This window comes from Enterobacter sp. UCD-UG_FMILLET (assembly GCF_000762975.1).
In the GTDB taxonomy this organism is placed as follows: Bacteria; Pseudomonadota; Gammaproteobacteria; order Enterobacterales; family Enterobacteriaceae; genus Enterobacter; species Enterobacter dykesii.
In genome coordinates this window covers 1-84,768 of sequence record NZ_JRJC01000035.1, presented here as the reverse complement: position 1 = coordinate 84,768, position 84,768 = coordinate 1, and the positions used below count along the sequence as shown (strand labels likewise).

Here is an 84,768-nt window from a genome sequence, read left to right as displayed (position 1 = left end):
GCGACGTTATGCGGTATTAGCTACCGTTTCCAGTAGTTATCCCCCTCCATCAGGCAGTTTCCCAGACATTACTCACCCGTCCGCCGCTCGTCACCCGGAGAGCAAGCTCTCCTGTGCTACCGCTCGACTTGCATGTGTTAGGCCTGCCGCCAGCGTTCAATCTGAGCCATGATCAAACTCTTCAATTTAAGTTTGATGCTCGTGAATTAAACTTCGTAATGAATTACGTATGTTCACTCAGAGACTTGAGTATTCATTTATTGTCCGAAGACATTAAGAATCCATGTCACTTTGAGTGCCCACACAGATTGTCTGATAAATTGTTAAAGAGCAGTGCCGCTTCGCTTTTCGCTGCGGCGCGGGGTGTGCATATTACGCTTTCCCGCTTCAGAGTCAAGTAATTAATTTCGCTTTTCTCTCCTGACCCGGCGGCGTGTGTGCCGTTGTTCCGTGTCAGTGGAGGCGCATTATAGGGAGTTATTCCGACGTGACAAGCATAAAATACAAAAAACTTTTCGTTCGCTCACTTTTCAAACTTAACGCTTATTTATGTCGCGAATCGCCCGTTAAATGTGCGATTTCCCGCGCAAAACTGGCCACCTGCGACCAGTCGGTATAAACCACTTCTTTACGCGTATCGGTTTCACCCCCGGTCATCTTCATAATCAGGCGGATCATAAAGCGGTCATACCAGCGGTAGCGAGGATAGCGCAGCGCGCCGGCAAAGACGGCGCACAGGTCTGGCTGCCACGGCGAGCCGAGTAAAAACTTGCGCGTGTAGCTGTTCGTTTGTGGCGTACGCTTCTCGGCTTTACGTGCGACCAGGTTGACCGAGTAAAACGCACCGGGCAATTTGTTGAGTACCGCCGTGTGCTTTTTCACAAAGCGATCCAGCGCCGGATGGAAATGCCCGTAACGAATTGACGCGCCAATTACCACGCGATCGTACTCCTGCCAGGCTATCTGCTCCGCACGGTTCAGGTTCACCACATCAGAGTAAATACCCAGCTCTTTTAATTCCGACGCCAGATAAGCGGCAATCTCACGCGTTTGCCCGTCTCGCGTAGAGAAAAGAATCAATGTTTTCATCAACGGCTCCTTACTCGCGCCAGAATGTAGGGGTGAACAGCACCAGCAGCGTAAAGACCTCAAGACGACCAAACAGCATATTGGCGATGAGGATCCATTTCGCGACCGGGTTCATGCTGGCAAAGTTATCCGCCACAACGCCCAGGCCGGGCCCGAGGTTATTCAATGTTGCTACGACGGACGCAAAGGCGGAGAAATCATCCACCCCCGTCGCGATAATCGCCAGCATACTGACGATAAAGACCAGCGCATACGCCGAGAAGAATCCCCACACCGCTTCGAGGATACGTTCCGGCAGCGCGCGGTTCCCCAGCTTAATGCTGTAAACCGCGTTAGGGTGGACCAGGCGCTTCAGCTCACGGTTCCCCTGCTTAAACAGCAGCAGAATACGAATCACCTTCAGACCGCCGCCCGTAGACCCCGCACAGCCCCCGATAAATGCAGAGCATAACAGCAGCACCGGCAGGAACAGCGGCCAGCGCGCGATGCTGTCCGTGGTAAACCCGGCGGTAGTCGCCATCGATACCACCTGGAAGAACGCCTGATTTAACGTAGTCAGCGCGGAGTTGTAAACATTATGGAACCACAGCACCAGGGTACAGATGATCACCAGCGTAAGCTGGACGCCAATGAACATGCGGAACTCAGGGTCACGCCAGTACACCTTCAGGCTGCGCCCGCTCAGTAAAGAGAAGTGCAGACCGTAGTTACAGCCCGAAATCAGCAGGAAAATGGCAATGATGGTGTTAATCGTTGGGCTGTCGAAGTATCCGACGCTGGCATCGTGGGTGGAAAACCCGCCGATAGCAATCGTCGCAAAGCTGTGTCCGATGGCGTCGAAAGCCGGCATCCCGGCAAACCATAGCGCCAGCGCACAGGCCACCGTCAGTAATACATAGATAAGCCAGAGGGTTTTCGCCGTCTCGGCAATACGCGGACGCATCTTGTTATCTTTCAGCGGCCCGGGCATTTCGGCGCGATAAAGCTGCATGCCGCCAACGCCCAGAATAGGAAGAATAGCCACTGCTAGGACGATGATCCCCATCCCCCCGAACCACTGCAGCATCTGGCGATAAAAGAGAATGGCGTGCGGGAGTGAATCCAGCCCCACCAGCGTCGTCGCCCCGGTGGTTGTTAAACCGGAGAACGATTCAAAAAAGGCATCCGTGATGCTCAGGTTAGGCTGTTCAGAGAAGATGAAGGGCAGCGAACCGACGCTCCCCAGCACCGTCCAGAACAGGACCACAATCAGAAATCCTTCGCGAGATTTCAGCTCACCTTTCTGACGACGGTTTGGCCACCACAGCAGCGAGCCGATCGCCAGCGCGACAAAAAAGGTCTGGGTAAAAGCCCGCCCCGCGCCGTCCCGATAGATAAGCGCCACCAGTCCTGGGAGAATCATCGTCCCGGAAAAGAGTATGACCAGCAGTCCAACGATTCGGGTTATGGCACGAAAATGCATCTCTGCCGCTTCCTTTGGTATTCATAAAAGTGAGGTGGGGATTATTCTTCAATCGGCAGCAATTGCAACGAACCACGACTAAAATCAGCCAGTTTTGCTGAAAAAGCAGCCAGCTCCGCCTGCGGAAGCGCCACGCGTAATTGCACCATTGCCTGGTAATCACTGTGCGCGATGACGCCGTTAAACTGTTTGAGCAGCGTTTCAATGCCCGATAGCTGAGCGTAATCGCACAACAAAGTATATTCGGTGAGCGGCGTTTTGCGGATAGTTGTGAGCATATTCAGTGCCTGCTGAACTCCGCCGCCATAGGCTTTTACCAGCCCACCCGTGCCCAACAGGATGCCGCCGTAGTAGCGCACCACCACGGCGGTAATTTCACCCACGCCGCTGCCCATCAGCTGCGAAAGCATGGGTTTACCGGCCGTGCCCGCCGGTTCACCGTCGTCGGAAAACCCCAGCTGTTGTGAATCGTCCGGCGGCCCTGCCACCCACGCCACGCAGTGGTGACGCGCGTCAGGATGCTCAACCCGAACGGATTCGACAAACGCCTTTGCCGCCTCTACGCCGTCGGTATGCGTCAGCAGCGTAATAAAGCGGCTTTTCTTGATTTCCTCAACAAAGGTGACCGGTTCAGCCGGTATCAGCCAGCTTTCCATCAGGCCAGCTTCAGGTCTCGCGTCATGTTCTCGATACCGTTTTCGTGAACCACCACGTTATCTTCGATGCGAATACCGCCAAACGGCTTCAGCGCGTCAATTTTTTCCCAGTTGAAGTGCTTGCTGAACTGGCCTTCACGCCACGGCGCCAGCAGAGATTCGATAAAGTAGATCCCCGGTTCAATCGTCAGCACCATACGCGGCTCCAGAATACGGGTGCAGCGCAGGTAAGGATATTTAGACGGTGCCGCCAGGTGCGTGCCGGTATCATCCTGCATGAAGCCCGCAACGTCGTGAACCTGCAGGCCCAGCGGGTGACCGATACCATGCGGCATAAATGGCCCGGTCAGATCGTTTTCGACCATCGCCTCTTCGCTCATGTCTTTCACAATCTGATGTTTACGCAGCAGTTTTGCGATGCGCTGATGGAACTGGATGTGGTAATCCACATAGCTGGTTCCCGCCTTCATGGTGGCAATCAGCGCCAGCTGTTCATCGTTCACGTCTTTAATCAGCTGCGCGAAATCGGTATCCGCATTCGCCGCCCAGGTACGGGTCAGGTCGGCCGCGTAACCGTTGTACTCGGCGCCTGCGTCAAGCAGGAAGCTGCGCATCTCCGACGGAACATGGTGATCCAGTTTGGTGTAATGAAGCACGGACGCGTGCTCGTTCAGCGCGACGATATTGCTGTACGGCACGTCGGTATCACGGTGGCCCGTCGCGGTCAGATAGGCCTGATTGATGTCGAACTCGCTCATCCCCGACTGGAACGCTTCATGCGCGGCACGGTGACCGTTCACCGCCGTTTTTTGCGCTTCACGCATGCAGTAAAGTTCGTAGTCGGTTTTATACGCGCGGTAATAGTGCAGGTAATCCAGCACGCCTTTCGGATTGAGTTTGTCTGCCGGAATATCCAGACCCAGCGCGCGCTCCGGAACAGGGCCAATATAGGCGATGTTGCCCCGCGCGGCAGGCAGCTGGCTGCCAATGCCGTCCGCTTTCGGCAGTGCAATCACATCAATCTCTTCCGTCCAGAAAGAGGTCGGCAGCGGCTCTACGTTGTGCCAGTAATCGACCGGCAGGTAGAACCACAGCTTCGGCTTGTTCACGCCATCCACCAGCAGCCAACAATTTGGAACCTGAGTCACCGGCACCCAGGCTTTAAACTGCGGGTTCACCTTAAACGGATAAGCGTGGTCATCCAGAAAGGTATTCATCAGCTCGCCGGAGTGGATCAGCAGCGCATCCAGCTTAAAGCGGGCCAGTACATCGCGGGTACGTTCCTGTAGGGTAACGATATGATTTTTATAAAGCGAAGCCAGTGAGTCCATCATTCTTCCTTTCGTTTTTTTGACCTCAAGTCATCGCATCTTAGCACACCTCACTCCGGCTGCGTGATTTCCACCGACCGTGATCAATGCAGCAATTTCTTAATGAGTAATTTGCATTTTATTAACATAAATCCCACACTCCGATTCATCTGGTATGACCAGATCCAATTGCTGGATTCAGGAGACTGACATGCTCTACAAAGGCGACACCCTGTACCTCAACTGGCTGGAAGACGGCATTGCCGAACTGGTGTTCGATGCCCCCGGCTCAGTGAACAAGCTTGATACCGCGACGGTGGCCAGTCTTGGCCAGGCGCTAGATGTTCTTGAAAAACAACCTGAATTAAAAGGGCTGTTGCTGCGTTCGAACAAAGCGGCCTTTATCGTCGGTGCCGATATCACCGAGTTTCTTTCGCTGTTCCTGGTCCCGGAAGAACAGCTGAGCCAGTGGCTGCACTTTGCCAACAGCGTCTTTAATCGTCTGGAAGATCTGCCTGTCCCGACCATTTCCGCCGTTAACGGCTACGCGCTGGGCGGCGGCTGCGAATGCGTACTCGCGACCGACTACCGTCTGGCGACACCGGACCTGCGCATCGGCCTGCCTGAAACCAAGCTGGGCATCATGCCGGGCTTTGGCGGCTCCGTCCGTATGCCGCGCATGCTCGGTGCCGACAGCGCGCTGGAAATCATTGCGGCAGGTAAAGATGTTGGTGCAGAACAGGCTCAGAAAATCGGCCTGGTCGACGGCGTCGTGAAGCCTGAGAAACTGGTTGAAGGCGCACTCGCCATTCTGCGTCAGGCCATTAACGGCGATCTCGACTGGAAAGCCAAACGCCAGCCGAAGCTGGAGCCGTTAAAACTCAGCAAGATTGAAGCCACCATGAGCTTCACCATCGCCAAAGGCATGGTGATGCAGACGGCGGGTAAACACTACCCGGCGCCGATCACGGCGGTGAAAACCATTGAAGCGGCTGCTCGTCTCGGACGCGATGAAGCGCTGAAGCTCGAAAATCAAAGCTTTGTCCCGCTGGCGCACACCAATGAAGCTCGCGCGCTGGTCGGTATCTTCCTCAACGATCAGTTTGTGAAGGGTAAAGCCAGGCAGCTGACCAAAAACGTTGAGACGCCAAAACATGCGGCGGTACTCGGCGCGGGCATTATGGGTGGCGGCATCGCTTACCAGTCGGCCTGGAAAGGCGTGCCGGTAGTGATGAAAGACATCAGCGAGAAATCCCTGACGCTGGGCATGACCGAAGCGGCCAAGCTGCTGAATAAACAGCTGGAGCGCGGAAAAATTGACGGGCTGAAGCTTGCAGGTGTGATCTCCACCATTCAGCCCGTGCTGGAATACAGCGGTTTCGACCGTGTGGACGTAGTAGTCGAAGCCGTCGTCGAGAACCCGAAAGTCAAAAAAGCGGTGCTGGCAGAAACGGAAGATAAAGTTCGTCCTGAGACCGTGCTGGCCTCTAACACCTCCACCATTCCAATCAGCGAACTGGCGAGCGTGCTGAAGCGTCCGGAAAACTTCTGCGGGATGCACTTCTTCAACCCGGTACACCGTATGCCGCTGGTCGAAGTGATCCGCGGGGAAAAAACCTCTGACGAAACCATCGCTAAAGTGGTGGCATGGGCCAGCAAGATGGGCAAAACGCCGATCGTTGTTAACGACTGCCCGGGCTTCTTCGTCAACCGCGTGCTGTTCCCTTACTTCGCAGGCTTCAGCCAGCTGCTGCGCGACGGTGCGGACTTCCGCAAAATCGACAAAGTGATGGAAAAACAGTTCGGCTGGCCGATGGGCCCGGCGTATCTGCTGGACGTGGTCGGCATTGATACCGCCCACCACGCTCAGGCGGTAATGGCGGCAGGCTTCCCGCAGCGTATGCAGAAAGATTATCGCGACGCCATTGATGCTCTGTTCGACGCTAACCGCTTCGGCCAGAAAAACGGCCTGGGCTTCTGGCGCTATAAAGAAGACAGCAAAGGCAAACCGAAGAAAGAAGAAGATGCCGTGGTGGACGGCCTGCTGGCCGACGTCAGTCAGCCAAAACGTGACTTCACCGACGATGAAATCATCGCCCGCATGATGATCCCGATGATCAACGAAGTGGTGCGTTGCCTCGAAGAAGGCATCATCGCCAGCCCGGCAGAAGCCGACATGGCGCTGGTGTACGGCCTGGGCTTCCCTCCGTTCCACGGCGGCGCGTTCCGCTGGCTGGACACGCTCGGCAGCGCCCGCTATCTCGATATGGCTCAGCAGTATCAGCACCTCGGCCCGCTTTATGAGGTGCCGGAAGGGCTGCGTAACAAAGCGCGCCATAACGAACCCTACTATCCAGCAGTTGAGCCAGCCCGTCCAGTTGGCGAGCTGAAAACGGCTTAAGGAGTCACAATGGAAAAGGTTGTCATTGTTGATGCGATTCGCACCCCGATGGGCCGTTCAAAAGGCGGTGCATTCCGTAACGTGCGTGCGGAAGACCTCTCCGCGCATTTGATGCGTAGCCTGCTGGCGCGTAACCCGGCGCTGGATCCTGCTGCGCTGGACGATATCTACTGGGGCTGCGTGCAGCAGACCCTGGAGCAAGGTTTCAACATCGCCCGTAACGCGTCGCTGCTGGCGGAGATCCCGCATTCGGTTCCGGCCGTCACCGTCAACCGCCTGTGCGGTTCGTCAATGCAGGCGCTGCACGACGCGGCGCGCATGATCATGACCGGTGATGCGCAGGCCTGCCTGGTGGGTGGCGTTGAGCACATGGGTCACGTGCCGATGAGCCACGGGGTCGATTTTCATCCTGGCATGAGCCGTAACGTGGCGAAAGCCGCTGGGATGATGGGCCTGACCGCCGAGATGCTCTCTCGTCTGCACGGCATCAGCCGTGAAATGCAGGATGCCTTTGCCGCACGCTCTCACGCTCGCGCATGGGCGGCGACGCAGTCCGGTGCCTTTAAGAATGAGATCATCCCGACCGGCGGCCACGACGCTGACGGCGTACTGAAGCAGTTCAGCTACGACGAAGTCATCCGCCCGGAAACCACCGTAGAAGCACTTTCTACCCTGCGCCCTGCGTTTGATCCGGTCACCGGTACGGTAACGGCAGGTACTTCGTCGGCGCTGTCCGACGGTGCCGCCGCGATGCTGGTGATGAGCGAAAGTCGTGCCCGCGATCTGGGCTTAACTCCTCGCGCTCGGGTACGTTCGATGGCGGTCGTGGGCTGCGATCCTTCAATCATGGGTTACGGCCCGGTTCCGGCCTCGAAGCTGGCGCTGAAAAAAGCGGGATTAACCGCCAGCGACATCGACCTGTTTGAAATGAACGAAGCGTTCGCCGCGCAGATCCTGCCGTGCATTAAAGATCTGGGGCTGATGGAGCAGATCGACGAGAAGATTAACCTCAACGGCGGCGCGATCGCCCTCGGTCACCCGCTGGGCTGCTCCGGAGCGCGTATCAGCACGACGCTTATCAACCTGATGGAACGCAAAGATGCCCAGTTTGGCCTGGCAACGATGTGTATCGGGCTGGGTCAGGGTATCGCGACGGTGTTTGAGAGAGTGTAAATCAGGAAAAGTATCTCAAAGCCAATGGCGTCAGAACGAACGCAGCCAACGCAGTTATGGCGTCATTGGCGAAGAGAAAGAGTTTAGTTGCCGTTCTTCCCGCCTGTCAGGGGCGGGTTTTTTATTTAAATGAAGGCAAACGCATCGCCAAACAGGCGGTCTTCACGCGCGTCACGTTCGTTGCAGAACAGGTCGCGGGCAATTTTCGCCATCTCAAAACGGCCAGCGATATAGATATCGTGCCCTGCCAGCGTGCCATGATCCTGCAGCACCGCCGTCAGCACCGTACCGCTACGACCACGCCAGCCCTCTTCCGGCTGCTCAACCACCGGCTCAATGCGCAGGTTAGGATGGGTTACGCTCAGCGCTTCCAGCTCAGACAGGTCGTACAGATGTTTCTCTTCGCGGCCACCCCAGTAAATGGTGATGTCGCGGTCAGGGTTACGCGCCAGGGCGGTCAGCAGAATGGAGCGCACGTAAGAGAAGCCCGTACCGCCAGCGATCAGGATCAGCGGACGGTCTTCGTCATCGCGCAGCCACGCATCGCCGTGCGGAATATCCACTACGATCTCGCGCTCTTTCAGAATGCGGTCCATGACCGCCATCGCATACAGGTTAAGCTCTGACGCACCAATATGAAGCTCAATAAATTCCTGCTCCGCTGGCGTGGAGGCCATGGAGAAAGGACGCTTATCACGCTCATCCATCACGACCATCAGGTACTGACCCGCGCGGAAAGAGAATGGCGCTTCTGGCACTAAACGGACGCGATATACGGTGTCGGTGATGGCATCTACCGAGGTCACTTTACAGCTTAAGGTTGTCATTCGCTCTCTCTGTCGGGAAGTCTATAGGGCTTAACGGTCAGCTCAGGGTTTACCGTTATTCATTATGGCCAGCTCGTCCCAGATCGCGTCAATGCGCGCGGTCACAGCAGGATCTTTTTTGATCGGGCGACCCCATTCACGGTCGGTTTCGCCAGGCCATTTATTTGTGGCATCCAGTCCCATCTTTGAGCCAAGACCGGAAACCGGCGAGGCAAAATCCAGGTAATCTATCGGCGTGTTTTCGACTAACACCGTATCGCGCGCCGGATCCATTCGCGTGGTGATGGCCCAGATTACGTCATTCCAGTCGCGGGCGTTAACGTCATCATCGCAGACAATAACAAATTTGGTATACATAAACTGGCGCAGGAAAGACCATACGCCCATCATCACGCGTTTAGCATGACCAGGATACTGCTTCTTCATCGTGACCACCGCCATGCGATACGAGCATCCTTCAGGCGGCAGATAAAAATCAACAATTTCCGGGAACTGCTTTTGCAGGATCGGCACAAACACTTCATTCAGCGCCACGCCCAGCACCGCCGGTTCATCCGGTGGACGTCCGGTATACGTGGAGTGATAAATCGCATCTTCACGCTGCGTAATATGCGTCACGGTAAACACCGGGAAGTTATCCACTTCGTTGTAATAGCCGGTGTGGTCGCCGTAGGGGCCTTCTGGCGCCATTTCACCCTGCTCGAGGTAACCTTCCAGCACAATTTCCGCACTGGCCGGCACTTCGAGATCGTTAGAGATACACTTCACGACTTCGGTTTTCGTTCCGCGCAGCAGGCCTGCAAATGCATATTCAGAGAGTGTATCCGGCACGGGTGTGACGGCTCCCAGAATGGTGGCCGGATCGGCGCCTAAGGCGACAGACACCGGGAAACGCTCCCCCGGATGCGCAGCGCACCACTCCTGGAAATCCAGCGCGCCGCCGCGATGCGACAGCCAGCGCATAATAAGTTTATTCTTGCCAATCAACTGCTGACGGTAAATACCGAGGTTTTGCCGCTCTTTGTGCGGGCCGCGCGTAACGGTCAGCCCCCAGGTAATCAGCGGCGCGGCATCTTCAGGCCAGCACTGCATAATAGGGATTTTAGTCAGATCTACCGCATCGCCTTCCAGCACTTTCTGCTGACACGCCGCGCCGCGCAGGCGTTTGGTGGGCATATTCAGCACCTGCTTAAACTGCGGCAGTTTGTCGAACAGATCGCGAAAGCCCTTCGGTGGCTCCGGCTCTTTCAGAAACGCCAGCAGTTTACCGACTTCACGCAGCGCAGAGACGTCTTCCTGCCCCATTCCCAGTGCAACACGACGCGGGGTGCCAAACAGGTTGCACAGCACCGGCATGGAGTAACCTTTCGGATTTTCAAACAGTAATGCGGGGCCACCGGCACGCAGGGTGCGGTCAGCAATTTCTGTCATTTCCAGATAAGGATCGACAGGAAATGTAATACGTTTGAGTTCACCCTGCTTTTCCAGCAGCGTCAGGAAGTCGCGGAGATCGTGGTATTTCATGCAGTTAATCATGGCCTCTCTGTAAGCGCTTCATTATACGGCGTAAGCCTGCTTGATGCTGTAATTTTGTTAAATAAGCGTGAACTTATGCGTTCTGTTCCATTTTCCCCCATTATAATCAACTTAGCGATCCCGCCAGGGTTTTGATATGCTTGCGCCCCGAACTAAGGGAAAGAGTGATTATGCAGGCCTGGTATTTACTGTATTGCAAACGCGGGCAACTTCAGCGCGCGCAGGAACATCTTGAACGTCAGTCTGTAAATTGCCTGACACCCGTGATCACGCTTGAAAAAATGCAGCGCGGGAAGCGCACAACCGTCAGTGAGCCGTTGTTCCCGAACTACCTCTTCGTGGAGTTCGACCCGGAAGTCATCCACACCACCACCATCAGCGCAACGCGCGGCGTCAGCCACTTCGTTCGTTTTGGTGCCCACCCGGCAACGGTTCCCTCGACGGTCATTCATCAGCTGTCGATTTATCAACAGCCTGAAGGGATCACCGACCCCGAAACTCCTTACTCGGGCGATAGCGTCGTGATTACCGAAGGCGCTTTCGAAGGCCTGCAGGCGATTTTTGCCGAGCCGGACGGGGAAGCCCGCTCTATGCTGTTGCTCAATCTGCTGAACAAGCAGGTGCTGCAGAGCGTTAAAAACACCGACTTCCGCAAGCTTTAAACGTTTATCCCGAACAGATTACGCACGTTGTCATCCGTCTGCGCCGAAAGCCAGTGCGGATCCTCTCCGCGCCACTTCGCAACGCTCTCCACAATATGCCCCAGATATGCGGGCTCATTGCGCCGCGATGCCGGTTTGGGTTTCATATCGCGCGGTAGCAGATAAGGCGCATCGGTTTCAAGAAGCAACCGGTCAGCCGGGATTACCGGCAACAGCTCACGAAGTTCAAGCCCGCGGCGCTCATCGCACACCCAGCCGGTAATACCCAGATAAAGCCCTCGCGCCAGGCAATCCAGCGCTTCCTGCCGTGAACCGGTGAAGCAGTGCAGTACCGCGCCGGGCAGTTTCTCCAGCCACGGATCCAGAAGCGCCAGGAAACGCTCATGCGCGTCGCGGCAGTGCATAAACACGGGCATTCCAAGCTCTGCCGCCAGCGCAAGCTGGGCAGTAAACGCCTTTTCCTGCTCTTCAGGCGTGGAAAAGTTACGGTTGAAATCGAGACCGCATTCGCCGATCGCTACAACGTCTGGCGTCTTCGCCAGCCTGTACAGGGTGTCGCCACTTTCCGCGGTCCACTGGCTGCTGTCGTGAGGATGCACGCCAGCGGTAGACCAACAGCGATCGTAACGTTGCGCCAGCTGCTGCGCCTGCTCGCTCTCATGCAGGTTGGTGCCCGTCAGCAGCAGTCCTTTCACCCCGGCGGCAAACGCACGCGCAACCACCTCATCACGATCTTTCGCAAACTGCGAGCTGGTCAGGTTGAGTCCGATATCAAACATGCAAATCCCCATATAACAACCGCCCTGACGGGCGGCTGGTTTTACTCTTCAGTGGTCTTGTCGGACGTATCGTCTTCGTCATCCGCTCGACGTCCTTTACCCACGTAGAAACGCGAGAAGAAAACGCCGACCTCAAACAGACAGTACATCGGTATGGCCAGCAGCGTCTGCGAGAACACATCCGGCGGTGTCAGCAGCATGCCGACAACAAATGCGCCCACAAGGATATACGGACGCTTCTTACGCAGGTCATCCGGGGTCGTTACTCCTACCCAGCAGAGCAGCACAATGGCCACCGGCACTTCGAATGCCACGCCAAACGCCATAAACAGCGCCATCACAAAGCTGAGGTAGCTGGCGATATCCGTCGACACCTGCACCCCTTCCGGCGCGGTATGCGTCAGGAAGCCGAAGGCCAGCGGGAAGACAACGAAATAGGCAAACGCCATGCCGATATAGAACAGCAGCGAGCTGGACACCAGCAGCGGGATCACCAGCTTGCGTTCATGCTTATACAGCGCTGGCGCCACAAACGCCCACACCTGGTAAAGAATGACCGGTGCAGAGGCAATCAACGACACCCAGAAGGTCAGCTTGATGGGGGTAAAGAACGGCGAAGCAACGTCTGTTGCAATCATCGTTGCGCCCAGCGGCATCTGCTTGATCAGCGGCGCAGAGACCACCTGATAAATATCGTTGGCAAAATAGACCAGGCACAGGAATATGAGTAAAACCGCAATAATGCAGTTTAACAGGCGCTTACGCAGCTCAATGAGGTGCGTAATCAGCGGTTGAGTATCATCTACTGCCATGTTTACGCTTTATCACTCGACGAGGGGGATGATTCGGAAACGGGCGCAACGGGCTTCACTTCCGCCGTTTTTGCTACCGGCTCTTCCGGCTGCGCCTGTTTTTTCACTTCGGTTTCCTGAGGCGTCTGTTCCGGCGCGGCAGCCTGATGTTCAGCGCTGGCAGGCGTAACGCCCTCGCGCTGCTCCTCGCTGCCCTTCACCACCGGGTTATGAATGGTGTTCGCTTCATCGCTCGCTTTTTCAGGATCGTTGACGCTGTAAGAGCGCTTCATGGATTCCGCCGCTTCGCGCAGCTCATCCATTGACGCTTTCAGTTCCGGCGTCAGGTTATCCATGCTCGCCTTCTCGACCTTTTTCAGGCTTTCCTGAAATTCCTGCAGCTTAAGCTCCTGCGCCAGCTCATTCTGAACGGTCGATGCCAGCGATCTCAGCGCACGAACCCAGCCCGCAACGGTTTTCACTGCCACCGGCAGACGCTGCGGCCCCAGCACAATCAGGCCAATCACAAAGACCAGCAGGAGCTCACTAAAACCAATGTCGAACACGACTTACACCTGCTCTTTATCGTGGCGTTTAGCGTCTTCCTTTTTGGCTTCTTCTTGCTTGTCGGCGATGGATTTAGCAGTAAAGTCAGCGTCCTGGCTGGTTTTATCCTGCTTGCTCTCATCATCGCTCATCGCTTTCTTGAAGCCTTTGATAGACGCGCCCAGATCGGAACCAATAGAACCGAGCTTTTTGGTGCCAAACAGCAGCACGACGATGACGGCAATAATGACTAATTGCCAGATACTGATACCACCCATACATGTTCCTCAGGGATAGATGATTAATGAGTCAGGTCGCATTATACGTGTGCGACCCGTCGATAGCGACGCACGCTCAGCGCGTTTTTCGCCAGCCGGCTAGCCAGACTACCACCCCGCCAGCCATCAGCCAGGCGGGCATCATCTGCCAGTCCGGACGGTTGATCAGCAGCAGCGTACCGCTCAGCAGCAGCGTTGCGCCAATCCCAAAGAGATAGCGTGACTGCCCCTGGCGAACACGGCTGGACTGAAGTTCGCGGGCGATTTTATCCATGCTGTGCTGAAGGTTCTTGCTCTGACGCAAACTGTCATAAACCAGTTCAGGAATTTCAGGCATTTTTTCTATCCAGAACGGGCCTTTCTCTTTCAGCGAGCGCACCAGCGCCGGAATGCCAACCTGATCCTTAATCCAGGATTCAAGGAAAGGTTTCGCGGTCTTCCACAAGTCTAACTGAGGATAGAGCTGTCGGCCTACACCCTCAACGTAAAGTAATGTTTTCTGAAGTAAAACTAGCTGTGGCTGAACTTCCATATTAAAACGGCGAGCCGTGTTGAACAGGTTTAACAGCACGTGCCCAAAGGAAATTTCCGCCAGCGGTTTTTCAAAAATAGGCTCACAAACGGTCCGGATCGCGAACTCGAACTCTTCGACGTTGGTATCCGGCGGCACCCAGCCGGAATCGACGTGCAGCTCGGCCACCTTACGGTAGTCGCGGTTGAAGAACGCGATGAAGTTCTCAGCCAGATACCGTTTATCTTCCTTGTTCAGTGAACCCACAATTCCGCAGTCGATACCGATATACTTCGGATCCTCAGGATGCTCGTAGCTTACGAAGATATTGCCCGGATGCATGTCCGCATGGAAAAAGCTGTCGCGGAACACCTGGGTAAAGAAGACCTGAACGCCACGCTCGGCCAGGAGCTTCATGTTCGTTCCCTGTTTCTCCAGAGCGACCACATCCGAAACCGGAATACCGTAGATACGCTCCATCACCATCATGTTCTGGCTGCAGTAGTCAGAATAGACTTCAGGTACATAGAGCATCGGGCTGTTTTCAAAGTTGCGACGCAGTTGGATGGCGTTTGCCGATTCGCGCAGCAGGTTAAGCTCATCAATCAGCGTTTTTTCATATTCCCGCACCACTTCCAGTGGACGAAGGCGACGCCCGTCCGGCAGCAGGCGTGGCACCCAGCGCGCCAGACGATAAATCAGCTTCATGTCCGCTTTGATGACTGGCAGGATGTCCGGACGAATGACCTTAATAACGACTTCTTTGCCGTTTTCTTTCAAACGCGCGGTGTGCACCTGCGCAATAGAGGCCGACGCCAGTGGCTTAATGTCGAAATCGTCAAACCAGGTCTCGACGGGTACATTTCCCATCGCCTCTTCAATTTGCTTTTTCGCGCGCGCGCCGTCAAACGGTGCGACGCGATCCTGCAGCATCGCGAGCTCATCGGCAATGAGAGGCGGGAAGAGATCGCGGCGGGTAGACAGCATCTGCCCGAATTTAATCCATACCGGGCCGAGTTCCTGCAGCGCGAGGCGCAGACGCTCACCCAGCGGTTGACCTTTATGGCGATTGGGCATCCAGAAGAGCATCCGCCGCCAGATACGAAGCGGCAGCGTGATACGCATTTTGGGGATAAGCTCGTCGAGCCCGTAGCTCAAAAAGGTGCGAATAATAAAATAGAGGCGCCGAATTTCACCAGGCGTCATTTGCCCTCCAGTTTTTCCAGCCGTTTGGTTAACGCATCCACCGCACGTTCAACAGCAGCGGTCTCTTCCGCAAACCATGCAACTTCCAGTGGCCCGGGCGCCATTCGCCACTCCTCAGTCAGCACTTCCGTCGCATAGCGTTGCTGGCGCTGGAGGCTTTTACGCGCAAAGGAGGCGCCACCATGAAGGACTTTCCCGATGCCTTCGGCGGCAATGTCGCCGATAAAAGGCGCGAGCAGCTCTGCCGGATCGAATTCTGCCAAATCGGTGAGCGCAACGAAGTTCTGCACGACCTGAATGTCGCCCTCCACTTCCAGCTCACCGCTGCGGATAAGCGCCGTTAATTGCTGGCGATCGCGCAGTTTTGGCAGCACGCTCATGTGCGTGATGACCGAGCAGTCTGCTTCACCTTCCCACGCCCCCAGAACGTCAAGCTGGCGTTCGCTGAATACCAGCACAAGCGGCGTCGAGAACTCTTTTAAAACAATGCGTAATACCTTTCCGTTAAGCCGCTGACGTGCAGCTTTCAGCGCAGGGGCGCGATACAGAAAAGCGTTCAGTACATTCTCGATGCCTGCGGAGACTAAGGGTTTAAAGGGCACGGGACACCTCCACTCAGAATTTGTAACCGCGATGCAGCGCGACGACACCGGCCGTCAGGTTGAAATATTCAACGTTCTCAAATTCCGCGTCCTGCATCATGGCTTTTAATGTGTCCTGATCCGGGTGCATACGGATAGATTCCGCCAGATAGCGGTAGCTTTCAGCGTCGTTAGCCACCAGCTCACCAATACGCGGCAGCACGTGGAAGGAATAGGCGTCGTAGGCTTTGCTTAGCGGCTCAATGATCGGTTTAGAGAACTCGAGCACCAGCAGACGTCCACCCGGCTTCAGCACGCGGTACATGGAGCGCAGCGCTTTTTCTTTATCGGTCACGTTACGCAGACCGAAAGAGATCGTGATGCAGTCAAAGGTATTGTCCGGGAATGGCAGCGCTTCGGCGTTTGCCTGCACATATTCCACATTCCCCACCACGCCGATGTTACGCAGCTTTTCGCGTCCCATTTTCAGCATGGAATCATTAATATCGGCGAGAACAACGCGACCGGTTTCGCCCACCAGACGGGAGAATTTCGCGGTTAAATCGCCCGTGCCGCCGGCTAAATCCAGCACCGTTTGTCCACGACGTACGCCGCTGCAGTCAATGGTGAAGCGCTTCCACAAGCGATGAATGCCGAACGACATCAGGTCATTCATCACATCGTACTTCGCCGCCACGGAATGAAATACGTGGGCCACCATGTCAGCTTTCTGCGCTTTGGCGACAGTCTGAAAGCCAAAGTGCGTTGTGTCTTGTGAATCGTCAGCCATCTCAGAGCCTGCTTATCAGTAAAATGTTCGTGAAGTGTAACAGATTGGGCGCGTTTGCCCTACGTTTCAACCACCGCGAAAGAAACGCGCTGGAGTCTCGTCTGATGATAAATCCGCCGCTAACGTGTTGTCTTCACTGTTTGTCTTTTGTTCGCCCGCACCTTCTCGCAGGCGAAACTCATCGTCCTGTGCGGTGGCCTGTTCGACCAATTCCGGATTAATCTCGCGTTTAACCTCAACCCCCAGGCTGCGGAATGATTCGGCCTGTGCCAGCAGATTGCCACGTCCGGAGGCGAGTTTTTTCATCGCCTGGCGGTAGTTATCCTGCGCACGATCCAGGCTCTGCCCGACTGAAGACATGTCGTCCACGAAGAGGCGCATTTTGTCGTACAGCTTGCTGGCACGATCGGCAATCTGCTGCGCGTTGCGGCTCTGGTGCTCGTAGCGCCACAGGTTCGCAATGGTGCGTAACGCCACCAGCAGCGTGGTGGGGCTGACCAGCATAATGTTATTTTTGAGCGCTTCGGTGATAAGTTCAGGCTGTCTGTCGAGAGCCAGCAGGAACGCAGGTTCTACCGGGATGAACATCAGGACATAGTCCAGCGAGCGCAGACCCGGCAGCTGCTGGTAGTCTTTTCTGCCAAGCAGGCGAATATGATTACGCACGGAGGCAATGTGCTCCTGCAGCGCAGACTCGCGGGTGTAGTCATCGTCCGCATTAAAGTAGCGTTCATACGCCACCAGCGTCATTTTGGCGTCAATCACCACATCTTTGCCCTGCGGCAGCCGCACGATCACATCCGGCTGCATGCGTGAGCGGGCGTCGTTTTCGATACTCACCTGCGTTTCGTATTCGTACCCTTCCCGCAGGCCAGAAGCTTCCAGGACGCGGGTCAGCACCACTTCGCCCCAGTTGCCCTGGGTTTTGTTATCCCCTTTGAGCGCGCGGGTCAGGTTAACCGCTTCCTGCGCCATCTGGGCATTGAGCTGCTGGAGATTGCGAATCTCATGCGCCAGGGTGTGACGCTCGCGGGCTTCCTGACCAAAGCTGTCCTGCACCTGACGGCGAAAACCGTCAAGCTGTTCGCGCAGGGGCGTCAGCAGACTGTTCAGGCTCTGGCGGTTCTGTTCGTCAACGCGGCGGTTGCTGTGCTCAAAAATTCGGTTAGCGAGGTTCTCAAACTGTTCGCTAAGGCGCTGCTCGCTGTTGATCATCTGGCGGATTTTGTCTTCCGCATGCAGCTGGGTGGATTCAAGGCGGGTGGTCACTTCGCGGAGATCGGCTTCCAGTGACGTGTTGATATCGCGCAGGTTGCGCAGCTCGTTATTGAGCAATTCACACTCGTCGCGCCAGTGTTCGCTCAGCGCAAGCTGCTGTTTTGTCGCGCTTAAATCGGCGACCATCTCTTCTCGCTCGGCCAGCTGGTCGGCCTTCTGCTGCGCATGCTGGTAGCTGGAAATCAGCCAGCCAATCCCTAAGCCCACCAGCGCAATCACCGCGTAAATCAGGATTGAGATATCCACAATGCCCCCTGCATCAACGTATTACCCGCACAAAATAGAATTGTGCTGTATAAACGTCCAGTTTGAAAGGGTTTTCCTGCGAGGCGCTACGCAAAAAATAAAAGGCCGAACGCGTCGGCCTTTGATTTCGGAAGTGAGGATTAGATCAGGCGACGCGCTGCTTCCACCACGATTTTCACTGCATGACTTTCGGTCTGCTTCATGGTTTCGGCGTTCGGGATCTCCTGCTGGGTGCGGTTAACGATCACGCCCGCCACCATACCGGCACGCAGACCCTGGCTTGCACACATGGTCAGCAGCGTTGCGGATTCCATTTCGTAGTTCATCACGCCCATGGACTGCCACTCTTCCATTGAGCCTTTGAAACGGCTTACCACGCGGCCTGAGAAGGTGTCGTAACGCTCCTGGCCCGGGTAGAAGGTGTCGGAAGAGGCGGTGACGCCCACGTGGGTAGTTGCGCCTACGGATTTCGCGGCTTCAACCAGCGCGGTGGTGCATTCGAAATCAGCCACTGCCGGGAATTCCATCGGTGCAAAGTGCAGGCTTGCGCCGTCCAGACGAACGGACGCGGTCGTGACCAGCACGTCACCGACGTTGATGTGCGGCTGGATAGCGCCGGTGGTGCCGATACGCAGGAAAGTACGGATGCCCAGCTGCGCCAGCTCTTCCACAGCAATAGACGTAGACGGACCACCGATACCGGTAGAGCACACGATCACCGCTTTGCCATCCAGCTCTGCGCGCCAGGTGGTGAACTCACGATGGGCAGCCAGCTTGACCGGCTTATCCATCAGCGCGGCGATCTTTTCCACACGCTCAGGATCGCCAGGGACGATAGCGAGCGTAGCCCCTTGTAAATCGTTTTTGGTGAGGCCGAGATGAAAAACATCAGACTTAGACATAGGTGACTCCTCTGTGGGTCGGTTAGTCAGAAGAAGTAAAACGGTACTTTACAGAAGCAGTAAGCATATTTTCGTGACACACCTCACCATGAATGAAAATGATTACATTGAATTTCCATAAAAAAGTGATTCACATCACATTAACAAGTTATATCGCCAGGTGCTGCACAAAAGATAGACCGTTTAAGGCACTGTGAGTTGTTAACCTGGTGTCTATATTTACCTTTGCGCTAACTCATTGGTACGGAGAATGCCATGACTGAAAAAACCGGTTTTGCACCTGCTGCGGCCCCCCATGCTTCAACCATCGTGTCGACGCCAGAAGCGGCAATTACCGCGGGCGAGACCTCCATTCCCTCGCAGGGGGAGAATATGCCTGCATATCACGCACGGCCAAAATCGGCAGACGGTCCGCTGCCCATCGTGATTGTGATTCAGGAGATATTTGGTGTTCACGAACACATTCGCGACCTCTGCCGTCGGCTGGCGCTGGAAGGGTATCTGGCCGTTGCGCCAGAGCTCTACTTCCGTCAGGGCGATCCGAACGACTACAGCGATATTCCAACACTGCTCAGCAACCTGGTCAGCAAAGTCCCGGACGCGCAGGTGCTGGCCGATCTCGATCACGTCGCCAGCTGGGCGGCGCGCAACGGCGGCGATCCGCATCGTCTTCTGGTCACCGGTTTCTGCTGGGGCGGACGCATTAGCTGGCTGTATGCCGCGCATAACCCGCAGCTCAAAGCCGCTGTCGCCTGGTACGGCAAGCTGGTGGGTGAAAAAACGCTGAATTCACCGAAACATCCGGTCGATATCGCCACGGAGTTGAACGCCCCCGTGTTAGGGCTTTACGGCGGCCAGGACACCGGTATTTCGCTGGATTCGGTAGAGACCATGCGCCATGCGCTCCGCGCGGCAAATGCGAAGGCGGAGATTGTGGTATACCCGGATGCCGGGCACGCGTTTAACGCCGATTATCGTCCGAGCTATCACGCAGAATCAGCCAAAGATGGCTGGCAGAGGATGCTGGCGTGGTTTAGCCAGTACGGCGGTAAGAAAGCGTAATAAAAAAAGCCCGGTGGCGGCTATGCCTTACCGGGCCTACAATTCATCACGCCTGGCGCAAGTTCTGCGCCGCCTTCACCATGTTGGCCAGCGCCGCGCGGGTTTCCGGCCAGCCGCGGGTTTTCAGTCCGCAGTCCGGGTTCACCCACAGGCGCTCCGCCGGTATGCGCTGGGCCGCTTTTTTCAGCAGAGCTTCAATCCACTCCACGCTCGGCACGTTCGGGGAGTGAATGTCGTACACGCCCGGCCCGATTTCATTCGGGTAGTCGAACTCTTCAAACGACTCCAGCAGCTCCATGTCTGAACGCGAGGTCTCGATGGTGATCACGTCGGCGTCCAGCGCGGCAATCGAATCCATGATGTCGTTAAATTCGCAGTAGCACATGTGGGTGTGGATCTGGGTGTCGTCCTTCGCCACCGCGGCGTTGATGCGGAACGCCTCCACGCCCCACTGCAGGTAGGCATCCCAGTCGCTGCGGCGCAGCGGCAACCCTTCGCGCAGGGCCGGTTCGTCAATCTGGATAATGCCAATGCCTGCCGCTTCCAGATCCGCCACCTCATCACGCAGCGCCAGGGCGATCTGTTTGGCGATGGTTTCACGGGTCACGTCTTCACGCGGGAACGACCAGCAGAGAATGGTCACCGGACCGGTGAGCATCCCTTTTACCGGCTTGTCGGTAAGGGACTGGGCATACTTCGCCCACTCCACGGTGATCGCTTCCGGGCGGCTGACGTCACCGATAACCACCGGCGGCTTCACGCAGCGGGAGCCGTAGCTCTGCACCCAGCCGTTCTGGGTAAAGACGAAGCCGTCCAGGTGCTCACCGAAGTATTCCACCATGTCGTTACGCTCGGCTTCACCGTGCACCAGCACGTCCAGCCCCAGGCGTTCCTGCTCGATAATCGCCTGCTTGATGTGTTCCGCGATGCCGGTGCGGTAGTGATTCGCATCCAGATTGCCCTTTTTAAAGTCCAGGCGCAGGCCGCGGATTTCCGTAGTCTGCGGGAAAGAACCAATTGTGGTGGTCGGCCACGCAGGCAGATTAAAGCGGGCGCGCTGTGCTTCGGCGCGCACCTCGTACGGACTCTGGCGCTGGCTGTCCTGGGCGGTGATGGCCGCCAGGCGTTTCTCCACCGCCGGGTTGTGCACGCGCGCCGAGTGACGACGCGCCTGGATCGGGGCGCTCCATTCGGTAATCGCCGCCGTGTCGCCGCTGTTCAGCGCGTCGCGCAACAGCGTCAGCTCTTCACATTTTTGCAGGGCGAAGGCAAACCAGCTTTTCACCTCAGCATCCAGACGGGTCTCTACGCTCAGATCGATCGGGCTGTGCAGCAGCGAACAGGACGAGGCCACCCACAGCTCGCGTTTGCCGACGATGTCTTTGATTTGCGCGTATTTCTCGGTGAGATCGGCGCGCCAGACGTTACGGCCGTTGATCAGCCCGGCGGAGAGCAGCCAGTCCGCTGGCAAACGCTTATGCAGTTCCGCGACATCGTCTTTACCGTGTACGAGGTCAACGTGCAGGCCCTGCACCGGCAGCGCGGTAATGGTCTTCAGGTTCGGCGTCACGCCTTCAAAATAGGTCGTCAGCAGGAGTTTTACCTGACCGGTGAGCGCGTCATACGCCGGTTTGAAGGCATCGAGCCAATCCTGCGGCAGCTCAAGCACCAGCGCCGGTTCGTCGATTTGCACCCACTGAATGCCGCGTTTGCCCAGCTCACTCAGCACCTGTTTGTAGACCGGCAGAATATCCTTCAGCAGGCTGAGTCGGTCAAACGGCTCGCCCTTTACTTTGCCCAGCCACAGGTACGTTACCGGCCCGAGCAGCACCGGCTTCACCTGGTGGCCCAGCGCCAGCGCTTCATCCACTTCGTCCAGAAGCTGCGTCCAGGTCAGCCTGAACTGCTGGCCTTTGACGAACTCCGGCACCATATAGTGATAGTTGGTGTTAAACCACTTGGTCATTTCCGCCGCTGCCGCTGGCTCCCCCGTTGGCGCGCGGCCACGGCCGATGCGGAACAGAGTATCGATATCTACCGATCCATCTTTGTTCTGATGACGAGCCGGCACGTTGCCAAGCAGCAGGCTGGTCGTCAGAACATGGTCGTACCAGGCGAAATCGCCCACCGGCAGCAGGTCAATGCCCGCCTGTTTTTGCTGATCCCAGTGGCGGGCGCGCAGCTCGCGCCCCACCGCCAGCAGTTCTTCGCGGGTGGCATTACCCGCCCAGTAGCTTTCTTGCGCTTTTTTCAGCTCGCGACGCAGGCCGACGCGAGGGAAACCGAGAGTGTGATTGCGGATTGTCATGGTGTGCCCCTTGTGAAATTCGTTATTTAGACGTCCAGATGTTTACACATCTATAATTGGCAGGTACTGTATATTCCTCAAGCGCAATATGTTCATGGCGAAGTGAAGGACTTTCATGATCGAGATTAAACACCTGAAAACGCTACAAGCGTTGCGGAACTGCGGTTCGCTCGCGGCGGCTGCGGCCACGCTGCACCAGACCCAGTCTGCCCTTTCTCACCAGTTCAGCGATCTGGAACAACGCCTCGGCTTCCGTCTTTTTGTGCGTAAGAGCCAGCCGCTACGCTTTACGCCGCAGGGTGAAATTCTTCTTCAGCTGGCGAATCAGGTACTGCCGCAAATCGCCAGCGCGCTGCAGGCGTGTAACGAACCGCAGCAGACCAAACTGCGCATCGCCATTGAGTGCCACAGCTGTATTCAGTGGCTGACCCCCGCGCTTGAGAACTTCCGCCAGAAGTGGCCGCAGGTGGAGATGGACTTCAAATCCGGCGTGACCTTTGACCCGCAGCCGTCGCTGCAGCAGGGCGAGCTGGATCTGGTCATGACCTCTGACATCCTGTCGCGCAGCGGCCTGCACTATTCGCCGATGTTTGATTATGAAGTGCGCCTGGTGCTGGCGCCGGACCATCCGCTGGCGGCCAAAACGCGCATCACGCCGGAAGACCTGGCGACAGAGACGCTGCTGATTTATCCGGTGCAGCGCAGCCGCCTGGATATCTGGCGCCACTTCCTGCAGCCAGCAGGCATTAGCCCGCAGCTGAAAAGCGTGGATAACACCCTGCTGCTGATTCAGATGGTGGCGGCCAGAATGGGTATCGCGGCGCTGCCACACTGGGTGGTGGAGAGTTTTGAACGCCAGGGTCTGGTGCAGACCAAAACCCTGGGTGAAGGACTGTGGAGCCGACTGTACGCCGCCGTGCGCGATGGCGAGCAGCGTCAGCCGATTACGGAGGCGTTTATTCGCTCAGCGCGGAACCACGCGTGCGACCATCTTCCGTTTGTGCGGAGCGCGGAGCGACCCATCGGCGATGGACCCACAGCGAAGCCAGGATCACCGCTCCCCCAATAATAAAGCTCGGCCAGTGCGGCTGTTGCTGCCAGATGGCGAGGTTGACCAGCAGCCCTGCCGGGACATGCACGTTGTTCATGATCCCCAGCGTACCGGCGTCTACCTGCGTAGCGCCGTAGTTCCACATGAAGTACCCCAGCCCTGACGCCACCACGCCCAGCCAGACCAGAACACCCCACTGCACGGTGGTGGTCGGCAGTTTTTGCGGGTTACCGAGCATAAACCACGCCGCCACCGCGACAATCGCGGCGCCCATATAGAACCAGGCGAACGCGTTATGCTGCGGCATCGGACGGGTTTCCATCAGGCGTTTGTAGCCCACCATGCCGATGGCAAAACTGATGTTGGCGAGCTGGACGAACATCAGCCCGGTCCAGAAGTGATCGCTGACTTTGTCATAGCGAATAATCGCCGCGCCGATCACCGCCAGCGCGGCGCTCAGCAGGTATCCCCAGCGCAGGCGGCGCCTGCTGAGCAGGTCGTAAATCAGCGTGATATAGAGCGGCGTCAGCACGGTAAAGAGCAGGAATTCGGAGACGGACAGGTAGACGTAAGCCCGGAAGCTGAACAGATACATGATGCCGAGCTGCATCGCCCCCACCAGCATGTACAGCACAATCGTTTTCAGCGATTGCCCGCGCGTGCGCAGAAACGGCAGGAACACCAGCGCCGCCAGCCCCACGCGCATCAGCACCGAGAAGTAGCTGTCGACCGAACCGGCAAGGTATTCGCCAATCAGGCTAAAGGAGAAGGCCCACAGGATAGTGGTGATAATGAGTAGCGCCACAATGCTTGTCTCTCAGAAAGAAGGAGAGGCATTGTAGCGAACTCTTTAGTTGACAACTGAGCAATAAATAATCGAATGAAGATTATTCAAGGAACAGTTTGCGCAGATACTTCGGTACCGCGTTGTCAGCGTTAGAGCCAATCACTTCCAGCTCAGGGTGCAGATCCTTCAGACGCTGGTGCGCGTTCTGCATGATGCAGCCCTTGCCCGCCATCGAAAGCATCTCGGCGTCGTTCATGCCGTCACCGAAGGCGATACAGTCTTTCAGCCCGAAGCCCAGACGTTTCGCAACCGCTTCCAGCGCGTGACCTTTGGAGACGCCACCCGCCATTACTTCCAGACAGGTCAGGGTTGAGAAGCTCACGTTAACGCGATCGCCCCAGCGGGCGTTGATCGCCTGTTCCAGCGGGAGCAGCTCTTCGTGACTGTCGCAGGTGAAGAACACCTTGCTGATCCCTTCCGGCTCCAGCAGGCCAGGTTCGTAAAGGGAGTAGTTGAATACCGCTTCCTTGAAGAAACGCATTTCATCCGGGCGGTGGCGGTTCATAAACCAGTCGTCGTCGCGGTAAACGTTAGTGACGATAGCCGGGTTGCTATGCACCACGCCGAACAGATCGGCGGCAATATCGCGATCCAGGTTATGGGTAAAGATCAGGTTGCCGTCGGTATCATGCACGCGCGCACCGTTGGAGGTGATCATGTACGATTTGATCTCAAGATTATCGCGGATCTGCCCCACGTCCACGTGGTGGCGGCCGGTGGCGAACACAAAGTTCACGCCACGGGCAGTCAGGAGTTTTAAGGTCTCTTTCGCGTAAGGCGACAGGGTGTGGTCGGGGGAAAGCAGCGTGCCATCTAAATCAGATGCAACAACCTGGTACATAGGGATTTCAACCTCTGGTGGAAAACAAGAATCAATTATGCCTGTTGAAAAATTCAACAATGGCGTTAAGCGCGACTGAGCGCATAGCGTCCTTTTCAAAAAGGATCTCATGGAACGCGCCGTTAATGACCAGCGGTTTACCCCCTTCACAAGGGTGACCGGCTGCAGCGCGCAGTTCACAATAGCGGTCATGCATGCGGTTATCCACCACACGCTCTTCTTCCGCCTGGATCAGAAGCGTCGGCGTGTCATCATCGCCTACGCCCGCCAGCACCTGCTCACCGGCCAGAATACCCTCACGCACCCAGTGCCAGGTCGGGCCGCCGACGCGCAAGCGCGGTTCATCGGCATAAAAGCGCAGGTTACGGCGATAACGCTGCCGGCTGTGGGTTAAGACGTTGATGGCGAACGGCAGCGCGCGCCAGCGTCCTGTGCCAATGGCGTAACCTTCACGAATGCGCTGATGGCCCTCAGCCCAGTCAAGAAGATGGCGCACCATCCAGTCAGGAAAACGGATGACGATACCGTACATCGGCGCGGTGAGCGCAATGGCGTCGCACTGGTGCGCATAACGCTGCAAAAACAGCGTCGAAATGGCGCCGCCCATGGAGTGCGCAAGAATATACCGCTTGCGCCAGGGGCCGGGCTGCACGTCCTGCTGCCAGAACGCGGCAAAATCGTCGACGTAATCGCTGAAGCGATCGACGTGCCCGCGGTGCGTGTCCGGCAGCATACGTCCGGACAGCCCCTGTCCACGATGGTCGATGATCAGGACATCGAACCCCATATGGACCAGGTCATAGGCCAGCTCGGCGTATTTAACGTAGCTTTCAATACGCCCGGGGCAGACCACAATCACCCGGTCATTTTTTTCATTTCGGAAACGAACGAAACGCACCGGGACGCCCCCGACGCCCGTAAACTCATCTTCCTCACGCTGCCGCCAGAAATCGGTCAGCGGCCCCATAGAGAAAGCAGCAAAGGCGTTTTCTCGTGTTTCCCAGTCCTTTTTCTGCTGAAACATTGGGTTTCCACTCACGTAATCCAGGGAATATCGTTTTTTTCGTCACCGGTCACAAAATGACTCAATAATAGCGTATTGTGGCATAAAAATAGACGGTTCGGGAGTTTCAAATGACCTTCGAATGGTGGTTCGCCTACCTGCTGACATCCATTATCCTCAGCCTTTCTCCGGGTTCGGGTGCTATTAACACCATGACCACCTCCATCAATCACGGCAACCGCGGCGCGGCGGCGTCGATTGCCGGTTTGCAGACCGGGCTGGGCATTCATATTGTGCTGGTCGGGATCGGTCTGGGGACCCTGTTCTCCCGCTCCGTGCTGGCCTTTGAGGTGCTGAAATGGGCCGGGGCAGCGTATCTGATTTGGCTCGGCATCCAGCAGTGGCGCGCGGCAGGCTCCATTAACCTGAATACGCTGGCTCAGACGCAAAACCGCGGCCATCTGTTTAAGCGCGCGGTGTTCGTCAACCTGACCAACCCGAAGAGCATCGTTTTCCTCGCCGCGCTGTTCCCGCAGTTTATCGTTCCGCATCAGCCCCAGGTGATGCAGTACGTGGTGCTGGGCGCGACCACCATTATCGTCGATATCATCGTGATGATTGGTTATGCGACGCTGGCGCAGCGAATTGCGGCGTGGATTAAAGGGCCTAAGCAGATGAAGGCCCTGAATAAAGTCTTTGGCTCGCTGTTTATGCTGGTTGGCGCGCTGCTTGCGTCAGCGCGTCACGCTTAGCGAGAAATGATGAGATGAATGCCGAAGCCGGCGAACAGCGCGCCGGCGAAGCCGTCAATCCACTTCGCGATACGCTGGTAGCCGCGGCGCATCGCCGGTAAGGCGAACAGGCTGGCCACGATAGTAAACCAGGCAAAGGTTTCAACGACGATCAGCAGGAAGATGCCCCAGCGCGCGCCAGCGCCGACGCTATCGCCGACAAACAGCGAGAACACCGAGCCGAAATAGATAATGGCTTTCGGGTTCGCCAGATTGGTCAGCAGCCCTTTTACAAAGCTGCGGCCGCCCGTTGCCAGCTCCACCTTTGGCTCTTCCGGCTTTTTCTCTTCTTTCTTCAGCGCCCCGCGCAGCATCTGGTAGCCCATCCAACACAGGTACAGACCGCCGCCGACCATAATGATGTTATGCAGCCAGGCCATCTTCGCCAGGATAAGGTTCAGACCGAGCAGCGCGACCGCCGCCCAGACCATAACGCCCATGGTGATACCGAGCACGCCCATCATCGCCTCTTTGCGGGAGCGGCTGACGGCCGTTTGTGATACGAAGAAAAAGTCCGGGCCGGGGCTCATCAGCGCAACGATGTGCACTAACGCCACGGTGAGAAATAGCATTAACATAATTAGCTCGCGAGGAAATAATTCAGTGAGTCATCATCCTGGCACTTTTTCGCCCGGCTGACTACTCCTCATCATCACCATCGGCGTGAGAGCGGATGAGCGCCATAAACTCTTTACCGAAGCGCTCCAGCTTGCGCGTCCCCACGCCGTTGACGCTGAGCATTTCGCTGGCGCTGAGCGGCATCTGCTCGGCCATCTCGATCAGCGTCGCGTCGTTGAACACCACGTAAGGAGGGATGTTTTCTTCGTCGGCGATGGCTTTACGCAGCTTGCGCAGTTTGGCGAACAGCTTGCGGTCGTAGTTGCCGCCGTAGGATTTCTGCATCACGCGTGGCTTCAGGGCGATGACGCGCGGCACGGCGAGCTTAAGCTCAACGTCACCGCGCAGGACCGGACGCGCCGCCTCGTTCAGCTGCAGGGCGGAGTGCTGAGCAATGTTCTGCGTGGCGAAGCCGAGGTGGATCAGCTGGCGAATGATGCTCACCCAGTGCTCGTGGCTCTGCTCCTTGCCAATACCGTAGACCGGCAGCTTGTCGTGACCCATATCGCGAATACGCTGGTTGTTGGCACCGCGCAGCACCTCCACCACGTAGCCCATCCCGAAGCGTTGATTCACACGGTAAATGGTCGAGAGCGCCTTACGCGCGTCCATCAGGCCATCGTACTGCTTTGGCGGATCGAGGCAGATATCGCAGTTGCCGCACGGCTCCTGGCGCCCTTCACCAAAGTAGTTGAGCAACACCAGACGACGGCAGGTTTGCGCTTCGGCAAACGCGCCCATCGCGTTGAGCTTGTGGCGCTCGATATCCTGCAGCTGTCCCTGCGGCTTCTCTTCCAGACAGCGGCGCAGCCACGCCATATCGGCCGGATCGTAAAACAGCATCGCTTCCGCAGGCAGCCCGTCACGCCCGGCGCGGCCGGTTTCCTGATAGTAGGATTCGATATTGCGCGGGATGTCGAAGTGCACCACAAAGCGCACGTTGGGCTTGTTGATCCCCATTCCGAACGCCACTGTCGCGACGACGATCTGCAGGTCGTCACGCTGGAATTTTTCCTGCACGTCGGCGCGGATGTGGTTCTCTAATCCGGCGTGATAGGCGGCGGCGCTAAAGCCGCGGTTTTGCAGACGCGCGGCGGTGTCTTCCACCTTCGCGCGGCTGTTGCAGTAGATGATGCCGGACTTGCCGCGCTGCTCCTGGACGTAGCGCAGGAGCTGATCCAGCGGCTTGAACTTTTCCATCAGCATGTAGCGGATGTTAGGGCGGTCAAAGCTGCTGACCTGAATATAGGGGTCGTTTAGCCCCAGCAGGCGAACGATATCCAGACGGGTGGTGTCATCCGCCGTGGCGGTAAGCGCCATAAACGGCAGCTCGGGGAAGCGCTGACGCAGCTGGCCGAGGGCCGCGTATTCCGGGCGGAAATCGTGTCCCCACTGGGAAATACAGTGCGCTTCATCCACCGCCAGCAGAACCGGGTTCCAGTGCGCCAGGTGATCGAGGAAGTTATCCAGCATCAGGCGTTCCGGGGCGATATACAGCAGGCGGATCTGTCCGGTGCGACACCCGGCCATCACCTCTTGCTGCTGCTCCCGGGTTTGGGTCGAGTTGAGACAGGCCGCCGCCACGCCGTTGGCAAGCAGCTGGTCAACCTGGTCTTTCATCAGAGAAATAAGGGGGGATACCACGACCGTCAGGCCGTTAAGCACCAGCGCGGGCACCTGATAACAGAGGGACTTGCCGCCACCGGTCGGCATTACCACCAGGCAATCACGACCTTCCAGCACCGTTTCAATGATGGTTTCCTGGCCGGGGCGGAACTGCTGGTAGCCAAAGGTTTCATGCAAAACCTGTTTAGCCAGCGACTCCTGATTCAATACTTCCGCCTGCGCCACGTTAACCCCATATGCCAGAAATGAAACAGGCGCTATTTTCAGCGCCTGAGAGAGAAACTTCAACGTTTAACGCAAAAACATTCGAACAGCCTAGAGAATATCGTTCAGCATCACGCCCACGCCGACGCGGGTCTGGTTGAAGTTGTAATCGATAAGCGACTCGCCGTAACCGCTGTATACCTGAGTATAGATGCGGACATGCTGCGTCATTGGATAGCTTAAGCCCACTTCCGCACCGCCGTAGCCGGTGTTCCAGTTGTACTGGCCTTTGGCGCTGAGCACGGCATCGCCTAACTGATAGCCGACTTTAAGCTGGTAGTAGCCCATATATTTGGTGATATCCGGGTTGTCATCCGTACTGCCGACCACATACCACGGCTTCACTTCCACCATCCAGTTACCGTTCTGCGCCATCAGACGCGTATAGGCACGGTTCCAGCTGCGGGATGTCGGGTCAGAGCGACCGTTGGAATCGTGGTTAAAGCCCACTTCGACATCGCGCAGCGTCCAGCCCGCAAACTCATAATCCGTTGCAAAACCGAGGAACAGCTGCGGCTCATAGTTGGTTTCACGGAACGGCGAGGACTCTCCGCTGTTAGAGAGCTGCCACCAGGATTTCTGGGTGTAAGACGCCCCGAGCACCGAGTTCGGGCCTAGAATACCGCGCCAGAACGGGAACGCGAGGCTGAGCTGGAACTTCACCTCATCTTTACGCGCATTATCAGACCAGTTATAGGAGCTTATCGCCTCTTTGTTGAGATCGCTGGTCTGGGTGTAAATCACATAGTTGGTGTCATACGGATAGAGCGTGAACGGATTGTCATGCTCCTGAAGAAGGTTCGCGATAATGCTACCGTGAACGGCAGGTTTATCATGCACCTCTTTGATCGTCGCTTCCTGCGCATATGCTGTGAGGGGCAGCGCAACCGCCGCCAGTAACCAGGCCAGATACGTCCGCATCGGTGGTGTTCTCCTGCAAAAGAGTAAAATTAGCTGAATAGTTATGTGGCGAACATTCTACAGACTTCTGCGACAACTGCTGCATCCTCGTTTCTGAAAGTGGAATTCCTTGTTGCCGAGGCATAAAATCAACATTTCGTTAACAATAAGGATGTGATGCCTCATGTCAGCCATGCTTACCGCCGAAGAAGTGTTAAAACTCGTGGGCGAGATTTTTGTTTACCATATGCCGTTTAACCGCGCGCTGGGACTGGAGCTGGAGCGTTACGAGAAAGACTTTGCCCAGCTGAGCTTCAACAACCAGCCGATGATGGTGGGCAACTGGGCGCAAAGCATTTTGCACGGCGGCGTGATTGCCTCCGCGCTGGACGTGGCGGCAGGTCTGGTCTGCGTGGGCAGTACGCTGACCCGCCATGACACCATCAACGAAGACGAACTCCGGCAGCGTCTGGCGCGCATGGGCACCATTGATCTGCGCGTCGACTATCTTCGCCCGGGGCGCGGAAATCGCTTTACCTGTACCAGCAGCCTGCTGCGCGCGGGGAATAAAGTTGCCGTGGCGCGCGTTGAATTACACAATGAAGAACAGGTGTATATCGCCAGCGCAACCGCCACTTATATGGTGGGTTGAGGCGGCAAAATCGGGTAAAATTAATTCACTTTTTTGTAACGGATTTTCCCGATGGATGCTAAACAGACGCGGCAGGGCGTTTTACTCGCCCTTGCCGCTTATTTTATTTGGGGTATCGCCCCGGCGTATTTCAAGCTTATCGCCTACGTTCCGGCCGATGAGATCCTGACTCACCGCGTTATCTGGTCATTCTTCTTTATGATTGCGCTGATGAGCCTCAGCCGTCAGTGGTCGGGCGTCAAAACGCTGCTGCAAACCCCGAAAAAGATTTTCCTGCTGGCGCTCTCAGCGGTGCTGATTGGCGGCAACTGGCTGCTGTTTATCTGGGCGGTGAATAATCATCACATGCTCGAAGCGAGCCTGGGGTACTTCATTAACCCGCTGGTGAACATCGTGCTGGGGATGATTTTCCTCGGGGAGCGCTTCCGCCGGATGCAGTGGGTGGCGGTGATTCTGGCCTTCTGCGGCGTACTGGTGCAGCTCTGGACCTTCGGCTCGCTGCCGATTATTGCCCTCGGCCTGGCGTTCAGCTTTGCGTTCTACGGCCTGGTGCGTAAGAAGATTGCGGTTGAAGCACAGACGGGGATGCTGTTTGAAACCCTGTGGCTGCTGCCGGTAGCGGCGATTTATCTCTTCGGCATCGCCGACAGCCCAACCAGCCACATGGGCAGCAACCCGTGGTCGCTGAACCTGATGCTGATGGCGGCGGGCGTGGTAACCACCATTCCACTGCTGTGCTTCACCGGTGCAGCGACGCGCCTGCGTCTCTCCACGCTGGGCTTCTTCCAGTACATTGGCCCGACGCTGATGTTCCTGCTGGCGGTGGTGTTCTACGGCGAAGTGCCGGGGGCGGATAAGATGGTGACGTTCGCCTTTATCTGGGTGGCGCTGGCGATTTTCGTCGCCGATGCGATTTATACCCAACGCAGGGGGCGTAAAGGGCTGTAAAGTTGCCCTCACCCTAACCCTCTCCCACAGGGAGAGGGAATTCGCCTCGCTCTTACAGCCAGTTCCGGCGCTTGAAATAGAGATATGGCGCCAGCCCCGCGAGGATCATAAAGATAATCGCCCCCGGGTAGCCAAAGCTCCACTTCAGCTCCGGCATAAACTCGAAGTTCATCCCGTAGCTGGAGGCTACCAGCGTCGGCGGCAGGAACACCACGGAAACCACCGAGAAGATCTTGATGATGCGGTTCTGCTCGATGTTGATAAAGCCCATCGCCGCCTGCATCAGGAAGTTCACCTTCTGGAACAGGGATTCGTTGTGCGGCAGCAGGGATTCGATATCTCGTAAGATCTCACGCGCCTGCTCCAGCTGACCGCCCGGCAGACGCGCCTTGCGCACCAGGAAGTTCAGCGCGCGCTGGGTATCCATCAGACACAAGCGCACCTTCCAGCCGATATCTTCCAGCTCCGCCAGCGTGGAGAGCGCTTCGTCGTACTCATCGCCCTGATGGCCTTCCATGATCACGCGGCTCAGCTTTTCCAGATCGCTGTAGATGTTTTCAATTTCGTCCGCCAGCTGTTCAATTTTTGTCTCGAACAGATCGAGCAGCAGTTCGTAAGCGTTACCGTCCACCATTGCCTGGCTGCGGGCGCGCATGCGGTAGAGGCGGAATGCCGGCAGCTCACGCTCGCGCAGGGTAAACAGACGGCCGTCGCGAATGGTAAACGCCACGGTGGAGTTACCCGCGTGGTCCTCCGCATCTTCAAAGAAGAAGAAGGAGTGAATATGCAGACCGTCTTCGTCTTCAAAAAAACGCGCGGATGCTTCGATGTCTTCCAGTTCCGGGCGGGTTGCCAGGCTTTGCCCCAGTTCAGATTGTACGCGAAGGCGTTCATCGTCGTCCGGCTCGACCAGATCCACCCATACGGCATCAATGAGGGGCTGTGACTCTTCGGCTTCAAGCCGAGTCAGTCGGTTATTTTCGAGTTGAAATGCGCTCAACATGACCGGGACTCCCAATGCAAAAAATATCGGACAGTTCGGTGGGCACACAGAAACAAATTGGGTTTCAGACCATTAAACAGCCTGACTCAGCGCGACGGGAATAATGCAGGTCGCTGACAACCACTAAGGCCATCAGCAAGAGGAGATAGCCTTAGGAGTTGTTCCTGGATGACAGGGAATTGAGCCAGTATCTACTGGGTGTGTCCAAGGCGAATGTCCTCTTAGCGTAATCGTGCGCGCATGTTACGCCAGCTATAACTGTGGCGTCAACACGCAACGGAACGCTGAAGGGCATTAATTGACCTTCACTGTATAAGGCTAGCAGATTATTACAAAATAATGATATTTTTCTGAATGTTAGACCGTTTCCAGCTTCGCGTAGGCCGCCACCAGCCATTTGATCCCCTGCCCCTGGAACGCCACCTGCAGGCGGCTGTGCTCGCCGCTGCCTTCCAGATTCACAATGGTGCCTTCGCCAAACTTCGAATGGCGCACGCGCTGGCCCAGCTTGTAGCCAGTGTCCGTTTCCGCAATCGGCGAGCCCATACGCTGATGGCTGACCGGACGGCTGATGCTCGCCCGCAGACGCACCTCTTCCACGCACTCCTCCGGCAGTTCGCCGATAAAGCGCGACGGACGGTGATAAACCTCTTTACCGTACAGACGGCGGGTTTCGGCGTAGGTTAGCGTCAGCTTTTGCATCGCGCGCGTCACGCCCACGTAGGCCAGACGACGTTCCTCTTCCAGACGTCCGCCCTCATCCAGCGACATCTGGCTCGGGAACATCCCCTCTTCCATCCCGACGATGAACACCTGCGGGAACTCCAGGCCTTTGGCGGAGTGCAGGGTCATCAGCTGAACCGCATCCTGCCAGGTGTCCGCCTGCCCTTCACCCGCTTCCAGCGCGGCGTGGGAGAGGAACGCCTGCAGCGGCATCAGGTCTTCGTCTTCTTCGTTGTAGCTGAACTGGCGCGTTGCCGTGACCAGTTCCTCTAAGTTCTCAATACGGGTCTGGCCCTTCTCACCTTTCTCCTGCTCGTACATGGTTCTCAGGCCGGAGTCTTTAATCACCCGGTCGGTCTGTACGTGCAGCGGCATGTCGGCCGTTTCCTGCGCCAGAGCGTCAATCAGCTCAAGGAAGCGCTGTAATGCGCTAGCGGCGCGTCCAGCGAGGGCTTTTTCCTGCAGCAGCTCGCGGCACGCCTGCCACAGCGTCAGCTGGCGATCGCGCGAGGCCTGACGCACGACGTCCAGCGTGCGGTCGCCAATCCCGCGGGTCGGCGTATTGACCACGCGTTCAAACGCCGCGTCGTCGTTGCGGTTCGCAATGAGGCGCAGATACGACAGCGCATCTTTGATTTCCTGACGTTCGAAGAATCGCATACCGCCGTAAATGCGGTACGGCATGCTCACCTGCAGGAGCGCCTCTTCCAGCACGCGCGACTGGGCGTTGCTGCGGTAGAGAATGGCACACTGCTCCAGCGCGCCGCCGTTATCCTGCCAGGTTTTGATGCGGTTCACCACGAAGCGGGCTTCGTCGAGTTCGTTGAAGGCGCAGTAGATCGAAATCGGTTCGCCGTCGACGCCGTCGGTCCACAGCTTTTTACCCAGACGCCCGTTGTTGTTCTCAATGAGGGCGTTGGCCGCGCTCAGGATGTTGCTGGTTGAACGGTAGTTCTGCTCCAGACGGATGGTTTCCGCGCCGGGGAAATCGTTGAGGAAGCGCTGGATATTCTCCACCTGCGCCCCGCGCCAGCCGTAGATCGACTGGTCATCATCGCCCACGATCATCACCTTGCCGGTATCACCGGCCAGCAGGCGGATCCACGCGTACTGAATGTTGTTGGTATCCTGGAATTCGTCCACCAGAATATTGGTGAAGCGTTCGCGGTAGTGCTGCAGGATGTGCGGTTTGTTGAGCCACAGCTCGTGAGCGCGCAGCAGCAGCTCGGCAAAATCCACCAGACCGGCGCGATCGCACGCTTCCTGATAGGCCTTGTAGACGTTCTGCCAGGTCTGCTCGACCGGGTTGCCGAAGCTCTGAATATGGTCCGGACGCAGCCCCTCGTCCTTCTGGCCGTTGATGTACCACATCGCCTGACGCGGCGGCCACTGCTTCTCGTCGAGGTTCATCGCCTTGATCAGGCGCTTCAGCAGACGGAGCTGGTCTTCGCTGTCGAGGATCTGGAAATCCTGCGGCAGGTTGGCGTCCATATGGTGCGCGCGCAGCAGGCGGTGCGCCAGGCCGTGGAAGGTGCCAACCCACATGCCGCCCTGGCTGGTGCCCATCAGCTGGGCGATACGGTGGCGCATCTCTGCCGCCGCCTTGTTGGTGAACGTCACCGCCATGATGGAGTACGGGGAGCAGTTCTCCACGCTCTGCAGCCAGGCGATACGGTGAACCAGCACGCGCGTCTTACCACTGCCCGCTCCAGCCAGCACCAGCAGGTTGGTGCGCGAGGCGGCAACCGCGTCACGCTGTTTGTCATTAAGGCTGTCGAGCAGGTAAGAAACGTCCATTGGCACCGTCACGTCATGTCGGGCAGGCGAATGTTTCCACTCGCCAAAACCCTGTTAATTTATACAGAACAATTGATGATTATATCAGCGTCGTGAGGGATGCCAACCGCGAAATTTCCACGTGCGGCAGAAGACGGCTATCGGAGGCGATCATCAGGTCAGCGTTTTCCGGCTTGATCCAGCAGGCCTGCATCCCGCAGCGGATAGCACCGGCCACGTCCGTGGTCAGGTCATCTCCCACGTGCAGAATGTTACCCAGCGGCAGGTTAAGCTTATCTGCCGCCAGATGGTACATATCATTAAATGGCTTCGCGCGCCCGTGCGGGCCCGCGCGCAGCACGAATTCAAAGTAATCGCTGAGGCCAAACAGCTCGGGCTGGGCATTGCCGTTGGTGATGGCCACCAGCGGCCACTTTTCGGCAAGCTTCGCCAGCGTGTCGTGGGTTTCCTGCGGCACGTCGATACGGCTGCGCCATTTGGCGAAGTTTTCCATGGCCGCTTCCGCCCCGATAGCCGCATCCTGCGCGCTCAGGCCGGCATTGAGCATCGCCTGCTCAACCGCGCGACGACGCCATTCGGTCACGTCGTGGTAAATGTCCGGCTCGGTTTCCCGCAGGGACTGACGCAGCTTCTGAAAGTCTTTGTTCTGCATCGCCTTCAGCGCGGGATGGTAGTTCTGCACAAACGCCAGCGACTCCTGCTCGGTACGCAGGATCACCTCGCGGTTGTCATAAAGAGTGTCATCAAGGTCAAACGTCAGGGCTGAGATCTGACCGAGTGGGCGGTAAAAACGCATTATTTCCCCCGTTTGGCGCGTGGATGCGCCGCGTCATACACCGAGGCAAGGTGCTGGAAGTCTAAGTGGGTATAGATTTGAGTGGTCGACAGGTTCGCGTGGCCAAGCAGTTCCTGCACGCCGCGCAGATCGCCGCTCGACTCAAGCATGTGTGTCGCAAAGGAGTGGCGCAGCTTGTGCGGATGCACGTGGCTGTTCAGCCCCTGCTTAATGCCCCACTCCGCAAAGCGCTTCTGCACGTTACGCGCCGAGATCCGCTTGCCGAGCTTCGACAGGAACAGCGCATCCTCTTCGCTGCCAAACAGCCCGCGCAGGTCAAGCCAGTGCTCAATCCAGGAAACCGCATTGCGGCCAATCGGCAGGCGGCGCTCTTTACTGCCCTTACCCATTACCCACACTTCACCGGACTCCAGATCGAGGTGTTTGATATCAAGATTTACCAGCTCGGACAGACGCAGCCCGGCACCGTACATCACCTCCAGCATCGCGCGGTCGCGCACGGCGAGCGGGTCGTTAAGGTCGATATCCAGCAGGCGGTTTACGTCGTCAACGTCGATATTTTTAGGCAGATGGCGCGGCGCTTTCGGCGTGGCGATCCCTTTCGCCGGGTTGGCTTTCAGGCCGCCCTGGCTGACCAGCCAGTCGAAGAAACTGCGCAGCGCTGAGAGCCTGAGCGCCAGGCTTGCCGGGCTGAGATTTTTTTTACGGCTACGCACGACGAACCCGCGTACCGTCGCAGCGTCACATTGTTGCCAGCTTTTCAGGCCGATTTCCTCGGCGATCTGCATGATGGCATCAAGCTGACGCTGGTAGTTGAGCAGGGTGATGGGGCTAAGCTGACGCTCCACGCCCAGATAGCGCAGAAAGCGCGAGACGTCAGTGGCGAGCAGTCCGTCCGTCATACGCGCTCAATCCAGCGCTCCAGCAGCTCGGGCAGCATCAGGGCAATCTCCTGCAGCAGGTGCGTGGCCTGCCCCTGCTCATAGTGATGCGCGTCGCGGCTGGTAAATAATATGACGCCCAGATCGCCATCGCGCCCCATCAGCGACATCGCCACCGAGCCAATCGCTTTGGCTTCCGGTAACACCACCAGTAGCTCAGGTCCGTTAAGCGGCCCCAGATAGTGGTGCTCATGGCCCAGACGCTGAATGCGCAGCGGTTCAAACGCCTGACGGCTCAGCGCCAGATGGGTGAACCCCGACGGCGCGCCAATGCGCCAGCGGTCAGGGAACAGACGAATCGTTGCGCCCGCCAGCCCCAGCTCGCGCGCCCAGCGGTGGAAGCGGCTGAGGAACTCGTCAAGGCTGTGCGCCGACGCCAGACGCGCCTGCAGATGCAGCAGACGATAGAACAGGCTTTCGTTGGTGCTGGCCTGCTCCATCAGCAGCGTCATATTCTCTTCAAGCTGATTGATGTGGTTGCGCGAGCGCGCCATGTGCCATTCGACCAGCGACACGGTTCCGCGAACCGGATGCGGCACGCGCATCTCTTCGACGACGCGTGCATTGCGAATAAAAAACTCAGGATTGCGCTGCAGATAATCAACAACAGCTCTGTCGTCCAGTTCCGTCACTGTTTCCTGCAGTTCTTCCCCTGGTTGTTTCATAGATGGATAAACCCGTCATAGACATGTGCCGCCGGGCCAGTCATATACAGTGGATGACCCGGTCCTTTCCAGGCGATATCAAGCCGACCGCCCGGTAATTCCACGCGAACCTCTTCAGCCAGTAACCCCTGGGCGATGCCCACGGCCACCGCTGCACAGGCACCGCTTCCGCAGGCCTGCGTCTCGCCCGCGCCGCGCTCGTAAACCCGCAGGCGAATGTGTTCGCGCTTCACCACCTGCATAAAGCCGATGTTCGCGCGCTCCGGGAAACGTTCGTGGCTTTCCAGCACCGGGCCGAGCGTTTCGACCGCGGCAGTTTCCACATCATCAACCTGAATCACGCAGTGAGGGTTACCCATTGAGACGACGCCGCACAATACTGTCTGCTCGGCCGCACGCATAATATAGGTCTTTTCCGCTTTGTTTGCGCGAAACGGCACGACGGAGGGCTCGAAGTTAGGCTCGCCCATGTTCACGCGCACCAGCTCATCATCGGTGACGCTGAGCACCATGCGGCCATTGGCCGTGCTGACGCGAATATCACGCTTGTTGGTCAGCCCTTTCAGGCGGACAAAGCGGGCAAAACAGCGCGCGCCGTTGCCGCACTGGTTAACTTCGCTGCCGTCCGCGTTAAAAATACGGTAGTGGAAATCGAGGTCGGGATCGTACGGTGGCTCGACCACCAGCAGCTGATCGAACCCCACGCCCAGATGCCGATCCGCCAGGCGACGGATCAGTTCCGGGGAGAAAAACACATTCTGCGTTACCGCGTCGACGACCATAAAATCGTTGCCAAGGCCATGCATTTTAGAGAACTGCATCATTTGCTCCATTGCGCGGGTACAGAACGTTGTCGTCAGAGATTAACCTGAGTCGGGCCACCGTTGTCGCCACGATCGTTAGTAGTTGGCGTGGTAGACTCAATGCCGCTTTGCACGGGTTTCGTCGGCGGCGGTGCGGTTTTATCCGCAGGCGGGAAGTACAGTGGTCCCTTCAGTCCGCAGCCAGTCAGGCTAAACAGCGTGATGAGAACGGCAAGCGTTCGGAAAGCGTTTTTCATTATAAAGTTGCCCGTAAGTTCAAATCTGTTTCTATCATCGCAGGAGAAGACACAAAAGCAAGAGTTTGCCGCTTTCCTGCAACGGGAATTATTTAGGGTTATACTGCCGGCATCACGAAAAACAGGAACAAAACCATGAACGACAGTGAATTCCATCGCCTTGCCGACAACCTGTGGATGACCATCGAAGAGCGTCTTGACGACTGGGACGGCGACAGCGATATCGATTGTGAAATCAACGGCGGCATTCTGACCCTGAGCTTCGAAAATGGCAGCAAAATTATTATTAACCGCCAGGAGCCGCTTCACCAGGTGTGGCTGGCCGCGAAACAGGGCGGCTATCATTTCGATCTGAAAGACGGGGAATGGGTTTGCGACCGCAGCGGCGTCACGTTCTGGGATCTGCTGGAACAGGCGGCGACCGCGCAGGCGGGTGAGGAAGTGAGTTTCAGGTAGTTTTGGTGCCGGGAGGCGCTGCGCTTACCCGGCGAAAAGACTCAGGAGAAATACTGCTGCAACAGCGGCGCGGTGTCCTGATTGGCAGGCGCGGCAGGCGTGACGGCCTGGGTGCGGAACGGGATCACCTGCGTACGACCGTCGACGTTCACAATCTGGTAGAACTGCGGCAGGTTAAAGTTGATAAAGCTTGAGCCGTAGGTGAAACGGTCATGCGAAGAGGAGTAGAAGCGGCTGACGTCGCGCACCAGCTCCTCTTTACTGCCTTCACAATGGTGATACACCTCGGCGCGGTTGGTTTCATCCAGAATGTAGATGTTGAACCCGGCATCGTCGCCCGACTCTTCAAAGAAGAACTGAATAATCCCTTCGCTGGCGAATCCGTCCACCACCTGCGGGAGCTTAACGTGGTTGGTTTCCACCTGCACCGACAGGCCATGCAGCTTGTTGTGTGAAATCGCGCCGTAGAACTCGATGGCGTTTTCCAGCTTCTGTACCGACACGTTCAGGCGTTCGAAGAACAGGCCCCAGGTCTGACCGGAGACGCGCAGCGCCTTAAAGCGCCCGGTTTCCTGGCGAGTACTGGAGAGACGCAGTTCGATACACTCAGAGACCAGCTGCTGCACGCGGGTACGAATTAAACCGCGCAGGTGCTGGCTGTAGCAGAACACCTCAACGCTGTCCGGCGGTGCGGCATCCTGGTGCATCTTGCCGAGAATGGTTTTCAGCGCCTCGATCATCGCCTGCTCGCCGTTGAAGTGCAGGGTACGCACTTCGTTCCAGGAGTTGCGGTACAGCAGATCCACACTGCCTACCAGGCAGTTTTGCTGCTCGCCAAAGCTAAAGACGTCCAGCTTGCGGAAGTCAAAGTGAACCACCTGATTGCGGAAGGCCGCCGTCGGGTCGTATTCCAGGTTGACGATAATCGCCAGATGGCGAATTTCGCACGGGCTGTAGAGCGCTTTCGGCGTTGGGGCAGGCAGACGCAGCGGGAAATGGTGCGACACATCCGCGACCATCTCCTGCAGCTTAGCGAGATCGACCACCTCGTTGCCTTTGATAAACAGGCGCGTGCGCGAGGTCAGCAGGCCGTTAAACCAGGCCCAGGCCACCAGCTTGTTCAGGTAGCGGTTATACTCCAGCGGCTGATGGCTGATGATGGAATCCATGCTTGGCGCACGGTTGTACAGATACCACCCGGTGCGGTTCGCGCGGCCCGGCGGCACGTAGATAAAGGTCAGATTTGGTTCTGACAGGTCTGGCGAAATCTGCGGGTTAACCAGGGTGACTTTACCCGGCAGCGCTTCAAACGCGGCGTACAGTTTACGGGTTAATACCCCGATGTCCTGCGGGCTGGCGGAAACGCTGAGGTTGTTACGGCGCGCAAAGCGGATCAGGTTACGGTAGCTTTGCATCATCGCATCGAGCAGTTCGTTGTGCGCTTCACGCACCTGATCAATTTTCCAGTTGGCCCGGTTGTCGAGCATGGACAGACGCGCTTCGTCCCATCCCCACTCTTTGACTAACTGACTGACCACTTCACGACGCCAGCCCACGCAGGCGCGCTCGCGGCTCAATTTCTCACAGACTTTGAGATAGAAACATCGACGCACCAGGTCAAGACGCGTGGTGTCATCAATGGCTTTCAGGTATTCGGTCACGCGCTCCAGCATCATGCAGTAGGCGTCGAGCCCGAAGGAGACGATTTCCCCGTCGTGCAGACGCTGCTTGATGTCTTTCGCCAGCAGGCGCGGCGTCGGGTATTCCCAGGAGTAGGCTTCCAGCAGCAGCGTTTTCAGCACCGCTTTGTACGGCGAGTCGATACTCTTATAGAGCTGCCAGAGGCTTGCGCCGAAGTACTCTTCTGCTGACAGAGAACTCAGGCCGCCGAGGTCCAGCCATTCGTTTGGCGTCAGTACACCCTGCGCGTAAAGCGACATGACGTAGTCATCGTAATGCTCTTCTTCTTCGCAAGGGACCATATTCCACAGAATACGCTTCCCGGCCAGACGCACGGCAGTACGGTAAAATTCATCCAGCAGTAAGATGTGCTGAGTCGAGCCGCAGTCCTCACCACCCAGACTGCCGCTTTCATTATGGCGGAAACGATTTTCATCAATCAGGAAGAAGCTTACTTCCACGCCGAGCGAGGCCGCCCAGCTCTCCAGCAGGCTGCACTTGCGTTGCAGCAGCTGACGCTCGTCGTTATCGAGCCAGGACTGATGGCAGACCCAGATGTCCAGGTCCGAAGAACAGCTTTGCCCTACCGATGAGGTGCTCCCCATAGAGTAAACGCCGGTAATCGGCAGTTCACCTTTTGGAGACTCCTGTGGCGGCATGCCGCGGTAGAGTTCAAGTTCGTTGAGGTAATGCTGTTGGGTTTCATCAGGCGTGAAAAGGCAAATGCCCTGGGGAACGTTACCGTCAAGGTAGCCAGGCATTAGCGGATGGTGATAGTGCAATAATGTCGGCAGCAGACTGTATACCTGCTGGAAAGCAGGGCCCATGGCAGCAAGCGCGCGATCCACACGCAGTTGATTAATGGCATCCAGTCTCTGTTTCAGAGTCTCAATATAGAGGTACAAGACGTATCGCCTGATGTTTCCGGGTGTCGCAAGCTATTCAAAACACGAATAACAGCGGACCCGCAGTATTTCAAAAAGATAACCGTTACCCTTTTTCGCCCTTATCATTCTTGGTGGTAGCGACGAAAAAATGGTCTAAAACGTGATCAATTTAACACCTTGCCGGTTGACCGTAAAGAAAGATGCGCTACATACAAGTGTAGCACCGTTCTGTACGTGTAAATTCCTGAATACGGCTATGGCTGACGAATACGCCGCCTTGTCCCTCTCACGCTTCATCAACCGTAAAACTGCCATCCCAGAGTCAACAATGTTAGGATGGTTAGCGATTGATAATGACGGTAACAAGCATGTTAGACAATGTTTTGAGAATTGCCACACGCCAAAGCCCCCTCGCGCTCTGGCAGGCACATTATGTGAAGCAGCGCCTTGAAGCCTGCCACAGTGGATTGCGCGTCGAGCTGGTGCCGATGGTCACGCGCGGTGACGTGATCCTCGATACGCCTCTGGCGAAAGTGGGCGGCAAAGGCCTGTTTGTCAAAGAACTGGAACTGGCATTGCTTGAGAACCGCGCCGATATCGCCGTACATTCAATGAAAGACGTGCCCGTCGAGTTCCCGGAAGGGCTGGGGCTGGTGACCATCTGCGAGCGCGAAGATCCGCGCGATGCGTTTGTCTCCAACCGCTATGACTCGCTCGACGCGCTGCCGGAGGGTAGCGTGGTTGGCACGTCCAGTTTACGCCGTCAGTGTCAGCTGGCAGAGCGCCGTCCTGACCTGATCATTCGCTCGCTGCGCGGTAACGTCGGCACGCGTCTGGGCAAACTGGATAACGGCGATTACGATGCCATTATCCTCGCCGTTGCCGGCCTGAAGCGTTTGGGGCTGGAGTCGCGCATTCGCGTGGCGTTGCCGCCAGAGCTGTCGCTCCCGGCCGTTGGCCAGGGCGCCGTCGGCATCGAGTGCCGTCTGGACGATGCGCGTACCCGCGAACTGCTCGCACCGCTGAACCATGACGAGACCGCTATTCGCGTAAAAGCCGAGCGTGCGATGAATACCCGCCTCGAAGGGGGATGTCAGGTACCGATTGGCAGCTATGCTGAATTAACAGATGGCGAACTGTGGCTGCGTGCGCTGGTGGGCGCTCCGGACGGTTCGCAGATGGTACGCGGCGAACGTCGCGGTAAAGCGCAAGATGCCGAGCAGCTTGGCGTGTCGCTGGCGGAAGAGCTGCTGGATAACGGCGCCCGCGAGATTCTGGCTGACGTTTATAATGGAGAGCCCCCTGCATGAGTATTCTTGTCACCCGCCCTTCTCCCGCAGGAGAGCAGTTAGTGAGCCGTCTGCGCACACTGGGGCAGGTGGCCTGGAGTTTTCCGCTCATTGAATTCTCCCCCGGTCGGGAGCTCTCCGCGCTCGCCGACCAGATGAATACCCTTCAGGAAGGCGACCTGCTGTTTGCGCTGTCGCAACATGCCGTGGAATTTGCCCACGCACAGCTGCAACAGCAGGGTTTGACCTGGCCAGCCGCTCCCCGCTATTTCGCGATTGGCCGCACAACGGCACTGGCGCTGCATACCGTAAGCAGCGCGGACGTTCGTTACCCGTTAGATCGGGAAATCAGCGAAGTCTTGCTACAATTACCTGAATTACAAACTATTGCCGGAAAGCGTGCGCTCATTTTGCGCGGCAACGGTGGTCGCGAGCTGCTGGGCGAAACGCTGCGTGAACGCGGTGCAGACGTGACGTTCATTGAGTGCTATCAGCGCTGTGCAAAACACTACGATGGCGCGGAAGAGGCGATGCGCTGGCAAGCGCGCGGCATTAATACGCTGGTGGTCACCAGCGGTGAAATGTTACAACAGCTTTGGTCGCTGATACCGCTCTGGTATCGCGAAAACTGGTTACTCCGCTGTCGGCTTCTGGTCGTCAGTGAGCGTCTGGCGAACCAGGCCCGGGAACTGGGCTGGCAGGATATTCGGATCGCTGATAACGCCGACAACGATGCGCTGCTGCGCGCATTACAATAACTCTCAAATGGGAAGCCATAATGACGGAACACGACAAATCCTCCGCCGTGGTTGAAGAGACCAGGGAGACTGTGGAAACGACGCCACAGCCAGAGACGACAGAGAAAACCGCTGAGAAGAAAAACGGCAGCAACAAAACGAGCCTCGCGCTGAGCGCGATTGCCATCGCCATTGCGCTGGCAGCAGGGGTTGGCCTGTACGGTCTGGTGAAGCAACAGGGCGCTAACCAGACGTCCACCAGCGATGCGCTGGTGAATCAGCTCACTGCCCTGCAAAAAGCGCAGGAGACGCAGAAAACCGAGCTGGAAACGGTGATTAAGCAGCAGGCCGCCGCGCTTGCCGAGGCGAACAGCAAACAGGAAGAGCTGACTAAACAGCTGGGCGAAGTGCAGCAGAAAGTCGCCACGATTTCCGGCACCGATGCCAAAACCTGGCTGCTCTCGCAGGCTGACTTCCTGGTGAAGCTCGCCGGACGTAAGCTCTGGAGCGATCAGGACGTCACCACTGCCGCCGCGCTGCTGAAAAGCGCCGATGCGAGCCTGGCAGACATGAACGACCCGAGCCTTATCACCGCGCGTCGCGCGATCACCGAAGACATCGCCAGTCTCTCCGCCGTCTCGCAGGTGGATTACGACGGCATTATCCTCAAGGTGAACCAGCTGTCGAATCAGATTGATAACCTGCAGCTGGCGGATAACAACGACGACGACTCCCCGATGGATTCCGACGGTACCGAGCTTTCCAGCTCCCTGAGCGAATGGCGCATAAACCTGCAGAAAAGCTGGCAGAACTTTATGGACAGCTTCATCACTATCCGCCGTCGCGACGAAACCGCCGTGCCGCTGCTGGCACCGAACCAGGATATCTATCTGCGCGAGAACATTCGTTCCCGCCTGCTGGTGGCGGCTCAGGCCGTGCCGCGTCATCAGGAAGAGACCTACAAACAGGCGCTGGATAACGTCTCGACGTGGGTACGCGCCTACTACAACACCGATGATGCGACGACCACCGCCTTCCTCGAAGACATTGATAAGCTGAGCCAGCAGAACATCACCATGAACGTTCCGGATAAGCTGGCCAGCCAGCCGATTCTGGAGAAGCTGATGCAGACGCGCGTGCGTAACCTGCTGGCGCAGCCGGGCGTGCCGGCAGAGCCGTCGGGCGTAGCGGCACCAGCTCCGGCACAAGCTCCGGCTCCGGCGCCTGAAAGCGCACCACAAGGAGAGTAATGATGCTAAAAGTTCTCTTACTCTTCATCCTGCTGATCGCCGGGATCGTGCTGGGGCCCATGCTTGCGGGTCATCAGGGTTACGTCCTGATCCAGACGGATAACTACAACATTGAAACCAGCGTAACCGGCCTGACGATCATTCTGATCCTCGGCGTGGTGGTGCTGTTTGCGATCGAGTGGATCCTGCGCCGTATTTTCCGCACCGGTGCCCACACGCGCGGCTGGTTCGTTGGCCGTAAACGCCGCCGCGCCCGCAAGCAGACCGAACAGGCGCTGCTTAAGCTTGCCGAGGGTGACTATCAGCAGGTTGAAAAGCTGATGTCGAAAAACGCAGACCATGCCGAACAGCCGGTGGTGAATTATCTGCTCGCTGCCGAAGCGGCGCAGCAGCGCGGTGACGAAGCCCGCGCCAATCAGCATCTGGAGCGGGCGGCTGAGCTGGCTCACGGCGACCCGATTCCGGTAGAAATTACGCGCGTTCGTCTGCAGCTTGCACGTAATGAGAATCACGCGGCGCGTCACGGTATCGATCGCCTGCTGGAAGTTGCGCCACGTCATCCGGAAGTGCTGCGTCTTGCCGAGCAGGCGTATATTCGTACCGGCGCCTGGGGTTCGCTGCTGGACATCATTCCGTCGATGGCGAAGGCCGAGGTGGGCGACGATGAACATCGTGATGAACTTCAGCGTCTGGCATGGATTGGCCTGATGGATCAGGCGCGCGCCGACCTGGGCAGCGACGGTCTGAAAACGTGGTGGAAGAATCAGAGCCGTAAGACGCGCCAGCAGGTTCCTCTGCAGGTCGCCATGGCGGAACATCTTATTGAATGTGACGATCATGACACGGCTCAGGAGATCCTCCTCGACGGCCTGAAGCGCCAGTATGACGATCGTCTGGTGATGGTGATCCCACGCCTGAAAACCAATAATCCAGAGCAAATCGAAAAAGTGCTACGTCAGCAGATTAAAACCGTCGGTGACCGCCCGCTGCTGTGGAGCACGCTCGGTCAGTCGCTGATGAAGCACGGCGAATGGCAGGAGGCGAGCCTCGCCTTCCGCGCGGCGCTGAAGCAGCGTCCGGACGCATTTGACTACGCCTGGCTTGCCGATACGCTGGACAAGCAGCATAAGCCGGAAGAGGCGGCCGCCATGCGTCGTGATGGGTTGCTGTTAACGCTGAAAAATAACGGTACGCAGCAGTAAATAAAAAGGGGGCCAGAGGGCCTCCTTTTTTTATCGCCCTTCTCCTGCTACATTCTTTTCACCCACATCCGCAAACGAATCCGCCAATGTAACGATGTCTTTTCATTAACCTTTTTTCACACACGCGCACATTTTGCAGCGTGGACTAAATCGTTTTTGAAAGGAAATCTCCATGAACTCGCTTTTGTATGCGCTTATTCAGGCGCTGCGCTGCCACCGCTGGCTGCGCCTGCTTGCCTGTGCTTTTATCTTTTCTTCACTGGGGAATGGTTTAACTCAGGTTGTAGTCTTCGGTTTGCTGCTAGCGTGGTCAGCCCCGCCCGCTCTGCTCACTCTCGCTTTTCTTTTCGCTACGGTCCCAGGATTCATCGGCAGTATCTTCGGCGAAAAGCTGTGCTCGCGCTTTTCACCGATATCCCTGCTGATACTGACCGAGGGGCTGGGCCTGCTCGCCCTGCTCTTTCCCCTGTTTGGCGTGGGTTACCACAGCGTTGCCGCATTGCTCGCCGTACAATCCACCGAGGCGCTGCTCAGCGGGATGAGCTGGCCCGCGCTGACATTGCTCTTTAAGCGCGGACTTAGCGAAGCGGAGTTGCCCGCTGCAACCTGTCTGGAAAATGTGATTTTTGCTTCTCAGGTGTTGTTAGGGACCGGCCTGGGCGTGGTGCTGTTTCAGAAGACATCTGTGTTTACCCTGCTGGCCATTGATGCCGCCAGCTTTTTTGGGTCACTGTTACTGCTATGGCTGGCTGGGCGCCGGTTTTCTCCAGCACCACATCCCACTGCTTTGGAAAGGGGAGCTTCTGCAACATTACGCTGGCAGGCGTTGACCGTTCGGCAAAAACGCAGCCTGCTCATCCTGCCGGCGCTGGCCGCCGTCGGGTCACCGGCGATGGCGCTGCTTCCGGCACTGGCGCAGCAGCTTCGTCCTCAGGATGCGGCGGGCCTTGCTTTGCCTCTGCTTTTTGCGAGGAGTCTGGGGCAGCTTTGTGGCCCCCTGCTGCTAAAAAAAGAGAGCATGACGCGCATCGCGGCCTACACGCCGCGAATAATCGTTTGCCTGAGCATCTTTCTGGCCGCTTATGGCATGCTGCCGTTTTTGTCCGGGTGGACGTTATGCGCGCTGGGGATGATCTTTATCGCGCATCTGGCCTCAAATATTCTCTTCGCAGCGGGCACGTTTGGCGTACTCAGCAGTTTTCCTATCACGCAAACCGCTTCGGCCAGCGGTAAAGCCTGGCGCTGGCAAACGCTCAGCGCCTCTCTTTTCACCGGCATTGCAGCGGCGGTGGCTTCAGGGTTTGGCTCAGTACAGGCGCTCTATGCTGTCTCTGCATCGGCCCTGCTGATGGTTGCCCTGATCATGCGCCTGTATCGGGAATAAGGCATAAAAAAACGCCTGCTATAAAAGCAGGCGTTAAAACAGGTCTGTAAGACAACATATTTGGTGCTTCACTCAACGTTGTGTCCATGGTGTCTGATGAGGCCGAAGCGACATCTGTCAGTGGACGATAAGCACCGTAAATGGCTCTGCGTCATTCCTGAGTTTATGAGGCACTAAGGCGAACATAAGAGATGGAATGAGCATCTACACGTATATTATTGCACGTAACGTGCCAACATGACACCCAGATCTTTTACATAACGCAACATTTTAAGATAAAAGGAAATTATGCTGCTATGCGCCGTCTTAGGCTCTACAACATATCGGTAAAAGGCGGGAATATGTCGCCAGGAGGAGACAGCAAAACCCATAAATAGTTATTTATTTAATTTTCAATGAGTTGCATGTCGCTGGATTGCGACAAAGAAAAAGGGCGCTGTCGGGGCATGACTACAGGGGTGAGAAGCCGCAGAAAACAAAAAACCCCGCCGAAGCGGGGTTCAAAATTGGTCGGCGAGAGAGGATTCGAACCTCCGACCCACTGGTCCCAAACCAGTTGCGCTACCAAGCTGCGCTACTCGCCGATGTACTGCTTTTTGAATTTTTAGTTCAATTCATTTAAAAAGTCGTGGTGCGAGGGGGGGGACTCGAACCCCCACATCCAAAGGACACTAACACCTGAAGCTAGCGCGTCTACCAATTCCGCCACCTTCGCAATTCACAACTCTTTCAAATAATGGGGTGGCTAATGGGATTCGAACCCACGACAACTGGAATCACAATCCAGGGCTCTACCAACTGAGCTATAGCCACCACTGTATTCTTTCACGCGGTACTGACTACTTCTCAGACCACCGCAGCTCCAGCACCGGGTTAATGGTGCGCCCGACAGGATTCGAACCTGAGACCTCTGCCTCCGGAGGGCAGCGCTCTATCCAGCTGAGCTACGGGCGCTTAGCGCCGTTGCGGGGCTGGATATTACGTACCTCCGTCCCCGCTGTCTAGTGCTTTTTTGAAAAAAATGCGCGTTTGGTTATGGTTTGCACATTTTGCCGCTTATTCCTCCACTTTATGCGTGGTGGCGCGGCGACCCAGGCCAAAAAGCTTATATGCGGCCGTCACAGCCGCCAGGAAGATCATCCCGACAAACAGCGACATGCGGGTATCTTCATTAAAGTACATGCCGATTAATACGCAAATCAGGAACGCCATCGTCAAATAGTTCGCATAGGGGAACAGAATTGAGCGGAACGGATGGCTTTCGATCGCTTTTTTATGCGCATGGCGGAAACGTAGCTGGCTGATGAGGATAACGAACCACGGCACCATGCCCGGCAGTACGCTGGCGCTGTAGACGTAAACGAATACGCGCTGCGGGTTAGGAATGATGTAATTCAGGCAAGAGCCAATCAGCAGGATTACAATGGAGACAGCCACACCCGCCACCGGTACGCCGGCACGTGAGACTTTACTCATCGCCGCAGGCAGCTGGTTATTCTTCGAAAGCGCATAGAGCATACGCCCGCAGCTGTACATCCCGCTGTTACAGCCTGACAGCGCTGCCGTCAGGACCACAAAGTTGATGATACCCGCCGCCGCCGTGATACCAATTTTGGCGAAGGTTAATACAAACGGGCTACCCGTCGTGCCAATTTCGTTCCACGGGAAGATGGTCACGATGACGAAGATCGCTCCCACATAGAAAATCAGGATGCGCCACAGCACTTTGCCCACCGCGCTACGCAGCGTGACCTGCGGGTTTTTCGCTTCACCGGCGGTAATACCGATCAGCTCCACGCCCTGATACGAGGCCACAACGATACACAGCGCCGTCAGGAAGCCCTTCCAGCCGCCGGCGAAGAAGCCGCCGTTTTCGGTCAGGTTGCCAAAGCCGATAGCGTGCCCACCGTTGCCAAAGCCGAAGAAAATCACGCCCAGGCCGACGACAATCATCACGATGATCGTGGTGACTTTGATCATTGCGAACCAGAACTCAATTTCACCGTAAAGGCGCACGGCTGCCAGGTTTGCCAGCGCCACCAGCCCCACGGCAATGAGCGCGGGTATCCACTGGACCATGTCCGGGAACCAGAACTGGACGTAGACCCCTATCGCGGTGATCTCTGAGATGCCCACCGCCATCCACATAAACCAGTATGACCAGGCCGTCAGGTAGCCGAAGAAGGGGCTCATATAGCGATGCGCGTAAACGGCGAAAGAGCCGGTTACCGGCTCCAGGAAGAGCATTTCGCCCATGGAACGCATAATGAAGAAAACAAACAGCCCGGCGATAATGTACGCCAGTAATACGGAAGGGCCTGCCCATTTGAGCGTGCTTGCGGAGCCCATAAACAGGCCCACGCCGATAGTGCCGCCCAGCGCTATCAGTTCAATATGACGAGCTTCCAGCCCACGCTGTAGCTCCGGTTGTTTCTCTGCCATAGATCCTCGATTGTGTTTGCTGTTTCCCGGCTTAATACCGGGTATTGTTTTTTAGGGGTACTAAAATACGGAGCGAATGGTTTCCTAAAATCTGCCAAATGGCAAACGATGCATTAAAAAAATGAATGCATTGCACAGATTATCAGCAGTTTTGCAGGCGAGTTGCAGCGCGAATAGCATATCGCGCTACATTTTGATTACATTTTCCCGGTGTAATGCCAGCCGAGGTAGCGAAGCAGACGGATCTGTCGTTTAATGCGCGTCGGTTGCGATAGCAGGCGGTACAGCCACTCCAGCCCCAAATTTTGCCAGACCTTAGGCGCACGCTTAACGTGGCCGGTAAAGACGTCGTACGTGCCGCCGACGCCCATGTAAAGGGCATCAGGACAGACCAGACGGCAGTCACGCATCAGGATCTCCTGGCGCGGGGAGCCCATCGCCACGGTGACAATTTTCGCCCCGCTGTCACGAACGCGCTCAAACAGAGCCTGTCGATCTTCCGGTTTGAAGTAACCATCCTGGCTGCCAACAATATTAACATTCCATTGACGACGCAGTTTCTCCTCCGTCTGGGCCAGTATCTCCGGCTTTCCGCCAATCAGGAACACGGGCGTACCCTGCGCACCGGCGCGGGCCATAAGCTGCTCCCAGAGATCGGCCCCCGCCACGCGGGATACATTAGCGTCAGGATACTTTTTACGGATAGAGCGGACCACGCTGATCCCGTCCGCGTATTTAAATTCAGCCGCTTCAATCAGGCTTTTGACTTCCGCATTATCCTCAACCGCCAGCATTTTTTCCGCGTTGATGGCCACCAGCGTACCGGATTTCATCTTGCCGTCGGCGAACAGAAAGTCCAGCGCGTGCTGCATGTCGCGCCAGCCAATAAGCTGCAGGCCACGTAGCGCATAGCGCGGTGCAGAAATATTATCAGTCATTACTATCCTTACTCAGACTTGCGACAGCGTTGTGCTGCCCTGCCGCTCGCGCTTGTGCACGAGCCCTGCGCTGTCAAACAGCCAGTACAACAGTTTGGCGAGCAACAGGCAGAGGCCGAAAACGACCATGAAGAACACCACGCGCGACACGAACGAGTCCAGCCCTTCGCGCGCCAGAACGATCATATTGAAAATGGCACCAAAGCAGAAACTGTGCAAAATGGCGGCTTTATAGCGGTTGGTCTCTTCGTTGCCGCGCAGATAAAGCCAGTCAAACCACTTGATAATCAGCCCAACGGCAACTGCACCGGGCAGAATGAACCACGCGCCCCCCATCACCACCAGGGAACCAATCAGCGTCGGCGAGATTGCCAGACCGGAATGGTTGTTCAGCACTTCCCAGGTAAAGTAATTTGCCGTGTTAAGCACCACGCCAGGCCGGTCAGGCCATAGCCAGGAAGGGATAAAGACGTAGAAGTCGCGAACAATCGGCGCCAGCCCCTGGAAATCAATCTTGTCGTAGTTTTGCAGCAGCAATGCCAGGTTTTCCCACGGCGAGAAGGTATCGCGCGTCAGGTAGAGGAACGTGTAAAACGCCTCATCGCCCGCCACGTTCATCCCGTAGCGCTTCAGCGCCAGCCAGAACATCCCGACAATGCCAAACACGCCTGCCGCAACCAGCATCCACAGCGAGATCCAGCCGCGGATGATGCCGATAAACAGGAAGATGGCGAAGGCGATGATAATGTTCGCGCGCGTGCCGCCCACAATCATGTAGGTCAGAATGCCAAACGCGACGGTACTGACCAGGAAAAACAGCCACGCTTTGCTGTCCTGGCGCAGAAAAAAGACCACCAGCATCGCCGGGATGAAGAAGTAGAAGAAACGCTTAAGCGCCACGCCCGAGACTTCGGCCGAAAAAATCTGGCTGTAGGAGTGGAGCTTAAACAGCAGAAAGCCGTTATGCATGAAGAAGATACCGACGCTGACCAGGGCGATGGTCATCAGCATCACCCACGTCAGGTGGGTTTCCACCCGATTCATAGTAAAAAGCGGCCGACGCGGGACAGCAGCCTGCGCTGAACGCAGACGCGTTTTATAGGTGACGTAGTAGACCGCATAGAAGCAGGTTGCCGCCAGAAGCGCCTGGAGCAGGATTTCCGGCGGCGCGACGCTCACGTCAAAACGGAAGACCAGAATGCTGGTGAGCGGGAAGCCGAAAAAGAAGGTCAGCAGAAACAATAACGAGAAGAAGACGTTAAAGTTGAAGCGCACCCGACGGAATTCAAACCAGGTGAGCGTGGCGATAAACAGGGCGCTCAGAAGCCAGACAACCAGTAAGCCGCTGAATTGCAACTGACTCATGCTTTGTCTCCTGAAGCGATACGCAGCGCGCGGTGCCACGGCGTGAGGTAGTTCGGGCTGAAAAAATCGATGCTATTTTTATCCACCAACGTGAGCTGGCGTTGGGCTTCCCGTACCACCTCAACATTCAGCGTGTCTGAGGTAAACAGCACCGGAATATGCTGCTCGGCCATGTCCTGCCAGAACGGGTTGTCGCGGTTGAGCACGCACGGTACACCCGCCTGAATCAGCAGACACAGCGTGCCGATTCCCTGCTGTCTGGCAAAGATGAAATAGCCAAGATCGCATTTTCTCAGCAGCGCAAGATAGTCATCAAATTCCAACTTATTGCTGAGAATGTGCAGATTTTCTGCACTAAATAGCGCAAGTCCCTGCTGGCGAACCTCAGCAATATAGGCGTCGTTGTTGGCGGGATAGCCCATCGGCACCACCACGTTCACCGTGTCGCCAAACTGCTGATGCACAGCCCTGAGCGCTGCGACGTGTTCGTTACTGCGATCGCCGGAATTCCCCACCAGGATCGTCAGCTTGCCTTCACGCACCGCGTCATTCGCCATGGCGTTCAGGGCCGGATCCATGCGGGTTGGGAAATAGAGCAGTTCTCCGCGCACGTTCGGATGCTGTTTAGCAAAATAGTTGAGATCGCCACGGGTGGCAAACACACAGCCCACGCGCCCCTGCGCCATGCGGCGCAGCGGATAGAAAAGACGGAATTTCCAGCCGCGGGAGACTTCGTAGAGATCGGCTCCCCAGATATGCCAGCTGCACTGGGAGGGTTTAATCCCCCCGCTGAGCAGCGCCAGCCACAGGCCGGTATTGAACTGCCCGTGGAAAAAGAAACGTTGCTTACGATCCGCTTTGGCTCTGGCAACGACCGCCTTCGCCAGCGCGGCCTTATCCGGCCAGAAGCGAATCGTCAGCGCCGGAAACGCCTCGCTCAGGCCCTTATCCTGACCTGCAACCATAAACTCACGCGCATCAGGATTACCCGATGCCAGCTCGTCGTTGAAGAACCGCAAAACGGTCTGGTTATGGTGTGGGATATCCGATCCCAGGATGTGAATCAGTGCAGTCATGCGCGTTTACGCCACAATAAAAATACGCCGCAACAGGCGGCGAAATAAACGATATAGGTTGCCATATAGGCCTGAGCCGCCCCCAGCGCACCGTGCGCGGGTATCAGCCAGTGTGAAAATGCTGTCAGTAACGCAAACTGGCTAATTTCCGCCAGGATATACAGCCGCAGGGACGCTTTTGCGATCACCAGATAGCCGAAAACGTAAGCACCCACTTTCAGCACATCACCCACCAGTTGCCAGGCAAAGAGATCGCGCATGGCGGTGAACTTCGCCGAGAACAACAGCCAGATGGCGACATCGCGCAGTAACCAGACGGTAAAGCTGGCCGCCGCGACGGCCGGCAGCACAAAGCGCAGCGATCGGAAAATCTCACGGGTAATATCCTGTCTGGACGTCAGACGCGATAAGGTTGGCAGCAGGTAAACGCTAAAGGAAGCCGTAATAAACTGGAGATAAGCGTCGGAAATACTGCTTACGCCCTGCCAGATCCCCACTTCATCCCAGCTATAATGCGCCGCCAGCAGGTTTCGCATCATCACGTAGGCTACCGGCAGCGTGACGGAGGTGATGAGCGCCATCAGGGTAAATTTGCCCAGCTGGCTGGCAAGCATCGTGTCCCATTGCGGTTTCAGGTAGCTCAAAGGGATGACGCCCCGACGCATCAGCATCAATGCCGCAGGCACAACCACCAGCGCCGGGACCAGCGCAAGCCCCAGCAGCGCGCCTTCATAGCCGCCCAGGCGATAGCAGAAGTAATAGGCAATCACGCCGATGACGCTGCCCAGGATTAAGGCAAGCGCGTTTCCGGCGGCATCACGAAAACCTTTCATCAGCGCCAGCAGCAGGTTAGCCCAGGCAATGCCCATCTGAACCAACGCGACCAGACGCACCAGCCCCTGATAATGGGTATGCCCGAACAATCCCTGGCTGATGGGCGCCGCTGCCAGCAGAAAGACAATCGCCATCAGGGTCGAAAAACCCGTGACCATCGCCGAAGAGGTGCCCACCACCCTGCGCAGCTGAGCCGCATCATCCTGATACTGCGCAACGTATTTGGTGACGCCGTTGAAGATACCGGCACCGGCCAGCACCCCAAGAACGGTGACAAGCTGGCGGAAATTACCCGCCAGCCCCACGCCAGAGGGGCCAAATGAGACGGCTAACAGCTTGACGACCAGCAGCCCGGCGCCAATTTTTACAAGCGTGGACGCGGCGGTCCACACCGATGCTTTTGCCAGAGACATATCAGCCGAAATAACTCAGAAGGGTATTAATCACCGTACGCTGGTTAACAGGCGCGAGGTTGTAGAACAGTGGCAGGCGAAGCAAACGCTCACTTTCTTTCGTGGTGTAACGATCTTCACCCGCGAACGTGCCAAACGCTTCGCCGGCCGGGCTGGAGTGCAGCGGGATATAGTGGAACACCGCCATAATTTCGGCCTCTTTCAGCCAGGCGATAAGCGCGCTGCGATCGTCGTTATCGCGCAGCTTGATGTAGAACATATGCGCGTTGTGGACGCAATCCGCCGGGATGGTCGGCAGCTCAATACGCCCGGCTTTGGCCAGAGGCTCAAGCGCATCGTAATACGTTTGCCACAGGGAAAGACGCTGAAGGTTGATACGTTCCGCCGCTTCCAGCTGCGCCCACAGGTACGCCGCCTGCAGATCCGCCATCAGATAGCTGGAGCCGATATCGCGCCAGGTGTATTTGTCTACCTGACCCCGGAAGAACTGGCTGCGGTTGGTGCCTTTTTCGCGGATAACTTCCGCACGCTCCACGAGAGCCCGGTCGTTAATCAGCGTCGCGCCACCTTCTCCGCCCGCCGTGTAGTTTTTGGTTTCGTGGAAGCTAAAGCAGCCGATGTGGCCAATAGTGCCCAGCGCGCGTCCCTTGTAGGTGGACATCACGCCCTGCGCGGCATCTTCCACCACGAACAGATTATGTTTTTTGGCGATGGCCATGATGGTGTCCATTTCACAGGCCACGCCCGCGTAGTGAACCGGCACGATCGCGCGCGTTTTGTCAGTGATCGCCGCTTCAATCAGCGTCTCATCAATGTTCATGGTATCCGGGCGGATATCCACAAAGACGATTTTCGCTCCGCGCAGGACAAAGGCGTTCGCCGTGGAAACGAAGGTATAGCTCGGCATAATCACTTCATCACCGGGCTGGATATCCAGCAACAGTGCCGCCATTTCCAGCGATGCCGTACAGGACGGGGTCAGCAGCACTTTGGCGCTGCGAAAACGCTGTTCCATCCACTGCTGACAGCGACGGGTAAAACCGCCGTCACCACAGAGTTTGCCGCTGCCCATGGCAGACTGCATATAGTCGAGTTCAGTTCCGACAACGGGTGGTGCGTTAAATGGAATCATCTTGTCACCTGTATAACCAGTAGGCGGTGGCGTCGATGTTGGCACCACTCGCAATATAACGTTTAAGCGCGGCGGTGTTGCCCAGTTGGGTCGCGACCCGCAGCGTCACAAGCTGTTGCTGCTGAGCCCAGTGCAGCGCCGCCTGCATGAGTTTTTCACCCATGCCGCGCCCGGCTAATAAGCCGATACGCGCCTCGCGCTCGTTGAGCTTACGCAGCGAGACGAACCCCTGGATTTGACCGTCCCCTGCACGGAAAACCAGGCAGACGTGGTCAAATGTGCCTTTGACCGCATTCTCTATCCACTGGGCATAGAAACGTCCGCTATCGTCAGGTGCATACCAGGGCGCACGAAAGCGACTCTGTGCAAATGCCTGGGCCGCCATCTGACGCAGCACGGGGATGTCCAGTTCGTTTGCAATTTCCGCGCCGGATGCATCGTGCCGGGTAAGGGTAATGGAAAGGTCTACCTCACCTTCAACCAGCTGAAAGCCGTGTTGCTGGAGCGCGTCAAGCAGATCGGCGCGCTCCGCCGGGATCTTAGCCTGCACCCGTTGCCAGGCGATAAAATCCGGTTCAGCCAGCACCGGCGCGTCATCGCTCAGACGCACGATGGCCGACGGCAGGCCGAAAAAGGCACTCTCCCACTGCAGGGACTCGAGCACCCCATTCAGACTGTTCAACGCCAGACACCTTTGGTATCAACAATATACTGCTGACGAACGGCATCGCCGGACGTCGCTTTAAACTCTTTATGATCCACCAGCAGCACCAGCACGTCCGCCGTCGCCAGCGCGTCGTCCAGCGCCGTTAGCGTGCAGTGCCCCGCCAGTTTTGCCGGCAATTCATGGATATTCGGCTCAACCACCAGCGTTTCACCCTTGTGCCATTCGGCAATCATCTCGGCAATTTCCATCGCCGGGCTTTCACGCAGATCGTCAATATTGGGTTTGAATGCCAGACCAAAGCAGGCAATTTTCAGCTCGCTGGCGCGCTTGCCGCTCTCTGCCAGGCAATCCGCTACCGTCGCTTTAACCTGATTGAGCACCCAGTGAGGCTTGCTGTCGTTCACTTCACGCGCGGTGCGAATCAGACGCGCCTGCGCCGGATTTTGCGCCACGATAAACCACGGATCGACGGCGATACAGTGTCCGCCCACGCCCGGGCCTGGCTGGAGAATGTTCACGCGCGGATGGCGATTCGCCAGACTAATCAGCTCCCAGACGTTAATCCCCTGATCGGCACAGATCAGCGACAGTTCGTTCGCAAAGGCGATATTGACGTCGCGGAAGCTGTTTTCCGTCAGCTTGCACATCTCGGCTGTGCGGGAGTTGGTCACCACGCACTCACCTTCCAGGAAAATCTTATACAGCGCGCTGGCACGCTCGGAACAGACGGGCGTCATACCGCCAATGACGCGGTCGTTTTTAATCAGTTCGACCATCACCTGGCCCGGCAGCACGCGCTCCGGACAGTAGGCGATGTTAATATCCGCCTGCTCACCCGCCTGCGGCGGGAAGCTTAAATCAGGGCGCGCGTCGGCCAGCCACTGTGCCATCTGCTCGGTAGCGCCGACCGGAGAGGTTGATTCCAGGATCACCAGCGCCCCTTTCTTCAGCACAGGCGCGATGGATTTTGCCGCCGCCTCGACGAACGCCATGTCGGGCTCGTGGTCGCCTTTAAACGGGGTAGGGACGGCAATCAGGTAGGCATCCGCTTCAACTGGCGTCGTGCTGGCACGCAGGAAGCCCCCCTCCACCGCCTCTTTCACCACGCGGTCAAGATCGGGCTCCACAATATGAATCTCGCCACGGTTGATAGTTTCTACCGCCCGTGCGTTGATATCCACACCGACAACCTGTTTCTGACGAGAGGCAAACGCGGCCGCAGTAGGCAAGCCAATGTAGCCAAGACCGATGACAGAGATGGTAGTAAAACTCATAGCGATACCCGATTGTGTTTAAGTGCATGCAAAATACGGCCACAAGCCTGCCCATCTCCGTACGGATTATGGGCCCGGCTCATCGCCTGATACGCTTCATCGTCATGCAGCAGGCGCGTGACCTCTTCGACGATGAGCTGCGCGTTGGTGCCAACCAGACGCACCGTACCGGCTTTGACGGCTTCCGGACGTTCGGTCGTTTCACGCATCACCAGCACCGGTTTGCCAAGGGATGGTGCTTCTTCCTGAATGCCGCCGGAATCGGTGAGGATCAGCCAGGCGTGGTTCATCAGCCAGACAAACGGCATGTAGTCCTGAGGTTCAATCAGAAGGACATTTTCGACATGGCCCAGGATCCGGTTAACCGGCTCGCTGACGTTAGGGTTAAGGTGTACTGGATAGACAATTTGCACATCGTCATTCTGCGCGGCGATTTCAGCCAGCGCGTGACAGATTTGCTCAAAACCCCGGCCAAAGCTTTCGCGACGGTGGCCAGTAACCAGAATGGTTTTTTTGCCGTTGTGGAGAAACGGATAGCGGGCAGCGAGCTCTTTCTTGAGATCGTCGTTTGCGAGGACGCGGTCACGTACCCAAATTAACGCATCGATGACCGTATTGCCGGTCACAAAGATTTTGTTATCGGCGATATTTTCACGCAGCAGGTTCTGACGCGAGTTTTCAGTTGGCGCAAAGTGGTACATCGCCAGATGGCCCGTTAACGTGCGGTTGGCCTCCTCCGGCCACGGCGAATAAAGATTGCCGGTACGCAGACCCGCCTCAACATGCCCCACGGGAATTCGCTGGTAAAACGCGGCCAGGCTTGTCGCCACGGTAGTAGTGGTGTCACCGTGTACCAGCACGACGTCAGGCTTGAATGACTCCAGGATCGGCTTAAGCTCTTGCAGAATGCGACAGGTTATCTCCGTTAATCCTTGCCCCGGTTTCATAATATTAAGGTCATAATCCGGGACGATGGAGAAGAGCGTTAAAACCTGATCGAGCATCTCACGGTGCTGGGCAGTGACGCACACTTTCGCTTCAATATCGGGATCGCAGGCCAGCGCATGAACCAGAGGTGCCATCTTAATGGCCTCCGGCCTGGTGCCAAATACGGTTAGTACTTTCACATCGATTCTCTTCGATTAGGCGATGAAGGCCGCAGCCTTCATCGTAGACGGCGTTCTTAGTTTTTGCGACGACGCGTTAACGCCACGCCAGCGCCCGTCAGTGCGCCTACAATCCCCCACATAATCATCAGGAATGCACGACGCGGACTATCGCGTTTTACAGGTTCTTCAGGCGTTCGCAAATAACGATAGGTCTGAAAACGCGGGTCCAGGGACGGACCTACATTAAGCGTATTGAGCATCGCGCGATTTTGATCGTAATCGAGGTCAAAATCAGGCCCAACGGCTTTAAGGTTTTCCAGACGCGCCTGCAGCATAGGGCGACCAAGTAGGAACATTTCAGAGTCAGGCAGCTCATCGGCGGGCACGTCCGTCTCAGTACGGGAAATATTGTGCTGTTCCGCAATTTTCAGCGCCTGCTCAATGTTATGCACGCGGCGACCGAAAATGGTATTCGCCACCTCTTCCTGACGTTTCACCTGGGCTTTCATCTGGATGGTGCGGGCAGCCCAGGCGCCTTTAAGCTCTTCGTTAAGATGGCTTGCGGCACGCTGGCTGGCAAACGCGACGTACTGACGCAGCAGGTTGTTGGCATCCGGCGCGGTTTCTGCAATCAGCTTGACGCTGTCATTCACGTTACGCAGCGCGTCGCCCGGCATAAACTGAATATTGTTAATCAGATCGTCCAGCAGGGCGGCGTCGGCTTTTGTATTATCAACCCGGCGCTGCTTGTAGTAATCCGTCTGGGACCAGAAATCGCGTCGGGTATCCCACGAAGCCAGCTGCATCACAAACTCTTTATAGGCTTCATCCATAACGGAAGCCTGGTCTGGCGTTGCAAGACTGGCTTTAATATCCAGGTTACGCAGGAATTGCTGCTGGGAATAGTATCCCCCGAGCATGTTAACCGTTGGCTTGTCTGTAATTGCCGTGGCGCTCCACTCTTGTTTTGCAAAGAACGTATAGGCCAGCGCTAACAGTGCAAACCCCAGCGCGATCCCCGCAATCCAAAGTTTGCCTGCCCATAACACGCGAAACAAACCCCGAATATCCAGTTCATTCTCAGTTACCACTGATTTCGCTCCCGCCAACGGTTGAGTCATCATAGTCCCGGTTTTACTTAGTTAATGTTGTGTTTTTGCCACTGTTACGACGCATCCGGCGTTTAAGACGTTTAATAAATCGCGCCACTTTCCATGCGCGTTTAATGCAGTAGCCGTACAGGAAAAATGCCAGCAAGAATAATGCCAACATAACCCACTCAGGAATAATATGGGAATATTCTGCAGCTACACCAATCGCGGCTAAAATAGCGGCGGCCAGAGTAATCAGCACAAACGCCTGACGAGAAGTAAAACCCGCACGCATGATGAGATGATGAATGTGTTGGCGGTCAGGAGAGAAAGGACTCATTCCTTTGCGCAGGCGGCGATACATAATCGCCACCATATCCATTAATGGAATCGCGATAATCCACAGCGCGGTTACGGGACTTATCGGATGGGTTTGACCCTGTGTGGTTTCAAGCAGGATCCAGATAACCGTAAAACCAATCAGCGTACTGCCCGCGTCTCCCATAAAGACTTTATAGCGACGGCCCAGCACTCCGAGGTTTAAGAGGATATAAGGCAGAATGGCGGCAATCATGGCAAAACACCACATTGCCAGACTGTACTGGCCATCAAACCATAAAATAATGCCGATAGCGGCAAACGAGACGGATGACAACCCACCGAGCAGGCCGTCAATGCCATCCACCATGTTGAAAGCATTGATTGCCGCCCAGACGGCAAAGAGTGTCAGGAAGAAGCCAAATGGACCCAGGACTAACTCCCAGGGGCCAAATACATAGCCGAGGCTTCGCAGATACAGTCCGCCCACAACCATCATCACCACGCCAATGGCCGCCTGAACGGTCGCGCGTATTTTCACCGCGATATCGAATCGGTCATCAAGAGCCCCGACTAACACCAGGACACCGGCGCAGGCAATGTAGAGGGCGGCATGCGGAATATAATAGTCGGCAATTCCAAACGTGAAGCAAATCCCTGCGTAAACAGAAATCCCGCCGACTAAAGGAATAAGTCCCTGATGGCGTTTACGAAAATTCGGCTTATCCACCAACCCTATTCGTTTTGCCACCTTTCGCGCAATGAACAAAAAACAGGTTGTGAATAAAAAAATACTGATCAGTTCAGTAACGGCGGTGAATAGATTCACAATGGATTGCTCTCAACAAATGTTAGTCCCGGAAGTATAACCATGAAGCCACAGCCTCAGAAGTAATAAAGATGGCTTCTCACCACTTCCTTTGTATATTTTTCAATCAATTATTTCTTTAGCTGCACAAACGGCCCTATTGTCGCACCGACCGGTCAAAATTGGGAGTAGGTGGTACTAGCGTATAGTCCATAAAAGAAAAACGCCACGTAAAAACGTGGCGTTCGCTGGCTTTATTTACGTTACGAGCGTTTCATCATGTCGAAGAAATCGTCGTTGGTTTTGGTCATCGCCAGTTTGTTAATGAGGAACTCCATCGCGTCGATTTCACCCATTGGATGGATGATTTTGCGCAGGATCCACATTTTCTGCAGCTCTTCCTGCGTGGTGAGCAGCTCTTCTTTACGGGTACCGGAACGGTTGTAGTCGATAGCCGGGAAGACGCGTTTCTCAGCGATTTTACGAGAAAGGTGCAGTTCCATGTTACCTGTACCTTTAAATTCTTCGTAAATCACTTCGTCCATTTTAGAACCGGTATCGATCAGCGCCGTCGCAATGATGGTCAGGCTGCCGCCCTCTTCCACGTTACGTGCGGCACCGAAGAAGCGTTTCGGACGATGCAGGGCATTAGCATCCACACCACCGGTCAGCACTTTACCAGACGCCGGAACCACGGTGTTGTAGGCACGCGCCAGACGGGTGATGGAGTCAAGCAGGATGATCACGTCTTTCTTGTGCTCAACCAGGCGTTTCGCCTTCTCGATAACCATTTCCGCAACCTGAACGTGGCGAGATGCCGGTTCGTCGAAGGTAGAAGCAACCACTTCACCTTTAACCAGACGCTGCATCTCGGTCACTTCTTCCGGACGTTCGTCAATCAGCAGCACCATCAGCACGCAGTCTGGGTGGTTATAGGCAATGCTCTGCGCGATGTTCTGCAGCAGCATGGTTTTACCCGCTTTTGGCGGTGCCACAATCAGACCACGCTGGCCGCGACCAATTGGTGATGCCAGATCCAGAACACGCGCGGTTAAGTCTTCAGTAGAACCGTTACCACGCTCCATGCGCAGGCGAGAGTTCGCGTGCAGCGGCGTTAAGTTCTCAAAGAGGATCTTATTACGCGAGTTTTCCGGTTTGTCGAAGTTAACTTCATTGACTTTCAACAGCGCAAAGTAGCGTTCACCCTCTTTAGGAGGACGAATCTTACCTGAAATGGTGTCACCAGTGCGGAGGTTGAAACGGCGGATTTGGCTGGGGGATACGTAGATGTCGTCAGGGCCGGCGAGATAGGAGCTGTCTGCAGAGCGGAGGAAACCAAATCCGTCTTGCAATATCTCCAGCACACCGTCGCCAAAGATATCTTCGCCACTCTTAGCATGCTGCTTCAGGATGGCGAAAATGATGTCCTGCTTGCGCATACGAGCCTGGTTTTCCAGCCCCATATTTTCGCCGAGAGTGATCAGCTCAGAAACCGGCGTATTCTTTAATTCGGTAAGATTCATAATGGTGTGGGTTCTTAAACTCGGGGTGATTCTCGAACTTAATGTTGTGAATGGTATGGCAGGGTCATCCATGCCTGTTTAGCGGCCATCGACTCATGTCTGTTCGCTGTCTGGTCACAGGGAAAGAACGCAGAACTGAAACGACAAGACGGATTGAGTGACAAGCCCGGAATTTAGCCACTTCACGCACTGTTCATGTTAACAACGGGAAGTATCGGGTAAAACAAGATTCAAACAACAAGATATGTTTAAAACGAAGTCATAGCTAACTTAGCACGACTTCAGCCGGGCGTCCAGAGTTCCACATCATTTAGCCGGGAGCTCTGAACGCACAGCGGAGAAACCTTACGCCAGGTTAGCGTCCAGGAACTCTTTCAGTTGACCTTTGGACAGCGCGCCCACTTTGGTCGCCGCCACTTCGCCGTTTTTGAACAGCAGAAGGGTCGGGATGCCACGGATACCGTATTTTGGTGCGGTGCCTGGGTTCTGGTCGATGTTCAGCTTGGCAACGGTCAGTTTGCCCTGATATTCGTCGGCGATCTCATCCAGAATCGGGGCGATCATTTTGCAGGGACCACACCATTCAGCCCAGAAATCGACGAGGATCAGCCCGTCAGCCTTAAGTACGTCCGTGTCAAAACTGTCGTCAGTCAGGTGAATAATTTTATCGCTCATATATAACTCCACAGGAATAAGCCTGGTACGTTGGTTTTGTCTCCACCAACGACGTGTTGATGTCGCATTAACCAACTAAAGGTTGACTTTATTTCACCGGATACGCTTTCGTAAAGCAATAGTAAGCTGATATTCTACCACACTATGAGCAAAACACATTTAACAGAACAGAAGTTTTCCGACTTCGCGCTGCACCCGAAGGTGATTGAAGCCCTTGAAAATAAAGGGTTTCATAACTGCACGCCCATTCAGGCCCTCGCGCTGCCGCTGACGCTGGCCGGTCGCGATGTTGCCGGGCAGGCGCAAACCGGTACCGGCAAAACGATGGCGTTTTTAACGTCAACGTTTCATTATTTACTTTCTCACCCAGCGATTGCAGACCGCAAAGTTAACCAGCCGCGCGCGCTAATTATGGCCCCGACGCGAGAACTGGCGGTACAGATCCACGCAGACGCTGAACCCCTGGCACAGTCTACCGGCCTGAAGCTTGGCCTGGCCTATGGCGGCGACGGCTACGATAAACAGCTGAAAGTGCTGGAAAGCGGTGTGGATATCCTGATCGGTACCACCGGCCGTCTTATCGATTACGCCAAACAGAACCACATTAACCTCGGCGCAATCCAGGTTGTGGTGCTCGATGAAGCTGACCGCATGTACGATCTGGGCTTCATTAAAGACATTCGCTGGCTGTTCCGCCGCATGCCGCCGGCCAATCAGCGTCTGAATATGCTGTTCTCCGCTACCCTTTCTTATCGCGTACGCGAGCTGGCGTTCGAACAGATGAACAACGCCGAATATGTAGAAGTGGAACCGGAGCAGAAAACGGGTCACCGCATTAAAGAAGAGCTTTTCTATCCTTCCAATGAAGAGAAAATGCGTCTGCTGCAAACGCTGATTGAAGAAGAGTGGCCAGATCGCGCCATTATCTTCGCGAACACCAAGCACCGCTGTGAAGACATCTGGGGCCATCTGGCTGCAGACGGTCACCGTGTTGGCCTGTTGACCGGCGACGTGGCGCAGAAAAAACGCCTGCGTATTCTGGAAGAATTCACCCGCGGCGATCTCGATATTCTGGTCGCAACCGACGTTGCCGCTCGTGGTCTGCACATTCCGGCCGTGACGCACGTCTTTAACTACGATCTGCCAGACGACTGCGAAGACTACGTACACCGTATCGGTCGTACCGGTCGTGCGGGCGCAAGCGGTCACTCGATTAGCCTTGCGTGTGAAGAGTATGCGCTGAATCTCCCGGCCATTGAGACGTATATCGGTCACTCTATTCCGCAGAGCAAATACAATCCGGAAGCACTGTTAAGCGAACTGCCGCCGCCTAAGCGTCTAACCCGCCCACGCTCCGGCAATGGTCCGCGTCGTTCAGGCGGCGCGCCGCGTAATCGTCGTCGTTCAGGTTAAGAAAATATGCTCAGCTCCACCTCGCTTTATGCGGCAATTGATCTCGGTTCGAATAGTTTTCATATGCTGGTTGTGCGCGAGGTGGCGGGAAGCATACAAACGCTGACGCGCATCAAGCGCAAGGTCCGCCTCGCGGCGGGCCTGAGCAGCGATAATCACCTCTCCCCTGAAGCCATGGAACGTGGCTGGCAGTGTTTGCGGCTCTTTGCCGAGCGTCTGCAGGATATCCCGCACGCCCAAATCACCGTGGTCGCCACTGCGACACTCCGCCTGGCGGTCAACGCCGTGGATTTTATTGCCAGAGCGCAGGAAATTCTCGGTTGTCCGGTACAGGTTATCAGCGGTGAAGAAGAGGCTCGCCTGATTTATCAGGGGGTTGCGCACACCACGGGAGGTGACGATCGCCGCCTGGTGGTGGATATCGGCGGTGCCAGTACCGAGCTTGTGACCGGCACCGGCGCGCAGGCAACGTCGCTGTTCAGCCTGTCGATGGGCTGCGTGACCTGGCTTGAGCGCTACTTTACCGATCGGAACCTGGCGAAAGAGAACTTCGACGAGGCAGAAAACGCCGCGCGCGAGGTGTTACGCCCGGTGATGGACGAGCTACGCTATCACGGCTGGAAAGTCTGCGTGGGTGCCTCGGGTACCGTGCAGGCTCTGCAGGAAATCATGATGGCGCAGGGAATGGACGAGCGAATTACGCTTGCCAAACTTCAGCAGCTGAAACAGCGCGCCATTCAGTGCGGACGCCTGGAAGAGTTGGAAATTGAAGGCCTGACGCTGGAACGCGCGCTGGTCTTCCCGAGCGGGCTGGCCATTCTTATCGCCATTTTCACCGAGCTGAACATCCAGTGTATGACCCTGGCCGGCGGCGCGCTGCGCGAAGGTCTGGTCTACGGGATGTTGCATCTGTCGGTCGATCAGGATATCCGCAGCCGTACCCTGCGCAACGTGCAGCGTCGTTTTCTGGTTGATATCGATCAGGCAGGACGCGTATCGCAGCTGGCGTCACGCTTCGCCGATAGGGTCGCGAACGTCTGGGATCTTGATCATCTGAGCCGGGATTTATTGCTGAGCGCCTGCGCGCTCCATGAAATCGGGCTGAGCATTGATTTTAAGCAGGCACCGGCTCATGCAGCGTATCTGGTGCGAAACCTGGATTTACCGGGCTATACGCCTGCGCAGAAAAAATTGCTGGCCACGCTGCTGCTGAACCAGACCAATGCCGTCGATCTCTCCTCTTTGCATCAGCAAAACGCCGTCCCGCCGCGCGTGGCCGAGCATCTGTGCCGCCTGCTACGTCTGGCGATCCTGTTTGCCAGCCGCCGCCGCGATGATTTGCTGCCAGCCATTAATCTGGTGGCCGATGACGAGAAGCTTTCGCTGACGCTGCCGGAGAACTGGATTGATCGTCACCCGTTAGGGGCAGAAATGATCGAACAGGAGTGCCAGTGGCAGAGCTATGTGCACTGGGTGCTTGAGGTGAAGTAATACGCTGAACATTGCCGGGTGGCGGCTTCGCCTTACCCGGCCTACAGGTCCCTACGGACTTATCCTTTCTCTTTGGCTTTTGCCAGCATAGCGCGGATGTTCGCCACGTTAGCCTGACCCTTGTGCATCCGCTCTTCTGCGGTAATCACTTTGCGCTCCTGTTCCCAGATCAGGTCATCCTGCGGCAGTTCCAGCAGGAAACGACTCGGCTCCGGGCGTACCAGTTCACCATACTGGCGGCGCTCTTTACACAGCGTGAACGTCAGCTCTTTCTGCGCGCGGGTGATCCCCACGTAGGCCAGGCGACGCTCCTCGTCGACGTTATCTTCATCAATGCTGCTCTGGTGTGGCAACAATCCCTCTTCCATGCCGACCAGATACACATACGGGAACTCCAGCCCTTTTGACGCATGCAGCGTCATCAGCTGAACCTGATCGGCCTCTTCTTCGCTCTCGCCGCGCTCCATCATGTCGCGCAGGGTAAAGCGAGTGACCACCTGCGTCAGGGTCATCGGCTCGTCGATTTCAGAGCCCTCCAGCATTTCGGTCATCCAGCTGAAGAGCTGGTTAACGTTTTTCATGCGCATCTCAGCCGCTTTCGGGCTGGCTGAGGTTTCATACAGCCAGGACTCATAGTCGATGCCATGAATGAGATCGCGCACGGCCGCCACCGGCTCCCGCTCCGCGAGACGCTGCACTTCGCCGAGCCAGTGGGTGAAGCGGGTTAACGAGTCATACCAGCGTCCGGTTAACGTCTGGCTCAGCCCCATGTCGAAGCTGGCAGTAAACATACTTTTGTTGCGGGTCATCGCCCACTCGCCGAGCTTTTGCAGCGTCGCCGGGCCAATCTCGCGTTTAGGCGTATTCACGATGCGCAGAAACGCGCTGTCATCATCCGGATTAGTGAGCACGCGAAGATAGGCCAGCAGATCTTTGATTTCTGGTCGTGAGAAGAACGACGTGCCGCCCGAGATTTTGTACGGAATGCGGTTCTGCATCAGCATCTTTTCAAAGACGCGCGACTGGTGATTACCGCGATAGAGGATCGCGTAATCCTTATATTCGGTTTTGTTGACGAAGTGGTGAGCGATGAGTTCGCCCGTCACGCGCTCCGCTTCATGATCCTCATTGTTGGCGCTGAGCACTTTCAGCTCCGTGCCGTAGCCCAGTTCGGAGAAGAGACGCTTCTCAAACACGTGCGGGTTATTGGCAATCAGGATGTTTGCCGCCTTCAGGATACGCCCGGAGGAGCGGTAGTTCTGCTCTAGCTTAATCACCTGCAGGGCCGGGAAATCTTTGCTCAGCAGCACCAGGTTTTGTGGGCGCGCGCCGCGCCAGGAGTAAATTGACTGGTCGTCGTCGCCTACTACGGTGAAACGCGCGCGCTGCCCCACCAGCAGCTTTACCAGTTCGTACTGGCTGGTGTTGGTGTCCTGATATTCATCCACCAGCAGGTAGCGGATTTTATTCTGCCAGCGCTCGCGCACCTCGTCATTGCGCTGCAGCAGCAGCGTGGGCAGCAGGATCAGGTCGTCAAAGTCCAGCACGTTGCACGCTTTCATATGCGCATCGTACAGACCGTAGCAGTGGGCGAAGATCCGATCCCGTTCACCTTTGGCGATCGCCGCGGCCTGGGCCGGCGTCATCAGATCGTTTTTCCAGTTCGAGATCGTCGAGATCAGCTGCTGCAACAGCACTTTGTCATCTTCGATCAGCCCCTCGGTGAGCTCTTTAAGCAGCGCCACCTGATCGGTATCGTCAAAAAGCGAGAAGTTGGACTTCATTCCCAGCGCCGCATACTCGCGTTTGATGATATCCAGCCCCAGCGTGTGGAAGGTGGAGATCATCAGGCCGCGCGCCTCTTTACGGCCCAGCGTCTGACCGACGCGCTCTTTCATCTCGCGCGCCGCTTTATTGGTAAAGGTGACCGCCGCAATGTGTCGCGCCTGATATCCGCAGTTGTGGATCAGATGGGCGATTTTGTTAGTGATCACGCGGGTTTTACCCGAACCGGCCCCTGCCAGCACCAGGCATGGTCCAGTAACGAATTCGACCGCTTGTTGTTGTCCAGGGTTTAAACGCATGGGAGTGTTGCTCAATCTTCGAACGGGGTGTGGATTGTAGCAGAAAGCCGGGCGCAGATTTACCGGCTAATGATAAAGTGGAGAAATCGCGTTTAACCCGTAGAGCAGAACCATGAAAAAGACCGCAGCAGCCCTGCATATTCTGGTAAAAGAGGAGAAACTGGCTCAGGAGATCCTGGCCAAGCTGGAGCGTGGCATCAGCTTTGATCATCTGGCAAAGCGTTATTCTAAATGCCCGTCCGGACGCAATGGCGGGGATCTCGGCGAGTTTCAACAAGGTGCGATGGTCGGCCCGTTCGATCAGGCAGTCTTTAGCTGCCCGCTTCTGAAGCCCTACGGCCCGGTAAAAACCAAATTTGGCTACCATATCATTAAGGTGCTTTATCGCCGCTGACGCGTGGTATATTGCGCCCCGATTTATTTCAACCTATTCAAGGCACGATCATGGCAAAAACAGCAGCAGCAGTGCACATCCTCGTTAAAGAAGAGAAACTGGCTTTGGATCTTCTGGAGCAGATTAAAAACGGTGCCGACTTCGGCAAGCTGGCGAAGAAGCACTCCATCTGCCCGTCAGGCAAGCGCGGCGGCGACCTGGGTGAGTTCCGCCAGGGTCAGATGGTTCCGGCGTTCGATAAAGTGGTGTTCTCCTGCCCGGTGCTGGAGCCAACCGGCCCGCTGCACACGCAGTTCGGGTATCACATTATTAAAGTATTGTATCGGAAATAAACATTCAAGGCCTTCTCTAAGAGAAGGCCTTGAATGTTTGCCCCTCTCCCCGTGGGAGAGGGCCGGGGTGAGGGCATCAGCCCGCGCCAGGTGTTAACCCGCTACCGCGATACGCTTCATATCGGTCATGTAGCCACGCAGTTTGTGACCCACTTTCTCGATCTGGTGGCTGCGAATCGCTTCGTTCACATCGCGCAGCTGCGCGTTATCCACGGCACCTTCCGCAATCGCTTTACCCAGATCGCCTGTCTGCAGAGTGGTCATAAACTCTTTCAGCAGCGGTACGCAGGCGTAAGAGAACAGATAGTTACCGTATTCTGCGGTATCAGAGATAACCACGTTCATTTCGTACAGACGCTTACGGGCAATGGTGTTCGCGATCAGCGGCAGCTCGTGCAGAGATTCGTAGTACGCAGACTCTTCGATGATGCCGGAATCCACCATGGTTTCGAACGCCAGCTCAACGCCTGCTTTCACCATCGCGATCATCAGTACGCCTTTATCGAAGTACTCCTGCTCGCCGATTTTACCTTCATACTGCGGCGCGGTTTCGAACGCGGTTTTACCGGTCTCTTCACGCCAGGTCAGCAGGTTTTTATCGTCGTTCGCCCAGTCCGCCATCATGCCGGAAGAGAATTCGCCGGAGATGATGTCGTCCATGTGTTTCTGGAACAGCGGTGCCATAATGGTTTTCAGCTGTTCAGACAGCGCGTAAGCACGCAGTTTTGCCGGGTTGGACAGACGGTCCATCATCAGCGTAATACCGCCCTGCTTCAGCGCTTCGGTGATGGTTTCCCAGCCGAACTGAATCAGTTTTTCCGCGTAGGCCGGGTCAGTACCTTCTTCCACCAGCTTGTCGAAGCACAGCAGAGAACCGGCCTGCAGCATGCCGCACAGAATGGTCTGCTCACCCATCAGGTCAGATTTCACTTCGGCAACGAAAGAAGATTCCAGCACGCCCGCACGGTGGCCGCCGGTCGCCGCTGCCCACGCTTTGGCAATCGCCATGCCTTCGCCTTTCGGATCGTTTTCCGGGTGAACCGCGATCAGGGTCGGCACGCCGAAGCCACGTTTGTACTCTTCGCGTACTTCCGTACCCGGGCACTTCGGCGCCACCATCACCACGGTGATGTCTTTACGGATCTGCTCGCCCACTTCAACGATGTTGAAGCCGTGAGAGTAACCCAGCGCGGCGCCGTCTTTCATCAGCGGCTGTACGGAACGCACAACGTCAGAGTGCTGTTTGTCCGGGGTCAGGTTAACCACCAGATCCGCCTGCGGGATCAGCTCTTCGTAGGTGCCCACTTTGAAGCCGTTTTCGGTCGCTTTACGCCAGGAAGCACGCTTCTCGGCAATCGCTTCTTTACGCAGGGCGTAGGAGATATCCAGACCGGAGTCACGCATGTTCAGGCCCTGGTTCAGACCCTGTGCGCCACAGCCGACGATGACCACTTTTTTACCCTGAAGGTAGCTCGCGCCATCGGCAAATTCGTCGCGCGCCATGAAGCGGCATTTGCCCAGCTGCGCCAGCTGCTGGCGCAAGTTCAGTGTATTAAAGTAGTTAGCCATGGGTGATACCTCGTGATGTTGTGTGTCTTATTGTTCGGTTCGCGTTTCAGCGAGAATGTACCCACATTACAACAGGAAATTTATTGCGGAAATTGATATATTCACAACGTCATATTGCAATTTTTGCAATATAAAAAGAGGGAGTGGAATCAGTGGATTTACGCGATCTGAAAATGTTCCTGCACCTGGCGGAAAGCCGCCATTTTGGCCGCAGCGCCCGGGCGATGCACGTTAGCCCCTCAACGCTTTCACGCCAGATCCAGCGCCTTGAGGAAGATCTAGGCCAGCCGCTGTTCGTGCGCGATAATCGCACCGTCACCCTCACGGAAGCGGGTGAAGAGCTGCGCATTTTTGCCCAGCAGACGCTGTTGCAGTACCAGCAGCTGCGGCACTCGATTGACCAGCAGGGGCCGTCACTTTCCGGCGAACTGCATATTTTCTGCTCCGTCACCGCCGCCTATAGCCATCTGCCACCCATCCTTGACCGCTTCCGCGCGGCGCATCCGTCGGTTGAAATTAAGCTCACCACCGGCGACGCCTCCGACGCAATGGAAAAAGTGGTGACGGGCGAAGCGGATCTCGCCATAGCAGGGAAACCCGAAACCCTGCCGGGCGCGGTGGCATTCTCAATGCTTGAGAATCTGGCGGTGGTGCTGATTGCCCCGGCGCTGCCCTGCCCGGTGCGTAACCAGGTGTCGGTGGAAAAACCGGACTGGTCGACGGTGCCGTTTATCATGGCCGATCAGGGGCCGGTGCGCCGCCGTATCGAGCTGTGGTTCCGTCGTCAGAAAATCAGCAATCCGTCGATTTACGCCACGGTCAGCGGCCACGAGGCGATGGTGTCGATGGTGGCGCTGGGCTGCGGCGTGGCGCTGCTGCCGGAAGTAGTGCTGGAAAACAGCCCCGAACCGGTGCGCAATCGCGTGATGATTCTGGAACGCAGCGACGAGAAGACGCCGTTTGAGCTTGGCGTGTGCGCACAAAAAAAGCGGCTGCATGAGCCGCTTATTGATGCGTTCTGGCAGATATTGCCGAACCACTAGCCCGCCAGGAAGAACCTGAACGCCGGGTTATGGGTTTCATCGTGGCACTCATAGCCCAGCTCGTTCAGCCGCGTTTCGAAATCAGGCTCGTGCTCGCCCAGTTCGAACGCCGCCAGCACGCGGCCATAGTCGGTGCCGTGGCTGCGGTAGTGGAACAGAGAGATATTCCAGTGCGTGCCAAGCGTGTGCAGGAATTTGAGCAGCGCGCCCGGCGATTCCGGAAACTCGAAGCTGAACAGACGTTCCCTGAGCGGCTTAGATGGACGCCCGCCGACCATATAGCGCACGTGCAGCTTCGCCATCTCATCGTCAGAGAGATCGACTACGCTGTAGCCGCCCTCATGCAGCAGGTTGAGGATCTCTTTGCGCTCCTCCACACCGCGGCTCAGACGCACGCCGACAAAAATGCAGGCGTCTTTAGCATCGGCAAAACGGTAGTTGAACTCCGTCACCGAACGGCCGCCCAGCAGCTGGCAAAACTTCAGGAAGCTGCCCTTCTCTTCCGGAATGGTCACCGCCAGCAGCGCTTCACGCTGTTCGCCCAGCTCGCAGCGCTCGGAAACGTAGCGCAGACCGTGGAAGTTCACGTTGGCGCCGGAAAGCACGTGCGCCAGACGCTCGCCGCGAATGTTGTGCTGCGCGATATATTTTTTCATCCCCGCCAGCGCCAGCGCGCCTGACGGTTCCGCCACCGCACGCACATCCTCGAACAGATCCTTCATCGCCGCGCAGATGGCGTCGCTATCCACCGTGACGATATCGTCGAGATATTCCCGGCACAGGCGGAAAGTTTCGTCGCCAATGCGCTTCACCGCCACGCCCTCGGCAAACAGCCCGACGCGCGGCAGGTCCACAGGATGCCCGGCATCCAGCGCCGCTTTCAGGCAGGCAGAGTCTTCCGCTTCCACGGCGATGACTTTGATCTGCGGCATCAGCTGTTTGATCAGCACCGCCACGCCTGCGGCTAAGCCACCGCCGCCCACCGGGACGAAGACGCGGTCGAGATGGGCATCCTGCTGCAGCAGTTCCAGCGCCAGCGTGCCTTGTCCGGCAATCACCATCGGGTGATCGAATGGCGGCACCCAGGTAAAGCCCTGCTGCTGCGCCAGCTCGATCGCTTTGGCTTTCGCTTCGTCAAAGTTGGCGCCGTGGAGCAGAACCTCGCCGCCGAAACCGCGGACCGCATCGACTTTGATGTCTGCGGTAGCAACCGGCATCACGATCAGCGCTTTCAGCCCCAGACGGGCAGACGAGAACGCCACGCCCTGAGCATGGTTGCCCGCCGACGCGGTAATTACGCCGCGCGCTTTCTGCTCGTCGGTCAGCCCGGCCATCATCGCGTAGGCGCCGCGCAGCTTGAAGCTGTGCACCGGCTGACGGTCTTCGCGCTTCACCAGAATGACGTTGTCGAGGCGCGAAGAGAGTTTTTCCATTTTCTGCAGGGGTGTGACCTGCACGGCTTCATAGACCGGCGCGCGCAGCACCGCTCTCAGGTATTCCGCCCCCTCAGGGGCGGCGGATAAGGGTTGCGACTCGGCCATCGTTAGCCCCCAAGTTTCGATTTATCGCGCACAGCGCCTTTATCTGCACTGGTGGCAAGACTCGCGTAGGCGCGCAGGGCGAAGGAGACTTCACGCTGGCGGTCTTTCGGCGTCCAGGCTTTATCGCCGCGGGCTTCCTGCGCTTCACGACGGGCCGCAATTTCCTGGTCGCTCAGCTTGAGCTGTATGCCGCGATTCGGAATGTCGATTTCGATCAGGTCACCGTCTTCGATGATGGCGATGTTGCCGCCGCTTGCCGCTTCCGGCGAAACGTGGCCGATAGAGAGGCCGGAGGTGCCGCCGGAGAAACGTCCGTCGGTGATCAGCGCGCAGGCCTTACCGAGTCCCATAGATTTCAGGAAGGTGGTTGGGTAGAGCATCTCCTGCATGCCGGGACCGCCTTTTGGCCCTTCGTAGCGAATGACAACCACGTCGCCTTCCACCACTTTGCCGCCGAGAATGGCGTCTACTGCTTCATCCTGGCTTTCGTATACCTTCGCCGGACCGGTGAATTTCAGGATGCTGTCGTCCACGCCTGCGGTTTTCACGATGCAGCCGTTTTCCGCGAAATTACCGTACAGCACGGCCAGACCGCCGTCTTTGCTGTAGGCGTGTTCCAGCGAGCGGATGCAACCTTCGGCGCGGTCATCGTCGAGGGTATCCCAGCGGCAATCCTGCGAGAACGCCTGCGTGGTGCGGATACCGGCAGGGCCGGCGCGGAACATCTTTTTCACCGCGTCATCTTTGGTCAGCATTACGTCGTACTGGTCCAGCGACTCCGGCAGCGTCAGGCCGAGTACGTTTTTCACTTCACGGTTCATCAGGCCCGCACGATCCAGCTCGCCCAGAATGCCCAGTACGCCGCCCGCGCGGTGTACGTCTTCCATATGATATTTCTGGGTACTCGGCGCGACTTTACACAGCTGCGGCACTTTACGGGACAGCTTGTCGATGTCGCTCATGGTGAAGTCGATTTCGGCTTCCTGTGCGGCGGCCAGCAGGTGCAGAACGGTGTTGGTGGAGCCGCCCATGGCGATATCCAGCGTCATCGCGTTCTCAAACGCGGCCTTGCTGGCGATGCTGCGCGGCAGCGCGCTGGCGTCGTCCTGCTCGTAGTAGCGTTTGGTCAGCTCAACGATGCGCTTACCGGCGTTGAGGAACAGCTGCTTACGGTCTGCGTGGGTCGCCAGCAGCGAGCCGTTGCCCGGCTGAGACAGACCCAGCGCTTCGGTCAGACAGTTCATGGAGTTTGCCGTGAACATACCGGAACAGGAGCCGCAGGTCGGACACGCGGAGCGTTCCACCTGGTCGCTCTGCTCGTCAGAGACTTTTGGATCCGCGCCCTGGATCATCGCATCGACCAGATCGAGCTTGATGATTTTGTCGGAGAGCTTGGTTTTCCCCGCTTCCATTGGGCCGCCGGAGACGAAGATCACCGGAATGTTCAGGCGCAGGGAGGCCATCAGCATCCCCGGGGTGATTTTGTCGCAGTTGGAGATACAGACCATCGCATCGGCGCAGTGGGCGTTAACCATATACTCTACGGAGTCGGCGATCAGCTCGCGCGACGGCAGTGAATAGAGCATACCCCCGTGCCCCATCGCGATACCGTCATCCACCGCAATGGTGTTGAACTCTTTCGCCACGCCGCCGGAGGCTTCAATTTGCTCGGCAACCAGCTTGCCGAGATCGCGCAGGTGCACGTGGCCCGGTACGAACTGGGTGAAGGAGTTCACCACGGCGATAATCGGCTTGCCGAAATCGGCGTCGGTCATTCCGGTGGCGCGCCACAGCGCGCGGGCTCCCGCCATATTACGGCCGTGGGTGGTGGTGGCTGAACGATACTTAGGCATGCTTTATTGACTCCCGTCTGACTATTTAATGGGACGGTGCGTGCCGTCCCAAATTTATGCTTAGTGATTAACCTGATCCAACCAGCCGTATTTATCTTCCGTCTCGCCGGTGAAGAGGCCGAAGAACGCTTGCTGAATACGTTTGGTGACCGGGCCACAGCGGCCTTCGCCCACCTGGATACCGTCCACGCTGCGTACCGGCGTGATTTCAGCCGCCGTACCGGACATAAACACTTCATCCGCCAGATACAGGGATTCGCGGGACAGTACCTGCTCGCGTACTTCGATACCCAGACCTTTCGCCAGCTTGATGATGGCGTCACGGGTGATGCCCGGCAGCGCGGACGAAGTGAACGGCGGCGTGAACAAAATGCCGTCTTTCACTTCAAACAGGTTTTCGCCCGCACCTTCAGAGATGTAGCCATTTACGTCGAGGGCGATACCTTCCTGATAGCCGTGGCGGCGCGCTTCGCTACCGACCAGCAGGGAAGAAAGGTAGTTACCGCCTGCTTTCGCGGCGGTCGGGATAGTGTTTGGCGCAACGCGGTTCCAGGAAGAGACCATTGCGTCGATCCCCTGCTCCAGGGCTTCTGCACCCAGATAAGCACCCCACGGGAACGCGGCAATGATCACATCTGTGGTATAGCCCGCTGGCGGGTTCACGCCCATACCGACGTCACCCACGAAGACCAGCGGACGGATATAGGCGCTGGTCAGGTTGTTTTTACGGATCACGTCGCGGCAGGCTTCCATCAGCTCATCAACGCTTTGTGAAACCGGGAAACGATAAATTTTGGCTGAGTCATGCAGACGCTGCATGTGTTCGCGATGGCGGAACACCACTGGCCCCTTGTGAGAATCGTAGCAGCGAATACCTTCAAATACGGAGGTACCGTAGTGCAGCGCGTGGGACATGACGTGAACTTTCGCGTCCTCCCAGCGAACCATCTCACCGTTGAACCAAATGTAATCAGCTTTTTTTGTCGTCATTTTTTCGTCCTGTCACGCTTAAGCGCGGATTTGTTGTGATGTGGTTGTGCTCTGGCAGATGGCAACATGGGCAACGTCTACCAGCTTTGATAACTGACTAAACAGTAAGTCGACCGACCGCGGGCTGGCAACGGTTAATTCGATACTGATATTCCGGGCGTCATTGGCAGTCTCCATATTCATAGAGCAAATCTGAAAACCACGATGACGCACCACGCGCAAAACGCGTTCTAAAGTTTCCGGGTTGAAGCGAGCCTGTACGGCGACCTGATGCTGCATCATGATAATTTCTCCATCATTTGTGAGTTACTGGCACCAGGCGGTACCAACGGCCAGACGTTCTCGAGTTCGTCGATTGAGACATGAAGCAGGTAAGGCCCATCGCTGTTCAGCATGGTGTCGAGCGCCGCTTCAACCTGATCTTTACGGGTGATGTGCTGGCCAGGGATGCCGAAGGCGCTGGCCAGGGTGAGGAAATCGGGGTTATCGGTGAGAGTCGTTTCGCTGTAGCGCTCCTGGAAGAACAGCTGTTGCCACTGGCGAACCATCCCTAAACGCTGGTTGTCGAGCAACACGATCTTCAGCGGCAACTGCTTGCGCTTAACGGTGCCGAGCTCCTGAACGTTCATCATGAAGGAGCCGTCACCGGAGATACAGATAACGGTATCGTTCGGGCGGGCAACCTGCGCGCCAACGGCGGCTGGCAGACCGAAGCCCATCGTCCCTAACCCGCTGGAGGTGATGAAGTTTTCCGGGCGGGTGTAGGTCATGTGCTGCGCGGACCACATCTGGTGCTGGCCTACGTCGGTGGTGACGACGCTGTCAGCCGGTTTACGGTCGGACAACTGCTTCAACAGCAGCGGCGCGTAAATGGCCTCGCCGGGGTGGTCGTACCGCCAGGCGTGCTCGGCGCGCATATCTGCGGTGTGCTGACGCCATGCGTTGATATCCAGCGGCTGCTGCAATGCCGGTAACAGCGCGTTGAGATCGCCCTGCAAGGCGACATGCGCCTGACGCAGCTTGTTCATTTCCGCCGGGTCGATATCCATATGGATGACTTTGGCGTTCGGCGCAAAGGTATTCAGCTTGCCGGTGACGCGGTCGTCAAAACGGGCACCTACGGCGATGAGCAGATCGCACTCCTGCACCGCCAGGTTTGCCGCTTTGGTGCCGTGCATCCCCAGCATGCCCAGATAGTAGGGGAAATCCGCGTCGACTGCACCGAGACCTTTCAGCGTGCAGGTCGCTGGCATCTGCGTTGTTGCGATAAATTCACGCAGGGCTGGAACGGCCTGCGCCATGCCGACGCCACCTCCGACGTACAGCATCGGCTGTTTCGCCTGCGCCAGCATCTGACGAGCCTCTTCAACTTCCGCATCCGGAAACGCATCGTCGCTTTCAACGGTGGAAAAGTGAGGTTCCAGATCGCCGAGTGCCACCTGGATATCTTTCGGTATATCGACCAGAACCGGACCAGGACGGCCGGAGCTTGCCACGTCGAACGCTTCTGCCATTACGCGCGGCAGCTCTTCCAGAGACTGGACGAGGAAGCTGTGTTTGGTGCAGGACAGCGATAAACCGAGGACGTCCACTTCCTGAAAAGCATCGGTACCGATGAACGGCGACGCCACCTGCCCGGTGATGGCGACAACGGGAACGGAATCCAGCAGCGCGTCAGCCAGGCCGGTGATGAGGTTAGTTGCGCCCGGGCCTGACGTCGCCATACACACGCCAGTTTTACCCGTCGCTCGGGCATAGCCGATGGCTGCCATCGCTGCGCCCTGCTCGTGTCGGCACAAGAGATGTTCCACGCCGCCGTCATACAGTGCATCGTAAATCGGCATAATTGCGCCACCCGGATAACCGAATACGGTTTCGACTCCCTGCGCGCGCAACGCATGTACTACCCACTGTGCCCCATTCATAGTTAGTTCCCCGTCATAAATCGGGAGAAACAGAATTTTGTGCTAGTCGTCATTCTCTGCTCCTCATTTACGTTTTTTAGTCATAAAAAAACCCCCGGACCTTTCGGTGCGGGGGTCTCAGTTCGTTAAGGCTTGATTTCTAAGCCTTTCCTCGTCCAAGTGCAGCCCCGCACGGTGGGATAATAATCACCACCACGCTAATCACGACCAGGCTAATCACTCGTAGAAGGGCTGTCATTTTCAGTTCTTTTTGCATCTTGTTCGAAGGAATACCTAAAGAGTTATCACAGTTTTTAAATCAAACACAAGATTTATTTATGACGGATTTGATTAGGCAGCGAATCATATTTCTTAAAAGCGTTGTTTTATATACGGAAATTAGAAAATGAATATTTTTCATTTTTTCACTGCGGTTTTTACCGTCAAAACGGGGCTTTTTACATTCTGCGAGGAGGCTTCCACGATTATGCAAGGGTTTCAGTGTGCGCTTAAAATCTCTGAACAGGCGGCGTAAATTCGCAAAACGACGCTAAACAGGCAAAAAAGGCGCTGGCATAGTCACACCAGGAGGTAGTGCAAATGTCACTGTCAGTTGTTTACACGCGTGCGGCTCTCGGGGTAAAGGCACCGCTTATTTCCGTCGAGGTTCATTTGAGCAATGGGCTACCCGGACTCACGCTTGTCGGGTTACCTGAAACGACGGTTAAAGAGGCCAGGGATCGCGTTCGCAGCGCAATAATAAATAGCGGTTATACCTTCCCCGCGAAGAAGATCACCATCAACCTTGCCCCCGCCGATCTGCCTAAAGAGGGGGGACGATACGATTTACCTATCGCAATTGCCCTTCTCGCGGCTTCTGAGCAGCTAAATACGACACGGCTAGGCTCGTATGAGTTTGTTGGCGAACTCGCGCTCACAGGCGCGTTAAGAGGCGTTCCCGGTGCGATATCGGGAGCGCTGGAAGCCATACGAGCAGGGCGGCAAATCATTGTCGCCAATGAAAATGCATCAGAAGTGAGTCTTATTGCCGAGAAGGGGTGTCTCATCGCCGGGCATTTACAGGAAGTTTGTGCGTGGCTGGGAAGGACGGCATGAACTGTCCGAGCCGGAGGAATGTGATGATGTTATAGCGGATGCACCAGAGGATCTCAGCGAGATTATGGGACAGGAGCAAGGGAAACGGGCGCTGGAGATTACGGCGGCAGGTGGACACAATCTTCTGTTAATTGGCCCGCCGGGTACGGGGAAAACGATGCTGGCGAGCAGGCTGAGTGGGTTGCTTCCACCGCTCAACAACCATGAAGCGCTGGAAAGCGCCGCCATATATAGCCTCATCAGCTCTGCCTCGTTGCAAAAACAGTGGCGCCGCCGTCCTTTTCGTTCGCCGCATCATAGCGCTTCACTGACGGCAATGGTTGGCGGCGGGTCTATCCCCGGGCCGGGTGAGATCTCGCTGGCACACAATGGCATTCTGTTTCTTGACGAGCTGCCGGAGTTTGAGCGCCGCGTGCTGGATGCACTGAGGGAGCCCATTGAATCCGGTGAGATACATATCTCACGCACGCGGGCGAAAATAAGCTATCCCGCGCAGTTTCAGCTGGTCGCGGCGATGAATCCCAGCCCGACGGGTCACTACCAGGGAAACCATAACCGCTGTACGCCAGAGCAGACGCTACGCTATCTGGGTAAGTTATCCGGCCCGTTCCTCGACCGTTTCGATTTATCCCTCGAAATCCCCCTTCCCCCGCCGGGTCTGCTCAGGCAAACGAGCATAACGGGTGAAAGCTCAGCGGAGGTACGCGAACGGGTGATTGCGGCCCAGACGCGGCAGTACGCTCGTCAAAACAGGCTGAATGCACGGCTGGATAATGCCGGGATCCGGCAATTTTGTTCTCTTAACGTTGAGGATGCGGGATGGCTGGAGGAGACGTTGACGCGGTTCGGGCTGTCCATACGGGCGTGGCAGCGTTTGTTGAAGGTGGCCAGAACCATTGCTGACGTAGAGGGGTGCACTGACATTGAGAGGAAACATTTGCAGGAGGCGCTGAGCTACCGCGCTATCGATCGTTTGCTGCTGCATTTGCAGAAATTGCTGGCATAAAAAAAAGGGGCCGTAGCCCCTTCTTTTCATTTTAGTCATCAGACTCGGTGTAGTCTTCTGCACCTTCCATCTGCGGCTTGCCGCCAGAAAGCGTATGGAAGCGCTTTGGACGCTTAATGCGCGCCATGTACTTGATCCATACACGTTCCGCTTCAGACTCCGGCTCACGCTCACCACGGCAAACAGAAACAAACTGTTTTTCGTCTTCGGTTGCAGGTTCACGCTTACCCAGATCCAGCTCATTAAAGGCATAACCATGGCGCTCAAGCAGTTGAGCTTCTTTGATGGTGAAATCGCCGTGACGAGAGAACCCGCGCGGATAATGTTTATTGTCGAAAAAACGATTAGTCGTCGTAAAGCTTTCCGCCATCCTACACGCTCCTAATTCTTTGGCCGAGCTATTTATGGCGCGGAGTATTAGTTACGCTTGACAGAGTGTAAAACAAAACATTTAAATCATAACGACAAATAATTTTGCGGAGAAAGATGTGGATACGGAATTGCTTAAAACTTTCCTTGAAGTGAGCAGAACACGCCACTTTGGGCGAGCAGCTGAGGCCCTTTACCTGACGCAGTCAGCAGTCAGTTTTCGTATTCGACAGCTGGAAAATCAACTGGGTGTGAATCTTTTTACCCGCCATCGCAACAATATTCGCTTAACGCCGGCCGGTGAGAAACTGCTGCCGTACGCAGAAACGCTCATGAATACCTGGCAGGCAGCACGTAAAGAGGTGGCGCATACTTCGAGGCATAATGAGTTCTCGATAGGGGCCAGCGCTTCTCTGTGGGAATGTATGCTAAGTCAGTGGCTTACCCGGCTGTATAATTCACACGGCCACCTGCAATTTGAAGCCAGGATTGCGCAACGGCAGTCGCTGGTTAAGCAACTTCATGAGCGCCAGCTTGATCTTCTGATCACAACCGAAGCCCCCAAGATGGACGAATTTAGCAGCCAGATCGTGGGCCAGTTTGGCCTGGCGCTTTATGCGTCTGAACCTTCGATGATGAAGGCAGACCTGACCTATTTACGCCTGGAATGGGGGCCAGATTTTCAGCAGCACGAGACGGGACTAATTGCGCCTGATGATGTTCCGCAGTTAACGACCAGCTCTGCAGAGATCGCCTGTCAGCAGCTGTCCCTGCTGAAAGGTTGTACCTGGTTACCTGTTCGCTGGGCAGACACTAAAGCAGGGCTGCACACCGTGATGGATTCCACCACGCTTACCAGGCCGCTGTATGCAATTTGGCTGCAAAACAGTGATAAGCAAGCGCAGATAAAAGATCTATTAAAAATCAATATAATGGATTGATGCATCAGCCAGCAGGAATGCTGGCTGAATATTATGAAGAGAGTTTTCTGCAGTGTTTCAGGCAAAAAAAAATCCTTTGCCGAAGCAAAGGATTATATATGGCAGGGGCGGAGAGACTCGAACTCGCGACACCCGGTTTTGGAGACCGGTGCTCTACCAACTGAGCTACGCCCCTAAAGTTTTTTTGCCATTAAGCCTGCCAATTAGGCAGGCTTAATGTCTTAATAAGTGGCGGAACGGACGGGACTCGAACCCGCGACCCCCTGCGTGACAGGCAGGTATTCTAACCGACTGAACTACCGCTCCACCGAAGACTGCTCTAACCACCGGATTTATGCACCGGCTTACTACTTAATTTGATGCCTGGCAGTTCCCTACTCTCACATGGGGAGACCCCACACTACCATCGGCGCTACGGCGTTTCACTTCTGAGTTCGGCATGGGGTCAGGTGGGACCACCGCGCTAAAGCCGCCAGGCAAATTCTGTTAATCTGTATCAGGCTGAAAATCGTGTCGTCTCTTCGCCAAAACACCTTCGGCGTTGTAAGGTTAAGCCTCACGGTTCATTAGTATCGGTTAGCTCAACGCATCGCTGCGCTTACACACCCGACCTATCAACGTCGTAGTCTTCAACGTTCCTTCAGGACTCTCAAGGAGTCAGGGAGAACTCATCTCGGGGCAAGTTTCGTGCTTAGATGCTTTCAGCACTTATCTTTTCCGCATTTAGCTACCGGGCAGTGCCATTGGCATGACAACCCGAACAGTATCAGCCTGTTATCCCCGGAGTACCTTTTATCCGTTGAGCGATGGCCCTTCCATTCAGAACCACCGGATCACTATGACCTGCTTTCGCACCTGCTCGAGCCGTCACTCTCGCAGTCAAGCTAGCTTATGCCATTGCACTAACCTCCTGATGTCCGACCAGGATTAGCTAACCTTCGTGCTCCTCCGTTACTCTTTGGGAGGAGACCGCCCCAGTCAAACTACCCACCAGACACTGTCCGCAACCCGGGTWACGGGTCTACGTTAGAACACCAGCCATTAAAGGGTGGTATTTCAAGGTCGGCTCCACGCAGACTGGCGTCCACGCTTCAAAGCCTCCCACCTATCCTACACATCAAGGACCAGTGTTCAGTGTCAAGCTATAGTAAAGGTTCACGGGGTCTTTCCGTCTTGCCGCGGGTACACTGCATCTTCACAGCGAGTTCAATTTCACTGAGTCTCGGGTGGAGACAGCCTGGCCATCATTACGCCATTCGTGCAGGTCGGAACTTACCCGACAAGGAATTTCGCTACCTTAGGACCGTTATAGTTACGGCCGCCGTTTACCGGGGCTTCGATCAAGAGCTTCGCGTTGCCGCTAACCCCATCAATTAACCTTCCGGCACCGGGCAGGCGTCACACCGTATACGTCCACTTTCGTGTTTGCACAGTGCTGTGTTTTTAATAAACAGTTGCAGCCAGCTGGTATCTTCGACTGATTTCAGCTCCACCCGCAGGGGCTTCACCTACATATCAGCGTGCCTTCTCCCGAAGTTACGGCACCATTTTGCCTAGTTCCTTCACCCGAGTTCTCTCAAGCGCCTTGGTATTCTCTACCTGACCACCTGTGTCGGTTTGGGGTACGATTTCGTGTTACCTGATGCTTAGAGGCTTTTCCTGGAAGCAGGGCATTTGTTACTTCAGCACCGTAGTGCCTCGTCATCACACCTCAGCGTTAAAAAACGACCGGATTTACCTAATCGTTCCGCCTACATGCTTAAACCGGGACAACCGTCGCCCGGCTAACATAGCCTTCTCCGTCCCCCCTTCGCAGTAACACCAAGTACAGGAATATTAACCTGTTTCCCATCGACTACGCCTTTCGGCCTCGCCTTAGGGGTCGACTCACCCTGCCCCGATTAACGTTGGACAGGAACCCTTGGTCTTCCGGCGAGCGGGCTTTTCACCCGCTTTATCGTTACTTATGTCAGCATTCGCACTTCTGATACCTCCAGCAWSCCTCACAGSMCACCTTCAACGGCTTACAGAACGCTCCCCTACCCAACAACGCATAMGCGTCGCTGCCGCAGCTTCGGTGCATGGTTTAGCCCCGTTACATCTTCCGCGCAGGCCGACTCGACCAGTGAGCTATTACGCTTTCTTTAAATGATGGCTGCTTCTAAGCCAACATCCTGGCTGTCTGTGCCTTCCCACATCGTTTCCCACTTAACCATGACTTTGGGACCTTAGCTGGCGGTCTGGGTTGTTTCCCTCTTCACGACGGACGTTAGCACCCGCCGTGTGTCTCCCGTGATAACATTCTTCGGTATTCGTAGTTTGCATCGGGTTGGTAAGCCGGGATGGCCCCCTAGCCGAAACAGTGCTCTACCCCCGAAGATGAGTTCACGAGGCGCTACCTAAATAGCTTTCGGGGAGAACCAGCTATCTCCCGGTTTGATTGGCCTTTCACCCCCAGCCACAAGTCATCCGCTAATTTTTCAACATTAGTCGGTTCGGTCCTCCAGTTAGTGTTACCCAACCTTCAACCTGCCCATGGCTAGATCACCGGGTTTCGGGTCTATACCCTGCAACTTAACGCCCAGTTAAGACTCGGTTTCCCTTCGGCTCCCCTATACGGTTAACCTTGCTACAGAATATAAGTCGCTGACCCATTATACAAAAGGTACGCAGTCACACCACGAAGGTGCTCCCACTGCTTGTACGTACACGGTTTCAGGTTCTTTTTCACTCCCCTCGCCGGGGTTCTTTTCGCCTTTCCCTCACGGTACTGGTTCACTATCGGTCAGTCAGGAGTATTTAGCCTTGGAGGATGGTCCCCCCATATTCAGACAGGATACCACGTGTCCCGCCCTACTCTTCGAGTTCACAGCCTGTGTGCTTTCGTGTACGGGACTGTCACCCTGTACCGTGCGACTTTCCAGACGCTTCCACTAACACACAAGCTGATTCAGACTCTGGGCTGCTCCCCGTTCGCTCGCCGCTACTGGGGGAATCTCGGTTGATTTCTTTTCCTCGGGGTACTTAGATGTTTCAGTTCCCCCGGTTCGCCTCGTTAACCTATGTATTCAGTTAACGATAGTGCAACGAATTGCACTGGGTTTCCCCATTCGGACATCGCCGGGTCAAAGGTTCATATCACCTCGCCGGCGCTTTTCGCAGATTAGCACGTCCTTCATCGCCTCTGACTGCCAGGGCATCCACCGTGTACGCTTAGTCGCTTAACCTCACAACCCGAAGATGTTTCACTTC

General features: G+C 56.3%; 74 protein-coding genes, 6 tRNA genes, 3 rRNA genes and 1 pseudogene. 21 read left to right on the top strand and 63 right to left on the bottom strand.

Going from position 1 to position 84,768, the window contains the following annotated elements; translation table 11 throughout:
- The 5 genes from LA04_RS15080 to pepQ form a co-directional block, all read right to left on the bottom strand.
- Positions 1-188, bottom strand: a 16S ribosomal RNA gene (locus tag LA04_RS15080); the annotation flags it as partial.
- 355 nt (positions 189-543) lie between these two features.
- The gene (gene hemG / locus LA04_RS15075) at positions 544-1,089 is read right to left on the bottom strand and encodes a menaquinone-dependent protoporphyrinogen IX dehydrogenase (protein ID WP_032662851.1); all 546 of its coding nucleotides are present in this window, start codon (positions 1,087-1,089) and stop codon (positions 544-546) included.
- 10 nt (positions 1,090-1,099) lie between these two features.
- Positions 1,100-2,551 carry a Trk system potassium transporter TrkH gene (gene trkH / locus LA04_RS15070; RefSeq protein ID WP_047652239.1) on the bottom strand — a complete coding sequence of 484 codons (1,452 nt, stop codon included), beginning with the start codon at positions 2,549-2,551 and terminating at the stop codon, positions 1,100-1,102.
- Positions 2,552-2,592: 41 nt separating this feature from the next.
- Positions 2,593-3,207, bottom strand: a complete 615-nt coding sequence (locus LA04_RS15065; protein WP_047652238.1) for an IMPACT family protein — start codon at positions 3,205-3,207, stop codon at positions 2,593-2,595.
- On the bottom strand, positions 3,207-4,538 hold the full coding sequence (gene pepQ, locus LA04_RS15060; protein WP_045888442.1) for a Xaa-Pro dipeptidase: 1,332 nt from the start codon (positions 4,536-4,538) through the stop codon (positions 3,207-3,209). The genes LA04_RS15065 and pepQ overlap by 1 nt, the downstream gene beginning before the upstream one ends.
- 190 nt (positions 4,539-4,728) lie before the next feature.
- Here pepQ and fadB point away from each other — a divergent pair, with 190 nt between their 5' ends.
- Positions 4,729-6,918 (top strand): fatty acid oxidation complex subunit alpha FadB, encoded by a 2,190-nt coding sequence (gene fadB, locus LA04_RS15055; RefSeq protein ID WP_047652237.1) that lies wholly within the window; start codon positions 4,729-4,731, stop codon positions 6,916-6,918.
- A gap of 9 nt (positions 6,919-6,927) precedes the next feature.
- Positions 6,928-8,091, top strand: coding sequence for an acetyl-CoA C-acyltransferase FadA (gene fadA / locus LA04_RS15050; protein ID WP_047652236.1), 1,164 nt, complete (start codon positions 6,928-6,930; stop codon positions 8,089-8,091).
- 125 nt (positions 8,092-8,216) lie between these two features.
- Here the strand turns inward: fadA and fre are convergent, their stop codons facing one another.
- Positions 8,217-8,918: an NAD(P)H-flavin reductase gene (fre, locus tag LA04_RS15045; protein WP_008501516.1), complete on the bottom strand. Its 702-nt coding sequence runs from the start codon at positions 8,916-8,918 to the stop codon at positions 8,217-8,219.
- Between the two features lie 42 nt (positions 8,919-8,960).
- A complete protein-coding gene (ubiD, locus tag LA04_RS15040; protein WP_161785596.1) occupies positions 8,961-10,451 on the bottom strand; it encodes a 4-hydroxy-3-polyprenylbenzoate decarboxylase in 1,491 nt (496 codons plus the stop codon).
- A 173-nt stretch (positions 10,452-10,624) separates the two neighbouring features.
- On the opposite strand from ubiD, the gene rfaH reads away from it, so the two are divergent.
- Positions 10,625-11,116, top strand: a complete 492-nt coding sequence (gene rfaH, locus LA04_RS15035) for a transcription/translation regulatory transformer protein RfaH (RefSeq protein WP_033146887.1) — start codon at positions 10,625-10,627, stop codon at positions 11,114-11,116.
- Here rfaH and tatD read toward each other — a convergent pair.
- From tatD to udp, 9 genes are all read right to left on the bottom strand, one after another.
- Complete coding sequence (gene tatD / locus LA04_RS15030) at positions 11,113-11,895, bottom strand: 3'-5' ssDNA/RNA exonuclease TatD (protein ID WP_047647022.1); 783 nt, start codon at positions 11,893-11,895, stop codon at positions 11,113-11,115. The two genes, rfaH and tatD, sit on opposite strands and share 4 nt — an antisense overlap.
- Positions 11,896-11,936: 41 nt before the next feature.
- Positions 11,937-12,707, bottom strand: a complete 771-nt coding sequence (tatC, locus tag LA04_RS15025; RefSeq protein WP_023309607.1) for a Sec-independent protein translocase subunit TatC — start codon at positions 12,705-12,707, stop codon at positions 11,937-11,939.
- Positions 12,708-12,709: 2 nt separating this feature from the next.
- Entirely contained in the window at positions 12,710-13,252 is a 543-nt protein-coding gene (gene tatB, locus LA04_RS15020) for a Sec-independent protein translocase protein TatB (protein ID WP_047652234.1), read from the bottom strand.
- Positions 13,253-13,255: 3 nt separating this feature from the next.
- Positions 13,256-13,510, bottom strand: a complete 255-nt coding sequence (tatA, locus tag LA04_RS15015; protein WP_023309609.1) for a Sec-independent protein translocase subunit TatA — start codon at positions 13,508-13,510, stop codon at positions 13,256-13,258.
- A 76-nt stretch (positions 13,511-13,586) separates the two neighbouring features.
- The gene (ubiB, locus tag LA04_RS15010; RefSeq protein ID WP_029741825.1) at positions 13,587-15,227 is read right to left on the bottom strand and encodes a ubiquinone biosynthesis regulatory protein kinase UbiB; all 1,641 of its coding nucleotides are present in this window, start codon (positions 15,225-15,227) and stop codon (positions 13,587-13,589) included.
- A complete protein-coding gene (gene ubiJ, locus LA04_RS15005) occupies positions 15,224-15,829 on the bottom strand; it encodes a ubiquinone biosynthesis protein UbiJ (RefSeq protein WP_047652233.1) in 606 nt (201 codons plus the stop codon). The genes ubiB and ubiJ overlap by 4 nt, the downstream gene beginning before the upstream one ends.
- Positions 15,830-15,842: 13 nt before the next feature.
- Entirely contained in the window at positions 15,843-16,598 is a 756-nt protein-coding gene (gene ubiE / locus LA04_RS15000) for a bifunctional demethylmenaquinone methyltransferase/2-methoxy-6-polyprenyl-1,4-benzoquinol methylase UbiE (RefSeq protein WP_023309612.1), read from the bottom strand.
- Between the two features lie 66 nt (positions 16,599-16,664).
- On the bottom strand, positions 16,665-18,122 hold the full coding sequence (gene rmuC / locus LA04_RS14995) for a DNA recombination protein RmuC (protein ID WP_047652232.1): 1,458 nt from the start codon (positions 18,120-18,122) through the stop codon (positions 16,665-16,667).
- A 140-nt stretch (positions 18,123-18,262) separates the two neighbouring features.
- Entirely contained in the window at positions 18,263-19,024 is a 762-nt protein-coding gene (gene udp, locus LA04_RS14990) for a uridine phosphorylase (RefSeq protein ID WP_003860792.1), read from the bottom strand.
- Positions 19,025-19,279: 255 nt separating this feature from the next.
- On the opposite strand from udp, the gene LA04_RS14985 reads away from it, so the two are divergent.
- Positions 19,280-20,086 (top strand): dienelactone hydrolase family protein, encoded by an 807-nt coding sequence (locus tag LA04_RS14985; protein WP_023333795.1) that lies wholly within the window; start codon positions 19,280-19,282, stop codon positions 20,084-20,086.
- Positions 20,087-20,132: 46 nt separating this feature from the next.
- Here the strand turns inward: LA04_RS14985 and metE are convergent, their stop codons facing one another.
- Positions 20,133-22,394 (bottom strand): 5-methyltetrahydropteroyltriglutamate--homocysteine S-methyltransferase, encoded by a 2,262-nt coding sequence (metE, locus tag LA04_RS14980; protein WP_047652231.1) that lies wholly within the window; start codon positions 22,392-22,394, stop codon positions 20,133-20,135.
- 115 nt (positions 22,395-22,509) lie between these two features.
- On the opposite strand from metE, the gene metR reads away from it, so the two are divergent.
- Entirely contained in the window at positions 22,510-23,463 is a 954-nt protein-coding gene (metR, locus tag LA04_RS14975) for an HTH-type transcriptional regulator MetR (RefSeq protein WP_047652230.1), read from the top strand.
- Here metR and LA04_RS14970 read toward each other — a convergent pair.
- The 3 genes from LA04_RS14970 to pldB form a co-directional block, all read right to left on the bottom strand.
- Entirely contained in the window at positions 23,351-24,250 is a 900-nt protein-coding gene (locus LA04_RS14970) for a carboxylate/amino acid/amine transporter (protein WP_047652229.1), read from the bottom strand. The genes metR and LA04_RS14970 overlap by 113 nt on opposite strands.
- A gap of 82 nt (positions 24,251-24,332) precedes the next feature.
- On the bottom strand, positions 24,333-25,133 hold the full coding sequence (gene yigL, locus LA04_RS14965; protein WP_047652228.1) for a sugar/pyridoxal phosphate phosphatase YigL: 801 nt from the start codon (positions 25,131-25,133) through the stop codon (positions 24,333-24,335).
- Positions 25,134-25,164: 31 nt separating this feature from the next.
- Positions 25,165-26,157, bottom strand: coding sequence for a lysophospholipase L2 (gene pldB / locus LA04_RS14960; RefSeq protein WP_032662837.1), 993 nt, complete (start codon positions 26,155-26,157; stop codon positions 25,165-25,167).
- A gap of 110 nt (positions 26,158-26,267) precedes the next feature.
- Between pldB and rhtB the strand changes: the two genes are divergently transcribed.
- On the top strand, positions 26,268-26,888 hold the full coding sequence (gene rhtB / locus LA04_RS14955) for a homoserine/homoserine lactone efflux protein (RefSeq protein WP_047652227.1): 621 nt from the start codon (positions 26,268-26,270) through the stop codon (positions 26,886-26,888).
- Here the strand turns inward: rhtB and rhtC are convergent.
- The 3 genes from rhtC to pldA all read right to left on the bottom strand — a co-directional run bounded on the left by rhtC (position 26,885) and on the right by pldA (position 30,356).
- On the bottom strand, positions 26,885-27,505 hold the full coding sequence (gene rhtC, locus LA04_RS14950; RefSeq protein WP_010426287.1) for a threonine export protein RhtC: 621 nt from the start codon (positions 27,503-27,505) through the stop codon (positions 26,885-26,887). The genes rhtB and rhtC overlap by 4 nt on opposite strands.
- 61 nt (positions 27,506-27,566) lie before the next feature.
- Positions 27,567-29,396 (bottom strand): ATP-dependent DNA helicase RecQ, encoded by a 1,830-nt coding sequence (gene recQ, locus LA04_RS14945; protein WP_047652226.1) that lies wholly within the window; start codon positions 29,394-29,396, stop codon positions 27,567-27,569.
- 90 nt (positions 29,397-29,486) lie between these two features.
- Entirely contained in the window at positions 29,487-30,356 is an 870-nt protein-coding gene (gene pldA / locus LA04_RS14940) for a phospholipase A (protein ID WP_047652225.1), read from the bottom strand.
- Between the two features lie 163 nt (positions 30,357-30,519).
- On the opposite strand from pldA, the gene yigI reads away from it, so the two are divergent.
- Entirely contained in the window at positions 30,520-30,987 is a 468-nt protein-coding gene (gene yigI / locus LA04_RS14935; protein ID WP_008501538.1) for an acyl-CoA thioesterase YigI, read from the top strand.
- Positions 30,988-31,038: 51 nt separating this feature from the next.
- Positions 31,039-31,935, top strand: coding sequence for an EamA family transporter RarD (gene rarD / locus LA04_RS14930; protein ID WP_008501539.1), 897 nt, complete (start codon positions 31,039-31,041; stop codon positions 31,933-31,935).
- Positions 31,936-31,987: 52 nt separating this feature from the next.
- Here rarD and corA read toward each other — a convergent pair whose 3' ends face one another.
- From corA to lptM, 8 genes are all read right to left on the bottom strand, one after another.
- Positions 31,988-32,938: a magnesium/cobalt transporter CorA gene (gene corA, locus LA04_RS14925; protein ID WP_008501540.1), complete on the bottom strand. Its 951-nt coding sequence runs from the start codon at positions 32,936-32,938 to the stop codon at positions 31,988-31,990.
- A 151-nt stretch (positions 32,939-33,089) separates the two neighbouring features.
- Positions 33,090-33,146: a YsgD/CorL family protein gene (gene ysgD, locus LA04_RS25040; RefSeq protein WP_212743980.1), complete on the bottom strand. Its 57-nt coding sequence runs from the start codon at positions 33,144-33,146 to the stop codon at positions 33,090-33,092.
- Positions 33,147-33,295: 149 nt separating this feature from the next.
- On the bottom strand, positions 33,296-35,458 hold the full coding sequence (gene uvrD, locus LA04_RS14920; protein WP_047652224.1) for a DNA helicase II: 2,163 nt from the start codon (positions 35,456-35,458) through the stop codon (positions 33,296-33,298).
- Positions 35,459-35,537: 79 nt separating this feature from the next.
- Positions 35,538-36,254: a 5-amino-6-(5-phospho-D-ribitylamino)uracil phosphatase YigB gene (gene yigB, locus LA04_RS14915; RefSeq protein WP_047652223.1), complete on the bottom strand. Its 717-nt coding sequence runs from the start codon at positions 36,252-36,254 to the stop codon at positions 35,538-35,540.
- Entirely contained in the window at positions 36,254-37,156 is a 903-nt protein-coding gene (gene xerC / locus LA04_RS14910; RefSeq protein ID WP_047652222.1) for a tyrosine recombinase XerC, read from the bottom strand. The genes yigB and xerC overlap by 1 nt, the downstream gene beginning before the upstream one ends.
- Positions 37,153-37,860, bottom strand: a complete 708-nt coding sequence (locus LA04_RS14905; RefSeq protein ID WP_047652221.1) for a DUF484 domain-containing protein — start codon at positions 37,858-37,860, stop codon at positions 37,153-37,155. The genes xerC and LA04_RS14905 overlap by 4 nt, the downstream gene beginning before the upstream one ends.
- Positions 37,857-38,681 carry a diaminopimelate epimerase gene (dapF, locus tag LA04_RS14900; protein ID WP_047652220.1) on the bottom strand — a complete coding sequence of 275 codons (825 nt, stop codon included), beginning with the start codon at positions 38,679-38,681 and terminating at the stop codon, positions 37,857-37,859. Before dapF ends, LA04_RS14905 begins: the two co-directional genes overlap by 4 nt.
- A 35-nt stretch (positions 38,682-38,716) precedes the next feature.
- Positions 38,717-38,920 carry an LPS translocon maturation chaperone LptM gene (gene lptM, locus LA04_RS14895; protein WP_047652219.1) on the bottom strand — a complete coding sequence of 68 codons (204 nt, stop codon included), beginning with the start codon at positions 38,918-38,920 and terminating at the stop codon, positions 38,717-38,719.
- A 135-nt stretch (positions 38,921-39,055) separates the two neighbouring features.
- Here lptM and cyaY point away from each other — a divergent pair, with 135 nt between their 5' ends.
- Positions 39,056-39,376, top strand: coding sequence for an iron donor protein CyaY (gene cyaY, locus LA04_RS14890; protein WP_047345459.1), 321 nt, complete (start codon positions 39,056-39,058; stop codon positions 39,374-39,376).
- A 41-nt stretch (positions 39,377-39,417) separates the two neighbouring features.
- Here the strand turns inward: cyaY and cyaA are convergent, their stop codons facing one another.
- Positions 39,418-41,961 carry a class I adenylate cyclase gene (gene cyaA / locus LA04_RS14885; RefSeq protein ID WP_023309629.1) on the bottom strand — a complete coding sequence of 848 codons (2,544 nt, stop codon included), beginning with the start codon at positions 41,959-41,961 and terminating at the stop codon, positions 39,418-39,420.
- A 350-nt stretch (positions 41,962-42,311) separates the two neighbouring features.
- Here cyaA and hemC point away from each other — a divergent pair, with 350 nt between their 5' ends.
- The 5 genes from hemC to LA04_RS14860 all read left to right on the top strand — a co-directional run bounded on the left by hemC (position 42,312) and on the right by LA04_RS14860 (position 47,805).
- Positions 42,312-43,253 carry a hydroxymethylbilane synthase gene (gene hemC, locus LA04_RS14880; protein ID WP_047652218.1) on the top strand — a complete coding sequence of 314 codons (942 nt, stop codon included), beginning with the start codon at positions 42,312-42,314 and terminating at the stop codon, positions 43,251-43,253.
- On the top strand, positions 43,250-43,990 hold the full coding sequence (gene hemD, locus LA04_RS14875; RefSeq protein WP_047652217.1) for a uroporphyrinogen-III synthase: 741 nt from the start codon (positions 43,250-43,252) through the stop codon (positions 43,988-43,990). The genes hemC and hemD overlap by 4 nt, the downstream gene beginning before the upstream one ends.
- A gap of 20 nt (positions 43,991-44,010) precedes the next feature.
- A complete protein-coding gene (hemX, locus tag LA04_RS14870; protein ID WP_047652216.1) occupies positions 44,011-45,219 on the top strand; it encodes a uroporphyrinogen-III C-methyltransferase in 1,209 nt (402 codons plus the stop codon).
- Positions 45,220-45,221: 2 nt separating this feature from the next.
- Complete coding sequence (gene hemY / locus LA04_RS14865; protein ID WP_047652215.1) at positions 45,222-46,421, top strand: protoheme IX biogenesis protein HemY; 1,200 nt, start codon at positions 45,222-45,224, stop codon at positions 46,419-46,421.
- A gap of 172 nt (positions 46,422-46,593) precedes the next feature.
- On the top strand, positions 46,594-47,805 hold the full coding sequence (locus LA04_RS14860; protein ID WP_047652214.1) for an MFS transporter: 1,212 nt from the start codon (positions 46,594-46,596) through the stop codon (positions 47,803-47,805).
- A 507-nt stretch (positions 47,806-48,312) separates the two neighbouring features.
- Here the strand turns inward: LA04_RS14860 and LA04_RS14855 are convergent.
- From LA04_RS14855 to trxA, 17 genes are all read right to left on the bottom strand, one after another.
- Positions 48,313-48,389 (bottom strand) — tRNA-Pro (locus tag LA04_RS14855).
- A 45-nt stretch (positions 48,390-48,434) separates the two neighbouring features.
- Positions 48,435-48,520 (bottom strand) — tRNA-Leu (locus LA04_RS14850).
- A 22-nt stretch (positions 48,521-48,542) separates the two neighbouring features.
- Positions 48,543-48,618 (bottom strand) — tRNA-His (locus LA04_RS14845).
- A gap of 64 nt (positions 48,619-48,682) precedes the next feature.
- Positions 48,683-48,759: transfer RNA gene (locus tag LA04_RS14840), tRNA-Arg, on the bottom strand.
- 102 nt (positions 48,760-48,861) lie between these two features.
- Complete coding sequence (thrP, locus tag LA04_RS14835; protein WP_047652213.1) at positions 48,862-50,247, bottom strand: bifunctional threonine/serine APC transporter ThrP; 1,386 nt, start codon at positions 50,245-50,247, stop codon at positions 48,862-48,864.
- Between the two features lie 197 nt (positions 50,248-50,444).
- A complete protein-coding gene (gene wecG / locus LA04_RS14830; protein WP_047652212.1) occupies positions 50,445-51,185 on the bottom strand; it encodes a lipopolysaccharide N-acetylmannosaminouronosyltransferase in 741 nt (246 codons plus the stop codon).
- 12 nt (positions 51,186-51,197) lie between these two features.
- Positions 51,198-52,550, bottom strand: a complete 1,353-nt coding sequence (wzyE, locus tag LA04_RS14825; protein ID WP_033146908.1) for an ECA oligosaccharide polymerase — start codon at positions 52,548-52,550, stop codon at positions 51,198-51,200.
- Positions 52,547-53,626, bottom strand: coding sequence for a TDP-N-acetylfucosamine:lipid II N-acetylfucosaminyltransferase (locus LA04_RS14820; protein ID WP_047652211.1), 1,080 nt, complete (start codon positions 53,624-53,626; stop codon positions 52,547-52,549). Before LA04_RS14820 ends, wzyE begins: the two co-directional genes overlap by 4 nt.
- Positions 53,623-54,873, bottom strand: a complete 1,251-nt coding sequence (gene wzxE / locus LA04_RS14815) for a lipid III flippase WzxE (protein WP_047652210.1) — start codon at positions 54,871-54,873, stop codon at positions 53,623-53,625. Before wzxE ends, LA04_RS14820 begins: the two co-directional genes overlap by 4 nt.
- Position 54,874: 1 nt before the next feature.
- On the bottom strand, positions 54,875-56,005 hold the full coding sequence (gene rffA, locus LA04_RS14810; RefSeq protein ID WP_047652209.1) for a dTDP-4-amino-4,6-dideoxygalactose transaminase: 1,131 nt from the start codon (positions 56,003-56,005) through the stop codon (positions 54,875-54,877).
- A 4-nt stretch (positions 56,006-56,009) separates the two neighbouring features.
- Complete coding sequence (gene rffC, locus LA04_RS14805; protein ID WP_047652208.1) at positions 56,010-56,687, bottom strand: dTDP-4-amino-4,6-dideoxy-D-galactose acyltransferase; 678 nt, start codon at positions 56,685-56,687, stop codon at positions 56,010-56,012.
- Complete coding sequence (wecC, locus tag LA04_RS14800; RefSeq protein WP_047652207.1) at positions 56,684-57,946, bottom strand: UDP-N-acetyl-D-mannosamine dehydrogenase; 1,263 nt, start codon at positions 57,944-57,946, stop codon at positions 56,684-56,686. The genes rffC and wecC overlap by 4 nt, the downstream gene beginning before the upstream one ends.
- Positions 57,943-59,073 carry a non-hydrolyzing UDP-N-acetylglucosamine 2-epimerase gene (wecB, locus tag LA04_RS14795; protein WP_047652206.1) on the bottom strand — a complete coding sequence of 377 codons (1,131 nt, stop codon included), beginning with the start codon at positions 59,071-59,073 and terminating at the stop codon, positions 57,943-57,945. Before wecB ends, wecC begins: the two co-directional genes overlap by 4 nt.
- A gap of 56 nt (positions 59,074-59,129) precedes the next feature.
- Positions 59,130-60,176 carry an ECA polysaccharide chain length modulation protein gene (gene wzzE / locus LA04_RS14790; RefSeq protein WP_047652205.1) on the bottom strand — a complete coding sequence of 349 codons (1,047 nt, stop codon included), beginning with the start codon at positions 60,174-60,176 and terminating at the stop codon, positions 59,130-59,132.
- A 13-nt stretch (positions 60,177-60,189) separates the two neighbouring features.
- A complete protein-coding gene (wecA, locus tag LA04_RS14785) occupies positions 60,190-61,293 on the bottom strand; it encodes a UDP-N-acetylglucosamine--undecaprenyl-phosphate N-acetylglucosaminephosphotransferase (protein ID WP_023309645.1) in 1,104 nt (367 codons plus the stop codon).
- A gap of 242 nt (positions 61,294-61,535) precedes the next feature.
- The gene (rho, locus tag LA04_RS14780; protein WP_008501566.1) at positions 61,536-62,795 is read right to left on the bottom strand and encodes a transcription termination factor Rho; all 1,260 of its coding nucleotides are present in this window, start codon (positions 62,793-62,795) and stop codon (positions 61,536-61,538) included.
- Positions 62,796-63,140: 345 nt separating this feature from the next.
- Positions 63,141-63,470: a thioredoxin TrxA gene (trxA, locus tag LA04_RS14775; RefSeq protein WP_006179218.1), complete on the bottom strand. Its 330-nt coding sequence runs from the start codon at positions 63,468-63,470 to the stop codon at positions 63,141-63,143.
- A gap of 144 nt (positions 63,471-63,614) precedes the next feature.
- Between trxA and rhlB the strand changes: the two genes are divergently transcribed.
- Both rhlB and gppA read left to right on the top strand, forming a co-directional pair.
- Complete coding sequence (gene rhlB / locus LA04_RS14770; RefSeq protein ID WP_023309646.1) at positions 63,615-64,883, top strand: ATP-dependent RNA helicase RhlB; 1,269 nt, start codon at positions 63,615-63,617, stop codon at positions 64,881-64,883.
- Between the two features lie 6 nt (positions 64,884-64,889).
- Positions 64,890-66,374, top strand: a complete 1,485-nt coding sequence (gppA, locus tag LA04_RS14765; protein WP_047652204.1) for a guanosine-5'-triphosphate,3'-diphosphate diphosphatase — start codon at positions 64,890-64,892, stop codon at positions 66,372-66,374.
- Between the two features lie 59 nt (positions 66,375-66,433).
- On the opposite strand, the gene rep is transcribed toward gppA, so the two are convergent.
- Complete coding sequence (gene rep, locus LA04_RS14760; protein ID WP_047652203.1) at positions 66,434-68,458, bottom strand: DNA helicase Rep; 2,025 nt, start codon at positions 68,456-68,458, stop codon at positions 66,434-66,436.
- 112 nt (positions 68,459-68,570) lie between these two features.
- On the opposite strand from rep, the gene ppiC (LA04_RS14755) reads away from it, so the two are divergent.
- A complete protein-coding gene (gene ppiC, locus LA04_RS14755) occupies positions 68,571-68,852 on the top strand; it encodes a peptidylprolyl isomerase PpiC (RefSeq protein WP_004886860.1) in 282 nt (93 codons plus the stop codon).
- Between the two features lie 50 nt (positions 68,853-68,902).
- The gene (gene ppiC / locus LA04_RS14750) at positions 68,903-69,184 is read left to right on the top strand and encodes a peptidylprolyl isomerase PpiC (RefSeq protein WP_023309650.1); all 282 of its coding nucleotides are present in this window, start codon (positions 68,903-68,905) and stop codon (positions 69,182-69,184) included.
- A 93-nt stretch (positions 69,185-69,277) separates the two neighbouring features.
- Here ppiC (LA04_RS14750) and ilvC read toward each other — a convergent pair whose 3' ends face one another.
- On the bottom strand, positions 69,278-70,753 hold the full coding sequence (gene ilvC, locus LA04_RS14745; protein WP_023333828.1) for a ketol-acid reductoisomerase: 1,476 nt from the start codon (positions 70,751-70,753) through the stop codon (positions 69,278-69,280).
- A gap of 152 nt (positions 70,754-70,905) precedes the next feature.
- Between ilvC and ilvY the strand changes: the two genes are divergently transcribed.
- Positions 70,906-71,796, top strand: coding sequence for an HTH-type transcriptional activator IlvY (ilvY, locus tag LA04_RS14740; protein ID WP_032641403.1), 891 nt, complete (start codon positions 70,906-70,908; stop codon positions 71,794-71,796).
- Here the strand turns inward: ilvY and ilvA are convergent.
- From ilvA to ilvL, 7 genes are all read right to left on the bottom strand, one after another.
- A complete protein-coding gene (gene ilvA, locus LA04_RS14735) occupies positions 71,793-73,337 on the bottom strand; it encodes a threonine ammonia-lyase, biosynthetic (protein ID WP_039267211.1) in 1,545 nt (514 codons plus the stop codon). The genes ilvY and ilvA overlap by 4 nt on opposite strands.
- Before the next feature lie 2 nt (positions 73,338-73,339).
- Positions 73,340-75,190 carry a dihydroxy-acid dehydratase gene (gene ilvD / locus LA04_RS14730; RefSeq protein ID WP_047652202.1) on the bottom strand — a complete coding sequence of 617 codons (1,851 nt, stop codon included), beginning with the start codon at positions 75,188-75,190 and terminating at the stop codon, positions 73,340-73,342.
- A gap of 60 nt (positions 75,191-75,250) precedes the next feature.
- The gene (gene ilvE, locus LA04_RS14725; RefSeq protein WP_047652201.1) at positions 75,251-76,180 is read right to left on the bottom strand and encodes a branched-chain-amino-acid transaminase; all 930 of its coding nucleotides are present in this window, start codon (positions 76,178-76,180) and stop codon (positions 75,251-75,253) included.
- A gap of 18 nt (positions 76,181-76,198) precedes the next feature.
- Positions 76,199-76,462: an acetolactate synthase 2 small subunit gene (gene ilvM, locus LA04_RS14720; RefSeq protein ID WP_047652200.1), complete on the bottom strand. Its 264-nt coding sequence runs from the start codon at positions 76,460-76,462 to the stop codon at positions 76,199-76,201.
- Positions 76,459-78,105: an acetolactate synthase 2 catalytic subunit gene (gene ilvG, locus LA04_RS14715; RefSeq protein ID WP_047652199.1), complete on the bottom strand. Its 1,647-nt coding sequence runs from the start codon at positions 78,103-78,105 to the stop codon at positions 76,459-76,461. Before ilvG ends, ilvM begins: the two co-directional genes overlap by 4 nt.
- Before the next feature lie 2 nt (positions 78,106-78,107).
- The gene (gene ilvX / locus LA04_RS24830; RefSeq protein ID WP_166792073.1) at positions 78,108-78,158 is read right to left on the bottom strand and encodes a peptide IlvX; all 51 of its coding nucleotides are present in this window, start codon (positions 78,156-78,158) and stop codon (positions 78,108-78,110) included.
- A gap of 86 nt (positions 78,159-78,244) precedes the next feature.
- On the bottom strand, positions 78,245-78,343 hold the full coding sequence (gene ilvL / locus LA04_RS23710) for an ilv operon leader peptide (protein WP_001311244.1): 99 nt from the start codon (positions 78,341-78,343) through the stop codon (positions 78,245-78,247).
- Between the two features lie 341 nt (positions 78,344-78,684).
- On the opposite strand from ilvL, the pseudogene LA04_RS14710 reads away from it, so the two are divergent.
- Positions 78,685-80,206, top strand: a pseudogene (locus LA04_RS14710) (YifB family Mg chelatase-like AAA ATPase).
- 31 nt (positions 80,207-80,237) lie between these two features.
- On the opposite strand, the gene LA04_RS14705 reads toward LA04_RS14710, so the two are convergent.
- On the bottom strand, positions 80,238-80,576 hold the full coding sequence (locus LA04_RS14705) for a DUF413 domain-containing protein (RefSeq protein WP_023309658.1): 339 nt from the start codon (positions 80,574-80,576) through the stop codon (positions 80,238-80,240).
- A gap of 118 nt (positions 80,577-80,694) precedes the next feature.
- Between LA04_RS14705 and hdfR the strand changes: the two genes are divergently transcribed.
- Complete coding sequence (hdfR, locus tag LA04_RS14700; RefSeq protein WP_047652198.1) at positions 80,695-81,516, top strand: HTH-type transcriptional regulator HdfR; 822 nt, start codon at positions 80,695-80,697, stop codon at positions 81,514-81,516.
- Positions 81,517-81,615: 99 nt separating this feature from the next.
- On the opposite strand, the gene LA04_RS14695 is transcribed toward hdfR, so the two are convergent.
- The 4 genes from LA04_RS14695 to LA04_RS14680 form a co-directional block, all read right to left on the bottom strand.
- A tRNA-Trp gene (locus LA04_RS14695) sits at positions 81,616-81,691 on the bottom strand.
- Positions 81,692-81,745: 54 nt separating this feature from the next.
- Positions 81,746-81,822: transfer RNA gene (locus LA04_RS14690), tRNA-Asp, on the bottom strand.
- Positions 81,823-81,877: 55 nt separating this feature from the next.
- Positions 81,878-81,993 (bottom strand): 5S ribosomal RNA (gene rrf / locus LA04_RS14685).
- A gap of 68 nt (positions 81,994-82,061) precedes the next feature.
- Positions 82,062-84,743, bottom strand: a 23S ribosomal RNA gene (locus LA04_RS14680).
- Between the last annotated feature and the right edge of the window lie 25 nt (positions 84,744-84,768).

Bases quoted from the DNA above. Each gene is read 5' to 3' on its own strand.
- hemG (WP_032662851.1), bottom strand. From the start codon at position 1,089: ATGAAAACATTGATTCTTTTCTCTACGCGAGACGGGCAAACGCGTGAG.
- trkH (WP_047652239.1), bottom strand. From the start codon at position 2,551: ATGCATTTTCGTGCCATAACCCGAATCGTTGGACTGCTGGTCATACTC.
- LA04_RS15065 (WP_047652238.1), bottom strand. From the start codon at position 3,207: ATGGAAAGCTGGCTGATACCGGCTGAACCGGTCACCTTTGTTGAGGAA.
- pepQ (WP_045888442.1), bottom strand. From the start codon at position 4,538: ATGGACTCACTGGCTTCGCTTTATAAAAATCATATCGTTACCCTACAG.
- fadB (WP_047652237.1), top strand. From the start codon at position 4,729: ATGCTCTACAAAGGCGACACCCTGTACCTCAACTGGCTGGAAGACGGC.
- fadA (WP_047652236.1), top strand. From the start codon at position 6,928: ATGGAAAAGGTTGTCATTGTTGATGCGATTCGCACCCCGATGGGCCGT.
- fre (WP_008501516.1), bottom strand. From the start codon at position 8,918: ATGACAACCTTAAGCTGTAAAGTGACCTCGGTAGATGCCATCACCGAC.
- rfaH (WP_033146887.1), top strand. From the start codon at position 10,625: ATGCAGGCCTGGTATTTACTGTATTGCAAACGCGGGCAACTTCAGCGC.
- tatD (WP_047647022.1), bottom strand. From the start codon at position 11,895: ATGTTTGATATCGGACTCAACCTGACCAGCTCGCAGTTTGCGAAAGAT.
- tatC (WP_023309607.1), bottom strand. From the start codon at position 12,707: ATGGCAGTAGATGATACTCAACCGCTGATTACGCACCTCATTGAGCTG.
- tatA (WP_023309609.1), bottom strand. From the start codon at position 13,510: ATGGGTGGTATCAGTATCTGGCAATTAGTCATTATTGCCGTCATCGTC.
- ubiB (WP_029741825.1), bottom strand. From the start codon at position 15,227: ATGACGCCTGGTGAAATTCGGCGCCTCTATTTTATTATTCGCACCTTT.
- ubiE (WP_023309612.1), bottom strand. From the start codon at position 16,598: ATGGCTGACGATTCACAAGACACAACGCACTTTGGCTTTCAGACTGTC.
- udp (WP_003860792.1), bottom strand. From the start codon at position 19,024: ATGTCTAAGTCTGATGTTTTTCATCTCGGCCTCACCAAAAACGATTTA.
- LA04_RS14985 (WP_023333795.1), top strand. From the start codon at position 19,280: ATGACTGAAAAAACCGGTTTTGCACCTGCTGCGGCCCCCCATGCTTCA.
- metE (WP_047652231.1), bottom strand. From the start codon at position 22,394: ATGACAATCCGCAATCACACTCTCGGTTTCCCTCGCGTCGGCCTGCGT.
- metR (WP_047652230.1), top strand. From the start codon at position 22,510: ATGATCGAGATTAAACACCTGAAAACGCTACAAGCGTTGCGGAACTGC.
- yigL (WP_047652228.1), bottom strand. From the start codon at position 25,133: ATGTACCAGGTTGTTGCATCTGATTTAGATGGCACGCTGCTTTCCCCC.
- pldB (WP_032662837.1), bottom strand. From the start codon at position 26,157: ATGTTTCAGCAGAAAAAGGACTGGGAAACACGAGAAAACGCCTTTGCT.
- rhtB (WP_047652227.1), top strand. From the start codon at position 26,268: ATGACCTTCGAATGGTGGTTCGCCTACCTGCTGACATCCATTATCCTC.
- rhtC (WP_010426287.1), bottom strand. From the start codon at position 27,505: ATGTTAATGCTATTTCTCACCGTGGCGTTAGTGCACATCGTTGCGCTG.
- pldA (WP_047652225.1), bottom strand. From the start codon at position 30,356: ATGCGGACGTATCTGGCCTGGTTACTGGCGGCGGTTGCGCTGCCCCTC.
- yigI (WP_008501538.1), top strand. From the start codon at position 30,520: ATGTCAGCCATGCTTACCGCCGAAGAAGTGTTAAAACTCGTGGGCGAG.
- rarD (WP_008501539.1), top strand. From the start codon at position 31,039: ATGGATGCTAAACAGACGCGGCAGGGCGTTTTACTCGCCCTTGCCGCT.
- corA (WP_008501540.1), bottom strand. From the start codon at position 32,938: ATGTTGAGCGCATTTCAACTCGAAAATAACCGACTGACTCGGCTTGAA.
- uvrD (WP_047652224.1), bottom strand. From the start codon at position 35,458: ATGGACGTTTCTTACCTGCTCGACAGCCTTAATGACAAACAGCGTGAC.
- yigB (WP_047652223.1), bottom strand. From the start codon at position 36,254: ATGCGTTTTTACCGCCCACTCGGTCAGATCTCAGCCCTGACGTTTGAC.
- xerC (WP_047652222.1), bottom strand. From the start codon at position 37,156: ATGACGGACGGACTGCTCGCCACTGACGTCTCGCGCTTTCTGCGCTAT.
- LA04_RS14905 (WP_047652221.1), bottom strand. From the start codon at position 37,860: ATGAAACAACCAGGGGAAGAACTGCAGGAAACAGTGACGGAACTGGAC.
- dapF (WP_047652220.1), bottom strand. From the start codon at position 38,681: ATGCAGTTCTCTAAAATGCATGGCCTTGGCAACGATTTTATGGTCGTC.
- lptM (WP_047652219.1), bottom strand. From the start codon at position 38,920: ATGAAAAACGCTTTCCGAACGCTTGCCGTTCTCATCACGCTGTTTAGC.
- cyaY (WP_047345459.1), top strand. From the start codon at position 39,056: ATGAACGACAGTGAATTCCATCGCCTTGCCGACAACCTGTGGATGACC.
- hemC (WP_047652218.1), top strand. From the start codon at position 42,312: ATGTTAGACAATGTTTTGAGAATTGCCACACGCCAAAGCCCCCTCGCG.
- hemD (WP_047652217.1), top strand. From the start codon at position 43,250: ATGAGTATTCTTGTCACCCGCCCTTCTCCCGCAGGAGAGCAGTTAGTG.
- hemX (WP_047652216.1), top strand. From the start codon at position 44,011: ATGACGGAACACGACAAATCCTCCGCCGTGGTTGAAGAGACCAGGGAG.
- hemY (WP_047652215.1), top strand. From the start codon at position 45,222: ATGCTAAAAGTTCTCTTACTCTTCATCCTGCTGATCGCCGGGATCGTG.
- LA04_RS14860 (WP_047652214.1), top strand. From the start codon at position 46,594: ATGAACTCGCTTTTGTATGCGCTTATTCAGGCGCTGCGCTGCCACCGC.
- thrP (WP_047652213.1), bottom strand. From the start codon at position 50,247: ATGGCAGAGAAACAACCGGAGCTACAGCGTGGGCTGGAAGCTCGTCAT.
- wecG (WP_047652212.1), bottom strand. From the start codon at position 51,185: ATGACTGATAATATTTCTGCACCGCGCTATGCGCTACGTGGCCTGCAG.
- wzyE (WP_033146908.1), bottom strand. From the start codon at position 52,550: ATGAGTCAGTTGCAATTCAGCGGCTTACTGGTTGTCTGGCTTCTGAGC.
- LA04_RS14820 (WP_047652211.1), bottom strand. From the start codon at position 53,626: ATGACTGCACTGATTCACATCCTGGGATCGGATATCCCACACCATAAC.
- wzxE (WP_047652210.1), bottom strand. From the start codon at position 54,873: ATGTCTCTGGCAAAAGCATCGGTGTGGACCGCCGCGTCCACGCTTGTA.
- rffA (WP_047652209.1), bottom strand. From the start codon at position 56,005: ATGATTCCATTTAACGCACCACCCGTTGTCGGAACTGAACTCGACTAT.
- wecC (WP_047652207.1), bottom strand. From the start codon at position 57,946: ATGAGTTTTACTACCATCTCTGTCATCGGTCTTGGCTACATTGGCTTG.
- wzzE (WP_047652205.1), bottom strand. From the start codon at position 60,176: ATGACTCAACCGTTGGCGGGAGCGAAATCAGTGGTAACTGAGAATGAA.
- rho (WP_008501566.1), bottom strand. From the start codon at position 62,795: ATGAATCTTACCGAATTAAAGAATACGCCGGTTTCTGAGCTGATCACT.
- trxA (WP_006179218.1), bottom strand. From the start codon at position 63,470: ATGAGCGATAAAATTATTCACCTGACTGACGACAGTTTTGACACGGAC.
- rhlB (WP_023309646.1), top strand. From the start codon at position 63,615: ATGAGCAAAACACATTTAACAGAACAGAAGTTTTCCGACTTCGCGCTG.
- gppA (WP_047652204.1), top strand. From the start codon at position 64,890: ATGCTCAGCTCCACCTCGCTTTATGCGGCAATTGATCTCGGTTCGAAT.
- rep (WP_047652203.1), bottom strand. From the start codon at position 68,458: ATGCGTTTAAACCCTGGACAACAACAAGCGGTCGAATTCGTTACTGGA.
- ppiC (WP_004886860.1), top strand. From the start codon at position 68,571: ATGAAAAAGACCGCAGCAGCCCTGCATATTCTGGTAAAAGAGGAGAAA.
- ppiC (WP_023309650.1), top strand. From the start codon at position 68,903: ATGGCAAAAACAGCAGCAGCAGTGCACATCCTCGTTAAAGAAGAGAAA.
- ilvC (WP_023333828.1), bottom strand. From the start codon at position 70,753: ATGGCTAACTACTTTAATACACTGAACTTGCGCCAGCAGCTGGCGCAG.
- ilvA (WP_039267211.1), bottom strand. From the start codon at position 73,337: ATGGCCGAGTCGCAACCCTTATCCGCCGCCCCTGAGGGGGCGGAATAC.
- ilvD (WP_047652202.1), bottom strand. From the start codon at position 75,190: ATGCCTAAGTATCGTTCAGCCACCACCACCCACGGCCGTAATATGGCG.
- ilvE (WP_047652201.1), bottom strand. From the start codon at position 76,180: ATGACGACAAAAAAAGCTGATTACATTTGGTTCAACGGTGAGATGGTT.
- ilvM (WP_047652200.1), bottom strand. From the start codon at position 76,462: ATGATGCAGCATCAGGTCGCCGTACAGGCTCGCTTCAACCCGGAAACT.
- ilvG (WP_047652199.1), bottom strand. From the start codon at position 78,105: ATGAATGGGGCACAGTGGGTAGTACATGCGTTGCGCGCGCAGGGAGTC.
- ilvL (WP_001311244.1), bottom strand. From the start codon at position 78,343: ATGACAGCCCTTCTACGAGTGATTAGCCTGGTCGTGATTAGCGTGGTG.
- LA04_RS14705 (WP_023309658.1), bottom strand. From the start codon at position 80,576: ATGGCGGAAAGCTTTACGACGACTAATCGTTTTTTCGACAATAAACAT.